97 protein-coding genes, 1 pseudogene and 1 other annotated feature are annotated in these 103,873 nt (G+C 34.9%); of the genes and pseudogenes, 25 read left to right on the top strand and 73 right to left on the bottom strand.

The genetic code is table 11. The features are described from left to right. Positions 1-490: 490 nt before the first annotated feature. From FH144_RS09905 to FH144_RS09885, 5 genes are all read right to left on the bottom strand, one after another. Entirely contained in the window at positions 491-997 is a 507-nt protein-coding gene (locus FH144_RS09905; protein WP_242315545.1) for a DUF805 domain-containing protein, read from the bottom strand. Positions 998-1,073: 76 nt separating this feature from the next. Further along, complete coding sequence (locus FH144_RS09900; protein WP_242315543.1) at positions 1,074-1,838, bottom strand: MerR family transcriptional regulator; 765 nt, start codon at positions 1,836-1,838, stop codon at positions 1,074-1,076. A 100-nt stretch (positions 1,839-1,938) separates the two neighbouring features. Beyond that, a complete protein-coding gene (locus tag FH144_RS09895; RefSeq protein ID WP_242315541.1) occupies positions 1,939-2,586 on the bottom strand; it encodes an endonuclease III domain-containing protein in 648 nt (215 codons plus the stop codon). A 273-nt stretch (positions 2,587-2,859) separates the two neighbouring features. Next, a complete protein-coding gene (argS, locus tag FH144_RS09890) occupies positions 2,860-4,521 on the bottom strand; it encodes an arginine--tRNA ligase (RefSeq protein WP_242315539.1) in 1,662 nt (553 codons plus the stop codon). Further along, positions 4,521-4,934 (bottom strand): YwiB family protein, encoded by a 414-nt coding sequence (locus tag FH144_RS09885; protein WP_107507182.1) that lies wholly within the window; start codon positions 4,932-4,934, stop codon positions 4,521-4,523. The genes argS and FH144_RS09885 overlap by 1 nt, the downstream gene beginning before the upstream one ends. A 490-nt stretch (positions 4,935-5,424) precedes the next feature. Here FH144_RS09885 and larA point away from each other — a divergent pair. The 4 genes and pseudogenes from larA to larC all read left to right on the top strand — a co-directional run bounded on the left by larA (position 5,425) and on the right by larC (position 9,522). Further along, positions 5,425-6,693 (top strand): annotated as a pseudogene (gene larA, locus FH144_RS09880) (nickel-dependent lactate racemase). An 18-nt stretch (positions 6,694-6,711) separates the two neighbouring features. Further along, positions 6,712-7,539: an ATP-dependent sacrificial sulfur transferase LarE gene (gene larE, locus FH144_RS09875; protein ID WP_242315537.1), complete on the top strand. Its 828-nt coding sequence runs from the start codon at positions 6,712-6,714 to the stop codon at positions 7,537-7,539. A gap of 12 nt (positions 7,540-7,551) precedes the next feature. After that, complete coding sequence (larB, locus tag FH144_RS09870) at positions 7,552-8,310, top strand: nickel pincer cofactor biosynthesis protein LarB (RefSeq protein WP_242315535.1); 759 nt, start codon at positions 7,552-7,554, stop codon at positions 8,308-8,310. A 15-nt stretch (positions 8,311-8,325) separates the two neighbouring features. Next, positions 8,326-9,522, top strand: a complete 1,197-nt coding sequence (larC, locus tag FH144_RS09865; protein ID WP_242315533.1) for a nickel pincer cofactor biosynthesis protein LarC — start codon at positions 8,326-8,328, stop codon at positions 9,520-9,522. A gap of 145 nt (positions 9,523-9,667) precedes the next feature. Here larC and FH144_RS09860 read toward each other — a convergent pair whose 3' ends face one another. The 5 genes from FH144_RS09860 to FH144_RS09840 form a co-directional block, all read right to left on the bottom strand. Continuing rightward, positions 9,668-10,174 carry a YwhD family protein gene (locus FH144_RS09860; RefSeq protein WP_242315529.1) on the bottom strand — a complete coding sequence of 169 codons (507 nt, stop codon included), beginning with the start codon at positions 10,172-10,174 and terminating at the stop codon, positions 9,668-9,670. Between the two features lie 74 nt (positions 10,175-10,248). Further along, a complete protein-coding gene (locus FH144_RS09855) occupies positions 10,249-11,565 on the bottom strand; it encodes an HD domain-containing protein (RefSeq protein ID WP_198644968.1) in 1,317 nt (438 codons plus the stop codon). Between the two features lie 17 nt (positions 11,566-11,582). Then, entirely contained in the window at positions 11,583-12,059 is a 477-nt protein-coding gene (locus FH144_RS09850) for a GNAT family N-acetyltransferase (RefSeq protein ID WP_242315527.1), read from the bottom strand. Between the two features lie 104 nt (positions 12,060-12,163). Next, positions 12,164-12,715: a flavodoxin family protein gene (locus tag FH144_RS09845; RefSeq protein WP_242315525.1), complete on the bottom strand. Its 552-nt coding sequence runs from the start codon at positions 12,713-12,715 to the stop codon at positions 12,164-12,166. A 288-nt stretch (positions 12,716-13,003) separates the two neighbouring features. After that, positions 13,004-13,939, bottom strand: coding sequence for an aldo/keto reductase (locus tag FH144_RS09840; RefSeq protein WP_242315523.1), 936 nt, complete (start codon positions 13,937-13,939; stop codon positions 13,004-13,006). Positions 13,940-14,085: 146 nt separating this feature from the next. Between FH144_RS09840 and hypR the strand changes: the two genes are divergently transcribed. From hypR to FH144_RS09820, 4 genes are all read left to right on the top strand, one after another. Next, on the top strand, positions 14,086-14,526 hold the full coding sequence (gene hypR / locus FH144_RS09835; RefSeq protein ID WP_242315521.1) for a redox-sensitive transcriptional regulator HypR: 441 nt from the start codon (positions 14,086-14,088) through the stop codon (positions 14,524-14,526). Next, on the top strand, positions 14,513-15,835 hold the full coding sequence (gene merA, locus FH144_RS09830) for a hypothiocyanous acid reductase MerA (RefSeq protein WP_242315519.1): 1,323 nt from the start codon (positions 14,513-14,515) through the stop codon (positions 15,833-15,835). Before hypR ends, merA begins: the two co-directional genes overlap by 14 nt. Positions 15,836-16,124: 289 nt before the next feature. Continuing rightward, complete coding sequence (locus tag FH144_RS09825; protein WP_103166101.1) at positions 16,125-16,328, top strand: cold-shock protein; 204 nt, start codon at positions 16,125-16,127, stop codon at positions 16,326-16,328. Positions 16,329-16,662: 334 nt separating this feature from the next. After that, positions 16,663-16,866, top strand: coding sequence for a cold-shock protein (locus tag FH144_RS09820; protein WP_103166100.1), 204 nt, complete (start codon positions 16,663-16,665; stop codon positions 16,864-16,866). Between the two features lie 214 nt (positions 16,867-17,080). Here FH144_RS09820 and FH144_RS09815 read toward each other — a convergent pair whose 3' ends face one another. The 6 genes from FH144_RS09815 to pta all read right to left on the bottom strand — a co-directional run bounded on the left by FH144_RS09815 (position 17,081) and on the right by pta (position 23,146). Next, positions 17,081-17,422, bottom strand: a complete 342-nt coding sequence (locus FH144_RS09815; protein WP_198610866.1) for a DUF1450 domain-containing protein — start codon at positions 17,420-17,422, stop codon at positions 17,081-17,083. A gap of 274 nt (positions 17,423-17,696) precedes the next feature. Beyond that, positions 17,697-18,773, bottom strand: coding sequence for a phosphomevalonate kinase (locus tag FH144_RS09810; protein ID WP_242315517.1), 1,077 nt, complete (start codon positions 18,771-18,773; stop codon positions 17,697-17,699). A gap of 12 nt (positions 18,774-18,785) precedes the next feature. Further along, positions 18,786-19,769, bottom strand: a complete 984-nt coding sequence (mvaD, locus tag FH144_RS09805) for a diphosphomevalonate decarboxylase (protein WP_242315515.1) — start codon at positions 19,767-19,769, stop codon at positions 18,786-18,788. 4 nt (positions 19,770-19,773) lie between these two features. After that, positions 19,774-20,697 (bottom strand): mevalonate kinase, encoded by a 924-nt coding sequence (mvk, locus tag FH144_RS09800; protein WP_107507198.1) that lies wholly within the window; start codon positions 20,695-20,697, stop codon positions 19,774-19,776. A gap of 620 nt (positions 20,698-21,317) precedes the next feature. Beyond that, positions 21,318-22,157: a lipoate--protein ligase family protein gene (locus tag FH144_RS09795; protein WP_242315513.1), complete on the bottom strand. Its 840-nt coding sequence runs from the start codon at positions 22,155-22,157 to the stop codon at positions 21,318-21,320. Continuing rightward, positions 22,157-23,146 (bottom strand): phosphate acetyltransferase, encoded by a 990-nt coding sequence (gene pta / locus FH144_RS09790; RefSeq protein WP_242315511.1) that lies wholly within the window; start codon positions 23,144-23,146, stop codon positions 22,157-22,159. The genes FH144_RS09795 and pta overlap by 1 nt, the downstream gene beginning before the upstream one ends. A gap of 173 nt (positions 23,147-23,319) precedes the next feature. Between pta and hemQ the strand changes: the two genes are divergently transcribed. The 3 genes from hemQ to FH144_RS09775 all read left to right on the top strand — a co-directional run bounded on the left by hemQ (position 23,320) and on the right by FH144_RS09775 (position 25,707). Beyond that, a complete protein-coding gene (gene hemQ / locus FH144_RS09785; protein ID WP_242315510.1) occupies positions 23,320-24,069 on the top strand; it encodes a hydrogen peroxide-dependent heme synthase in 750 nt (249 codons plus the stop codon). A gap of 405 nt (positions 24,070-24,474) precedes the next feature. Next, positions 24,475-25,242, top strand: coding sequence for a threonine/serine exporter family protein (locus FH144_RS09780; RefSeq protein WP_107507202.1), 768 nt, complete (start codon positions 24,475-24,477; stop codon positions 25,240-25,242). A gap of 12 nt (positions 25,243-25,254) precedes the next feature. Then, positions 25,255-25,707, top strand: coding sequence for a threonine/serine exporter family protein (locus FH144_RS09775; protein ID WP_107507203.1), 453 nt, complete (start codon positions 25,255-25,257; stop codon positions 25,705-25,707). Between the two features lie 88 nt (positions 25,708-25,795). Here the strand turns inward: FH144_RS09775 and FH144_RS09770 are convergent, their stop codons facing one another. The 4 genes from FH144_RS09770 to FH144_RS09755 form a co-directional block, all read right to left on the bottom strand. After that, the gene (locus tag FH144_RS09770) at positions 25,796-27,274 is read right to left on the bottom strand and encodes an APC family permease (protein WP_242315508.1); all 1,479 of its coding nucleotides are present in this window, start codon (positions 27,272-27,274) and stop codon (positions 25,796-25,798) included. A 91-nt stretch (positions 27,275-27,365) separates the two neighbouring features. Next, on the bottom strand, positions 27,366-27,734 hold the full coding sequence (locus FH144_RS09765; RefSeq protein WP_242315549.1) for a DUF423 domain-containing protein: 369 nt from the start codon (positions 27,732-27,734) through the stop codon (positions 27,366-27,368). A 27-nt stretch (positions 27,735-27,761) separates the two neighbouring features. Continuing rightward, complete coding sequence (locus FH144_RS09760) at positions 27,762-28,157, bottom strand: DUF5327 family protein (protein ID WP_242315506.1); 396 nt, start codon at positions 28,155-28,157, stop codon at positions 27,762-27,764. Further along, entirely contained in the window at positions 28,158-28,817 is a 660-nt protein-coding gene (locus tag FH144_RS09755) for a uracil-DNA glycosylase (RefSeq protein WP_242315504.1), read from the bottom strand. 139 nt (positions 28,818-28,956) lie between these two features. On the opposite strand from FH144_RS09755, the gene thiD reads away from it, so the two are divergent. The 3 genes from thiD to vraX all read left to right on the top strand — a co-directional run bounded on the left by thiD (position 28,957) and on the right by vraX (position 31,459). After that, the gene (thiD, locus tag FH144_RS09750; protein ID WP_242315503.1) at positions 28,957-29,787 is read left to right on the top strand and encodes a bifunctional hydroxymethylpyrimidine kinase/phosphomethylpyrimidine kinase; all 831 of its coding nucleotides are present in this window, start codon (positions 28,957-28,959) and stop codon (positions 29,785-29,787) included. A 217-nt stretch (positions 29,788-30,004) separates the two neighbouring features. Then, on the top strand, positions 30,005-31,156 hold the full coding sequence (locus FH144_RS09745) for an FAD-dependent oxidoreductase (RefSeq protein ID WP_242315501.1): 1,152 nt from the start codon (positions 30,005-30,007) through the stop codon (positions 31,154-31,156). A gap of 132 nt (positions 31,157-31,288) precedes the next feature. Then, positions 31,289-31,459, top strand: a complete 171-nt coding sequence (gene vraX / locus FH144_RS09740; protein WP_242315499.1) for a C1q-binding complement inhibitor VraX — start codon at positions 31,289-31,291, stop codon at positions 31,457-31,459. 433 nt (positions 31,460-31,892) lie between these two features. Here the strand turns inward: vraX and FH144_RS09735 are convergent, their stop codons facing one another. The 7 genes from FH144_RS09735 to hxlA form a co-directional block, all read right to left on the bottom strand. Next, positions 31,893-33,302, bottom strand: coding sequence for an MFS transporter (locus FH144_RS09735; RefSeq protein WP_242315497.1), 1,410 nt, complete (start codon positions 33,300-33,302; stop codon positions 31,893-31,895). Between the two features lie 190 nt (positions 33,303-33,492). Next, positions 33,493-33,756 (bottom strand): hypothetical protein, encoded by a 264-nt coding sequence (locus tag FH144_RS09730; protein WP_242315495.1) that lies wholly within the window; start codon positions 33,754-33,756, stop codon positions 33,493-33,495. Continuing rightward, the gene (locus tag FH144_RS09725; protein ID WP_242315493.1) at positions 33,746-34,126 is read right to left on the bottom strand and encodes a protein VraC; all 381 of its coding nucleotides are present in this window, start codon (positions 34,124-34,126) and stop codon (positions 33,746-33,748) included. Before FH144_RS09725 ends, FH144_RS09730 begins: the two co-directional genes overlap by 11 nt. Beyond that, the gene (locus tag FH144_RS09720) at positions 34,074-35,240 is read right to left on the bottom strand and encodes a thiolase family protein (RefSeq protein ID WP_242315491.1); all 1,167 of its coding nucleotides are present in this window, start codon (positions 35,238-35,240) and stop codon (positions 34,074-34,076) included. Before FH144_RS09720 ends, FH144_RS09725 begins: the two co-directional genes overlap by 53 nt. Further along, the gene (locus tag FH144_RS09715) at positions 35,237-36,622 is read right to left on the bottom strand and encodes an AMP-binding protein (protein WP_242315489.1); all 1,386 of its coding nucleotides are present in this window, start codon (positions 36,620-36,622) and stop codon (positions 35,237-35,239) included. Before FH144_RS09715 ends, FH144_RS09720 begins: the two co-directional genes overlap by 4 nt. A 301-nt stretch (positions 36,623-36,923) precedes the next feature. Next, positions 36,924-37,472, bottom strand: coding sequence for a 6-phospho-3-hexuloisomerase (gene hxlB / locus FH144_RS09710; RefSeq protein ID WP_107507222.1), 549 nt, complete (start codon positions 37,470-37,472; stop codon positions 36,924-36,926). A gap of 2 nt (positions 37,473-37,474) precedes the next feature. Continuing rightward, the gene (gene hxlA / locus FH144_RS09705) at positions 37,475-38,107 is read right to left on the bottom strand and encodes a 3-hexulose-6-phosphate synthase (protein ID WP_107507214.1); all 633 of its coding nucleotides are present in this window, start codon (positions 38,105-38,107) and stop codon (positions 37,475-37,477) included. Positions 38,108-38,424: 317 nt separating this feature from the next. Between hxlA and FH144_RS09700 the strand changes: the two genes are divergently transcribed. From FH144_RS09700 to folE2, 3 genes are read left to right on the top strand one after another with little or no spacing between them, the layout of a single operon-like run. Next, positions 38,425-38,787, top strand: coding sequence for a YojF family protein (locus tag FH144_RS09700; protein WP_242315487.1), 363 nt, complete (start codon positions 38,425-38,427; stop codon positions 38,785-38,787). A 13-nt stretch (positions 38,788-38,800) separates the two neighbouring features. Continuing rightward, positions 38,801-39,466 carry a bacillithiol biosynthesis deacetylase BshB2 gene (bshB2, locus tag FH144_RS09695; protein WP_198610853.1) on the top strand — a complete coding sequence of 222 codons (666 nt, stop codon included), beginning with the start codon at positions 38,801-38,803 and terminating at the stop codon, positions 39,464-39,466. Positions 39,467-39,479: 13 nt separating this feature from the next. Beyond that, complete coding sequence (gene folE2 / locus FH144_RS09690; RefSeq protein ID WP_242315485.1) at positions 39,480-40,358, top strand: GTP cyclohydrolase FolE2; 879 nt, start codon at positions 39,480-39,482, stop codon at positions 40,356-40,358. Positions 40,359-40,499: 141 nt separating this feature from the next. Here folE2 and FH144_RS09685 read toward each other — a convergent pair whose 3' ends face one another. From FH144_RS09685 to tadA, 6 genes are all read right to left on the bottom strand, one after another. Further along, positions 40,500-41,801 carry an MFS transporter gene (locus tag FH144_RS09685; protein ID WP_242315482.1) on the bottom strand — a complete coding sequence of 434 codons (1,302 nt, stop codon included), beginning with the start codon at positions 41,799-41,801 and terminating at the stop codon, positions 40,500-40,502. Between the two features lie 304 nt (positions 41,802-42,105). Next, positions 42,106-43,722: a poly(glycerol-phosphate) alpha-glucosyltransferase gene (locus FH144_RS09680; RefSeq protein WP_242315480.1), complete on the bottom strand. Its 1,617-nt coding sequence runs from the start codon at positions 43,720-43,722 to the stop codon at positions 42,106-42,108. Positions 43,723-43,849: 127 nt separating this feature from the next. Next, positions 43,850-46,801 carry a fibrinogen-binding adhesin SdrG C-terminal domain-containing protein gene (locus FH144_RS09675; protein ID WP_242315471.1) on the bottom strand — a complete coding sequence of 984 codons (2,952 nt, stop codon included), beginning with the start codon at positions 46,799-46,801 and terminating at the stop codon, positions 43,850-43,852. A 368-nt stretch (positions 46,802-47,169) separates the two neighbouring features. Then, positions 47,170-47,736, bottom strand: coding sequence for an NADPH-dependent FMN reductase (locus FH144_RS09670; protein ID WP_107507860.1), 567 nt, complete (start codon positions 47,734-47,736; stop codon positions 47,170-47,172). A 21-nt stretch (positions 47,737-47,757) separates the two neighbouring features. Beyond that, positions 47,758-48,627 carry a Cof-type HAD-IIB family hydrolase gene (locus tag FH144_RS09665; protein ID WP_198610849.1) on the bottom strand — a complete coding sequence of 290 codons (870 nt, stop codon included), beginning with the start codon at positions 48,625-48,627 and terminating at the stop codon, positions 47,758-47,760. 142 nt (positions 48,628-48,769) lie between these two features. Then, positions 48,770-49,243, bottom strand: a complete 474-nt coding sequence (tadA, locus tag FH144_RS09660; RefSeq protein ID WP_107507858.1) for a tRNA adenosine(34) deaminase TadA — start codon at positions 49,241-49,243, stop codon at positions 48,770-48,772. A 63-nt stretch (positions 49,244-49,306) separates the two neighbouring features. Between tadA and FH144_RS09655 the strand changes: the two genes are divergently transcribed. Next, complete coding sequence (locus FH144_RS09655; protein ID WP_242315468.1) at positions 49,307-49,924, top strand: deoxynucleoside kinase; 618 nt, start codon at positions 49,307-49,309, stop codon at positions 49,922-49,924. After that, positions 49,917-50,582, top strand: a complete 666-nt coding sequence (locus FH144_RS09650) for a deoxynucleoside kinase (RefSeq protein ID WP_242315466.1) — start codon at positions 49,917-49,919, stop codon at positions 50,580-50,582. The genes FH144_RS09655 and FH144_RS09650 overlap by 8 nt, the downstream gene beginning before the upstream one ends. Before the next feature lie 196 nt (positions 50,583-50,778). On the opposite strand, the gene FH144_RS09645 is transcribed toward FH144_RS09650, so the two are convergent. Beyond that, on the bottom strand, positions 50,779-51,480 hold the full coding sequence (locus FH144_RS09645) for an HAD family hydrolase (RefSeq protein WP_242315464.1): 702 nt from the start codon (positions 51,478-51,480) through the stop codon (positions 50,779-50,781). 178 nt (positions 51,481-51,658) lie between these two features. On the opposite strand from FH144_RS09645, the gene FH144_RS09640 reads away from it, so the two are divergent. Together FH144_RS09640 and FH144_RS09635 are read left to right on the top strand one after the other, a co-directional pair. Further along, positions 51,659-51,988 (top strand): winged helix-turn-helix transcriptional regulator, encoded by a 330-nt coding sequence (locus tag FH144_RS09640; RefSeq protein ID WP_242315463.1) that lies wholly within the window; start codon positions 51,659-51,661, stop codon positions 51,986-51,988. A gap of 108 nt (positions 51,989-52,096) precedes the next feature. Then, positions 52,097-52,600, top strand: coding sequence for an SRPBCC family protein (locus FH144_RS09635; protein ID WP_242315460.1), 504 nt, complete (start codon positions 52,097-52,099; stop codon positions 52,598-52,600). A 298-nt stretch (positions 52,601-52,898) separates the two neighbouring features. On the opposite strand, the gene FH144_RS09630 is transcribed toward FH144_RS09635, so the two are convergent. From FH144_RS09630 to FH144_RS09615, 4 genes are all read right to left on the bottom strand, one after another. Next, positions 52,899-54,158 carry a Fic family protein gene (locus FH144_RS09630; protein WP_242315452.1) on the bottom strand — a complete coding sequence of 420 codons (1,260 nt, stop codon included), beginning with the start codon at positions 54,156-54,158 and terminating at the stop codon, positions 52,899-52,901. 621 nt (positions 54,159-54,779) lie between these two features. Further along, positions 54,780-55,304, bottom strand: coding sequence for a tubby C-terminal domain-like protein (locus tag FH144_RS09625; RefSeq protein ID WP_198610841.1), 525 nt, complete (start codon positions 55,302-55,304; stop codon positions 54,780-54,782). 626 nt (positions 55,305-55,930) lie between these two features. Then, positions 55,931-57,007 (bottom strand): branched-chain amino acid aminotransferase, encoded by a 1,077-nt coding sequence (locus FH144_RS09620; protein ID WP_242315450.1) that lies wholly within the window; start codon positions 57,005-57,007, stop codon positions 55,931-55,933. Positions 57,008-57,383: 376 nt separating this feature from the next. Further along, positions 57,384-58,340, bottom strand: coding sequence for an NAD-dependent epimerase/dehydratase family protein (locus tag FH144_RS09615; protein ID WP_198610839.1), 957 nt, complete (start codon positions 58,338-58,340; stop codon positions 57,384-57,386). Positions 58,341-58,627: 287 nt separating this feature from the next. Between FH144_RS09615 and FH144_RS09610 the strand changes: the two genes are divergently transcribed. Continuing rightward, positions 58,628-61,354, top strand: coding sequence for a 5'-nucleotidase C-terminal domain-containing protein (locus FH144_RS09610; protein ID WP_242315448.1), 2,727 nt, complete (start codon positions 58,628-58,630; stop codon positions 61,352-61,354). 132 nt (positions 61,355-61,486) lie between these two features. Here the strand turns inward: FH144_RS09610 and FH144_RS09605 are convergent, their stop codons facing one another. From FH144_RS09605 to FH144_RS09590, 4 genes are all read right to left on the bottom strand, one after another. Further along, positions 61,487-62,446 (bottom strand): ornithine cyclodeaminase family protein, encoded by a 960-nt coding sequence (locus tag FH144_RS09605; protein WP_242315445.1) that lies wholly within the window; start codon positions 62,444-62,446, stop codon positions 61,487-61,489. Positions 62,447-62,754: 308 nt separating this feature from the next. Next, entirely contained in the window at positions 62,755-63,174 is a 420-nt protein-coding gene (locus tag FH144_RS09600) for an NUDIX hydrolase (protein ID WP_198610835.1), read from the bottom strand. A gap of 11 nt (positions 63,175-63,185) precedes the next feature. Further along, entirely contained in the window at positions 63,186-63,692 is a 507-nt protein-coding gene (locus FH144_RS09595) for a GNAT family N-acetyltransferase (protein ID WP_242315436.1), read from the bottom strand. Between the two features lie 197 nt (positions 63,693-63,889). After that, positions 63,890-65,080, bottom strand: coding sequence for a glycine C-acetyltransferase (locus FH144_RS09590; protein ID WP_242315434.1), 1,191 nt, complete (start codon positions 65,078-65,080; stop codon positions 63,890-63,892). A gap of 254 nt (positions 65,081-65,334) precedes the next feature. Here FH144_RS09590 and FH144_RS09585 point away from each other — a divergent pair, with 254 nt between their 5' ends. Further along, the gene (locus FH144_RS09585) at positions 65,335-66,501 is read left to right on the top strand and encodes a M20 family metallopeptidase (RefSeq protein WP_242315432.1); all 1,167 of its coding nucleotides are present in this window, start codon (positions 65,335-65,337) and stop codon (positions 66,499-66,501) included. Positions 66,502-66,689: 188 nt separating this feature from the next. On the opposite strand, the gene tuf is transcribed toward FH144_RS09585, so the two are convergent. The 28 genes from tuf to FH144_RS09445 form a co-directional block, all read right to left on the bottom strand. Beyond that, on the bottom strand, positions 66,690-67,874 hold the full coding sequence (gene tuf / locus FH144_RS09580) for an elongation factor Tu (protein WP_242315430.1): 1,185 nt from the start codon (positions 67,872-67,874) through the stop codon (positions 66,690-66,692). Between the two features lie 210 nt (positions 67,875-68,084). Then, a complete protein-coding gene (fusA, locus tag FH144_RS09575) occupies positions 68,085-70,166 on the bottom strand; it encodes an elongation factor G (RefSeq protein ID WP_242315428.1) in 2,082 nt (693 codons plus the stop codon). 121 nt (positions 70,167-70,287) lie between these two features. Beyond that, positions 70,288-70,758, bottom strand: a complete 471-nt coding sequence (gene rpsG / locus FH144_RS09570) for a 30S ribosomal protein S7 (protein ID WP_001137495.1) — start codon at positions 70,756-70,758, stop codon at positions 70,288-70,290. A gap of 70 nt (positions 70,759-70,828) precedes the next feature. Then, complete coding sequence (gene rpsL / locus FH144_RS09565) at positions 70,829-71,242, bottom strand: 30S ribosomal protein S12 (protein WP_107507842.1); 414 nt, start codon at positions 71,240-71,242, stop codon at positions 70,829-70,831. A gap of 90 nt (positions 71,243-71,332) precedes the next feature. Then, positions 71,333-71,593, bottom strand: a complete 261-nt coding sequence (locus FH144_RS09560) for a ribosomal L7Ae/L30e/S12e/Gadd45 family protein (protein ID WP_103166802.1) — start codon at positions 71,591-71,593, stop codon at positions 71,333-71,335. Between the two features lie 331 nt (positions 71,594-71,924). Next, positions 71,925-75,518: a DNA-directed RNA polymerase subunit beta' gene (gene rpoC, locus FH144_RS09555; RefSeq protein ID WP_242315547.1), complete on the bottom strand. Its 3,594-nt coding sequence runs from the start codon at positions 75,516-75,518 to the stop codon at positions 71,925-71,927. A 227-nt stretch (positions 75,519-75,745) separates the two neighbouring features. Next, positions 75,746-79,297, bottom strand: a complete 3,552-nt coding sequence (rpoB, locus tag FH144_RS09550) for a DNA-directed RNA polymerase subunit beta (RefSeq protein ID WP_107507839.1) — start codon at positions 79,295-79,297, stop codon at positions 75,746-75,748. Positions 79,298-79,509: 212 nt separating this feature from the next. Beyond that, positions 79,510-80,118, bottom strand: a complete 609-nt coding sequence (locus tag FH144_RS09545; RefSeq protein ID WP_242315426.1) for a class I SAM-dependent methyltransferase — start codon at positions 80,116-80,118, stop codon at positions 79,510-79,512. Between the two features lie 177 nt (positions 80,119-80,295). Next, a complete protein-coding gene (gene rplL, locus FH144_RS09540; protein WP_103166806.1) occupies positions 80,296-80,664 on the bottom strand; it encodes a 50S ribosomal protein L7/L12 in 369 nt (122 codons plus the stop codon). 39 nt (positions 80,665-80,703) lie between these two features. Then, positions 80,704-81,204 carry a 50S ribosomal protein L10 gene (gene rplJ / locus FH144_RS09535; RefSeq protein ID WP_107507837.1) on the bottom strand — a complete coding sequence of 167 codons (501 nt, stop codon included), beginning with the start codon at positions 81,202-81,204 and terminating at the stop codon, positions 80,704-80,706. 37 nt (positions 81,205-81,241) lie between these two features. After that, positions 81,242-81,394: a sequence feature (ribosomal protein L10 leader region), on the bottom strand. A gap of 150 nt (positions 81,395-81,544) precedes the next feature. Beyond that, the gene (rplA, locus tag FH144_RS09530) at positions 81,545-82,240 is read right to left on the bottom strand and encodes a 50S ribosomal protein L1 (RefSeq protein WP_103166434.1); all 696 of its coding nucleotides are present in this window, start codon (positions 82,238-82,240) and stop codon (positions 81,545-81,547) included. Between the two features lie 221 nt (positions 82,241-82,461). Then, positions 82,462-82,884 carry a 50S ribosomal protein L11 gene (rplK, locus tag FH144_RS09525; protein ID WP_103166435.1) on the bottom strand — a complete coding sequence of 141 codons (423 nt, stop codon included), beginning with the start codon at positions 82,882-82,884 and terminating at the stop codon, positions 82,462-82,464. A gap of 449 nt (positions 82,885-83,333) precedes the next feature. Then, a complete protein-coding gene (gene nusG, locus FH144_RS09520; protein ID WP_103166436.1) occupies positions 83,334-83,882 on the bottom strand; it encodes a transcription termination/antitermination protein NusG in 549 nt (182 codons plus the stop codon). 17 nt (positions 83,883-83,899) lie between these two features. Beyond that, positions 83,900-84,100, bottom strand: coding sequence for a preprotein translocase subunit SecE (gene secE / locus FH144_RS09515; protein ID WP_107507836.1), 201 nt, complete (start codon positions 84,098-84,100; stop codon positions 83,900-83,902). A gap of 59 nt (positions 84,101-84,159) precedes the next feature. Further along, positions 84,160-84,303, bottom strand: coding sequence for a 50S ribosomal protein L33 (gene rpmG / locus FH144_RS09510; protein ID WP_107507835.1), 144 nt, complete (start codon positions 84,301-84,303; stop codon positions 84,160-84,162). A 140-nt stretch (positions 84,304-84,443) separates the two neighbouring features. Continuing rightward, on the bottom strand, positions 84,444-85,040 hold the full coding sequence (locus tag FH144_RS09505; RefSeq protein ID WP_242315424.1) for a sigma-70 family RNA polymerase sigma factor: 597 nt from the start codon (positions 85,038-85,040) through the stop codon (positions 84,444-84,446). Positions 85,041-85,110: 70 nt separating this feature from the next. After that, positions 85,111-85,638 carry an NYN domain-containing protein gene (locus FH144_RS09500; protein ID WP_242315421.1) on the bottom strand — a complete coding sequence of 176 codons (528 nt, stop codon included), beginning with the start codon at positions 85,636-85,638 and terminating at the stop codon, positions 85,111-85,113. After that, positions 85,635-86,384, bottom strand: coding sequence for a 23S rRNA (guanosine(2251)-2'-O)-methyltransferase RlmB (gene rlmB / locus FH144_RS09495; protein WP_107507832.1), 750 nt, complete (start codon positions 86,382-86,384; stop codon positions 85,635-85,637). Before rlmB ends, FH144_RS09500 begins: the two co-directional genes overlap by 4 nt. An 8-nt stretch (positions 86,385-86,392) precedes the next feature. Further along, positions 86,393-86,779 (bottom strand): Mini-ribonuclease 3, encoded by a 387-nt coding sequence (locus FH144_RS09490; protein ID WP_242315419.1) that lies wholly within the window; start codon positions 86,777-86,779, stop codon positions 86,393-86,395. A 1-nt stretch (position 86,780) separates the two neighbouring features. Then, positions 86,781-88,181, bottom strand: coding sequence for a cysteine--tRNA ligase (gene cysS / locus FH144_RS09485; protein WP_242315417.1), 1,401 nt, complete (start codon positions 88,179-88,181; stop codon positions 86,781-86,783). Further along, complete coding sequence (gene cysE, locus FH144_RS09480; protein ID WP_107507830.1) at positions 88,165-88,806, bottom strand: serine O-acetyltransferase; 642 nt, start codon at positions 88,804-88,806, stop codon at positions 88,165-88,167. Before cysE ends, cysS begins: the two co-directional genes overlap by 17 nt. A gap of 410 nt (positions 88,807-89,216) precedes the next feature. Next, the gene (gene gltX, locus FH144_RS09475; protein WP_242315408.1) at positions 89,217-90,671 is read right to left on the bottom strand and encodes a glutamate--tRNA ligase; all 1,455 of its coding nucleotides are present in this window, start codon (positions 90,669-90,671) and stop codon (positions 89,217-89,219) included. 370 nt (positions 90,672-91,041) lie between these two features. Then, the gene (locus FH144_RS09470) at positions 91,042-92,109 is read right to left on the bottom strand and encodes a PIN/TRAM domain-containing protein (RefSeq protein WP_242315406.1); all 1,068 of its coding nucleotides are present in this window, start codon (positions 92,107-92,109) and stop codon (positions 91,042-91,044) included. 26 nt (positions 92,110-92,135) lie between these two features. Continuing rightward, positions 92,136-93,500 carry a DNA repair protein RadA gene (gene radA / locus FH144_RS09465; RefSeq protein WP_242315403.1) on the bottom strand — a complete coding sequence of 455 codons (1,365 nt, stop codon included), beginning with the start codon at positions 93,498-93,500 and terminating at the stop codon, positions 92,136-92,138. A 210-nt stretch (positions 93,501-93,710) separates the two neighbouring features. Beyond that, on the bottom strand, positions 93,711-96,185 hold the full coding sequence (locus FH144_RS09460; protein WP_242315402.1) for an ATP-dependent Clp protease ATP-binding subunit: 2,475 nt from the start codon (positions 96,183-96,185) through the stop codon (positions 93,711-93,713). 15 nt (positions 96,186-96,200) lie between these two features. Then, positions 96,201-97,208, bottom strand: coding sequence for a protein arginine kinase (locus FH144_RS09455; RefSeq protein WP_242315400.1), 1,008 nt, complete (start codon positions 97,206-97,208; stop codon positions 96,201-96,203). After that, positions 97,201-97,764, bottom strand: coding sequence for a UvrB/UvrC motif-containing protein (locus FH144_RS09450; protein WP_242315398.1), 564 nt, complete (start codon positions 97,762-97,764; stop codon positions 97,201-97,203). The genes FH144_RS09455 and FH144_RS09450 overlap by 8 nt, the downstream gene beginning before the upstream one ends. 25 nt (positions 97,765-97,789) lie before the next feature. After that, positions 97,790-98,251, bottom strand: a complete 462-nt coding sequence (locus tag FH144_RS09445; protein ID WP_107507823.1) for a CtsR family transcriptional regulator — start codon at positions 98,249-98,251, stop codon at positions 97,790-97,792. A 155-nt stretch (positions 98,252-98,406) separates the two neighbouring features. Between FH144_RS09445 and FH144_RS09440 the strand changes: the two genes are divergently transcribed. Continuing rightward, the gene (locus tag FH144_RS09440; RefSeq protein WP_242315395.1) at positions 98,407-99,621 is read left to right on the top strand and encodes a NupC/NupG family nucleoside CNT transporter; all 1,215 of its coding nucleotides are present in this window, start codon (positions 98,407-98,409) and stop codon (positions 99,619-99,621) included. A 79-nt stretch (positions 99,622-99,700) separates the two neighbouring features. Here the strand turns inward: FH144_RS09440 and pdxT are convergent, their stop codons facing one another. Then, on the bottom strand, positions 99,701-100,255 hold the full coding sequence (gene pdxT / locus FH144_RS09435; protein WP_242315393.1) for a pyridoxal 5'-phosphate synthase glutaminase subunit PdxT: 555 nt from the start codon (positions 100,253-100,255) through the stop codon (positions 99,701-99,703). A gap of 3 nt (positions 100,256-100,258) precedes the next feature. Next, a complete protein-coding gene (gene pdxS / locus FH144_RS09430) occupies positions 100,259-101,146 on the bottom strand; it encodes a pyridoxal 5'-phosphate synthase lyase subunit PdxS (RefSeq protein WP_107507820.1) in 888 nt (295 codons plus the stop codon). A 98-nt stretch (positions 101,147-101,244) separates the two neighbouring features. On the opposite strand from pdxS, the gene pdxR reads away from it, so the two are divergent. After that, positions 101,245-102,609: a MocR-like pyridoxine biosynthesis transcription factor PdxR gene (pdxR, locus tag FH144_RS09425; RefSeq protein WP_242315391.1), complete on the top strand. Its 1,365-nt coding sequence runs from the start codon at positions 101,245-101,247 to the stop codon at positions 102,607-102,609. 342 nt (positions 102,610-102,951) lie between these two features. Here the strand turns inward: pdxR and fosB are convergent, their stop codons facing one another. Further along, a complete protein-coding gene (gene fosB, locus FH144_RS09420; protein WP_198610816.1) occupies positions 102,952-103,371 on the bottom strand; it encodes a FosB/FosD family fosfomycin resistance bacillithiol transferase in 420 nt (139 codons plus the stop codon). Positions 103,372-103,873 lie beyond the last annotated feature (502 nt).

Raw genomic sequence — 103,873 nt, 5'->3', positions numbered from 1 at the left:
GTATTGCTTTTCATACAGCTCTTAACTTTATATAAAAGTAACATTTAAGTTTTATGATTCTTTGAGAATATATCTTTAAATATATAAAATTTAAAAGATTAAAAGAAATCTGTCTCTAAAAATAATTGAATTTATTCACTATTAAAAAGTAAGATGTTTGTCTTATTATATAAATGTTATTTGATAATTGTTATTAGTTCAAATAAAATACGGACAAATTTACATATAGCCTTTTTATTATCTTATTTAGAAATTTAAATACGAGAGGATTTTTAATGTTTAAAAGAAATACAAAATACTTTGATGATACTAAAGAAAGACTCAATGTCATTTTCATGAAAACATTCTTTCAAAAATATTGTTTAATATATGATTTTATAATTAATAAATTTAATATTACATTAAGTTAAAAATAAATAAGACACCTCATGTTATTTAATCCAATTAACGAGGTGCCTTAACTATTGATAGTTATAGGTCATACAATTATTTAATAATGGTCAACTTCTTTAGGATTGGGGCCATAGGCATTAGAACCCTGTTCACTGTCTTTTACGCAATAAACCAAGGCAATTATTGAGATAATAAGCAATGCAAATGAAATAGCACCTACTACAATCGTAACGATTGTCCCAACAAATCCTGTAAAGAAACTTTCTAAAGATACTTGGAAGTATGTATCAATGAGTGTTTCTATTTCACGAAACAACATACAAACAAGCATGATGACAGGAATCGTCATTGTATGGCCAACATCATGAAATCTACGCACTGACATAGTAAATAATCCTATTAAAAGCACTAAATCTATTATTCCATAGATTATACCGAAAAATATTTCGCCGTCTTTAAACAACGAGGTTAAGATTCCGAATATTAGACTTAACAAAATTAGTACAAGGATGTTACATAACGTAGCTAACCAATAATGACGTCGTCTTGTACGCCCTTCGATATTTAGATAATTTTGCCAAAAAAGCTTATATGCTTCAATCATCGTCGTCTCTCCTTAAATATGAGATTAATGGTATGTTAATTTCATCATTACATATTTAAGGAATAATTAAAATAGTTTATTGGTTGTATGCTCGTATAGCTTGAGCGATGTATTGGTTAAGGTGAGCATTGCGCCCCTTATTGATATTTTGCGCAAAACGTTCATCATTCTCATAAGTTAATGCCATATATTCTAAAAATTGTTCGTCGAGATTAGGTACTTGTCGTTGTAGGATTGTCTTTAACTCTGAAATATGGTGATATACTTGTGTTTCATTGGCAATATAACCTTTTTCTAATAATACGTTCATCTTTTCAAAAAATTGAGTCAGTTGCTGATTTACATCATTGTCATGTTGTTGCTTATCTGAACCTCTTAAATTTTCACGTTGTGTTTTAAACGCTTGATAATATTCAGTGTCCCCATATTTTAATTCTGCTTCTCGGTCGTATTGATCTTGTATATTATAATCATTAAATTTCTCCATATTAATCTCCTCTTCTCTATTATGTGTAAGATGATAGTCGAGAAAAGTAATCATTTGATTAAGATGATTACGACGTTGAATAATTTGCATATAATTGTTTTCTAAAAGTTGATTTTTCTCGCTAATACTTTTATTAAAATATTGTTGAATATCATGCAACGATAAATTAAGTTGTCTAAGGAAAATAATGACCTGCAATTTAGCAAGATCTTGAGTAGAATAATAACGATAGCCACTTTCTGCAATATAGCTTGGCACTAATAACTCAATTTCATGATAATAATGAAGCGTCCGTGCACTAACACTTGTAATCTGGTGTACTTCTTTAGGAGTGAAATACTCATTATTTAACATTAAGCGACACTCCTCCTTGTCTTTTTGCAACTTATTTCAACATCACTAACTTTCAACCTATCATCTAATAAGGAGTATGAACTATGACGCAACGTGAAGGTCAATCCTTATCTATAAAATAATTATCTAAAAATGTATAGCGATGTTCTCCTTTGCCATTAAAATAATTTTTTCCAAAATTATCTAGCAATGCATGGAATTCATTAGCGTCTTGATTTGTAAAATATGATGGCAAGATTATATACTTTTTAAATTTATCGTAACTTTCAGTTTGCGTATAACCTAATTTATGATAAAGACGACGTGTATAACTGTCAGGTATAAACTCAATTCCATCAAAAATATAGACAATTAATACATCTGCTGTTTCGCTACCTACACCTCGAATATTTAATAATTCTTTTCTTAAATTTTGTCCGTGTATACGTGCTATTTCTTCATAATTAAATTGATAATTCTCTAACCACTGAAATAATGCGTGAATTGCTTTACCTTTATTTTTATAGAAACCGCTAGAACAAATCACTTCTTGTAATTCTTCTAAAGGCATTTTCAAAATGTGATAAGGATTAAATTGCGTTTCTTCTTTTAATCGTTGCAAAGCCATATCTGCATTTTTCCAATTCGTATTTTGAACTAAAATGGCACCTAACATAATTTCTTCTGGTGTCTTCCCAGGCCACCAACCTTGAGGACCCATATGTTGGTACAATGTCTCGTAAAGTTCTTCTGTTGTTAGCGTTGGCATACTTCCCCTCCATTCATCACATTTTGGTAACTCAACCATGTTTAATTTTCCCTAAATGATCACCTATAATACAAGAGGCTGAGCCATTAATATAAAAAATGGTTCAGCCTTTAGTTATGGCAGTAGTTGTCTGAAATGAAGATACGTTCGAGCCTCACTTTCTTCATTTCTAGTCACCCTTGCCGGGGCGGGACGACGAAATCTTTGAAATTACATTAGATTTCTGTCCCGCTCCCTCTCGTATAAACTATATTTAATTATAAATAATCGAATTTACATTGATTCTGGTGCAGATACACCTACTAATGCTAAAGCATTGTGTAATGTAATTCTAACTGCTTCTACTAATGCTATATGTGCTTTAGTTTTTTCTGCATCGTCTGTTAAAACTTTTTCAGCATTATAGAATTTATGGAATGCTGACGCTAAGTCTTGAATATAGTTAGTTAAACGATGTGGTGCACGACTTGCCGCTACATGTTCAATTGTAGGTTCAAATTCTGCAACTTTTTTCAATAAGTCGATTGCTTTTTCATTAGTAATAGTACTAAAGTCTGCTTCTGTAGTCACTTCAACGCCTTGTTCTTTAGCTTGTTTTAAGATTGAGCAAATACGCGCATGTGCATATTGTGCATAGTAGATAGGGTTATCTTGTGACTTTTCTTTTGCAAGTTCTAAGTCAAAATCAAAGTGTGAGTCAGGGCTACGCATTGTTAAGAAGTAACGTGCTGCATCGATACCCACTTCATCCATAATGTCGCGTAATGAAATTGCATTACCTGTACGTTTACTCATTTTAACTTCTTCACCATCTTGCATTAAACGTACCATTTGCATAATTTGAATTTCAAGGCGATCACTATCTACACCAAACGTTTCTAAACTTGCTTTAAGACGATTAATATAGCCGTGGTGATCAGCGCCCATTAAGTCGATTAAGATGTCATTACCACGATTAATTTTATTGTAGTGGTACGCTGTATCTGGTGTGAAATAAGTATAATTACCATCTTTTTTAATTAATACGCGGTCTTTATCGTCTTTAAAGTCAGACGTACGTAACCATGTTGCACCATCCGCTTCATATGTGTAACCAAGTTCATGCATTTTAGCTAATGTGTTATCAATGGCACCATTTTCATATAATGATGTTTCACTAAACCAGTTATCAAAATGTACATTGAAATCAACTAAGTCTTTCTTCAACTTATCCATTTCATAATCTACACCTAATTGTCTAAACGTTTTAAGACGTTCTTCATCTGAGTAATCTTTCATCTCAGGATGTTTATTGGCTAAGTCTTTACCAATCTCAATGATGTCTTTACCGTTGTAACCATCTGCTGGCATTTCATGGCTTGTATCACCTAATGCTTCAAAGTAACGTGCTTCAATTGAACGTGCCAAATTAGTGATTTGGTTACCAGCATCATTAATATAATACTCACGAGTAACCTCATAGCCTGCTGCTGTTAAGACATTCGCTAAAGAATCTCCTACTGCTGCATTTCTGGCGTGACCAATATGTAAATCACCTGTTGGATTGGCTGAAACATATTCTAATAGAATTTTAGTGTTTTTTGATTCTTCAGCATAACCAAATTTGTCACCTTTATTAATAGCTTCTGGGATGACTTGAGTTAAATAGTGATTATCTAAATAGAAGTTAATAAAACCTGGTCCAGCAATGTCTACTTGCTTAACATTAGCTTTACTAGTATCCAAATTATCTACAATCGCTTGAGCAATTTCACGTGGATTACGTTTCGCAATTTTAGTTAATACCATAGCGATATTTGTAGAGTAGTCTCCGTTTTTAGTATCTTTTGGAATTTCAATTTTAATTTCTGGTACATCTTCTGCAAGGCCAGCCTTTTTTATGCTAGCTTCAATTTCTTCTACTAACGTGGCTTTCACTTGTTCAATAATATTCATTAGCTTATCTCCTTATATTTAATTTCATATTGATATGAGCCCATTTTTTCATCATTTTGATGTAACTCGTATTGAATTTTTAATTTCCCACCATTATCGTCCACAAAATGTAATATACTGCGTGTTTTAACCGTTAACGGAATACGACCAGCTGGAATATCATAGAGTGTTACCGTATCTTGACCTTCAACAAAATGAAGATTCATATTAATATCGCCTTTGCGTATTAATTTTACACCTTGTTCTTCAATCTTTATTGTTACATTAACAACCGCTTCTTCAATCTGTTCTTGATAGCGTATAAAGTCTGCGCTCTTTTTTTGCCATGAGCCTTGAGTAGCAAACTCGAATTTTTGCTTTTCATCATTTTGTTTTAAGACTTGCTTCGTTTGAATGTCTATGTTCTTATCCAACGTTCAACTCACCCTAATTCCTAATTAATACACCACATTATAGCACAAATCCCATAGTGCTTGTAGTCGTCAACTACCCATACATTTAGTCAATTTGGTCCTGTGAAAAATTAGGTAATTGTAACTCTGAATGACTAACTTTAATTACTTAAAATCCTAACTATATACTCACGATTTTTCATATTTTTCATTCTCTTCAAAAGTTTTATAACAAGAGACTGAGATATGCTTAGCTTTAAATTTTAACAGTAATTGACCGAGAGAAAGATAAGTCCAAGCCTCACTTTATTCATCTCTAGCTAACCTTTACTGGAGTGGAATAACAAAATCTTATAACCTTAATTAGTTAGTGTTTGCCTGTTCCACTCCCCTTCGTCTCTATTCTTTACCATTAAAATAAGATATAAATTATGCTATAATTTAACATGTAAGAAACAATTAATTTTATAATTATTACAGTTTGACATCAAGACTTATGGAGGGATAGACAGTGAAAACACATGTCCTATATGGCAAGTCTGAAGTAGAAGTCAACGTGCCTGATGATAGTACAGTAATTGAACCACAAACTATCGACGCGTTAGACGACTATACTTCAAAAATTCAAAATGTTCTGAGAAATCCAACAGGCTCTAAGCCTTTAAAAGAGCTTGTAAAAAGCGATGATACAGTATCAATCGTTATTAGTGATATTACGCGTCCAACGCCTAATCATATATTAGTACCTTTATTAATTGAAGAATTAAACCATGTACCACGTGAGAATTTTGTAATTATTAACGGTACAGGCACACACCGTGACCAAACACGTGATGAACTTATTCAAATGTTAGGTGAAGATATTGTTGATAGCGTGAAAATCGTGCATAACCACTGTAATGAAAAAGAGAGTCTCGTTAAAGTTGGTCACAGTAAATATGGTTGTGACGCTTATTTAAATAAAGAGTATGTGGAGTCTGACTTCAAAATTGTTACAGGCTTTATTGAACCCCACTTCTTCGCTGGCTTTTCAGGTGGACCAAAAGGTATTATGCCTGGTATTGCCGGTATTGAAACAATCCAAACGTTCCATAATGCGAAGATGATTGGTGACCCACGTTCAACTTGGGGAAATTTAGAAGACAACCCAGTGCAAGATATGGCACGTGAAGTTAACACAATGTGTAAACCAGATTTCATGTTAAATGTTGCTTTAAATAAAGATAAAAAAATCACTGCTGCATTCGGCGGCGACGTGTTCGAAGCTCATAAAGAAGGTTGCGCATATGTTAAAGAACATGCAATGTTTAAATGTGATGACCGTTTCGACGTCGTGATTGCCTCTAACTCAGGTTAACCGCTCGATCAAAACTTATATCAAACGGTAAAAGGTATGAGTGCGGCAAGCAAAGTTGTAAAAGAAAACGGAAATATTATTATGGTATCTGAATGTGCTGATGGATTCCCAGATCACGGAAAATTCGCTGAAATATTTAAAATGGCTGATACTCCACGAGGCATTTTAGATTTAATTCATGATCCGAACTTTTCCGAAGTCGATCAATGGCAAGTCCAAAAACAAGCAAGTATTCAAACATTTGCCAATGTATATGTTTATTCAGAATTAACTGACCAACAATTAAAAGATTCAATGTTGAATCCAACGTCAAATATTGAACAAACGATTGCAGAATTAGAAAAACAATATGGTCGTAAATTAAGTATTGGGGTTATGCCACAAGGGCCACTAACTATCCCATATGTAGAAGACGAAGAATAATCGGAAGGAATGATATACATGTCTGAATTACAAAATAAAGAATTAAAATTAGATTCACAACTTCAAGAAATGAAAAGCGTAGTTATTGCTTTTTCTGGTGGTGTAGATAGTAGTTTTGTATTAAAAAAAGCGATTGATGTTTTAGGTGTGAACAACGTAAAACCAGTCGTTGTGAAATCTGAACTTTTCAGAAATGAAGAATTTAATCAAGCGATTGAATTAGGTAGAGAATTAGGCATCGAAGTAATGGAAACTGAAATGTCTGAATTAAACGATGCTAATATTGTTAAGAATACGCCTGAAAGTTGGTATTATAGTAAACGTTTAATGTATAGCAATTTATCTCAAATCAAAGAAGATTTAGGCTTCAATTATGTATTAGACGGTATGATTATGGACGATTTAGAAGACTTCCGTCCTGGTTTAAAAGCGAGAGAAGAATTCGGCGTACGTAGTGTCTTACAAGAGGCTAAACTATACAAATCAGAAATTAGAGAACTAAGTAAACAATATGACTTACCAGTATGGAATAAACCTGCATTATGTAGTCTAACATCTCGTATTCCTTACGGTGAAGAGCTAAGCTTTACTAAAGTAAATAAAGTGAATGAAGCTGAAAAACACATTTTAAATTTAGGTGTTAATAATGTACGTGTACGTTATCATCACAATATCGCTCGTATTGAAGTAGCACAAGATGACTTAGCAACTGTTATTACAAATAAAGATAACATCACATTACGCTTAAAAGAACTTGGTTTTGACTATGTTACTGTAGATTTAGAAGGTTACAGAACTGGTAGTATGAATGAAGTTATCGATACAACTTCAACTAAATTAGTATAAGGAAGTATACACATGAGTAAAGATCCTAGCTCTATCGAAGACTTGCTCGAACGTGTAAAATCAAATCAAATATCAATTGATGAAGCTAAAGCCCAACTCAGTCACTATGACGAATTGGGCTTTGCTAAAATTGATTTACATAGAGCACAACGTCAAGGTTTTCCTGAAGTCATATTTGGCCAAGGAAAGACGAAAGAACAAATAGTTCAAATTATAACTAGTTTACTTCATCATAATAACGTTATTTTAGTAACTCGAATTGATCAATATAAAGCGGCGTACGTTTTAGAACACCACCCAAATTTAGCACATTACGCAGAGGCTAATATTGTATGTACTCCGTTAGATGAAATTGAGAAGTCAAAACATTATATTTCTGTATTATGTGCTGGCACATCAGATTTACCAGTTGCTGAAGAAGCAGCTATCACTGCCGAAGTAATGGGTATCCAAGTGAAGCGGTTTTATGATGTAGGTGTCTCTGGAATTCATCGTTTATTCGCTCACATCCAAGATATTCGTCACGGAAAAGTTTCTATTGTTATTGCTGGAATGGAGGGCGCACTTGCCAGTGTCGTAGGTGGTCTAGTAGATCATCCAGTTTACGCAGTACCAACTAGTGTTGGCTATGGGGCTAACTTAGATGGAATAACTACCCTGCTGTCGATGATTAATTCATGCGCTCCAGGAACAAGCGTGCTCAATATTGACAATGGTTTCGGAGCCGGCTATAACGCTGCTATGATTATTAACATGCTAGAAAACACATAGAATGGAGCTAAAACTATGAGTAAAGCCTTATATTTAGATTGCCATGCTGGTATAGCAGGTGACATGCTACTTTCAGCTTTAGTTGACTTAGGTGCTAATCCTAAAGATATTGAAAATGAACTAAAGCAGTTACCTATCGATGATTTTGCATTACATTTTCAAAAGAAAGTTAAACAAGGCATCAACGCTATGACCTTAAAAATCGACTTTCACGAACATCACCACCATCGCAAAGCTTCAGACATTTTTAAAATGATTGATGAAAGTCACTTAGCAGACCGGGTTAAAGCACGTAGTAAAAAAATCTTTGAAACTATTGGTTATGCTGAGGCAAAAATACATGGTATGACTATCGAAGATGTGCATTTTCACGAAGTCGGCGCCATGGATTCAATAATCGATATTATCGGGGGTTGTATTGCACTTGAACAACTCGGCATTGAAACATTATATTGTTCAGCCATTCCTACAGGCAACGGCAAAATCAATATCGCTCACGGTATTTACCCTATTCCAGCTCCTGCTACAGCTGAAATTTTAAAAGGTGTACCTTTAGCGAATTTCGATGTTCAAAGTGAATTGACTACTCCAACTGGTGCTGCCTTTGCTAAAAGTTTAGTGACTAACTTTGGACCATTCCCCGCCGCTACGATGATCGAAATTGGATATGGCGCAGGAAACAAAGATTTTGAATTCCCAAACATTTTACGTGTTATTCAATTTCAAGATGACCAAGAAAATACAAATGATCAAGTCCAAGTGATAGAATGCCAAATTGATGATATGACACCTGAAATGCTAGGACATTTTATGGATGTAGCACTACAAGATGGGGCATTAGACGTGTACTATACACCTATCACAATGAAAAAGAATCGACCTGCCATTCAATTAACTATTATTTGTAAAGTCAATGATAAGCACCATATTGAAAATGTAGTACTAAATCATACCTCATCATTAGGCGTAAGAAGCTATACAGTAAATCGACGCATTTTAAGTCGTGCTTTTCGTAAAATTAATACTCAATATGGCGATATTACAATTAAATTCTCTTTAAAAAATGGTAAAATTTTAAAAATGAAACCTGAGTATGAAGAGATGAAAAAAGTAAGTGTGGAAGAAACGATTCCCTTGCAAAACGTTTATAACGAGGTTATGAAAGCTTTATACAATAATTATAAAGTAGGCGATGAATTAACCGAGGAATAGACACTACTTTAGAATGAAAATAAAATGTTATATTTTTATAAAACGAGGCATGAAGAAGAAGTTTAATTAGAACTCTCTCTTCATGCCTCTTTATCTCAGTCAATTACTAGCTAAACTAAAAACTAAGATATATTAAATTTCAAATTTATTTTAATGCTTCGAATAATTCTTCACTAGAATTATTCCACATTTCTTCATTATGTGATTTCAAGAAGTCTTTTAAAACTTTTTTATTATCATCACCAATATGATCAACGATAATTTTATGTTTCATAGATTTATCCATCATATTAACATGTTCGGGCATACTTTTATATCCACGACGAATGCTTTTATTAACCAATAGATAGCAAGCTGTAACACCTGCATAGTAAGGGCCATTTTCACCACGTTCAGTAGTCACCCAACATAGCCAGTATTCTTTAGCTTCTTCGCCTTCTACTGTTTCTTTATCAGTGATCCATTTTACGCCCTTTTCAACTTGAGCACGCGCATGCATGCCTCCGATATCAATAAACGCTTCTTTCTCCGCAACATCTATAAAGACAGGTGCGATATTATCTAAACTGATTGATCCAATATTTGTACCCTTATGGCCATCTAAAGGATCATTCCTAATAATATTAAATTTAAAACCTTTGTTCTCAGACACTGTTACACCTCCAAAAACTTAACTTTTATATTTATTATATTATGAGTTATTAATGAAACTTTCAACGAATCAATTTAATTCATTTCATTTAGTAAATTAATGATAGAACCTTTAATTTGTGGATTTTCAATGTTGAGTATCATTTCTTTTGGATAATATAATTTATAATCTTCCCGATTAATACCTGTAATACTTGAAATTACAAGGGACTGGCTACTTATTTCTCTAATACTACCGTTTCTTCTTAATAAATGAATCGGCTGTCGATTTGAACCTGGACGGTCATAATCATATGGTAAATCCGAGAAAGCTTCGCTAACGAAGTAATAATCAGCGTCTATACCACCTTCAATAAATAGTTCCTGTAATTCAGTAATCGTAATAATCGAACCATCAAATGGTATGTATTTAAATAAATCACGATTAATAAATCTTCGCGCTAAATCACTAAGTATCGCATCGTTTTCATTAACCCACTTTTTCAAATAATACAGTACTACCACTTCATCTAACTCAACATACTGTTCTATAGTAATAGTCTCTTCAAAAAACGGTACAAAATCTTCCGGATACATTTTAAAATGATAGCCTTCTTTATACAATTGCTTTACTCGTTTCAAACAATTGTTCAATAAGACTTCTCCGCCTCTACTAACTGGATGGAAGTAGATTTGCCAATACATTTGATATCGACTCATAATAAAGTTCTCAACAGCGTGCATACCACTTTCTTTAATCAGTACTTCATCTTTAGATGGTCTCATTAAACGTAGTATTCTCTCCATATCGAACGTTCCATAAGATACACCTGTAAAATAAGCATCACGTTGTAAATAATCCATGCGATCGGCATCAATTTGCGACGAAATCATGGAAATTACCAATTTATTTTTATGAGTCTTATTAATAACATCAGCTACATCTTGTGGAAATGTCTCAGAAACACGACTTAATACTTCATTTACTTCAGTGGGACCAGTAATAATTGCCTGTGTAAAGGCCTCATGGTCAGTATTAAATATCTTTTCAAAGCTATGGGAAAACGGTCCATGTCCTAAATCATGTAAAAGGGCAGCACATAATGCTAGGGGTCTGTCCTCGTTATTCCACGCCTCACGCCCCACAAAAGTTTCATCAATCATACGGCGCACGATTTCATAAACACCTAGAGAATGCCCAAAGCGACTATGTTCTGCAGTATGAAAGGAAAGATACAGTGTACCTAGTTGTTTAATACGACGTAAACGTTGAAATTCTTTAGTTTTAATCAAATCCCAAATAAGCTGATCTTTAACATGAATGTATTTATGAATTGGATCTTTAAATACTTTCTCTTCAGCTAATTTCTGGTCAACATAAGATGTTTGCGTCAAACTTATCCTTCCTTTCATATTATTATATTAATAAATTATAAGTGTTTCTTCATTAATGCTAAATCGAGTTGTTCTCCATACATTTCTGGTTGGTAAGAACGAAGGATTTCAAATCCTTGATTTTGATAATATTTGATAGCACCTTTATTCTTATTGTCTACTTCTAAATAAACTGCATCATATTTACCTTTGAAATGGGCTAATCCATTTTCAAGTAAATCTGTGCCATAGCCTTTATGCTGATATTCTGGATGAACATAGTGTGCTGATAGATATAAGTCTGTACCATAAATAAAGTTTGCAAATCCTACAATTTCATCTTCGTCTTTAGCTACTAAAAATAATTGTTCTTCTAAACGTTTTTTTAAATGTTGTTCATTATATGAAGCAGCAAGTAACTCATTAATCGTTGATGCGGCATAAATATTTAAATATGTGTTATACCATGCCTTAGTAGCAATATCTCTAATAGCTACTACGTCATTTGCTGTCGCTTCTCTGACTTTATACATACTTGATTCTCCTGACTCTACAATGGAATTAATAATGAAATTATATCACAGACCGCAGACAAGCGCTCAATATAGAAGTTGCGCTATAAATAATTGGAATTTTATTATATTTCAGTCGCGTTGCCTAAATTTTCTTTCCATTCTTTAGCTCTTTCTAAAGCAAATGCATCTTTAGAGATATCACCTGGTCTTTCAGCCGTGCCAATAATATATCCATTTAATTCTGCACCTATAAAATCTAATGTGTATTTCATTTGAGTAATACAAGGTTTCGCTTTTACTTTAGGGCAATCTCCCCCTACTAAGATTAAACGGAAATCTATTTTTGCCATTTTCTCTTTAAAATCACTATAATTAGGATCTATAAGTGTTTCGGACCAGTTATCAATAAATGCTTTTAATGAGGCTGACACACTATACCAATAAACTGGAGAAGCAAAAATAACTACGTCACTTTCTAACACTTTATCTATAACGCCTTTATAGTCATCTTGATATGTAGTAATATCTTCATTCTCATGACGTAAATCTCTTACTGGACTGAATTGATATTCCGTTAAATCTATCCAGTCATATTCTAACCCCTCTAATGCTAACTTTGTTAACTGTGCAGTATTACCTTCTGGACGGCTACCACCAAATAAAACTGTAATCATTTATATTCCTCGCTTTCTATTAATTTCACTCATTCATTTATGTATAAGATATCGTTTATATTTTATTATTATGTTATGACTTTGTGCCTGACGTATACGTCTTACTTACTACTTACACAATGTGTTAGTACCCTATTCAATACATATTTATGTAAGATTGCTAAATTTCATTCTAGAAAGAATAACGCTCGTACATGATTTAAGAACTCAAAAATAGTCTCGCATTTTAAAAAAGCTCCTACACATATATAAACGGTGTAGGAGTCTTAGTTACTTTATTTTTTTACATTATTTGATTGGAAATAGGTCATCGATTTTTTTAATCTCATCGTCACTTAACGTTACATTAGCCGCTTCAATATTTTCTACAACTTGTTCAGCACGTTTTGCGCCTGGAATCACTACATCAAGTGCTGGACGTGTAAGATAGAAAGCTAATACGATGTTCGCTATAGAAGTATTGTGCGCTTCCGCAATTGTTCCTAATTCTTTCACACGGCGTACATTATCTTTAAACACTTCTGGTTGGAAGTCACGACGTGTTGCACGATGATCATCGAATGTTTGGTCTTCATCATATTTACCTGCCAATATTCCAGAGGCTAATGGGAAATAAGGGACGAAAGTAATATTATTGTCAGCTGCATACTTCATTATTTCTTCATTTTCACGGTGTAATAAATTGTATTCTAATTGAACTACGTCTACATAACCCTCTTTATTGGCTTCTTTAAGTTGTTCTAATGAGAAGTTAGAAACACCAATTGCTTTAATTTTACCTTCTTGTTTAAGTTCCTGTAATGCTGCAACGGCTTTATCTTTTGGCGTATTTTCATCAGGAAAATGAATATAGTATAAATCAATATAATCTACTTGAAGACGTTTTAAGCTATTTTCAACTTGTTGTTTTAAATACTCTGGGTCATTATTTTGAACCACTTCATCATTATCTTTAATAACATGTGAACCTTTAGTAGCGATTTGAACTTTCTCACGAGGATATTCTTGAACAACTTGGCCAACTAATTCTTCAGAACGTTCTGGTCCATAAATATATGCAGTATCTAATAATGTAATACCATTGTCGATGGCTTTTCTTACTACCTCTTTACCTTGTTCTTCGTCTAAATTTGGGTATAAGTTATGTCCACCTACTGCGTTTGTACCTAGTGCGATTGGGAATACACGTACATCTGATTTACCTAATTGTACTAATTCTGCCATTGAAGACATCTCCTTTATAATCACTTTAAATTTGATTTATCTCATTTTACAGTTTACCCACTTCTTTTTACAGTCATTCATATTGACTTTTCTTATACTATATATTTTAATGTAACTAATAAAGTTACATTAAAGGTGGTGACATCATGAATTTAGAATTTAATATTTCTGTTCATGTGCTTAGTTTTCTAACGAAGCATCGTGATGAACATTTCAGTAGTCAGGAATTAGCACAACTCACCTGTCTTAATCCGGTGCAATTACGTCGGGTAACTACCGTTCTAAATAATCATGGATTTATAGACGCCCTACGTGGACAAGGCGGTGGATACCGTGCCAATAACACGACACCTACTATAAAATTATCTACGTTGTATCAACTATTCGTCGTAGATAAAACCAGTTCACAACGCATTTTCACTGGTAATGAACAAAGCCATTGTGCTATCTCCAGAAATATTGCACACACGATGGCAAATTATAAAGAACAAGAAATAGCTTTAATGCTTGATTTTTACAATAAATTAACGGTTAGTGACGTTATTAAAGAGATTATTAAGGAGGAGACAACACATGTCACATTATAATTTGTTAATTATCGGTTTCGGTAAAGCAGGTAAGACGCTTGCTAAATATGCAGCATCACAAGGCCAACATGTTGCCTTAGTAGAACAATCGTCAGAGAGCTACGGCGGCACATGTATAAATCACGGCTGTATTCCTTCTAAGGTACTCGTTCATGATGGGATTGAACGTGTAGATTTTGGTTCTGCCTTTTCAAGAAAAAAAGAAGTCGTCAATGCATTAAATAAAAAGAATTATGGCAATTTAGCCAATGATGACAAGATTGAAGTTCTAGATTATAAAGCGCAATTTAAATCAAATACTGAAGTGAATTTAGTAGACGAGAATGGCGAAGTTGCTCATACCGTGACTGCAGATAAAATTGTTATTAATACAGGTGCGAAGTCTAATATTCCAGATATTAAAGGTATTGATACAGCACAGAATCTTTATGATTCACGTGGTTTATTAAATATTGAGTTTCAACCTAAAGATTTAGTTATTATTGGCGGGGGCTATATTGCGCTAGAATTTGCTTCCATGTTTGCAAACTTCGGGTCAACAGTTACTGTAATTGAACACGGGTCTCAAATTATGCCGAGAGAAGACAAAGAAGTCGTAGAACATGCTGTAGCGGATTTAGAGGCTAAAGGCATTACGTTTGTAACAGACGCAGACATACATGAATTTAAAAATGATGATTCGCGCACAATTGTAGAAACGTCTAAAGGCGCTTTTACTGCTGATGCTGTGTTATTAGCTACTGGACGTGTGCCAAATACTGACTTAGCCTTGGAAAATACTGATATTACTCTAGGCGAACGTGGAGAAATTAAAGTGAATAATCATTTACAAACTTCAGTAGAACATATCTATGCAGCTGGAGATGTCAAAGGTGGACTACAATTCACTTACATTTCATTAGATGACTTTAGAATTTTAAAATCTAAACTATTTGGTGATGGTTCACGTACGACAGATAATCGTGGCGCTATTCCTTACACAGTGTTTATCGATCCGCCATTATCTCGTGTTGGCTTAACTGCTAAAGAAGCCCAAGCTCAAAATTATAATTATGCGGAAAATAAAATTTTAGTTAACACTATTCCTCGTCACAAAATTAATAACGATGGACGTGGCATATTTAAAGTTGTTATTAATAAAGACACTAATGAAATTTTAGGCGCTACTTTATACGGTAAAGAATCTGAAGAAATTATTAATATAATTAAATTAGCGATAGATCAACATATTCCTTATCACGTGTTACGCGATAACATCTACACTCACCCTACTATGGTTGAATCATTCAATGATTTATTCAATCTATAAGAATAATAGTGGATAAAACTATTAAAAGTTTTAAATTTTAATTTTTAAACGTGAAGCATGCTCAACCTCGTCACATCAGTATTTTAAACACACCTGATATGTATAAAATATTTTTATCATAATTTTTTATATTGAAAAGCTTTACTTATTAATAAATATCCGTTATAGTTGGACTTACGTAATAAAAGCTCGTGTATTTAATTGTAGTGTGTTTATCTAGAAATGCTCTCCTTTTTATAAATGAATTTGTTACAAATATTAAGTGCAAAAGCACGTGGAGGTATTCTATATGAATAACGGTACAGTAAAATGGTTTAATGCAGACAAAGGTTTTGGCTTCATCGAAAGAGAAGACGGTGACGATGTATTCGTACATTTCAGTGGTATCGCTGGTGAAGGTTTCAAAACATTAGAAGAAGGTCAAAAAGTTGACTTTGACATTACTGAAGGCCAACGTGGCGAACAAGCAACTAACGTTGTTGTAATGTCATAGGATTAAACCTATGCTTAACACTAAGAAGAATTCATTTTCTTCTTAGTGTTTTTTTATGTGATCGTTTAATTAGTTTTCAATACATTTCAAACTATAATTTTAGGACTCAATTTCTTGTATTACAAGGGTTCAAGCCTCTTTATTAATATATAAATTAAACTTATCACTATTTTTATTAATAAAAAGCTTTACTTATTAATAAATATGAGTTATAGTTAATCTAACGTAATAAAAGCTCGTGTATTTAATTGTAGTGTGTTTATCTAGAATGCTCTCTTTTTAATAAATGAATTTGTTACAAATATTCGTGCAAAAGCACATGGAGGTATTCTATATGAATAACGGTACAGTAAAATGGTTTAACGCAGAAAAAGGTTTTGGTTTCATCGAAAGAGAAGACGGTAACGATGTATTCGTACATTTCAGCGGTATTGCTGGCGAAGGTTACAAATCTTTAGAAGAAGGCCAAAAAGTTGAATTCGAAATAACTGAAGGTCAACGTGGCGAACAAGCAACTAACGTTGTTGTAATGTCATAGGATTAAACCTTACTTGAGAACTAAGAAGAATTTATTCTTCTTAGTTCTTTTTTTATGAACAAAACTCAAAATTAATACAATCTAACAGATGACATCATCCCGTTTCCCAAACAATACGTCAAAAAGGAGGCTCTTCAAATTTTAGCTTTAACCTAAAATTTCGAAGAGCCCTTCTTTTCCAACGATATATATTTATTATTTCCAGTGTAACATCTTATTTCACAGCTTTACGTTTAGCCAATTTTTCTTTTAATTTTCTATCTTGTTCTTCTTTACGACGTTTACGTTCTTCATTACGCTTTCTTAACCGTTCCTCTTCTTCAGGATCACGTGGTTTTTTAAGTTGCGTTGTTACTTTCTCCATTAGTTCATCTTCAGTTAGTGCAGCAAGTGGACGGTTATTAACAAACGCAAATGTTTTACGGCGTCCTGGTCCACAATACGATTGACACCCTATTTCAATTTCCGCCTCTGGATCTAATTTTTCAAGTTTGCGCTTTAATGATTTAAGATTAACCGCCTGACATTCATCACATATTAAGAATTTATTCTTCACCTTGCTACCCACCTTTCTCTCTATACTCATAGCCATGGACTAACATTAGGACATTTCTCACTTTCATTGAGGAAAAGCTCCCATAAAAACATTTAAAGTTAACTCAATAAATTATTAATCTGTCCTAATCATTATCGTCTAATTTAACTCTAATAATTTTACTCTTTTTACTGGAAAATTCAAGCACTGTTTCAAAGAATACATATTTCAATAAAAAAAGAGCAAGCTCACAATTCTTGTATCGAATTCTGACTCACTCGTTCCTCTTAACGCATTACTGTCCGTGATAAATTCTAAATTTTAATGGTTTAATACCATGGGCTTCCCATTCGCTATAAATGCGTTGCTTATCAATTTTATTATCAATAATAGTAATACCACAGTCGCCTCCACCGGCGCCCGACGTTTTCGCAGCGCCACCGAAACGTTCACCAATATCACATAGCAGTTTTAAATTTTCCGTTTCAATATCCACCGTTGCTTCATTATCCATTTGTTGGATAATGCCACGATTTTGGCGAATCATTTTTTGTACGCCTTTAATGTTATTCGTTTTAAACGCATAAATTAAATTCTCTACACAAGAATGTGATTGGTCTAAGAATTTTCCATAAAAAGTAGGATCTGATTTAAGGCGTTTCACTTCACTTACTAAATGAGGTGACGATGCAGGAGAACCCGTCCATCCTATTAACACTTCCATGTTCTCTGGAGCTTGTAGAGGCTCTATATGAAGTCCTGGCCAGTTCTTCTCTAAGACGTCATTGACAGACGTTTCTTCCATCTGTTGTTTAACCCAATCATGGTCAAATGTACTATAAGCGAGCCAACCACTATATACACTTACTGCGATATCACCGCAAGAACTCAAACTTTGCAATCTCATGTTTGCAATAACCGCTAGTTTATAAATGTATAAGTTAGATAATTGCATCTCATAAAATTCATTTAAGACTTTCACAACTGATACTAATACGGCAGCACTTGAACCTAAGCCATATTTTTGACCTGAAGCATCATCTAAATTACTATCGATTGTTAAATGAAAATGTTTTAACTTAACATTACAACTTCTAGCGTATTGTTCGAAGACTTCAATAGCTGTTACAACATACTTTAATCGATTAGCTGCATGAGGATCTGAAATTTCAATCTTATCTTCATTGCGATAGAATGTGATTGGTTCATAATGTAATGTTTTAGAATGAATTGTACCCATTACTTCGTTTGAAGCTTCAATGACAGCTGTAACAAAACGGTCTACCGCGATTAAGACCGATTTATAGCCTGGCTCGGTCACTGCATATTCACCTGCTACATAAAGCTTTCCTGGCGCTTTCACCTGAATCATTGTATCTCTTCCTTACTTAATTATTTCGATTCCTGATTTCGTGATATCACTTGTAATAATTTGTTCTTGATCAAATGTTTGTAGGAATTTATCTACAATTGCTTGTTGGTTTTTCTTTTCAATAAGAACTTTAACATTAGGGCCTGCATCCATTGTAAAGTAACAAGGAAGTCCTGCTTCTCTACATTCATGGACGATGCGCATTGCCTCATAGCTTTCTGGAACTAAATATGTAAATGGTGGTTGCGCACCTAAATTAGTTGCGTGCATACGTAACCCATTCGCTTCAATCACTTCACCCATACTTTTGAAATCTTTATTAGCTATTGCTTCTTTTGTTTCTTTTAAATCTGCGTCTACATGATCTAGCCAATATTGATAGAAACGTGAAGTTTCACGTGTTAAGGACATACCTGAACGGCTTGAAACCTTTTTCGATTTATTATTAATTACAACGAAGATCATGGCCAAGTCGTCTTCCCAACCATGTGCATCAATGCTATGCGCAAATGAAGTCGCATCGTCATGACCCTTTTCCCATTCGGCAAAGCCACCGTAGACACTACGTGAGGCTGAACCAGAACCACGGCGCGCTAAGCGAGATAAGTCTTTATCAGATAAACCTAATTGGAGAGCTTCATTACATGCACCAGCTAATGCTGCATATGCGCTAGCGGAAGAAGCTAAACCTGCCGCTGTAGGGACAAAATTCTCACTTTCAATCAGTGCATGTTCAGTAATGCCCGCTTCCTTACGAATCATTTCCATGTAACGTTTAATCTTGGCACTTTCTTTAGCATTCACTTGTTCGCCATTAAGAACTAACTGGTCTTCAGTTAATGCCTCATCAAATGTTACACGCGTTTCAGTATAGAAACGTTCTAATGTAACTGATAAACTATTATTCATCGGAATAATCAGCGCCTCGTCTGCTTTACCCCAATATTTAATCAGTGCAATATTCGTATGTGCACGTGCTTTACCGCTCTTTTTCAATGGTTTATCCTCCTAACTTCTCAATCCATGTGTGTTGTGCTCCAGCTTTTTCTGCAGCTGCTACGATATTTTTAGCAGTCTTTAATTCTTTCGCTAGAATCAACATACTGCCACCACGACCGCCACCAGTTAATTTACCAGCGACTGAGCCATGTTGTTCGCCTAATTTAAGCAACATCTCAATTTTCTCATGACTTACAGTTAACGTTCTTAAATCATCTTGGCATTGATTGAAAACATCTGCCAATTGATCAAAGCTATGATGTTCGATGGCATCACTTGCTGAATATACTAAAGAACCAATATGTTTAATAATATCCATATATTTTTCATCGTTATCACATAATTGATGAACGTCTTCAACCGCTTGTTTTGTCGAGCCTTTGACGCCTGTATCAATAACGACCATATAGCCATCTAAATCTAATGTTTTGAGGATTTCTACTTCCCCTTTTTGATACCATACAGGTTGGTTTGTGACGATTGTTTTAGTATCGATTCCACTTGGTTTACCGTGCGCGATACGTTCAGCCCAGTCCGCATTTTCTAATAATTCTTTGTCAGTTAATGGTAAACCTAAATAATCATAACTCGCTCTAATAAATGCGACAGCTACTGCCGCACTTGAACCTAATCCTCTTGAAGGAGGTAAGTTGGCTTGAATTCGAACTAATAAAGGCTCTTCTACTTCTTTAATCTCAACGAAATGACCAACCAATGATTTCAAATGTTCTGGTGCATCATACAAAGGTCCGTCATAGACATCACTTTGAATCGCAGAATAACTGCCTTTTTCCAAACTTTCAATCAACACTTTAACTTTTCCTGAAGTAAACGGAATCGCAATTGCCGGTTGTCCAAATGTTACCGCATGCTCACCGATTAATATTATTTTACCGTTAGACTCCCCATAGCCACGTTGTACCATGATATCTCACCTTTAATATTCTTTCTGAAAATTATTTCGAGGCTCGCATACACATCCATTGTGCTATACACCCTCAATTGTTATCCCGCATTGTCTTATAATTATGTAGGTCACTAGGACACTATAAGTGATTACTCTATACACCCGATTCATCAACTTTAAAAAGTACGGGCATATCCTAGTTTCCATATATCTTCTGTTTATCATTAATTGTTTAATTATCTATTTGTCTATAACAATATGTTTATCTACATCTATCAAATTTAAATTTAATAAAAAATTATGTTATAAAACTCATACCAATAAATAGTATAAAACTTTGTTAAAATTAGTTCAAAACTTAAAAATATTAATACCCTAAATTTCGAATTTAATAACATAATCTACTGCCTTATGACAGTTTTTTAAATTAGTCCACCTAAACTATATTACTATAAAAATTATTAGGAATATAGCAATTTGCGATGATTTTCATAGATTATTCGGTCTTAAATCACTTTTTTTGTGCGACAATGAAGGCAATAAAATCTTTAAAATTGCATTAAAATTTTATCGCCTTTCAAAAAAAGAGACTTTTCACTACTAATAAAAAGTAATAAAAAGTCTCTAACGTTTATTCACTATTCGGCCATGGAACGATTCATCTTCTCGTTACGCTCGATCATCTTATTAAAATAACCATCGTAACGTTGCCATTCATCGTCTGTAATTGACTCCATGTTTAACTTGCCACCTAAATCTTTAATTGCATGTAGTAATTGGAACATTACATCTTGCACTTTAATTTCACGTTTGAACAACGTTTCTAATGACGCCATACACTCTGGTTGAATATCTGGATAACTAAATTTAGTTATCTCGCCTTTAAGTGCACGTTCATAAAAGACACGCATCATTTCTGCACGTTCGGCACCAGAGCCTTCTACGCACAAATAAATTTGTACGGCAATGCCACCACGTACACGTCTTTGTGAAATACCTGCAAACTTTTTGCCATCAATACTTAAATCAAATTTCCCAGGACAATAAGAATGCTCAATTTCTCGAGTATCTATATCTACATCTTCATCTTCAAACATTTTACAAATTAGTAAATACATAACTGTAAATGCTTCATCGATAGTTGTTTCAGTTTGTCCTTTGAAAATAAGCGAGATATTTAAAATGCCTTGATCAAGTACCACACCGAGTCCACCTGAATTTCTCACAATCGCATTATAACCAATCTCATCGGTTAAATATTGGATGCCGTCTTTAAGATACGGCAAACGAGAATCATGAATACCAAGTATCACGGTATGTTGATGAATCCAAGTTCTTACTACATTGCATGATAAATCTTTTCCTACACTTTCTGAAAACGTGTCATCAAACGCAAATGACTGCATTGGCGCTAAGCCAGAAGAATGGTCTATATAGCGCCAGTCAATGTCATTAAAATATTTGCTTGCTAAATCCATTATTGTAATGTTTGAGCAGCAGTGATGATTGATAATTTATAAACGTCTTCAGTTGAGCAACCACGTGATAAGTCATTTACAGGTGAATTTAAGCCTTGTAATACTGGGCCAACTGCGTCGAATCCACCTAAACGTTGTGCAATTTTATATCCGATGTTACCAGCTTCTAAGCTTGGGAATACGAATACATTTGCATCACCTTGAAGTTTTGCACTTGGTGCTTTTTTCTCAGCAACAGAAGGTACGATAGCAGCGTCGAATTGGAATTCACCATCGATAACTACATCATCTAAGCCTTCAGATTTAATTTTTTCTTGTGCTAATTGAACAGCATTTGCAACTTTATCAACATCGTCAGATTTAGCTGAACCTTTAGTTGAGAAACTTAACATTGCTACGCGTGGATCCATGCCAAAGCTTTTAGCTGATTTCGCACTTTCAACAGCGATTTCTGCTAAGTCAGATGATTCTAATGTTGGGTTAATAGCGCAATCGCCAAATACATATTGTTGGTCATCTTTAATCATAAAGAAGATACCAGAAGTTTTAGATACACCTGGTTTAGTTTTAATGATTTGTAATGCAGGACGTACAGTGTCGCCAGTAGAATGCGCAGCACCACTTACTAATCCGTCAGCGTGACCTGCATAAACTAACATTGTACCGAAATAGTTCACATTGTTTAATAATTCGTCCGCTTGTTCTTCAGTTGCTTTACCTTTACGGCGTTCAACGAAAGATTTAACTAATTCTGGTTTTAATTCACTTGTAGATGGATTGATTACTTCGATATTTGAAACATCTAATCCTTTATCTTGAGCTAATAAATTAATTTTGTCATAGTCACCTAATACAACAGGTGTTACATAATCAGTTGCTTGTAATTGTGTAGCAGCTGTTAATACACGTTCGTCTTCACCTTCAGGTAATACGATTCTCACATTTTTTCCTGAAAGTTTTTCTTGTAATACATCTAATAAACTAGACATAAGGCCCTCCTAAATAATTTCATAATTATGTTTGCACCTTAATTATACTTTATTTTATACGAGATTTCCATTTCACTAATTTGTAATCATTTAGGTATGTCTCCCTATATGCTTTATGATAAAATTTAACCTGTATTAAGTGATAAATATCTTAGTTTAAAGGAGCGATACACATGAGCGAAGCAGCTGAAACTTTAGATGGTTGGTATAGCCTTCATTTATTTTACGCTGTAGATTGGGCGACATTTAGATTAGTGCCCGAAGATGAACGTGAAGCGATGATTATTGAGTTTAAAGCATTTATTAATGATAAAGCTAGCGCTAGAGATAACCAAGCAGGTGATTATGCGCTCTATAATATTACTGGTCAAAAAGCCGATATCTTATTATGGTATTTACGTCCAGAAATGAAAGAATTAAATGAAATTGAAAATGAGTTAAATAAATTACGCATTGCCGATTTCTTTATTCAAACATACTCTTATGTATCAGTAATTGAATTAGGAAATTACTTAGCAGGTAAATCAGATGAAGATCCTTACCAAAATCCACATGTAAGAGCACGCTTGTATCCTGAACTACCAAGATCAGAATATATTTGTTTCTATCCAATGGATAAACGCCGTAATGAAACATATAACTGGTATATGTTACCAATGGAAGATCGTAAAAAATTAATGTATAACCACGGCATGATTGGTCGTAAATATGCAGGTAAAATTAAACAGTTTATTACCGGTTCAGTAGGTTTCGACGATTATGAATGGGGCGTAACATTATTCGCAGACGACGTCTTACAATTCAAGAAAATCGTCTACGAAATGCGTTTTGATGAAACAACTGCTCGCTACGGCGATTTCGGTGGTTTCTATATAGGCCATATCTTAAATACTGAAGATTTCGAAACATTCTTTGCAATTTAATTACAAATGAAATATTGATATATATATAAAATGAGGGTTCAAGTTGGAACCTTACGTTGCCAATTTGAACCCTCTATCTCTAGGGCCTAACCCCTAGCTTCTTCGTGTAGTATGTGTTGGGAGAACTTAATTACTACTCTGAATCATTAACATTCGTAAAAATATTGTCGCTACCCAATATTATTCACAAATTGTTAACTAATTATTATTTAACCAAATTGTAATATTTTGAAACATTATGTGGAAAATTTGTTTATACTTTTTAATTTAAATATATTGCAACATTATACTATTCCGTTTTTATGAAAATTTTTTATCAAATTGCGAACATTTTATTAATAACAAGTAGTATTTTCAATATGCATACACTATAATAATGAGTACATCTTAACAAATGGTGATGAAATGGATAATATAAAAACAAATGAAAATGCAGATGAAAAATTAATCAAAGACGTGGTTATGATGGCCGGTCGTATCTTATTAGAGTCAGGGGCGGAAGGCACCCGAGTTGAAGATACGATGACACGAATTGCTCGCAAATTAGGCTATTCCGAAAGTAATAGTTTTGTTACAAATACAGTCATTCAATTTACATTACACAATGAATCGTATCCACGAATTTTTAGAATTAACTCGCGTGATACCAATCTCATTAAAATCTCTCAAGCAAATGAAATTTCTCGCCTTATCACTAAAGGTGCAATTTCACTCGAAGATGCAAAGAAAGAATTGGAACATATTTACGTGGCTAAGCGAGATAGTAGCTTACTTTTCAAAGGAATTGCTGCAGCTATTATTGCTATTAGCTTCCTCTATCTACAAGGTGGCCTACTTATCGATGTCTTCACTGCCTTATTAGCTGGCGGTTTAGGTTATTTAGTGGTTGAAATATTAGATCGTCGTTTACATGCACAATTTATACCGGAGTTTATAGGTTCCTTAGTCATCGGAGTCATCTCCGTTCTTGGACATTCACTTGCTCCTAGCGGTGATTTAGCCACTATTATCATCGCCTCTGTAATGCCAATTGTACCCGGGGTACTCATTACCAATGCCATTCAAGATTTATTCGGTGGTCATATGTTGATGTTTACAACGAAATCGCTAGAAGCCCTCGTAACTGCTTTTGGTATCGGTGCTGGCGTGGGTTCAGTATTAATTTTAGTTTAGGAGTGCACACACATGTTTTGGATATTAAATTTATTATTTAGTTATATGTCTTCATTCTTTTTCTGTGTAATATTCGACGCTCCTAGAAGATTATACTTATCTTGCGGTTTTGTAGGGGCATTTGGTTGGATGGTTTATATTCTGTTTTACCATGGCTTCAGTATTCATACGATTTATTCAAGCTTTCTTGGTAGTCTAGCGTTAGGTCTGATTAGTCATTACATGGCTCGCAGAAAGAAAGAACCCGCGATTATATTTATGGTACCAGGCATTATCCCTCTCGTACCAGGAGGCCTAGCTTTCGATGCGACAAAGAACCTTGTCTTACTAGAATTTGGACAAGCAATTAACACAATGCTTGAAGTAACACTTATTGCCGGAGGAATTGCTCTAGGATTACTATTCGCAGACCAAATCTCTAAAATTATCATCTCTGGCTTCGATATAAGAAGAAAACGTATTTAACTTCATATTAAATATAAAAGCTTCGAATGGAATTTAAACAATCCATTCGAAGCTTTAACTATATCTACATGTTCATATTATTTTTCATCTATTTATTCGTATCTTCTATCATTTCTTCAACTTCATGTTCAGAACGATTTAATATCAAACGACTTAATTCATCACTGTCAATTTTCTTCAATTTAGGATAACGAATCGCAAAGAAAATCAATCCGATAATAAGCCAACCACCTAACGCTATATAAGATGGCGTTGAAAGTGCTGCTGGCGAACCAGGCACTAATAATAATAGAAGGAAAATGAATGACACGATTGAGCCTAAAATTGCGAATGTTTTATAAATTGGCCCATACGTATTACTTTGTTTATTATAACTAAATAATTTAGCTGCTGATAAACATGTTACAAAGTAGGCAATAGATACACCTGTTGATGACATATCTACAATCCAAGTTAAGGCAGTACGGCCTAACCAAGGCGCAATTAATGTTACTGCTACTAGGAAGATGATTGCCACATAAGGCGTTTTATATTTACTGTGTAATGTGCTAAAAGCTTTTGGCATAATGCCAGAACGTCCCATTGAGAATAGTAGACGACTCGCACTCATTAGGAAACCGTTTAAACCTGTAAATATTCCCATAATAATCGCAATAGCTAATACACCTAAACCTACATAGCCAAATGCAATTTGTGTCTCAGCGCCAGTCACCCATAAATTACCATTTAAACTAGCATTGCTTGTGCTTAACCAGCCAGTATATAGAAGCATAACAACATAAGTTAATGAAGCTGCTAATAAACTATACACAATTAATTTAAATGTTTTATCTGGTGAAAAGTTAAATTCTTCAGCAGTTTGTGGAATATTGTCGAAACCAACATAAGCCCACGGTGCCACGGCTACAATCATAATAATTGAAGTAAACCATCCACTCTTAGGATTTGCTAATGGTTGTAAGTTACCAAAATCAAAATTATTACCAAAGAATGAACCGACGAACATTAAAATAACTACAATGACCATCGCCACACAGAAATAATACTGTAATGAACCAGAAACGCTTGCGCCACGAATCGCAACGAACATGAATACAAGTAATAAGATTGTCGCTATAATAATCTCAGTTATGTACACGTCCCAGCCTGCGACGGTGTAAAGTCGCCCATTATTTAATATATTTGGTAATAAGAATTTAACTAACAAACTAAATGCGGTGGCGTTCAATGCTACTACACAGACGTAACCAAACGTTAAAAACCAAGATGAGAAGAAACTAACGTATCTCCCGAAACTTAAATAACTAAATGCAAATGCCCCACCTGAAACAGGGAACTTTTCAACTAGTGCGCCATAACTTACCGCGATTAGAATCATTAGTAATGCACCTATAACAATACCAATCGATGCAGCAATCGGACCCGATTGTTTAATCCAATCGCCAGGTAAGATGAACGCGCCCCAACCTATACATGAGCCATAAGCAATTGCCCATACAAATTTTTCGGAAAGGTTTTTCTTCAAATCCCCTCTATCTATATTCGGATTCTCTTTTTCTTTACCCATAAAATAAACTCACCTCAAGTATATTACATACCCTGAAGGTGAGCTATTTAATCTCAAATCAGTATTCATTATTCAAATAGAATATGATTAATTATCCAACAAATTTAAATGTAGAAATGATAAGCATTAACCAACCTGCAATAAAGAGTACGCCACCAATTGGAGTCACTGCTCCTAATATACGGATTTGCGTTAACGCTAAGATATATAATGAACCACTAAAGAACACGACACCTAAGAAAATAAGCCATCCTGCCCAATTCACATTGATTGATGTTGTACCACCAATTACTCCAATGATAAGCAATCCAAGACCATGATACATTTGATAATTTACCGCTTTTTCCCATACAGACATGTATTTGTCTGAGAGTTTATTTTCAAGAGCATGCGCACCAAATGCACCTGTACCTACTGACATCATCGTACATAATGCCCCTAGAATGATAAATACTTTCATCATCGTTGCTCAACCTCCCTTTTCAATTTAAAAATCAAATATTGAATCTCCGTTACCAATTTCATCATCTGTCACCATAGTATTCGATGGCAAGCTCTCATTAGTTGATGATTTCATAGAATGAGGTACTTTACCACCCATCGCTTCAATCTCTTGCGCCGTCACTGTAGGTTTATCTTGAGGAGTATTAGTCGTTTGATGCGCTACGTAATCAGTCGTTTTACGTTTATTTTTTGAAAATGAGTTCGCCGTCACCGTATCTGTAAAATCATGACTTGGCGCATTGCTAGATGACCCTTTAGCGTAAAGTGACGTTAACGTATGAATCGTATACATATGTTTTTCAAATTGGTATTCATTCACCGCTTCATCTGCTTGTACTAATTCCTGTTCAATTAATCGAATAATATCGTCTCTATTCATCTAGCTTTCCCCGCTTTCACACCATTGTATAGGCGTTTTACCTTTAGATTCTAAAAACGCATTAGCACGTGAATACGGTTTTGAGCCGAAGAACCCACGATACGCAGACAATGGGCTTGGATGTGGAGATTTAATAATATGATGTTTAGAAGTATCGATTAATTTAATCTTCTGTTGTGCAGGTTTACCCCACAATATAAACACCACATCTTCACGATGCTCTGAGACCGCTTTAATGACTTCATCCGTGAATGTCTCCCAACCAATATCTTTATGAGAATGTGCTTCACCTTGACGTACAGTCAAGACAGTATTCAATAATAATACACCTTCACGCGCCCAATCTTGTAAATGTGGCGACGTTCTATGACAACCAATATCATCTTCTAATTCTTGATACATGTTTCTTAATGATGGTGGAAACTTCGCATTCGGTTGTACCGAGAACGCTAAACCATGGGCTTGATTTGGACCATGATAAGGATCTTGCCCTAGTATAACTACTTTAATATTTTCAAACGGCGTTAAATCAAATGCTTGATAGATATTCTCTTTATCTGGATAGACCACTTGAGTAATATATTCTTTTTCTAGAAAATCATGCATTGCTTTAAAGTCGTGTCGTTCTGTAATGTCATGAAATATTTCTGACCATTCCATCGCATTCACCTCTTGCCATATTTTAACATAATCGCCCCCTTTTCAGTTACCGATTTCTCCCATAACTTGTAGCTAGCAAGAGTGAAGAAAAACGTGATATGATAGGACGTAGATTAGAAACTATCGGGAGTGAATAGATATGGCTTTAAAAAAAGTATTAACAATTGCAGGATCAGATACTAGCGCGGGAGCTGGAATGCAAGCAGACCTTAAAACATTCCAAGAATTAGACACATATGGCATGGTCGCTTTAACTGCTGTCGTAACAATGGATAAAGAAACATGGTCTCACGATGTAACACCTCTTCCAATGGACTTATTTGAGAAACAACTCGAAACAGCAATTTCTATTGGACCAGATGCTGTAAAAACAGGTATGCTAGGCACTCAAGAGATTATTAAACGTGCTGGCGAAGCATTTGAGCAATCAGGTGCGCAATACTTCGTAGTTGACCCAGTTATGGTATGTAAAGGTGAAGACGAAGTACTTAACCCAGGAAATACTGACGCAATGATTGAATATTTATTACCTAAAGCAACAGTTGTGACGCCTAATTTATTCGAAGCCGGCCAACTTTCTGGCTTAGGAAAATTAACTTCAATCGACGACATGAAAAAAGCAGCTGAGATTATCTACAATCAAGGCGCTCAACACGTTATCATTAAAGGCGGCAAAGCCTTAGATCAAGATAAATCATACGACTTATACTATGATGGTAATCAACACTATCAATTAACTACAGACATGTTCCAACAAAGTTATAACCACGGTGCAGGATGTACATTTGCAGCTGCTACAACAGCTTATCTAGCAAACGGTAAATCTCCTAAAGATGCTGTAGTTAGTGCTAAAGCCTTTGTAGCTTCAGCAATTAAAAATGGATGGAAAATGAACGACTTCGTAGGCCCAGTAGATCATGGTGCCTTTAACCGTGTCGAACATATCGATGTTGAAGTTACAGAAGTATAAACAACAAAATAACAACAACTTACTCGTATAAATTTTAACTATTAGCTTTTAATTCTCTTAGCACTTGTATACAAAGTGTTAAGTAAGAATTAAAAGCTTTTTATTTTAGTCAATTTTTTAAATTTAACTTTATATAAAGCAAAATATGTTTAAATTAATGCTTTATGACGTAAACTGTGAGTGCACTAATACTTTTCAAATTAAAGGAGTTAATATTATGGCTGAATTAAATAAAGACATAGATGTAAAAGAACCTATCACTATTATTGGTGGCGGTATTGGAGGCTTAACGTTAGCTCGTGTATTATATGTCAATGGTATCCCTGCAAAAGTTTACGAAGCTGATCCTTCCCCTGAGGCCCGTACACAAGGTGGTCAATTAGATATTCACGAATACAATGGACAAGTAGCGTTAGAAAAAGCAAACCTAATGGATGAATTTCATGCAATTATTCATGAAGGTGCGGATGCAGCACGTATTCTAGATTCACAAGGTGAATTACTACTTGATGTGCCAGCTGATGATAGCAACGGCCGTCCAGAAGTTCTACGTGGTGACTTACGCCAAATTTTATTAGATTCATTACCAGAAGAGACAATTGAATGGAATAAAAAAGTAGACCATATTGAAGAAATTGAAAAAGGACAATATAAAGTAGTATTTAGAGATGATAGTTCTGTTACTACAAGTAAACTTATCGGGGCAGACGGCGCATGGTCTAAAGTTCGTAAGTTGTCAACAGATGTAACACCTGATTATGTAGGTACTACGTTTATTGAAACTTACTTATATGATGTTGATAAACAACACCCTAAAACAGCTGAAGCAGTTGGTAAAGGCGCAATGTATGCTCTTGCACCTAATAAAGGCTTTGTAGCACACCGTGAAGCGAACGATATTATTCATACTTATATTGAAATGAATTGCGATTTAGAGTGGATTAATAGCATGGATTTTTCAAATAAACAAGAAGTTATCAATACAGTTTTACCTGAATTTGAAGGTTGGGCGCCTGAAATCACAGCCTTATTAACTGATTCAGATTCAGATATTGTAGCACGAAAAATCAACGCTTTACCTGACAAACACCGTTGGGAAGATAAATCAGGCGTTACCTTAATTGGAGATGCAGCACATTTAATGGCGCCATCAGGTGAAGGTGCTAACTTAGCGATGTTAGACGCTGCCGAATTAGCTGAAGGCATTGCTAACAACTATGATAATTTTGATGAAGTTATTAAAGAATATGAAAGTCGTATGTTCCCTAGAAGTGAAGAAGAACAACAAGAATCTCATGAAATATTAGATATCTGCTTAGGTCAAGACACCCCAGATCGCTTTGTGAAATTATTCAAAGGTGAACTGTAATCTCTAGGTATTTAGTCGTAGTTATTTATCAGTTGTTCGTCGTATTTAAAGTTGGTACTTGGGGCTCATGTTTTTATTAGGAAAATGCCTTACTATATTAAGTGTAGAGAGGCAAAGGAGGAATCACACATCATGATTATCTACAAACAAAATATAGAAAATGGTACCCCAATGTATGAAATCATCACTAAAACTTTCAAGACGATTACGGTAAAATTCGATGAAACGTTTAATAAAAATCAGATTTATAAATTGCTCTCTCTACTTGAAAGTGACCTTGATAATATGAAAATGTATTATTAAGTCAAGTTAACACCAAGAAGTACAAAAAGTGTTTTCCAGATTGAGAATTCAAACAGATGAATTATTCCTAAAAATTGATTTTTAAGTGCTTATGCCCCTAACACTAAGTAGCTTGAAAACTCATTAATCATTCCTAACTCACCTTATAAAAATAGCGTCAATGTTAGCCAAGGATTGTCCCCCTTTGGAAGCTTAGAGAGTAACTTTAAGCCGAACTAACATTGACGCTATACTTTTATGTATTAAGGATTGCTTATTTAACCATCTACCTTGCATTATTGAAACATAACACCCTTTTTATAATGTCCCACTCTTATATAGATTATAAAATCCCACATATAGTCAAAATACAAAAAATACTTGAAGATGAGTGATCTCTATCCGAAATCTCATCTTCAAGTATTTAGTATTACCAAGAATTTGTTACTAAAGCTTATGCTTTTTTATTCTTCTTGTTTCTAATCCACCATAATGCTTTTTTAGGATGCGTTTCATAGTATTGAAGATCTTGTTTATTATCGACACTAGGGTATGAACCTTTGAGTGATTTTCCAGCAGTACTTACGTGAAGTAATGCGATCACAATAAAGCCAATAATACTAATGGCAGTTAAATAATATGCTGGCGCATAAATATTACCAGTTTCATGTACTAACCAAGAGTTCACTAATGGTGTCGTACCACCAAATAATGATACAGAGACATTAAACGTAACCGCTAATGTACGATATCTAATATGTGTAAAGAACATCGTTGGTAATGAACCAGGCATAGTCGCTTCATATGTTGATAAGAAGAAACCTAGAATAAATACACCTAAAATAATAAATGGTAGTGAATGTGTATTTAATAAACTAAATGCTATAATGCTGAATAATGTTAAACCAGCTGTACCGATTAAGAAGACTTTCTTCTCACCGATTTTATCTGCAAGTTTACCAAAGAATAACGCTAACGGAATCATGACTGCCATAACACATGTAATTAATAAACTTGTTGTTGTTTCATCTACTTTAACTACTTGGCCTAAATAAGTTGGTAAATAAGCAGTTACTGTATAGTTCGTTACGTTAAAGAAGACTACTGCTACGAAACAAACAAGAATGTCTTTGAAATAGTAACGAATAATCGTAAAGAAACCAATATTATCACGTGCTGGTGATTCTACTACATCTTGTTCATAAATTGGAGACTCTTCAAGTTTACGACGTAAATAAAGGCCAAATAATCCAAGGAATAAACCTAAGATAAATGGAATTCTCCAACCCCAAGCTTCCATTTGTGCATCATTTAAGAAGAAACTTAGTAACGCAATCATAATTGAAGCTGCGATGTAACCTGATAATGTACCTATTTCAAGACCACTACCTAGGCTGTTACGTTTTTTATCTGGTGATATTTCTGCAATATATGTCATTGCACCTGCATATTCCCCACCAGTTGAGAAACCTTGTAGGACCCTAGCAAGCAACAAGAGCGCCGGCGCCCATAAACCTATCATGTCATAGTTCGGTAAAACACCGATAGTCAATGTAGATAAGGCCATTAAAATAATTGTGGTTGTTAATACAACTTTACGTCCAAATTTATCGCCAATAATACCAAATACTATGCCCCCTATTGGTCGTAATAGGAAAGCAATCGCTAATGCTGCGAAAGTAAATATTTGTTGGATTTGAGGATTCTGAACTGGTGAAAAGAAATTCGCGCCAATGTAGGCTGTTGTATAAGCGTACACACCAAAGTCGAACCACTCCATGGCATTACCAATACCCGTGGCAAAGACCGTTTTCTTTGCTGTCTGAGCATCCACCATGTTAATTCTATCTTTTTCAAAGTCCATGATCTGTAACACTCTTTCTATTTATGTTACATAATTATACAGACCTAATGTATCTTGTCAAATTTATTAAATTTAATTTAAATTCAAAAATACAATAATATTCATTTTACAGAATTTAAAGATAATTAGTGAATTCGCTTACATTTCAAGTCTTTTCATTCCAAAATTCACTACTATAATAAAAAATGATTTAGCCTTTTTTTACAATAGTAATTTTTATTTCATTTCTCTCATTTTTCACTATAATTTTACTTTCCGAAACCATCAAAAATCCCACAAACTCATCAACAATAGTGGTTTGAAGATATTTAATGCTGTATTTTTCCCAATTCACTTTACATATTAAAAAGGCTTTTTCAACGATAAGCTGACCAGGAACAATGTGAGTATGTATTGGATTATGATCTTTTAATAACTTTAAATATTGTGTCACTAACTCATTATTAAAAGTCATACGACGATACCTCTTTTATAAAAGTTTGTTCGATAATCATACATGTTTTATCATTATTATTTATTTTTAATTCAAAGATAAATTGGTCAAATTGCTTTACCTCAGTAGAGCGTTTATGCGTTAAATATGCACAATATTGTATGTTACTTTCTAAATTTTCATACTTTTCAACTTTAGTGCGAACTAACATAATTTCTTCACCTAAAAATGATTGAAACATCTCAAATTTTGGCCAAAGTTGTGCACACATTAAAGTTGGAACCACGCCATCGTAGTCATACCCTATTATTTCACAATAGTTACGCACGTCTTGTTCCCTAAATCTCACATGTTGTGCTTCCGTGTCCCCACTTTTCAAAGAGAACCGCATTACCCATTCCTCCTCCGATACCCATAGTAGCAATACCTAATTTCCAATCATGCATATTAAACAGACGCGTGACTAAAGCTGCACCACTTGCACTATACGGATGTCCAGACGCAATTGCGCCACCCCAGCGATTCACTCGATTCATGCATAGATGCAACTCATTTATAGAAGCTAATACTTGTGAACTAAACGCTTCATTTAACTCTACGGCATCGATATCTTCTATCGCTAACCCTTGTTTATGTAATAATTTAGAAACAGCCGGCACCGGTCCAATGCCTAACACTGTAGGATTAACCCCTGTTGTAACTGCATCCTTAAAGACGAGACCCTCGGAAATCCCTAGCGCTTCAGCCATCTCTTTATCCATGACTAAAGCTAGCGCCGCTCCATCATTCTTCATACAACAATTACCAGCCGTCACCGTGCCTTCAGGTAATAAAGGACGCAAACGATTTAAACGTCTCTCATTTAACGTTGGTTTAATACTTTCATCCCTATTAAACCATTCCCCCTTCACTTTCAATGGCTCAATTTCACGACTAATATCTCCGTTGTCAAAATGTTGAGACGTCAGTTGATGACTCCGTAACGCAAACGCATCTTGGTCTTCACGCGATACATTATAATACTGCGCTACATGTTCCGCCGCTTCAACCATACTCGGATCCTGACCTTCAGGCGCAAATGACGCACGCTCATAAAACTGTGGTAACTGTGTCTCATACACCGATTGTGGACGCTTCATCTTCCACGGTGCACGACTCGTACTCTCCACGCCACCCGCAATATAGATACGCCCAGCCCCACACTGCACCATCCGACACGCATAAATAATACTCTCTAAACCCGAACCACATTGACGATCCACCGTTACACCAGGGATTGCATCACTCAAACCCGCTTCCAACAACGCCTTACGCGCAATATTCCCACCATTACCGACAATATTACCTAACACCACATCATCAATTTGATCCATTATCGTAGGATATTCTTTTTTTATTTTTTGAAAAAGTGGTAAAACTAACGCCTCAGGTTCTAAGTGTTTTAACGTCCCGCCATACTTACCAAACGGTGTCCGCTTAGCCCATACTATGACTGCTTCTCTCACGATTTAAACGCCCCCTTTAAATAAAGTGATCGAACGCTACCACGCGCAACCTTACCACTATTGGTATAAGGCAACGTCTTTACCTTCACAAGCTTAGAAGGCACCTCATACCGTGATAAAGTTTGTTGTAAATAACGTCGCAAAGTTACATAATCAAGTTCGCGATTCCCTATATAGATAAGCACCGCAATCTCACCAAAACGACGATGCGGCTCCCCAATCACTACCGCTTCCTCTATGCCATCTAACTGTTTAACGCGGTATTCAATTGCATTAGGGTAAACATTCTTGCCCCCTATAATTAGTCGCTCACTTTTCCGACCGACTAAATAAAGATGATGATCTTTGATGTAAGCGAAATCGCCCGTCTCAATCCAACTATTCGGTAACACAACTTTACGGTTAACATAGCCTGAATAAATCATATTACTTTGTACTTTAAGTAACCCAATATTGTTATCATCTTGCTCTTCCAATCGTAATTTAACATTGTTAAAAATATAACCGACTGATTGTGTAGGCGCAGTTTGATTAAAATTGTAGCTAATAAAACTTGCTTCTGACGTGCCAAAGAATTCAATTATATTGGCTTTTGAAAATTGATGCGTCACTTGTTGAAATAATTGCGGCGATAGCTTAGCGCCACTGCTAAATATCGAGGTAAGACAAGCACATTGCATATCTAAATTAATAATTTGATACAACATCGTAGGTACAAGGAAGAGTGCGCAATGTTGAGTTTGTTGTTGTAATTGAAGCATCAGCTTTCGTGCGTTAAAACTACGCTGTCCGACAAATGTTCTTCCCGAATACAATGCGAAGATGCAAGTATATAATGATAACGAATGTGCCAGTGGTCCTGGCGCGATTAGTAGACGTTCATTATGGTGTAAGAGTTTTTCATTTTCAGCGTAAGAGGCAAGCCATGAGGGTTCATTACGATAATATGCCTTTGGTAACCCAGTGGTGCCAGAAGTAAATCCAATATGTAATAGTTGTGTGATTTGAGACTGTTCCTCTTCGATGTGGGGGCCGACTTCATGAGAAGATGTAGGCAATAATCTTTTATCTGAAGACATAACGTACTCAATATGGTATGTATCAATTAATTCATCAATTGTTATTTGCGACCATTGTGCATCTAGAAAACAAGGTACACCACGACTCATTAATATAGCAAAGTAATGAATCATATTACTCATAGGTGCATCACTTAATAAACCTACACGTGTGCCTTCTTGTAGATTAGGAAACTGAGGTTTAGTATGTATCACTGTTTGATATAACTCTTTATATGTTAACGTTTCACCATCAAATTGAAGTGCAATACAATCAGGTTGGGATATCGCATAATCTTGAAGTTTACGTAAAATTTCTAACATAGTTTAACCCTCTTAATGTCAACTTTATTTTATAATATGTTAACATTATATAAAATTTTGCGCACATAAAAAAATAGGGAGCGAGGCAGAAATCTAATGTAATTTCAAAGATTTCGTCGTCCCGCCCCGGCAAGGTTGACTAGGAATGAAGAAAGTGAGGCTCGAACGTATCTTCATTTCAGACAACTACTGCCAAATTTCAAAAGTATCATAGACTTAATCCAAGAAGACCAACTAGTAATAAAGAAAGTATAAAAAAACAGTCCAAAACATTACTGTCCTGGACTGCTTACTATATATTTTACTCTAAATTCGCATGATTACTTTGCATAGTTTCTTCATCAACATTGAATGTTTCCATTAATCCAAGTACGACACTATCTAAAAATAGAAGTGACGCTTGTTCGAATAAACTGCCTAAGGGTTGTTCTGACCCTTCTGCATCATGTTTTGTTCCAGCCGGAAGCTCAATGATAGTTTCTGCTAATTCGCCAATTGGAGAATCAGATTTTGTCGTTAATAGTACCACTTTTGCTCCAACAGATTGCGCTTTATCTGCTAACAAACGCAAGTGTTCTGTTGAACCGGAACCAGATAAAATAATGAACAAATCATGTTCTTTAATAGAAGGTGTAGTAGATTCACCTACTACAAACGCTTCTTTACCTAATTGATTAAGACGCATAGCGAAACTGTTCGCTATAAACCCTGAACGGCCTTTACCAGCCGTAAATATTCTTTGTGCGCCATTAATATCATTGGCAAAACGATCATATTGTTCGTCTTGAACATGAGATAATGTACGATCTAATTCATCAAGAATCAGACGATAATTTGTAAATTGAGACATCATTATTTACCTTCAATCGCTTCACGACATTGTTTAGCTGCTTCTACAGGGTCATCAGCATTGGCAATACCGCCACCGACAATAACTAAGTCTGGGCCTTCTGCCACAATGTCTTTAATAGTGTCTGGTTTAATACCACCAGCTACAGCTACTTTAGAATTTTTAATTACAGATTTTACAGTACGTAAACTATCTAATGGTGATTGACCTTCTGCTTGTAAGTCATAACCAGTATGCACTGCAATATAGTCAGCGCCCATTTCATCTAATTCTTTCGCACGTTGTTCTAAATCTTGAACTGCGATCATATCTACTAATAATTGTTTATCATGTTTATGTGCTTCTTCAACTGCTGCTTTAATTGAAGCATCTTCTGCTACACCTAAAATAGTAACGACATCTGCGCCAAATTTAATTGCTTGGCTAACTTCATAGTCTGCTGCGTCCATAATTTTAAGGTCTGCTAATACTTTTGCATTATTAATATTTTCATTTAAGTGTTGTACTGATGGTAAACCTTCATTAATAACGATAGGTGTACCGATTTCTACGATATCTACATATTCCTCAACTTTTTTAGCTAATTCTGCTGCTTCTTCTTTATTTAATAAATCGATTGCTAATTGTAATTCCAATGCAAACATCCTTTCGATGAGTTGAAAGATTGGCTATTAATTATTTATTCTCTAGAAAAAATAATTATCGCTACTCAACCTCAACACTCTAGTTTTTTCTTTCACATTTCATAGTGTACCCATTTAGGCACATTTTAAACGATATCGTTTTTTTAAGTTCATATCGTTTCGTTTTTCTTCATATTATTAAAGCAAATCATCTTATTTTGACTAAAAATACAATTTTTTATAAATAAATTGAGCAGAGATATACAATTCATCCATTCTTTTTAGTAAAATAAATAGATAAACACATTGAATGGTTGCAAGGAGTGAAAGTGTTGGAACTCATTAACGCTGAAGAAGTACAACGATTATTAACATCATTCGAAAATAAACCTGTATTCTTACACGTTGAAACGACTAATGGTGCATATGCTAACCATTTCGATCAACGTGTCTTTAATGCGGGAACATTTTTAAGAAATATACAAGCAACATATGAACATGCGCAACTTAAAGGCGGAGACAAAGATCCCTATCGAGTTGGTCTAAAACTTCGCGATGGCGGTTGGGTCTATGTTCAAGGACTAACTCATTATGAAATAAATGATGATAATGAATTCTTAATTGCAGGATTTAACTACGAAGGACAATTGGCTGCTACACTCGAAATTAGTGAAAAGCCATTTACAGTATAGAGGAGGCTTATTCATGAAAGATGAAAGACACGTGTTAATGATATTCCCACACCCTGATGATGAGACCTTCTCATCAGCTGGCACGATTGCAAGCTATATCGATAATGGCGTCCCAGTCACTTACGCCTGCTTAACATTAGGTCAAATGGGACGTAATTTGGGAAATCCCCCTTTTGCGACAAGAGAATCGTTACCTGATATTCGCGAACGTGAACTTGAAGAAGCGATGAAGGTAATTGGTATTACTGATTTACGCAAAATGGGATTACGAGATAAAACGGTAGAGTTTGAGCCCCATGATCAAATGGACGCTATGGTGAAGAATTTAATTGAAGAAACAAATCCTTCAGTGATTATTTCTTTCTATCCAAAATTTGCAGTCCATCCAGATCATGAAGCTACAGCCGAAGCAGTAGTTAGAACTGTTGAACGCATGCCAAAAGAACAACGTCCAAGATTACAACTTGTGGCATTTAGTAATGATGCACCTGAAGTATTAGGTGAACCAGATATTTTAAATGATATTAGCCAATATAAAGAACTGAAAATGAAAGCGTTTGAGGCCCATGCATCTCAAACTGGTCCTTTCTTACAACAACTTGCTAGTCCTGAAGTTGGCGGAGAAACACAAAGTTTCTTAGATGTTGAACCTTATTGGACATATCATTTTGAATCTTAAGGGGAGGTAAATGATGACTGAATTTGATTTATCCACACGCGAGGGTCGTTGGAAACATTTTGGCTCAGTTGACCCAGTTAAAGGTACAAAACCTACAACTAAAAGTGAAATGACAGACTTGCAAAGTACTCATAAGAATTTTTTGTTTGAAATAGAAGAAGTTGGTATTAAAAATTTAATTTATCCGGTTAATATTGATCGTTTCCAAACTACCGGTCGTTTTAGCTTTTCAACAAGTTTAAATAAAGATGAAAAAGGCATTAACATGAGCCGTATCTTAGAAAGTGTTGAAAAGCACTACAACAACGGTTTAGAACTCAATTTCAACACACTTTATCAAGTATTACGTACGCTTCAAACGAATATGAACCAAAATTCTGCCGGCGTTGATGTTTCTGGAAAATGGTTCTTCGACCGTTTTAGCCCTGTGACTAATATTAAAGCTGTGGGCAATGCTGATGTAACGTACGGTTTAGCGATTGAACAAGATAAAATAACACGTAAAGAAATTACAATTGAAGCAAGTGTGACAACATTATGCCCTTGTTCTAAAGAAATCAGTGAATATTCTGCGCATAACCAACGCGGCATCGTGACTGTAAAAGTCTATTTAGACAAAGATAATGATGTAGTTGATGACTATAAAGATAAAATTCTAGACGCCATGGAAGCTAATGCAAGTTCAATCTTGTATCCAATTTTAAAACGTCCAGATGAAAAACGTGTAACTGAACGTGCATATGAAAATCCTCGTTTCGTTGAAGATTTAATTCGTTTAGTTGCTGCTGATCTAGTTGAATTTGATTGGATTGACGGCTTCGACATTGAATGTCGTAACGAAGAATCTATCCACCAACATGACGCATTTGCGAAATTAAAATATAGAAAATAGAGTTTTTTAGGACAATTATTTATTAAGTTTCGTTAGTCATTTTCTACATGCGCAACTTATAAATATCCTTATCTACTCTAAATTAAAAAGCAGTCGTCTCGGAGAATACGAGACAACTGCTTTTTATAATGTATAAAATTATTAATGCTTTGCCATTCTTTTCTGTCCAGGTTTAACAAAACTCATCGCTACAATACTGATGATTGAAGCAATCACTGCAGAAATAAACATTGATGAATAACCGAAACTTGCCACTAAATAACCTGTTAATGTAGGTGCAATTACGGTTGCAGAATTAACGAAGAAGTGAGTAATCCCGCCATATGTACCTGTTTTATTCGGTGCCGTATCAATGATAACAGACCAATAAACACCATTAGGTAAAAAGATAAAGGCATTACCTATCATCATCAATATCATGATAGCAACAATACTATGTGTAAATGGAATAATTAAAAAACAAATCGCTGCACAAATCATGCCACCCATCGCAAAATAGGATCTTGCTATACGCAGGCTGCCTGTTTTTTCACGAAGCCAGTCAGAGATATGACCACCGAAATAAATCGTAAAACATGCACCGATCCATGGGACCATTCCTAAATACCATAACGAATGAATTTCAAAATGATACTCATCTTGTAAATATTTAGGCGTCCACGTTAAGATTAAAAAGTTAACGTATTGAAAGCCAAAATAACCAAACATATTTCCAACCAATGTCGGGCTTTTAAAGAAGTGATACCATTTTTCGTTCTTTACCGTTTCAGTTTCGATTGTCTTTTCATCATTTAAGCTATTAGTAGTCGAACGAATTTCATTTAATTCTTCTTTTGAGACACGCTTATTATCTTCTGGGTAGTCAGTGAATACAAAGGCCCATATCACAACCCATACTAATCCTAACGCCCCTAAAATAATAAATAATAATTTCCAACTCGCTATTGTTAAAAATCCAGAAACGATAGGTGCCGTAATTAAAGCACCGAGTGGCACGCCAATTAAACCTAGCGCAGATAATAAACCACGATCTTTTGGTGCCGCCCAGTTTGCGTTTGTTTTACTAATAATTGAAAATACTGGCCCTTCAGCTACACCAAACAGAACTCTGAGAATACCGAATCCTAAGATGGCTGAACCACCGAATAATGCCATACCTAGCTCCCCAGCAAATGCCATCGCTATTTCAGTAATAGACCATGCTGTCCCTGCTATAATCCAAACGAATTTAGGGCCCCTTTTATCAGCCGTTAATCCGCCTACAAGAGAACCAAACATATATCCATATCCGAAATAGCCAAGAATCTTGCCCCAAGCTATAGTGTCAAAACCATATTCGCTTATAATATCCTTTTGTGCATATGAAATTGCGCCTCTGTCTATGTAATTAATCATAGTCATAATAATAATCATGACAATAATAAAGTAACGATACTTTTTCATTTTTATTCCCCCGCCCTTTGTTGAAAAGTTACTTTACCTCATCATTTTACCATATTTTTTGAAAGCGCTACCAAAAGTGTAGATAGTTTTTGAAAGAAGTTAAAATACACTTTATGTTAATGCGCTCAATAGACCTAGAAGGAAATTTAATTAAAAAATATTTACATATTAAAATAGAAGAAATTAGTACATTAAAGTGGAAGAAATCAGCATCTTATTATAGAAAAACTAGAGCACCTATTAAGTGCCCTAGTTCATAAAAATATTTGATTAAGTATTAAAGTTATAAACCCAATATTAATTTTTACTTTTTAAAAGCTTTTTGGTATTGAACGTAACCTGAAAGATAGTGTTCAATATCATCAATTCGAACGCGGTAACCATGATGTTTAATAAAGAAACTTCCTAAAATTTGGGCTGGATTTTTAAAATACATCGCAATTTCAGGATAGAAGAATCCTGTTCGTTGATGTTTCGCTCTAGAATGAATTACGTCAATAAAATATTGTTCATCAATTAACTGTTCGACCAATGCTTCGTGGCCTGTAGCTTTCGCTTTTTGAATTAAGTTATACGTTGCCATTAACATTTCTAAAAACGTCGGGAACGTTGTATCACGTTGTTCTATATATTCTAAGTGACTATTTACGTTTTTAATACCGAACTCGAAATACTTGTCTTGAGGGTTAATTTGGACTAATTCATTTGTACAATATCCAAGCCAGTGATCATGATATTGCCAATAGTCTTGATCAATAAATCGGTCCATTAAATGCTCGACGGTCGTTAACCAAGTGCCATTTTGATCTTGTTGATACAAACGTAAAAGCGCTAAAGCTGCCTCTCCATCATAATAGATAATTCTAAATTGTTCTTTTACTGATAAATCTGGGTAGTTTAATATATGTGTCGTTTCAAATGTAGCTTTATCAATCATCGATAAAATGCCATGTGCGACTTTTTGTGCATACTCTAAATATCGTGGGTTCGTATGGTGGTTTAAATATTCACATACTGCGAAAATAAATGACGCATTTTGACCTAATTTAATTTCATTGATATCTTCTGTATCGTCAAAAACGTAGGCTTTGCCATCTTGTTCAAAGATATAGTGGTCGATAATATAATCAATCGCTTTTTCAACTGGCTGTATATCTTGACCTAAATAGGTTAAACCTTCAATTAATGCATACGTCGATGAAGAATGTCTTAAAATATTATAGAAATTAATTTCATTATCAAAATGTGGGAAATAGCCATATATATATCGACCATTATCTTGAATCATATTTTGGAGGAAATGACTGCTCTGCTCAATTAAATGATCGATTTCGGTATGTAAATCATTAACCATTCTTAAGCCTTTATCGTAACCTCTACCATGTAATTCAAATACTTCCCCATCATCTAACATGAAGCCTTTCGTATAAAACTTGATGACTTCTTTTTCATTATAAAAATCGATCGTAAACCCTTTATTGTGTGTCGTGTATTTTCTAAGATAATTATTGATATTTTGTTCAGATATATATAATTGTTTCCCATTCTTCTCCGGACGAACAAAGGCATTCGCATTAATCTCTTCAGATAACACGGCAAAGTTCCATTGATTATCAAACGCAATCCCGTAATCGATATAATTGCGTCGCGTATGAATTAATTCGTCTTTTAAATCTTTAAATCGTACGTTTTCAGTTGATTGAACAAGATCCAACTTAATCCATGTAGGATAAGCCCCCGTTTTCTTTTTAAATTTCAATCCTAATTTAGCGATGTCTTGTTCAATATAGGTTGTTTTTTTTAATAATTTTACCTGAGCTTTGGCATGAGGTCGGCCAATACTAACAAAAATATAATTATTAATTGAAGTTTTCTCTTTTACCTCAGATAAAAATTTTTTAATTTTATTTTCAAAATCCATAAATTCCTCCGTAATATTTATTACTTTAACTTAATAAGTTATACATATATATCATATTACTTAAAATAAAACCAGGCCTAGTAAGAGGCCTGGTTTTTCACTTTCACATTTATGAAAGTTTAAAAGATTATTTTTCTTCATTATCTTTCTTACGACGTCCACCTGTTAAGAATAACGCACCTACTGCCGCAAATAATGAAGCGAATAATGTACCGTTAGTTTGGTCATTATTACCAGTGTCTGGTAATGATTTATCGTGATTATTATTTACTTTTTCATGACTTCCATTATGACTATGGTGATTGTAATGATCTTTTTCCATATCTGAGTCTGCATCGGCATCGGCGTCGGCATCTGCGTCAGCGTCTGCATCTGAGTCGGCATCTGCATCTGCATCGGCATCTGAGTCTGCATCAGCATCAGCATCAGCGTCGGCATCCGCATCTGCATCAGTATCAGCGTCAGCATCGGCGTCTGCATCAGCATCAGCGTCAGCATCGGCGTCGGCATCTGCGTCGGCATCTGCATCAGCGTCAGCATCAGCATCAGCGTCAGCGTCAGCATCCGCGTCGGCATCTGCGTCAGCGTCGGCATCTGCGTCAGCATCGGCATCTGCGTCGGCATCCGCATCAGCATCGCCGTCTGAATCATCTTTATAGAATCCACTATCCAATGTCATATCATCTTCGCCATTAATAGTTACTGTCACAGAACTTCCATTTGAATCTAATGATTCATCCCCAACATTTACTTTTGTAGGTGTGTAACCAGCTGGAGTTTCAAAAGTAACTGTATATGTTTCTCCATCGTATAAATTATCAAATTCATAGTATCCATTTGAATCTGTTCTTACTGATTTAGTTGTACCATCTGGATAATTTAAAGTTACTTTTACACCGCTAATTGGTTTTTCATTATTATCTGTACCTTGGATGCCATCTTTATCTACATCTTCCCATACATAATTACCAATTTTATAAAGTTTTTCTGGTGTTTCAGTACCACTACCACCACCACTATCATATGTTGATAAAATAGTGTTTGTGTATCCTGCCCATGATGCGTTTCCATAAGAATTTAATGTAGTCATCCTTACACCTTGTTGGATAGATAAATCATCTTCAGCACCAGGAGTAAAACCACTGACAACTTTAACTACATATGCAGAATCGATATCTCCAAAATCTATATTTGCCATATTTCTAGCATAATTTTTATCTATATTGAATGAATCAGTCACATCTTCATATTGACTGTAATCAAAGATTTTATTACTTTGTGGTAAATCTTGGTCATTTCTAACTTTATAAATTTTAATTTCAGTATTATCATCTATGATTGTACTGCCCTCACCAGTGTAAAAGCCTCCATCATCATATACACCACCACTTTTAATTAATAAAGAAGTGCCATTTGCATTTAATTTAAGTGGGTTAACATAAACTGTCTGTTCAATCTTATTATTATCTAAATCTAGATTACTAAAAATTGATTCAACATTAGAAGCATCTTGAACAATTGGATCTTGATAATCAACATCTATTTCTTTATTAACCGTTTTTACAGCTGTTCCATAGGATAAGTTAATTGTTTTTTCATTTGGTACATCTTTTTTATCGATATATGAATTAGTTTCAAGTCTCGCAGTTACATTTTCATATTTATCTACATAATCTGTAAATGTATAAGTTGATGTTTTATTAGCTTCATCAAATGTACCTGTCGCAATTATTTCGCCTGATGGATCAACAATATCTACTGGGTTATAATCTTTAGTTAAATCTGAAGGAATAGTATTTGGATCATAATGAACCGTCATTGTATCTCCAGATTTTACAGCGTCATCGACTTTAAATGTTGACGTGTAAACAATACTTTCTCCATCGTGAGCTTGAATTGTGTCATCATTACGTTGACCTTCAGTTATTGTTTGACTAGTTACCGTAATTAAGTTGTCTACGTTAGTACCTGCTTGTTCAGCAGCTAATTTGTTAACTGCTAAACGGTTAACAACTCTTGGTGTGGAGGCCATCGAACGTGGCGTTGCATAATTTGTTTCTGCATCTTTTCTATTTGAATCAGTTTGCACTAAAGCTCCTAATAATTCATTTTCATTTAAATTATTATAATCTAAATTTAATTTATCTACGTTAGCTTTAGCTTCATCTGATGAAACGTCATATGTACTCGCTACATAATTAGTTAATGCGGCTTTTTTATCTTTTTCAGTAGTTGCATTTTCTACATTGCTAACTACTTCATTAATATTTTCAGTAGATACACTTTGTGGCACTTCTACGTTATTTCTTCTTTCTGTTGAAGGTTGTTCTGTTGTTGCTTCAGTTGTTTTCTCTTCTGTTGAAGGTTGTTCTACTGTTGCTTCAGTTGCTTTTTCTTCTGTTGAAGGTTGTTCTACTGTTGCTTCAGTTGCTTTTTCTTCTGTTGAAGACTGTTCTGTTGTTTTCTCAGTTGCTTTCTCTTCTGTTGAAGGTTGCTCTGTTGCTTCAGTGGCTTTTTCTTCTGTTGAAGGTTGTTCTGTTGTTTCCTCAGTGGCTTTTTCTTCTGTTGAAGGTTGCTCTGTTGTCTCCTCAGTTGCTTTTTCTTCTGTTGAAGGTTGTTCTACTGTTGCTTCAGTGGCTTTTTCTTCTGTTGAAGGCTGCTCTGTTGTTTCTTTAGTAGCTTTTTCTTCTGTTGAAGGTTGCTCTGTTGTTTCCTCAGTAGCTTTTTCTTCTGTTGAAGGTTGTTCTGTTGTTTCTTTAGTAGCTTTTTCTTCTGTTGAAGGTTGTTCTGTTGTCTCCTCAGTTGCTTTCTCTGATGTTGAAACTTGTTCTGAATTTGTGTTAGTTTCTTGTGAAGCTATATTTTGTGATGCACTCTCTTTTGAAACATCTGTATTGTTTTGATTACTTTCGCTCTCTGTTTGGTTAGTTTCAGCGGCTTTTGCTTCATCATGTCCTGCACCAAAAATTAAAGTTGCACCGACTAAAATTGAGGCTGTTCCAACTGTGAATTTTCTTATCGAATATTTATTTTGTTTATTCGGTAGAAAATCCAATCTTTTCTGTTTTCTTTTTTTCAAATCTAACCATTCCTAATTAATAATTAAAATAACTCCACCCTGAAGAAATTACATAAAATATTTAAATAGTTTATGTATTATTTATGTTTTATAAATTCAAACATGAATAAATTAAATGCTATTTAAATAAAAATATAATATACCATATATGTAGATTAAAAAAATAAGAAACAATAAAAAATAATGTAAATTATGCTAAATTTATTGAGATATCAACTAAAAATATTCAAAAAATAATTATATAACCAAATTTTAAATTTAGTATACTAAAACATATTATTTATAAAAAACAAAAAAAGAGCGGTATTAACCGCTCTTCAGATTAGTTTCTTCTATTATAATTGTGTTTTTTAATATAATTAATTTTTTTATTTTAAATGTTCATATGGGCTATTGTTAACAAATGATACGATTTGATCAACAAATAATTTTGCACGTAATTGGAACTGTTCATCATCTAAATAAAGCGTTCCATCGTCTAATTTATTGTAATCCGAATCATGCGTGGCGATTTGAGTAGGTACAGCGATACCTAACAAGCTTCTAACAATAACACGTAAATGAGATAATGGTTCTGAACTTACAATGCCACCACTATTACCAATAAGTCCGATTGGTTTCATTTTAAAATAATCCATGTTGACGTGGTCCAAAGCATTTTTCAAAATTCCGGAGTAAGACCCATGATAATTTGGCGTACCAAGTACTAAGAAATCCGCTTCCATTACTTTATCTTGAAAATCTTTTGTATTGGCTTTTACTGTATCAGTAGAATGAGTCGTACCTGAAAAATCTAATTGATTTAATGGTCTTTCTGCTAAATCATAAATATCTACATCTATATCATGGTTATCGAATTGTCCTACTAAGTATTTCGCTAATGCGTTAGTATGTGAACCTACTTTAGCACTACCTACAATAATAAGTCCTTTCATTTTTCTATAACACCTCTTAAATTATTTATTTTCTTCATTTAATAATTTCATAATTGCTTTGCCAACACCGCTATTTTCATTAGTATCTGTAACCAATTTAGCATTGGCCTTCACTTCTGGCATGGCATTTTCCATAGCGACCGGGTAACCAACGCGTTCTAACATTGAAACGTCATTTAGATTATCACCCAATGCCATTACATCTTTAAGATCTATATTCAACTTATCCGCAATGGTTTCAAGGGCTGTCCCTTTTTGTGCATCAAAATGTGTAATCTCTAGGTTTCCTCGTGATGATGAAGAAATTGCTAAACTCGGAATAGTAGAAAGTTCATTTCCAATAGCATTAATCTTGTCGACATCTGGATTAAAGGCCAGCACTTTCATAATTAATTCGCCCGGAATATCTTCAATATCTTCATAACTGTCTACTACTTTTAAAGTGCCATTCTCAATACGTTTTTGAATTCCTGCTTTTATCTTTTCAACATCCGCTTCTTGACCAGCTTGTTTAGCTATATCTAAGTAGATATCTAAATCACGTGTCGGATCTTCTGTATAAATTCCTCTATTTGTATAAATTTGATAGTAAACATCTTCTCTATTTAAAATTCCTTTAATACGTTGTACTAATTCATGATTTAAATTAGACGTACTCATAATATTAAATGACTCATCACGCACTTCTGCACCATTCAAGCATATGTATGGCACACTCAAGTCCGTCTCTGCTACCGGCGTATTAGCTTCATAGAACGCACGCCCCGTAGCAATCACGACAGTAATTCCTTGTGACTGCGCATATTTAATCGCCTCGATATTTTCTTGAGATATCTCATGCGCTGCATTTAATAATGTACCATCCATATCCGTTGCTATTAATTTAATCATCCAGTTACCTCGTTTCATTAACTTTATCTATCACAGTTTTTAATTTTTATTTTTTGAAAATGGGCATTCAAACAGCCAACATATGTAGAATTCAAACTTATTTACCGTGTTTATTTTAACAAATTTATATCACTTTGTACGATTAAGTGTTTGATTTAGACTTTCTCGCTCGAAGTTCACGGAAGAATTGACGTAATAAGTCTCCACAATCCTTTTCAAGAATACCAGAAACCACCGTGGCTCTGTGATTAAAGCGAGGTTCTTCTACTAAATTCATTAAACTTCCGCTACAACCACCTTTAGGATCCATCGCGCCAAACACTACACGAGGAATGCGACTCATTACAATAGCTCCAGCACACATAACACATGGCTCAAGCGTTACGTATAACGTGCACTCTTCTAAACGCCAACTTCCAACTTCTTTAGCTGCGCGCTCTATGGCAATATGTTCTGCGTGTGCAGTTGGTTGTTGGGCAGTTTCTCTTAAATTGTGTGCACGCGCAATCACTTCATCATTTTTTACAATAATCGCCCCTATGGGAACTTCTCCTAGTCGCTGTGCTTTCTTTGCTTCTGCTATAGCTAATTTCATATAATATTCATCATTTGCCATGTGTGTCCTACCTCACTTGTGATACAATACTCATTGTCTATTTTAACATTTGGAGATGTGATTATGAATAAACCATTTATCGCGATCGAAGGTCCTATCGGTGTAGGAAAGTCTTCTTTAGCTCACAAACTAAGCCAAACATTAAACTATTATGAAGAACGAGAAATTATTGATGAAAATCCATTTTTATCAGACTTTTACGATGATATTTCTAAATGGAGTTTTCAAACGGAAATGTTCTTTTTATGCAATCGCTACAAACAAGCCAAAGATATCGCCAAAATGACTCAAGGTGTGGTAAGCGATTACCATATATATAAAAATAAAATTTTTGCGCGAAATACGTTAGATGATACAGAATTTGATAAATTTGATCGCATTTTTAATATTTTAACCGAAGATATCCAAATGCCAAATATGATTATTTTCTTAGATGCTCATCTAGATGTTTTAAAACAACGCATCGCCAAACGAAATCGTAGCTTTGAGCATCAAATTGAAGATGACTATTTATTAACACTAAAACAAGATTACCTAGCTTTTTACAACTCATTAAAACAAAATGGCGAAAATGTGATTTTAATCAATACAAGCGAGATTGATTTTGTAAATAATGAGGCAGATTACGATTACATCTTAGAACAAATTAAACCTATGATAGGAGATATTGGAAATGAATAACTATGGACTACCTCAAAATGCGATTATCACCATTGCAGGTACTGTTGGTGTAGGTAAATCAACGTTAACACAAGCATTAGCTGATAAATTAGATTTTAAGACTTCTTTTGAAAATGTAGATCATAATCCTTATTTAGATAAATTTTATGATGATTTTGAACGTTGGAGTTTTCACTTACAAATTTATTTTTTAGCAGAGCGTTTTAAAGAACAAAAACGCATGTTTGAGTATGGTGGAGGATTTATTCAAGATCGTTCCATTTATGAAGATGTTGATATTTTTGCGAAGATGCATGAGGAGCAAGGAACGATGAGTGAAGATGACTTCAAGACTTATTCCGAACTCTTCAATGCGATGGTTATGACACCCTACTTCCCAAAACCAGATGCTTTAATTTATTTGGAATGTGATTATGACGAGGTTATTGAGCGTATTAAAGCCCGTGGTCGCGATATGGAAATTAATACTGATCCTGAATATTGGAAAAAACTATTTAAACGTTATGACGATTGGATTAATAACTTCAACGCTTGTCCTGTCGTACGCGTAAACATTAATGAATATGACATTCATCAAAATCCAGATTCACTTGACCCTATTATTGATAAGATTGCCCATGTAATTAATACCTATCGCAATGTTGATAATAGAAACTAAAACTATATGAAACCATTATTTTATTCGAAAGCTGAGATATTTATACAAAAATGTCTCAGCTTTTATTTTTGGCAATAGTTGATTGAGATGATAAGACGTTAAAACCTTACTTTTATCATCTCTATTCAACTTGATGAGGATAGGGACACGAACTCTTTAAAATAACATTAGATTTATGTCGCTGACCCTTGTTATATTATTTATTTTCAAAATGTGTTTTTAAGACTTCCGGTACACTGACGGCAGTTTCAACAATGACATCAGCATCTACAAGTTCTTCTTTTTTCGCAATACCACTTAATACCCCAATGGCTAAACCTAACTTCGCATTGACCTTCGTCTTCATATCATTATTAGTATCACCTACGATGACCACGTCTTCAGCTTTCACATCATAACTATCAAATAGTGGCTTGAGTACAGCCGGATTGGGTTTTTCAGCAGCATGTGCTTCCGTAGAAATAACGAGATCGAAAGCATCTTTTGAATTTGTAGCCTCTAGAAATTGTAGTGCCCCTTTTTTAGAGTCACTAGTCACGATACCAATGTTGTAGCCTTCATTTTTCAAAGATTTAATCATATCGTAAACGCCATCAATCCAATTATTCTCTGGCACACGCGTATCGACTAAGTGCTGACTCGTGTTACGCGTCCAAGTTGAGACATCTTCGTCAGCAATGTTGTTAAATGCATCGACTATTTGATCCAGAGAGCCAGACCCCATTACTGATTCAGGTAAGATTGCATTATCCACGACACCTAATTGACGATGCGCTTCTTCTTTATTCTCTACAGGAAATTCATCTAAAAAGCTATCTACAAGGCGAAGACCAATCTTCTCCCAACTTTTATCGAATTCAATTAACGTTCCATCTTTATCAAATAATATCCATTTCATTACACATAGCACCCCTGAAATTCATGATTTGTAACTATTCTATTGTAATATACTCTTCTAAATATTTATAGATATTCATATTTATGACAAGCTTTTCCATTTTCAAAAATTATAAAATTATAAGATAATGTCCTTAATATAAAATGATGACTTCATCTACTTAAGTGAGGTATAAATGATGAAACATAAAGAATTTAATTGTCCTGTTGAAGCAATTATTAGTTTAATTGGCGGAAAGCATAAACCTATTATTTTATGGTATTTACTTGAAGAAAAAACGTTACGCTACAATGAGCTACAAAAACGTCTTCCCCAAGCAACACCTAAAATGTTGAGTCAACAATTAAAAGAACTTAAAGAAGATGGTTTAATCGAAAAAGTGATTTATCCTGAGGTGCCACCAAAAACTGAATATTTCTTAACAGACTATGGTTATACTTTAAAAAATATTTTAACTGAAATGTGTCAATGGGGAGAAGATTATATGGGTGATTATATAAAAAAATAAAGATGTGTAGTTACCAAAAAGAAAGTATCTTACTTTAAAGTGCCTTCTTCTCAATCTCAAGTCACGATGATAGGATAAATTCATCAATAAAAAAGGACTGTGATATAAATGATGAATGCAATCCAATGGCCTAAAAAATGGTTACCTGGTTTAACTGATAATTTCGCATCAAACGAATTAATTATAAAAGAGTTAGAGTTTGATACCGTTGTGAAGAATTTAATTGATACTGCTCAATGGGAAAAATATTATGAAAATAGTAGTAACATCAATATTGAAAACACTGAATCTACCGAGTTATTCGATAATGCTAATTTCAAATTTGAAACATTCGGTTTTGGTATTAATGCGAAAGTCGAAGAATTTAATGTTGATTATACAAATCAAATAGCACGAATCGCTTGGCGAGGATGGAATGATGCGACAGGCGATGATTATTTAGAAGTTTATCATGCATGGTTAATAGAAACACTAGATCATAATCGTTTACGTATACTTACTCAAGAATCTCAATTAGGACATCCAGCAGTAGACTTAGCAAACGACCCAACCCATCCAATGATTAATGGCCACCAAGACTGGCTAAAAGGGTTATATCAATTTTCAAAATAAATCATAAAAATTGCCCGTTGACGAAATTTATATATTCATCGACGGGCAGTTGCTTTTTCTATTATCGTTAAGTTAATTATTTAGGTTCGCCATGTACTAAGATAGAACTTAAGAAATCGACTACTTTTTTAATGAAACCGAATACGTCTGTCACTTGATTTCACCCCTTTATCTATTAAACTTACAATTTTATTTTAATAGGTAAGAAGGGAAATAGCGCCTTTTTGCTTAGTTGATTATTGATCATGCATACATGTAATTTTTTGTGACTCACTTCTTGCTTCATTGCCTAATTGTGTTAAGTGTACTGCTCGGGATTAAGTGAAAGCAATTCTTCTATATAACTTTCTTTAATTTCATATACCACAGGATTGCTTTTTAATTTAATCAATTTATCTTCAAACTTCACAATCACTTCATTTACTTTGTTTCTTGAACACTCGATAAGTTCTGTAACCTCTTTAATACTTATTCTCGAATATTCACTACCAAACACTTTATCTTGCAAGAGTATAAATAGAACGTTAAATTCATATTTATTTGTCGCAATATACTCTAATGATTGAGCCAATCTTGTAATTATTTCTATATTATTTTTAAAGCTTTCAATGATATTATGTTGCCCTTCAATTAATAATTGCAACATGTCATTAATGAATTGGGTTAGCTCCCCTTTATTGAAATAATCAGATGTTTCTTCAAATGATTTATAATATTTATTTTTATTATTATTTACTACATATGAAAACGTAAGTGCTGTAAAGGGATCCAAATTATCATTTAATAATTTAGCCAAGATATAACGTCCGACTCTCCCATTCCCATCATAAAATGGATGAATGTATTCAAACATATAATGGCTAGCCATTATTTTATAAATAGCCGGTGCATCGTAATGCTTAATAAAACTCAACAATTTCGTTAAATATTCGTAAATTTCTGGTTCTGTAAACTCGTTTCGATGAACCCATTTGCTTTTTGAATTATCATATACGCCTATGGATTGTTTTCTAAACATTTCTCCGTCAGGTAAGTCTTTTTCTTTAATTTCACTCGAAACAATAGAATCGAAAATTTTACGAATATCACCCACAGAATTTAACTCCACGTTACGACTTTCAATCATAATATACTGGTTAACAAGACCATCGAAACGTTTATTTTCTCCTTTTACTTTATTAAGCGACGCTGCTATTTCTTGCTTAGAGCTTTTAATACTCTCTATTTCATTTGTACTTTGTAATTCATTTATCAATAAACATCTGAGATAAAATTTTCTGGCTAATGGAGTTATAATCAAAGAAAAATGTTTTATTCTAGCAGTATTATTAAGGATACTTTCTAAATTTAATATTAATTCTTTATTGAGAGTAAAAAATAATGGATAATTAATATGCCTCATTGGGTTTTCATCTTGTATTGGATGAATAATAAATTCAGTTACAAACGATGAAAAATCTTTTACCCTTCTACTATACTCAACCTCAAATTTTTCCCAGCCACACATATAAAAGAGTTTCTTGAGTGTTTTATATTCCAAAGATGTTAGTCCTTTCATACGTTTTTTACTATTTAAGATATACTTTCCCTAAATTTTCTTTTCGACACTAATGACTACGTTTTCTTTTAAAACCATCTTTAATATCTTTGAATAACTGATTACTTCCCGACCAATTTGAAAATGTCGACATAGTGAAAGTAATAATTTTGCTTATTAACTCCATACCACTCGCCTCCAAATACTTTTACTTATATTTACCACACCTAGCAAATTATTAACAAGCTAGCTTAGTTGAACAATACATCCTAATTCACTTTATAAGTTTTCGCTCAAAATCATTTAAAATAAGATAAATATATAGCCACCCCTACTAAAAATATAGCAATGATGCCATGACCTACTAAATTTATAGTAATCTGTTTTCTATTCATATTTTCTTTATTATTCATTCTTCTATAATTCAAGTTATAAAATAATGTACAAACAATTGCATACAGTATTACGAAGATTAAGCCCAGTAACAACGCTACATAAACATTCAAGTTAACCATCCTTTATGTAATCTTATTTGCCACAAATATAACATAGTATAGAGAACTCAATTATATAAGTGTAAGAGCGACAAATTTAAACACATGATTTCTTAGTAGATTAAAACACTTTTAATAATTATTAGCTTTAGCCACTAAATAAATAACTGTGAAATATTCCTATAAATAACAACTCATATTCTTTCATTTCCTCATCTAGTAATTCAAAATAAACAGTAACAGGAATAGCAATATCACTTTTACATTTAGCAATCTTTTGTTGTTCTTCATTAATTATATATGCCCAGTCGTTTGAACTATTATCTAATCTATACTGTTTATTCATTAGATAAAAATTAGCTTCTTTGAACGAATTTAGTTTATTTTCATTTGTTAATTTAAAAGTGAATTTCTTGGTTTTATGTGTGATAAATTCTATATTAAAGTGTTTATATTTAAATGGACTTATTTGATTAGACTTAAATACTAAATTGTTGTTCTTAGTATATACTTTAAAATTATTGAAAAATTTCCCTTCACCTACAAAATCAATAATTCGTGTGAAAATATTAGAATAATCTTTTTGCACATACCCGACTACCTTCTCACTATCTTCATCTATTATTTTTAACGGCCTAGTTGAGAAATTATTATAAATTTTATATTTATACATTTTAAAAAATCCTTTTTATATAATTAGCGTATGAATATTTTTGTACAAATCCACCCTATTAACATAACTATAACAAAAGCCAATAACGGCAAAAACACAAAAAATAATCCCATTATGCTAACTCCTTTTTAACTTTATACTTTTACAATAGCATAATAAATAAACTATTTGGAGATTCTAATTAAGCCACTTTAGTAATCTATTTCTAAATAGTTCTTTTAGATTAAAGGTGATTAAATTTTGATAATTTATATTTAACTATATTATTATAAAATTAAATCTAACTGCGAGGTGTCTATAATGAAATATAGAATAAGTGCTGGCGTTATATTCTTAATTATAATTATTATATTTACCTTTTTTATTCATCCTATGATTGACTTAAATAATCAATTACTAGATCTGGTATATGTAATAACGTTATTTACAATTGGCTCAATATTAGGTTATATTGGCCGTCGTTTAGATAATAAATAGTTCACATAAGCACTTTAATTTTATAGGCATCAAATTTAATTTTGTTGTTAGCCTTTACGTATTCAAAAACGTATTCATTTACAAAAACTATCACAACTAAAAAACTAGAATCCTCACCATTTCAAGGATTCTAGCTTAATAAGTGTTTATTATTTATATTCTGGAACGACTACGCGCCAACCGTGTTTATCTTCTAATTTACCGCTTTGGATGCCTGTATACGTATCGTATAATTTTTTAGTGATTTCGCCTGGTTGGTCGTTATTAATTACGATTTCTCTATCTTCATATTTTAAAGTACCTACTGGTGAGATAACTGCTGCTGTACCTGAACCAAATACTTCAGTTAATTCACCTTTGTCGTATGCTTCGAATAATTCATTGATTGAGACTTTACGTTCTTCCACTTCGTAGCCAAGTTCTTTAGCTAATTCGATGATTGATTTACGAGTGATACCTGGTAAGATACTACCATTTAAAGCAGGTGTTACAAGTTTGCCATTTTCAACGAAGAAAATATTCATGCTTCCCACTTCTTCAACGTACTTACGTTCTACACCATCTAACCATAATACTTGGTCATAGCCTAATTTATTCGCATTTGTTTGGGCTAATAAACTTGCCGCATAGTTACCTGCTACTTTAGCGAAACCTACACCACCACGTACAGCACGTACATATTCATCTTCTACATAAATTTTAGTTGTTTTTAATGTGTCTCCGCCGTAGTAAGCACCTGATGGAGATAAGATAATTAATAATTTATATTGATGAGATGCACGTACACCTAAAATACCTTCAGTCGCAAAAACGAATGGACGGATGTATAATGATTGACCTTCGCCTTCTGGCACCCAATCACGTTCAACATCTACTAACTGTTTTAATCCTTCTAATAATAGCTCTTCATCGATTTCAGGCATTTCCAGACGATCTAAAGAATTATTAATACGCTTGAAGTTTTGATCTGGACGGAATAACACTACTTCGCCCTCATGTTTATAAGCTTTTAGACCTTCAAATACGGCTTGACCATAATGAAGACCTTGCGCTGCTGGCGACACTTCAAATGGCGCATAAGGAACGATTTTTAAATCATGCCAACCTTTTTCGATATCATAGTCGAAACTTAACATATAATCTGTAAAATACTGTCCAAATCCTAAATTTCCTTCTGGTTTATCTTTAAGTGTTTCGCGTTTTTCAAATTTAACTTTTTCTGTCATGATGAAAGCCTCCTAAATATTTCCTAGATAATAGTTAACTTAAATTATAGCAACCTCATATTTTCTATTCAATAAGTTTTCTAAAAATTCAAACTAAATCCTCATTATGTACCTCTTCTTACTAAAATAACATACTTTATAAGCGATTAAAGGGTTTTCACATCTCGAATTCTTATTTATAATTTTGAAAATGGGCATCCGGCCAGTAAGCAACCATATCTTTATTACAAAGATACCATATATTTTCGAAAAGCTTAGCACTATTCGATAGTCATCATTACAACCATTCGTTACTATTACTTCATTTTGTACCAATAAAATCAAAAATACCAACAAAGTCATTTACTTTGTTGGCATATACTATATCGTCACGTATTTATTTATTACGTTCTTTTTCTTCAATTGCGTGTAACATTAACTCAGTCATTTTAGCTAAATCGTATTTAGGATCAAAGCCCCACTCTTTACGAGAATAACTAGTATCAATATTGTCTGGCCAGCTATCAGCAATCGCTTGACGTGCAGGATCTACTTCATAATCTAACGCGAAATCAGGATAATGTTTTTGAATTTCCGCTTTAATCATTTCCGGTTCAAAACTCATTGCACTTAAATTATAACCATTACGTGTAACAAGTTGATCACTATCCGCTTCCATCAATTTAATAATCGCATCAATCGCATCATCCATATACATCATATCCATATACGTATCTTTCGCGATATAGCTTGTATAACGACCCTGTCTTACCGCTTCAAAGTAAATTTCAACCGCATAATCCGTCGTACCGCCACCTGGTTCTTTAACATGTGAAATCAATCCAGGGAATCTCACACTACGCGTATCCACGCCAAATTTCTTGAAGTAATATTGGCATAATAACTCACCAGCAACTTTATTCACACCATACATTGTAGTTGGCTGTTGAATAGTATTTTGTGGCGTATCTTTCTTCGGCGTTGAATCCCCAAATGCACCGATAGAACTTGGCGTAAAGAAATGTAACTCATACGTTCTCGCAGTTTCCAACGCATTCATTAAACCACCCATATTTAAATCCCACGCTAATAAAGGATTCTTCTCAGCCGTCGCAGATAATAACGCCGCCATATGCATCAACGTATCCGCTTTGAAATTCTCAACAATCGCCATCATAGCTTCACGATTCGTTACGTCCAACACTTTAAACGGACCATTATTCACCGGTGACCCCTCTTCCGGTTCTCTAATATCCGTCGCTAACACATTATCATTCCCATAAATCTCTCTACATTTTAGAACCAACTCAGTCCCAATTTGACCAAGCGCTCCAGTAATTACGATTCTCTCCATCATTAAAATCTCCCTTTGTGTGTGTATAATATATCATTGTCCTTCTGAGGTATACATACCCCTTCTTTACACGCTCATTATAATATAAAAGCGCTTTCTTGTATACATACAAAATACATACATTTTACTTTTCTTTATTTTTGAAAAGTCAGAGATACTTACCCTACAAAACGTTTTATTTATTAAAAATTTTTAAATTTCTCGTAAATAATCCATCGAGCAAGCTTTATATGGAAAGAGTTATGCTAAGATAAAATTGTAAATTTTCATAAATAAAGGAGGCCAATATGAAGCAATATTGTATTTCATTTCTATTTATCATTCTAATCACGTTGGGTATCGCATCCGGCACAACGTATGCGGCTGAGTCAAACTCAAACGAGACACATGATACTGCCACATTAGCGACGAGCCCGACGACTTCATCTACATCTAAAGCAATGCCAACATCAGAAAGTGTATCAGATGAACCCTCTACACAGGCAACTTCTGAAACACCATCTCAATCCAATGATGCAGATAAGTCATCAGAGACAGTACGCCAAGAGGCCAAACCTACACATGCAACTCCAACATCAACAGAAAAAGCAACAAATCATGCTACATCAACTCAAAATAATGTAGCTATTCAAGAAGCACCGACGCATGAAAAAACCACTTCCAATTCTACAGAACCTAATAAGCAACTCGATACGGAAGATACGACAAGTGCCACATCTACAGATAATGCACAAGTAGCACATCATACAACGAAGGCCGATGTTACTTCTCAAACTAAAGATACGGTACAAACATCACAAGCATCAATGCAACAACCAAAAGAACATGATTCTACTCAATCAACACATCCAACACTTTCTACAACACAAGAAAGTAACAATACTACTCACACAACTCAAGGCATCGCATCATCTAAGAAATCAGAAATGACTTCATCAAATACAACAACGACACATACAATTTTACATACAAATGATATTCATGGCCGTTTTGTAGAAGACGAAGGCAGAGTAATCGGTATGGCTAAACTTAAAGGTCTGAAAGATAAATATCACCCAGAATTAATGGTCGATTCTGGCGATGCCTTCCAAGGTTTACCGGTATCTAATAATTCAAAAGGCGAAGAAATGGCAAAAGCGATGAATAGTGTCGGTTATGATGCAATGACTATCGGTAATCATGAATTCGACTTTGGTTATGATCAATTACTTAAATTACAGAAACAACTTAATTTCCCTATGATATCATCTAATATTTATAAAAATGGGAAACGTGTTTTTGACCCTTCAACGATTATTACTAAGAATAACGTGCGCTACGGTATCGTTGGCGTGACTACGCCCGAAACAAAAACCAAGACATCTCCTACTTCAGTAGAAGGCGTAGAATTTAAAGACCCATTGCCTAGCGTGTCACAAGCAATGAACGCGATTAAAGATAATGTCGATGTATTCGTTATCTTATCGCACTTAGGTATTGATAAATCTACAAAAGAACAGTGGCGTGGAGATTATTTAATCGATCAATTAACAAAGAATGGCTCATTCAAACAACCTATCTTTGTTTTAGACGGTCACTCACATACTGTTATCGAACATGGTAAACATTATGGTGCCAACAATATACTTGCCCAAACTGGAACTGCACTTGAAAATGTAGGCCGTGTTGATTTTAATTTTCAAGATAAACCAACAGCATCACTTATCAATGTAGCTGATACTAAAGATGTAGTAGCCGATTCACATATCGCAGCTCAAACTAAGAAAGCAAATGACGCATTCCTTAAAGAAACATCTACTGTCGTTATTCCTAATAATACAGTGACATTAAATGGAGAGCGTGAAGTAGCACGTACCCAAGAAACAAATCTAGGAAATTTAATTACTGACGCTATGGAAGCCTATGCAACTAAGAATTTCTCACATGCCCCCGACTTCGCAATTACGAATGGTGGTGGAATTAGAGCTTCTATCAACAAAGGGAAAGTTACAGAAAATGACATTATTACCGTATTACCGTTCGGCAACTTAATTTCTCAAATTAAAGTGAAAGGTTCAGATGTTGAAAAAGCTTTTGAACTCAGTTTAGGGTCACGCACTGACACACAAGACGGTAAAACAGTATTAGCTGCGAATGGGGGCTTCTTACAAGTATCTGACTCAATTCGCGTTTACTTTGATATTAATAAAGAAGCTGGCCATCGCGTGAATGCCATTAAAGTTTTAAACAAAGATACAGGTGCTTATGAAGATTTAGACCCTAATCGCACATACTACGTCACTACCAATGACTTTACGGCTAATCAAGGGGATGGCTACGAAATGTTTGTTGGCGAACGTGAAGAAGGCATTTCATTAGATGCGGTTGTCGTTCAGTACATGAATGATGCAGATCTAAGCAAGTATGACACTACTGAACCTGTACGTATCATTAATGGCGAACCTGAAGCAAATACTCAACCTAGCACACACGCCGAAGATACTAACCATCAACCAACTACTGATAATGGAGATGATAAAGTCGTTGAATTCCCTACTCCACATAAGGAACAAGATCATCCAGCAGTAGAAGTCATTGCGCATACTTCCGCTTCTTCTGAAAATGGAACATCTAAAGGGTATGATTCTCATAAAACTAATGTCTCTAACAAGGGCACAAATGTTATCCAGTTTCCAAGTCAACGTAAAGATGGTGCTATCTCAAGTTATCCTCAATGTGCTTTAGCAAACCATACTACGATGCCTAAAATGCCAAATAAACAAGTTACTGAAGTTATGGATGATTGCGCAACTATAAACACAGATTCAAATCTATTAGTATCACAAGCGTCTTATTCTAATATCGCTAAAAATACTACAAATATGCTAAATAAGGATTATTATGGCTCTAAGCATCACAATATATCACAATTACCTAACACTGGTAAAAATAATATGGAACGTAACATTGCGATATTACTCGTAGTTATAGGAGCCGGCTTAGTCTATTCTCGTACACGTAAAAAGTCCGCATAAGTCATAAAGTCTAAGAAATTAATATCTCATACTAAAAAAAGAACCAACGCACTAAAAATCTTTGAATAAATATAAAAGCCCATAAACGAACGTTAGGATGTTCATTTATGGGCCTTACTTTATTATTTACATTTATTGGTTATTCTTTTCTAATGCTTTTTTATAGGAATAGTTAGCCACTACAATATCTACAATTGCTAGTCCTACTGATTTAAATAACGTTACTTCTTTGTCGTCTTCACGTCCTGAGATTTTACCTGCTACGATATTACCTAATTCGCCGTGTAATGAGTTTTCAGTAAGTATGCCCTCTTCTTGTGGTACTTTTAAATCTCCCGTTTCTTCCATCGCGGCTTCAGTAGATTCAACGACAATTTTATTTGCAACTAACATAGATTCGGATGGGAGTTCCTGCATTTCAGGTTTGAAAGAACCTACTGCATTGAGATGAACGCCTGGTTGTAGTGAACGAGAATACACAGGTTTTGAAGAATTTGTAGCTGTTACAACAACATCCGCATCTTCCATAGCATCGTCCGCTTCATCAAATACTTTCGTTTGCACGTTATATTCTTCAGCTACGTCACTAGCTAACTTCTCAGCGTTCTCTTTAGTTCTGCTTGAGAAATGTACAGTATCAATATTTCTTACTGCCATAACGGCTGCAATAAGTCCTTCAGCTTGATCGCCAGCACCAATGACACATAATGTTTTAGCATCTTCACGCGCTAAATACTTAGTAGCTACACCAGAGATGGCACCAGTACGTATTTTAGTTAGGTAACTACCGTCTAACACTGCTAATGTTTCTCCCGTTTCATAATCACTTAATAATACAGAACCTGTAATAGTTTTCTTACCTTTTTTTGGATTATCTGGCGCAAAAGTGACCGTTTTAATTCCTACAATTTTGAGTTCATCTGAGAGTGCTGGCATTACTAAATATCGATTCTCTTCGTTAAATGGTAAGACGTAACGAAGTGGTGTTTCTGTTTTACCTTCTGAATATGCTTTTAATGATTGTGCTACTTCATCTATCACTTCTTCCATATTCAATAACTGTTGTTGATCTTGTTCATTTAACACTAGCATGTATGTTCCTCCATTTATATATTTAGGTTTATTACTTATTTACCCTAGACTATTCTTAATAAATTAGAATTTAAATATAACATTTTAAACGTGAAAATATTAAGTTAATGTATTTAATATGTTAATTCAGTATTGTACTAAAGTGAAAATGATGCTATCTTTATTTTATAAATAAAAAGCTTTCAATTATTGAAAAGCCTTGCGATTTCATAACCTTATGAAACTATTTATAAACTTTTGACGCTATGAGGTTAGGATAGAAATCTGAGATATTATCGAAAATTTCGTAGTCCTAATCTCATTTTTTGTTAATCTACATACCCTTCATCATAGTAAGTCGCTTTATTTTCCAAGAAAGTATTTAAACTATGATGATAATAGATTAATTTCTCATCTGCTTCTTCTACGGTTACCCAACGTAGCTCTGAAACTTCATCTTTCATCTGTATCTCTGTTATATAATCTTCCACTGTAGCCTTAAACATAATAAAAAGTGTGTGGACGCCCATTTGATGTGACTTACCTTCATTAATACTGATGATATCTCCAATAGTTGCCGTTAAGCCAGTTTCTTCCATAATTTCACGTTTAATCGCTTCGATTAATGTTTCACCTTGTTCAACCTTGCCTCCCGGTAAAGACCATCCGCCGCCATCGGTATTATGAACAAGTAGCACTTTACCTTCGTTATTTTGAATTAACGCATATACAACTTTCAATTCTTTCATTATCTTACCCTTCATTCATTTGGAATTACAAAACGCGATACTAGATGACCATTCTTCTTTGTATAAGATTCAATCGGATAGCCTCCACAACTTGTAATCACTGCTTTAGAAGCTTCATTTTTAGGGTTACATGTCATTAGAATCTTATCCACTTTCAACTCTTTTAGGATATGCATCGCCTCTTTTAACATAAACGTCGCAATCCCTTGTCCTCTATATGACTTAACTACCCCATAACCGACATGACCGCCTATATTAGTTAAACGTTGATTTAATTTATGACGTATATTAACTGCACCAACAATTTGTTTATCTTTGAAATAGAACAATGTCGTGCTAAGCACCCATCCTTCCTCTACTTCTGTCTTATTTAATTCATCTACCATATTTTCAAAAGACGCGTATTGAGCTAAATCCGTATTCGAAGGTACTACTGTTTCTTGATGGTCATACCATTCTTGGATATATCGCCTAAAAGTCGATTGATCACTATACTTCAATTGTCTTAATTCCGTCATAAGCATCGTCTCTTTCGCTTAAAATTAGTACACTCTTTTTCTCAGTTTAGCATTTAAGGGGTTAAATTTAAAAAGTTGAAATAGATATCACCTAAAATTTATAACTATTTAAATCAACAACACACATCGCATCATTAACTCAAAAAAGCCAGTCTGAAACATAGTCTATGTTTCAAACTGGCTAACTTCTTATATTATTATTTGATTGTTCCTAGTTCTTTACCTACTTTTTCATAAGCAGCGATAGCTTTATCTAACATTTCTTTCGTATGTGCTGCAGTAGGCATATTTCTTACACGACCAGTACCACGTGGAACTGTTGGGAAGACGATAGATTTAACATAGATACCTTCATCTTTAAGACGTTTACTAAACGCTTGAGTTTCTTTTTCATCGCCAATAATGACTGGTGTAATTGGTGTTTCTGAATGACCAGTGTCGAAACCAAGTTTTTCTAAACCATCTTTTAAGTATTGTGCATTATCCCATAATTTATCATGTAATTCAGTAGAAGCCATAAGCATTTTCACAGCTTCAGTAATAGCTCTTGTATCGCCAGGCGCAAGTGATGTAGAGAATAAGAATGGTCTAGATTGTGCTTTCAACCAATCAATTAATTCTTTCGTCCCCGCTACATAACCGCCTACAACACCAATTGCTTTTGATAACGTACCAATTTGGAAGTCAATTTTATCTTGTAAACCAAAGTGTTTTACTGTACCTGCACCTTTACCCATTACGCCAGAACCGTGGGCATCATCCACGTAAGTGATTAAACCAAATTCTTCAGCAATCTCAACAATTTCAGGTAATTTAGCAACGTCACCATCCATACTGAATACACCGTCAGTAATGTACATAACTTTATTGTATTGACCTGATTCAACTGCTTCTTTAGCTTTAGCTCTTAAGTCTTCCATGTCAGAGTGATTGACGCGAATAATTTTAGCTTTAGATAAACGACAACCATCGATAATAGACGCATGGTTTAATTCATCTGAAAGAATTGCATCGTTTTTATTCATTACTGCTGAAATTGCAGCCATATTACAGTTAAAGCCAGATTGATAGGCGATAGCTGCTTCCGTACCTTTAAATTTCGCTAATGTTTCTTCAAGCTCATCATGTAAGTCTAATGTTCCGTTGATTGAACGTACGGCTCCTGCTCCCACACCATGCGAATCAATTGCTGATTTAGCAACTTTTTTTAATTCTTCGTTTGTAGCTAATCCTAGATAGTTATTAGATGATAAGTTGATGTATTGTTTCCCATTAATTTTAATTTCTGGGCCATTACCACCTTGGATTGAATCGATTTCGTTATATAACCCATTATCTTTTAAATATTGAATATTTTCTTCTAAAAAATTGTGTAGTGATTGAACCATAATCATATCCCCTTTGTATTTTTATATCACCATAATAATAACCGATTTTTATCTAACATGAAAGCCTTATCATTATTGTAATATCAATATATTTAATATTCTTTATGTAATGTACATGTGTATTTCCAATGTGTATTTTTAGTCTATTTGCAAAGTTTTTAAGACTTCATTTTCAAAAATAAAAAAAGACGCTATTGAGTTAATTAAGAATTTGTTATACTAAACATCATAATAAACAGGAAGAAGTGGTTGAGGTGTTGGATTGGTTTCAATTAGCCAGTAAAAAAGAAAATAGAATGATTCAGATGCGTCGGGATATGCATCAATATCCTGAGCCGTCCTTTGAAGAATCGTGGACGCACAACTATATTCTTAACCAACTACGCCAACTGGATTGTGAGATTGAAGCGCCTGTGGGTCGTAATGGGATTAAAGCTACGTTTAAGGGAGCAGAACAAGACCCAGTCATTGCATTTCGAGCTGATTTTGATGCGTTGCCAGTGCAAGAATTGAACGATGTTCCTTATAAATCTAAAAATGAAGGCTTTATGCATGCATGTGGCCATGACGGTCATACGGCGATTCTATTAGGTGTGGCAGAAATTATTCATGAACATCGCCATTTATTAAAAGGCAATGTTGTTTTGATTTTTCAATATGGCGAAGAAATTATGCCTGGTGGTTCACAAGAGATGATTGACGATGGTTGCTTAAGAGACGTAGATAAGATTTATGGGACACATTTATGGAGCGGCTATCCTACAGGTACCATTTACTCAAGACCAGGAGCAATCATGGCTTCCCCTGACGAATTTTCAGTTACTATTTATGGAAAAGGTGGTCATGGCGCGAAGCCACATGAAACAATTGATCCTATCGTGATTATGGCTGAATTTATACTTAGCGCTCAAAAGATTATTTCTAGAACAATCGACCCTGTTAAAGAGGCCGTCCTTACGTTTGGAATGATTCAAGCTGGTTCTTCAGATAGTGTCATTCCAGACTCAGTCTTTTGTAAGGGAACTGTGCGCACATTCGATACTGAATTACAGACGCATATTCAAACTAAAATGGATAAGTTATTACAAGGTCTAGCATTAGCGAATGATATTACTTATGACATGAATTATATACGTGGCTACTTACCTGTGCATAATCACACAGATGCATATAAAGTGGTAAAACAAGCAGCAAATGAGATGCACTTACGCTTTAATGAATCAGAATTGATGATGATTGGAGAAGATTTCTCTCATTATTTAAAAGTTCGACCAGGTGCATTCTTCTTAACAGGTTGTGGAAACAAAGATAAAGGTATTACTGCGCCCCATCATAACCCACACTTCGATATTGATGAGCGTGCTTTCAAATATGCAGCGAGTGAATTCCTAAAAATTTTAGAAATTGAACAAGTGTTATAAAAATAGAATTGAGATACTTGAGTAGGCAATGATAATAGCTTAGTTTTCTTTTTAGATAACAATAAACCCCTTAAATGAACTTTTGATAAAAGCGCATTTAAGGGGTTTTTATGGGTTCTATAGGATTGCCGAATAACAAAAAAAAAGACTCCCCAAAGGGAGTCTTTTGAAATAATGAATAATAAATATTATTCGAAGATTTCAGTTACAACGCCTGATCCTACAGTACGTCCACCTTCACGGATTGAGAAACGAGTACCGTCTTCAATCGCGATAGGAGCGATTAATTCTACTGTCATTTCAACGTTGTCGCCAGGCATAACCATTTCAGTACCTTCTGGTAAGTTAACAACACCAGTTACGTCAGTAGTACGGAAATAGAATTGTGGACGATAGTTTGAGAAGAATGGAGTGTGACGTCCACCTTCGTCTTTAGATAAAACGTATACGTCAGCTTTGAATTTTGTGTGAGGAGTGATTGAACCTGGAGCAGCTAATACTTGTCCACGTTGTACGTCTTCACGAGCAACACCACGTAATAATGCACCGATGTTGTCACCAGCTTCAGCATAGTCTAATAATTTACGGAACATTTCTACACCAGTAACAGTTGTTTTAGAAGTGTCGTGTAAACCGATGATTTCAACTTCTTCACCAACTTTGATTTGACCACGTTCAACACGGCCTGTAGCAACAGTACCACGACCAGTGATTGAGAATACGTCCTCAACTGGCATCATGAATGGTTTGTCAGAATCACGTTCTGGAGTTGGAATGTAATCATCAACTGCTTGCATTAATTCTAAGATTTTTTCTTCGTATTGAGCATCGCCTTCTAAAGCTTTTAATGCTGAACCAGCGATTACAGGTACATCGTCACCTGGGAAGTCGTATTCAGATAATAAGTCACGTACTTCCATTTCAACTAATTCTAATAATTCTTCGTCGTCAACCATGTCAACTTTGTTTAAGAATACTACTAATGCTGGTACACCAACGTTACGTGATAATAAGATGTGTTCACGAGTTTGTGGCATTGGGCCGTCAGCAGCAGATACTACTAAGATACCGCCGTCCATTTGAGCAGCACCAGTGATCATGTTTTTAACATAGTCAGCGTGTCCTGGGCAGTCAACGTGAGCATAGTGACGTTTATCAGTTTGGTATTCGATGTGTGCAGTATTGATTGTAATACCACGTTCTTTTTCTTCTGGAGCGTTGTCAATCATGTCATATGATTGTGCTAAAGTGTCACCATTTTTAGCTAATACAGTTGCGATAGCAGCTGTTAAAGTTGTTTTACCATGGTCAACGTGACCGATAGTACCAATATTGGCATGTTCTTTTGAGCGATCAAATTTTTCTTTTGCCATTATTAAATCTCTCCTATTCAAGTAAAAGTTATTTCAATATTATCTCTCATGATAGTTTCTCACCATCATGAGACATAATTATTGTTATTGAAAGAATTCATAATTCCTTTATAATGCATTTTTCCTAAAAAATCAATTCATAAACGTGATTGCTTAAATAATAAGCTCAAGCTGTATTTTACCTAGAATTACTAGTTAAAACAAGTTTAATTATTCACCTTTATTTTTTTTGATAATCTCTTCAGAGATTGATTTTGGAACTTCTGCATAGTGGTCAAAGTACATAGTGTAAGTACCGCGACCTTGAGTGTTAGAACGTAATGAAGTTGCATAACCGAACATTTCTGAAAGTGGTACATAAGCGTTAACAACTTGTGCATTACCACGAGGTTCCATACCATCAACACGTCCACGACGAGCTGTTACGTCACCCATGATATCGCCCATGTATTCTTCAGGCATTTCGATTGTAACTTTCATCATTGGTTCTAAGATAACTGGATCACATTTTTTAGCAGCTTCTTTAAGTGCTAATGATGCAGCAATTTTGAAGGCCATTTCTGATGAATCGACATCATGGTATGAACCATCATATAATTTAGCTTTAACATCAATTAAAGGATATCCAGCTAAGACACCATTTTCCATAGCATCTTTAAGACCAGCTTCTACTGATGGAATGTATTCACGAGGAACTACACCACCAACGATAGCGTTTTCGAATTCGAAACCTGCGCCAGTTTCGTTTGGTGTGAATTCAATGTGAACATCACCGTATTGACCACGACCACCAGATTGACGAGAGAATTTACCTTGAACTTGTGCAGATTGCTTGAATGTTTCACGATATGAAACCATTGGCGCACCTACATTACATTCAACGTTGAATTCTTTCTTCATACGGTCTACTAAGATGTCTAAATGTAACTCACCCATACCGCCGATGATAACTTGTCCAGTTTCTTCATCAGTGTGAGCATGGAAAGTAGGGTCTTCTTCTTGTAATTTAACTAAAGCGTTAGTCATTTTATCTTGGTCAGCTTTAGATTTAGGTTCTACTGATAAGTGGATAACTGGTTCTGGGAATTCCATTGATTCTAAAAGAATGTCATTCTTTTCACCACATAATGTGTCACCAGTTCCTGTATCTTTAAGACCAACTGCAGCAGCGATATCGCCTGAGTAAACAGTGTCGATTTCTTGACGTGAGTTAGCGTGCATTTGTAATAAACGACCTACACGTTCACGTTTGTCTTTAGTTGAGTTCTTAATGTAAGAACCTGAAGTTAACGTACCTGAATATACACGGAAGAAAGTTAATTTACCAACATAAGGATCAGTCATAACTTTGAATGCTAATGCAGCGAATTCAGCTGAATCGTCTGGTTTAGCGATTACTTCTTCGTCAGGATTTTCAGTACGGTGTCCTACGATTGGTCTAACATCTAAAGGAGATGGTAGGTAGTCAATTACTGCGTTAAGCATTAATTGTACACCTTTGTTTTTGAATGCTGTACCGCAAAGTACTGGGTAGAATTCTACGTCAGTAGTAGCTTGACGGATAGCATCTTTTAATTCAGCAACTGAAATTTCTTCGTCACCAAGATATTTTTCCATTAATTCGTCGCTAGTTTCAGCAACTGCTTCGATTAATGTAGCACGAGCTTCTTCAGCTCTTTCTTTGTGATCTTCAGGAATTTCAATTTCATCGATTTCTGTACCTAAGTCGTTTGTATATTTGAAACATTTCATTTCAACTAAGTCGATGATAGCTTCAAATTCGTCTTCGGCACCAATTGGTAATTGGATAGGTGCAGCATTAGCTTGTAAGCGGTCATGAATTGTGCTTACAGAGTATTCAAAGTTAGCACCTAATTTGTCCATTTTGTTTACGAATACGATACGAGGTACACCATAAGTTGTAGCTTGACGCCAAACTGTTTCAGTTTGAGGTTCTACACCTGATTGAGCATCAAGTACAGTAACCGCTCCATCAAGTACACGTAATGAACGTTCAACTTCTACTGTGAAGTCTACGTGTCCTGGTGTATCGATAATGTTTACACGGTGACCTTCCCATTGAGCTGTTGTAGCAGCTGATGTGATTGTGATACCGCGGTCTTGTTCTTGTGCCATCCAGTCCATTTGTGAAGCACCTTCATGTGTTTCACCAATTTTATGGATACGACCTGTATAATAAAGAATACGTTCAGTCGTAGTTGTTTTACCAGCATCAATGTGAGCCATGATACCGATATTACGAGTGTTTTTCAAAGAAAAGTCTCTAGCCATTGTTTTTCTCCTTCCAGTTATTACTGAATAACTACTATAGAATATGGCGATGCCCTAAGCATGAACCAGCATTCTTGGTAAACCAATTTGTTGGAACACACTCAGGGTTAAAGCTTTTATCTTACCAACGATAGTGAGCAAATGCTTTGTTTGCTTCAGCCATTTTGTGAGTGTCCTCACGTTTCTTAACGGCACCACCTGTATTATTAGCTGCATCTAAGATTTCGTTAGCTAAACGATCTTCCATAGTTTTTTCACCACGAAGACGTGCATAGTTAACTAACCAACGTAATCCTAGAGTAGTACGACGTTCTGGGCGTACCTCAACTGGTACTTGATAGTTTGAACCACCCACACGACGAGCTTTTACTTCTAATACTGGCATAATATTGTTAATTGCTTCTTCGAATACTTCTAAAGCATCGCGACCACTGCGTTGTTCTACAAGGTCAAATGCTGAATAAAGAATTCTTTGTGCTGTTCCGCGTTTACCGTCTAACATAATTTTGTTAATTAATTTAGTAACTAACTTAGAGTTATGAATTGGATCTGGTAATACGTCTCTTTTAGGTACTGATCCTTTACGAGGCATAATGAAAATCCTCCCTTCCTATTATAGTATATTCTTAAAAATTGAAATTAAAATTTACACAATCTTAAACTTAATTTTTAGGTTTTTTAGTTCCGTATAATGAACGGCCTTGTCTACGTCCGTCAACACCTGAAGTATCAAGTGCACCACGTACAATGTGATAACGCACACCAGGTAAGTCTTTTACACGTCCACCACGTACAAGTACAACACTGTGTTCTTGTAAGTTATGGCCGATACCAGGAATGTATGCGTTGATTTCAATATTGTTTGATAAACGCACACGTGCATATTTACGTAACGCTGAGTTAGGTTTTTTAGGTGTCATAGTACCTACACGAGTACAAACACCACGTTTTTGAGGTGAATTTAAGTCAGTAAATTGTTTCTTTTTACTATTGAAACCTCTGTTTAAAGCTGGTGAATCTGATTTCTTAGATTTGCTTTGTCTTGGTTTACGTACTAATTGGTTAATAGTTGGCATTGAAATGTCCTCCTCTCTTCAATTCTTAATTCCACACATCCAGGTGGTTCATTTTTAGATTAAATAAAATTTAGTAAGCAATATTACTTACTAATTCTCATTCAATAACGCAACAATTGTCGCATTAACATTGATACCTACATATTTGCCTAAAGCTTGTTTGCTTTGAAAATATGAAACCGGTATGTTTTTATGATTGATTTGGCTAAATACGCGAGCCATTAAGTAGACTTCAACGTCTTGAGCAATAATCAATGATGCAACTTGATCTTTTTTTAACGCTTTGAGCGTTTGTTTAAGACCAACTACAAAGTGTTGTTTGTTAAAGCGTGCAACTTTTTCATTAGACATTAAAATATCCTCCAAAGTTCTGCTTGCATCAACCTTTACAATAATAACACTTAAAGTAGTAATAAGTCAACAAAATTTGAAGACTTTTCACTCTTTTAAATAAGAAAAATGAAGAGACCAGATTAAATACGTTTAAGAGTTAAGCAAGGCTAAGTGTTTCATCGTTTCTACTTTAAAAATCGATGAATAGCCTATCAAGCTTACTCGAAAAATATAATCTTTTCCGGTCTCTAAAATTTTGAAGGGTAGAAAGCTAGAATTAAAGTTGTACTAACTAGTAGTCATCTTTAATTCTAGTTATTTTATTGAACTATGATAGCTTTCGCTTATCTTATTCAGTAATTTCTACTTCTTCATTTTCAACTACTGGCGTTTCAGCTTTGTCATACTTAACATCGCTATAACGTCTCATACCAGTACCGGCTGGAATTAGCTTACCGATAATAACGTTCTCTTTAAGTCCAAGTAAGTCATCACGTTTACCTTTGATGGCAGCATCTGTAAGTACACGTGTTGTTTCTTGGAATGAAGCTGCAGATAAGAAGCTTTCAGTTTCAAGAGAAGCTTTAGTAATACCAAGTAATACTGGTTTAGCAGTAGCTGGGCGTTTACGTTCTTTGAATGCATCTCTGTTAGCATCAGTAAAGCTATGAATATCTACTAATGAGCCTGGTAATAGTTTAGTGTCACCAGCTTCGATAATTCTAACTTTACGTAACATTTGTCTAACCATTACTTCTACGTGTTTATCGTCGATTTCTACACCTTGCATACGATAAACTTTTTGAACTTCTTTAAGTAAGTAGCTTTCAGTCGCATTTAAACCAGCAACAGCTAAGAAGTTTTTAGGCTCGATTGAACCTTCTGTTAATACTTCACCGCGTTCTACTGATTGACCTACTTCTACTTTCAATCTTGAAGTACCAGAAGCTAGGTAAGATCTTGTTTCATTAGCGCCTTTAATAACAATTTCTTGTTGGCGATCTTTTGCTAATTTAATATCTTCTACGACACCTTCGATTTCAGTAATCACGGCTTGACCTTTTGGATTACGTGCTTCGAAGATTTCTTGGATACGTGGAAGACCTTGCGTGATATCGCTTCCGGCTACTCCACCTGTATGGAATGTACGCATTGTAAGTTGGGTACCTGGTTCACCGATTGATTGAGCGGCAATTGTACCAACTGCTTCACCCACTTCAACTTTTTCACCTGTTGCAAGGTTTTTACCGTAACATTTTTCACAAACACCGTGACGAGTGTTACAAGTAAATGCTGAGCGGATGTACATTTGTTCAATACCAGCATCAGTGATTTGTTTAGCGATTTCAGCTGTGATTAATTCGTCAGGACGGATGATAATTTCATCAGTTTCAGGGTGACGAATTGTTTCTTTAGAATAACGACCTTCGATACGTTCAATGAATGGTTCAATCATTTCTGTACCTTCTCTAATGTCAGAAACTAATAAACCACGGTCTGTACCACAGTCTTCTTCACGTACGATAACGTCTTGTGCAACGTCAACAAGACGACGAGTAAGGTAACCTGAGTCAGCTGTTTTAAGGGCTGTATCGGCAAGACCTTTACGCGCACCGTGTGTAGAGATGAAGTATTCTAATACTGTTAAACCTTCACGGAATGATGAAGTGATTGGTAACTCAATAATTTTACCAGATGGAGCGGCCATTAAACCACGCATACCAGCTAATTGAGTAAAGTTAGATGCGTTACCACGGGCACCAGAGTCACTCATCATGAAGATTGGGTTTGTTTTCTCAAGAGATTGCATTAATTCGCCTTGAATTTGGTCTTTAGCGTCAGTCCAAATTTCAACAACAGCGTTATAACGTTCATCTTCAGTGATTAAACCACGATTGAATTGTTTAGAAACACGTTCAACTAATTTTTCATGTTCATCTAAAATATCTTGTTTATCTGGAAGTACCACGATGTCAGAGACACCTACAGTAATACCAGCTTTAGATGAGAACTTAAATCCTAAGTCTTTCATACGGTCAAGCATCATAGAAGTATCTGTAATGCTAAATCTATTGAAGACTTCAGCGATAATGTTTCCTAAGAATTTTTTATTGAATGGTTCAATAAGTTCTTTATCTTCAAAGTACTCTTTAAGTCCACCTTCACCTAATTGAGTTGGATCAATAAAGTATTTGTCTGGTGTTTTACCTTCAAGGTTATCTTGAGTTGGTTCGTTGATATATGCAAATGAATCAGGGATGATTTCATTGAATATAACTTTACCTACTGAAGTAGCTAAAATTTTATTATTTTGAGCTTCTGTAAATGTAGGGTTGTTAAATGATTGTGCATGTACACCGATACGAGTATGTAAGTGTACATAGCCATTTGCATAAGCTTTAAGTACTTCGTTAGTATCATTAAAGATTGTTCCAGTATTCACTGCATCTTTACGTTCTAAAGTAAGGTAATAGTTACCTAATACCATATCTTGTGATGGTGTAACAACTGGTTTACCATCTTTAGGGTTCAAGATGTTTTGAGCAGCTAGCATTAACATACGCGCTTCCGCTTGTGCTTCTTTAGATAAAGGTACGTGAACAGCCATTTGGTCACCGTCAAAGTCCGCATTGTAAGCTGTTGTTACAAGTGGGTGAAGACGGATTGCACGACCTTCTACTAATGTAGGTTCAAAGGCTTGGATACCTAATCTGTGAAGTGTAGGGGCACGGTTAAGTAATACTGGATGTTCTCTAATAACATCTTCTAATACGTCCCATACTTCATCGTCCATGCGTTCAATTTTACTTTTAGCATTTTTGATGTTTGTAGCAATTTCACGTTGAACTAATTCTTTCATTACGAAAGGTTTAAATAATTCAAGTGCCATTTCTTTAGGTAGACCACATTGATACATTTTCAAGCTAGGTCCTACAGCGATAACTGAACGGCCTGAGTAGTCAACACGTTTACCAAGTAAGTTTTGACGGAAACGACCTTGTTTACCTTTTAACATATGTGAAAGTGATTTCAACGGTCTGTTACCTGGACCAGTAACTGGACGACCACGACGACCGTTATCGATTAAAGCATCTACTGCTTCTTGTAACATACGTTTTTCGTTTTGAACGATGATGCCAGGAGCACCTAAGTCTAATAAACGTTTTAAACGGTTGTTACGGTTGATAACACGACGGTATAAGTCGTTTAAGTCACTTGTTGCAAAACGTCCACCGTCTAATTGAACCATTGGACGAATTTCTGGTGGGATGATTGGAAGTACATCTAAAATCATCCATGCTGGATTGTTACCAGAATGTCTGAATGATTCAACGACTTCTAAACGTTTAATGGCACGAGTTAATCTTTGACCAGTCGCAGATTCTAACTCGTCACGTAACGTTTTTAATTCTTCATCTAAGTTAATTTCTTCTAATAGATTTTTAATACCTTCAGCACCCATTTTAGCTACAAATTGGCCTGGGTATTTATCATAGTAATCTCTAAATTCTGCTTCAGATAATAGAGATTTTTTCTCTAAGCCAGTTGGACCTGGATCTACAACTACATATGATGCGAAGTAGATAACTTCTTCTAAAGCTCTTGGAGACATGTCTAATAGAAGTCCCATACGACTTGGAATTCCTTTGAAGTACCAGATGTGAGATACAGGTGCTGCTAATTCAATATGCCCCATTCTTTCACGACGCACTTTAGATTTAGTTACTTCTACACCACATCTATCACATACCATGCCTTTGTAGCGTACACGTTTGTACTTACCACAACTACATTCCCAGTCTTTTGTAGGTCCGAATATTCTTTCACAGAAAAGACCATCTTTTTCTGGTTTCAAAGTACGATAGTTAATTGTTTCAGGCTTTTTAACTTCACCGTATGACCAAGAACGGATTTTTTCAGGTGAGGCTAAACCGATTTTCATATAATGGAAATTATTTACATCAATCAAGGAGCCTACCTCCTTCAATTTAGATTAGCTGTGCTATTTGATTGATTTACATTTATTGAAACTAAAATATTAGAAAGAAGTGAAATCAGTGAGGTAAGGGTGAGACACTCATATGAGTGCTCTAGGAAACCGGCAAACGGTCTCCTACCCTCCTCTGCTGAATTTCTACCTTCTTACAGTATTTTTAACTTAATAGCGAATTAGTCAGTAGTTTCTTTTTGTGTTTCTGGAACATCTTTTTGTTGTAAATCTACTTTGCGTTCAGTTGCATCTTCGTCATCAACGTCCGCCATTTCGATTTCATTATCTTGTTCGTCCATCACTTTGACATCTAAACCTAAACTTTGTAATTCTTTCATCAATACGCGGAATGATTCAGGAACACTTGGTCTAGAGATGTTTTCACCTTTAACGATAGATTCGTAAGTTTTAACACGACCTACAGTATCGTCAGATTTATAAGTTAGGATTTCTTGTAATGTGTATGCAGCACCGTATGCTTCAAGTGCCCATACCTCCATTTCACCGAAACGTTGTCCACCGAATTGTGCTTTACCACCAAGTGGTTGTTGTGTAACAAGTGAGTATGGACCAGTTGAACGAGCATGTAATTTGTCATCAACCATGTGGGCAAGTTTAAGCATGTACATTACACCAACAGAAATACGGTTATCAAATGGTTCACCAGTACGTCCGTCGTATAAGACAGTTTTACCGTCACGTGCCATGCCTGCTTCTTCGATTGTTGACCATACATCTTCGTCGCTCGCACCATCGAATACTGGAGATGCAACGTGGATGCCTAAGTTCTTAGCAGCCATACCTAAGTGTAATTCTAATACTTGTCCGATGTTCATACGAGATGGTACACCAAGTGGGTTTAACATGATATCAATTGGACGTCCATCTGGTAAGTAAGGCATATCTTCTTCAGGAACAATCTTAGAGATAACCCCTTTATTACCGTGACGACCACACATTTTATCCCCAACGTGGATTTTACGTTTTTGAACGATGTAAACACGTACAAGTTGGTTTACACCTGGAGATAACGTATCATCGCCTTCTTCACGATTGAAGACTTTTACGTCTAGAACGATACCGCCTGCACCGTGTGGTACACGTAATGAAGTATCGCGCACTTCACGTGCTTTTTCACCGAAGATTGCGTGTAATAATCTTTCTTCAGCTGTTAATTCAGTTACACCTTTAGGCGTTACTTTACCTACTAAGATGTCACCGTCTTTAACTTCAGCACCAACGTATACAATACCGCGTTCGTCTAAGTTTTTCAGTGCATTTTCAGAAACGTTAGGAATATCACGTGTGATTTCTTCAGGTCCTAGTTTAGTATCACGAGCTTCTGATTCATATTCTTCGATATGAATTGAAGTATAAACGTCATCTTTAACTAAACGTTCACTCATGATTACAGCATCCTCATAGTTGTAACCGTCCCAAGTCATGAAACCAACAACTACGTTACGACCTAAGGCCATTTCACCTAATTCCATTGAAGGACCGTCAGCTAAAATTTCATTATATTCAACTACATCGCCAATTGAAACAATTGGACGTTGGTTATAACAAGTACCTGTATTTGAACGTTTAAATTTAGCTAATGGATAACGATCTAATTCACCTTCGTGTTCAGTACCATTTTCTTCTACTAAACGACGAACTAAAATTTCTTTAGATTCAACGTGTTCTACGCGTCCTCTGTGTTTTGCTGTGATTGCAGCCCCAGAGTCACGAGCAGCTACGTGTTCCATACCTGTACCAACAAATGGTGCTTCAGTATTCATCAATGGTACCGCTTGACGTTGCATGTTGGCACCCATTAATGCACGGTTAGAGTCATCGTTTTCTAAGAATGGGATACATGCTGTCGCAGCTGAAACAACTTGTTTAGGAGATACGTCCATGTAGTCCATTTTCTCTTTAGCCATAACTGTGTTATTACCACGGAAACGACAAACAACTTCGTCATCTAAGAAACGACCATTTTCATCTAGACGAGAGTTCGCTTGGGCAACAACATAGCTATCTTCTTCATCTGCAGTTAAGTAGTCAATTTGTTCTGTAATTGAGTTAGTGTCTAAATCTACTTTACGATATGGTGTTTCGATAAAGCCAAACTCGTTTACACGTGCATAACTAGATAATGAGTTGATTAATCCGATGTTTGGTCCCTCTGGAGTCTCGATTGGACACATACGGCCATAGTGAGAATAATGAACGTCACGTACTTCCATTTGAGCACGTTCACGTGTTAAACCACCAGGTCCTAATGCAGAAAGACGACGTTTATGTGTCAACTCAGCTAATGGGTTAGCTTGGTCCATGAATTGTGATAATTGAGAGCTACCAAAGAACTCTTTAATTGATGCAATTACAGGACGAATATTAATTAATTGTTGTGGAGTGATTGAGTCAGTGTCTTGAATAGACATTCTTTCACGTACAACACGTTCCATTCTAGATAAACCAATACGGAATTGGTTTTGTAAAAGTTCGCCAACTGAACGTAAACGACGATTACCTAAATGGTCAATATCATCTGTATAGCCAATACCATTTAATAAGTTAAAGAAATAACTCATTGATGCAATGATGTCAGCAGGTGTAATACATTTAACTTCTGAATCTGGTAACGCGTTACCGATTACAGTAGTTGTACGTGCTTCTTCATCATTAGGCACATAGACTTTGATTGATTGAATTTCTACAGGTTCGTCAATTACGCTACCTTCTAATTCAAACACTTCACTATTCGCATTCGTTTCTAAAACTTCCATAATTTCGTCTAATTTACGACGGTCTAAAACTGTGCCTTCTTCAGCAACAATTTCGCCAGTTTCGCTATTAACGATTGGTTCAGCTAATTTTTGATTAAATAAACGATGTTTTAAGTGTAATTTTTTATTGGCTTTGTAACGACCAACACTAGCTAAATCATAACGTTTTGGGTCGAAAAAGCGTGAGTATAATAAACTTTTAGCGTTTTCCACTGTTGGTGGTTCACCAGGACGTAAACGTTCATAAATTTCTAGTAGTGCTTGTTCTGTATTTTCAGTGCTATCTTTTTCAAGCGTATTACGTAAGTATTCACTATCACCAAGTAAATCAATAATTTCTTGATCATTAGAGAAACCTAAAGCACGTAATAATACTGTTAATGGTAATTTACGTGTTCTATCAATACGTACGTAGACTACATCTTTAGCATCTGTTTCATATTCTAACCACGCACCACGGTTAGGAATAATTGTTGCATCGTAGTTTTCACGACCGTTTTTATCTATTTTTTCATTGAAGTATACTGATGGTGAACGAACTAATTGTGAGACGATAACACGTTCCGCACCATTAATTACGAACGTACCTGTATCAGTCATTAATGGGAAATCACCCATAAATACTTCTTGTTCTTTAACTTCGCCAGTTTCTTTGATAATTAGACGCACTTTAACACGAAGAGGTGCAGCATAAGTAGCGTCACGGTTTTTCGATTCTTCTAAATCGTATTTTGGTTCACCTAATCGATAATCTACAAATTCTAAAGAAAGGTTGCCAGTGAAATCTTCAATTGGAGAAATATCACGGAACATTTCTAATAAACCTTCTTTTAGGAACCAGTCGTAAGATTTAGTTTGAATTTCTATTAAGTTCGGTAATTCTAACACTTCTGAAATTCTCGCATAGTTTCTACGTTTACGATGTCTTCCATATTGGACAACTTGACCTGCCAAACAGATTCACCCCTCAAAAATTGTGTGATTCACCTAAACACGAAAGAAAATTCGTATAACAAGACAAAAAGAAAACGGCAACACAATTATTGATGACACCATTTTCGATTCTTTAATTATTCTTGTTTTACGTACTCATTTCGCGTAAAAGTACACACTTATTGAACATAAATTTTTACATTTTATAACTATATCAGAATACTAATTTGAAATCAACCTTTTAGGCTTTTCAGAATATAGTATCCCTTATTTTTATTTACAACTTCGACATGATTAAATATTTCTTCCATTTTCTTTTTAGCAGAACGCATACCTTGTTTCTTTTGAATTACAACGTATAATTCACCATTTAACTTAAGCTTTTGGTAAGCTTCTTCGAAAATGCGATGAACAACATCTTTACCAGCTCTAATAGGCGGATTCGTTAGTACAAAATCATAATAATTATCTTCTAGTTGAGATAATCCATCGCTTTCTCTAATAGATACATTCTCAATTCGATTCGCCTTTTTATTCTTTTCAGCCAAAGATAAGGCGCGTTGATTAACATCGACCATAGTAATTTGATGATGCGGTGAAACTTTGGCAATCATCAAACCGATTGGGCCATAGCCACAACCAACATCGACAATATTTTTACTAGGACCTGGCGGATGTTCATTTAAAAAGGTTTGAACGAGTGTATCAGAGCCAAAATCGACTTTACCTTTAGAAAACACACCAGCATCAGTCGTCAATTTTAATTCATTTTGATGATAGCGATACTGTATGATTTTTTCATCACTTTGCACTTCAGGGTTTTCATCATAATAATGCCCCATATTTCCACCTCTTCGTCATTGTTCATCATTCATTTCTTCTAGAAAATGAAGTAAAAACCCCGTTATCGTGATAACGGGGTTTTAATTTCTCAAAGAATGTAGGTTACATTCACATGAAATTCTATGACTAGTAATTCATGCAATGTATAACCTATATATTAAGTTAAGATACGAGAATTATTTTAATTCTACTGTAGCTCCAACTTCTTCTAATTGTTCTTTAAGTTTTTCAGCTTCGTCTTTAGCAAGCGCTTCTTTGATTACTTTAGGAGCGTTGTCTACTAAGTCTTTAGCGTCTTTTAATCCTAAGCCAGTTGCTTCTTTAACAGCTTTAACAACTTTGATTTTTGAAGATCCAGCTGAAGTTAATTCAACGTCAAATTCAGTTTTTTCAGCTGCTGCGTCTCCGCCACCAGCTGCACCAGCTGCTGCTACAGGAGCTGCTGCTGTTACACCAAATTCTTCTTCAATTGCTTTTACTAAGTCGTTTAATTCTAATACTGACATTTCTTTAATTGCTTCAATGATTTGTTCTTGATTAGCCATTTTATATTTCCTCCATTTATTTTAAAATTTTATGCGCGATTACTCAGCGCTTTCTTCTTTTTGTTCTCCAACAGCTTTAACCGCATAAGCGAAGTTGCGTACTGGAGCTTGTAATACTGATAAAAGCATAGATACAAGACCATCGTGTGAAGGTAATGAACCAACAGTTTTAACTTCTTCTGCTGAGATTACGCTACCTTCCATAACGCCTGTTTTGATTTCTAAAGCTTCGTGTTCTTTAGCAAATCCTGCGATAACTTTCGCTGGCGCTACTACATCTTCAGTTGAAGTTGCAACAGCTGTAGGACCTGTTAAGAATTCATCTAAGCCTTCGATACCTGCTTGTTCAGCTGCACGACGAACCATTGTGTTTTTGTATACTTTATACTCAACACCAGCTTCACGTAATTGTGAACGAAGTTCAGTTACTTCAGAAACAGTTAAGCCACGGTAGTCAACGATAACAGTTGAAACTGAATTTTTAAGTTGTTCAGCAATAACGTCAACTTGTTGTTTTTTAGCTTCAATAATAGCAGACATTCAGACACCTCCATTTTTATTTTTGGTGCTTTTTTTAATATTAATAAAAAAAGCACTTTCTACCCACGGCAAAAAGTGCTTGAAAGATCATTTGAATGATCATCACGTTCAAGTCAATTTTAGCCTCGGTAGGATAAATTTTAAGTTATCAAATAACTCCTACTGTCTTAGGTAAAATAATCACAATAAATAATATAACCTTATTACTACTACATGTCAAACCTTTTTTTCAAAAATATTTTTATCTTGAAAGTTAGTTAGTTTGTTTGATAGTAGTTAATTTTCAAAAAAACTGGCGGTGCATGCACACTACCAGTTTTATCTATATCATTAATTTAAATTATAATTTGAATGATGAAGTATCAATTTTAACTCCAGGACCCATTGTTGTAGTTACAGCAACAGATTTGAAGTAAGTACCTTTAGCTGAAGATGGTTTAGCTTTTGCTAAAACGTCTTGTAAAGCTTTGAAGTTTTCAACTAATTTTTCATCGCTAAATGAAACTTTACCGATTGAAGCATGTACGATACCAGCTTTTTCAGCACGGTATTCAACTTTACCAGCTTTGATTTCTTCTACAGCTTTTTTAACATCCATAGTTACTGTACCAGTTTTAGGGTTAGGCATTAATCCTTTAGGTCCTAATACACGACCTAATTTACCAACTTCGCCCATCATATCTGGAGTAGCTACTACTACGTCAAAGTCGAACCAACCTTGTTGGATTTTTTGTACATAGTCAGATTCACCTACGTAATCTGCTCCTGCTTCTTCTGCTTCAGTGATTTTGTCACCTTTAGCAAATACTAATACACGTTGTGATTTACCAGTACCGTTTGGTAGCACTACTGCACCACGGATTTGTTGGTCATTTTTACGTGTATCAATTCCTAAACGGAAAGCTACTTCAACTGATGCATCAAAGTTAGCAATGCTTGTTTCTTTAGCTAAGCTAATTGCTTCTTCAACACTATAGTGTTGAGTACGATCAACTTTATTAGCTGCTTCTTGATACTTTTTACCTTTTTTAGCCATTTATTGTTCCTCCTTTAGTGGTTTTAGCGGAATTTCCTCCCACGCTTACTTGTGTGTCACACAAGTTAAGAGCAGATAACAGATGAATGCCTTAACTTTTTGTAAACTAATAAAAGTTTACTCATTTCTCAGACTAATCATAGACAATATGATTCGTTGTCATTTCTGTTACCTGCTATCGTCTATCAGTTATTTCAAAGTTAAACTTTTGTATTCGATAATTATTGTACAGTGATACCCATACTACGAGCAGTACCTTCGATAATACGCATAGCTGCTTCTTCGTCTGCAGCGTTTAAGTCTTGCATTTTGCTTTGAGCAATTTCACGTACTTGATCTTTAGTTACTGTAGCAACTTTAGTTTTGTTAGGTTCACCAGAACCTTTTTCAATACCAGCTGCTTTTTTAAGTAGTACTGGAGCCGGTGGAGTTTTAGTAATGAATGTAAATGAACGGTCTTCATATACACTGATTTCTACCGGAATGATTAAACCTGCTTGTTCTTGCGTACGTGCATTGAATTCTTTACAGAATCCCATAATATTCACACCTGCTTGACCTAATGCTGGACCAACTGGTGGTGCTGGGTTTGCTTTACCTGCAGGAATTTGTAATTTAACTACTTTTTCTACTTTTTTAGCCACGATGTGCACCTCCTTGATATCGTGATGTGGTCACAGGGCTCAGTTTTGCCCTCCCACTCATAAACATTTCGTGACGAAATGAGCGTTATAAAAACGCGACCACATTATTTTAACACTGAATATACGTAAAAAGCAATAGTAAAATTTCATCTTTATTTGTATTTCAGTGAGAGCGTTGACATAAATATAGGGAGTGGGATAGAAATCTAATGTAATTTCAAAGATTTCGTCGTCCCACCCCGGCAAGGTTGACTAGGAATGAAGAAAGTGAGGCTCGAGCGCCTCTTCATTTCAGACAACTACTGCCAAATTCCAAAGACTTCGTCGTCTCGCCATGGCAAAGTTGACTAGAGATGAAGAAAGTACGGTTTCAACGTACCTTCTTCACAGTCAACTAATACCAAAACTAAAGCTGAGCCATTTTTATATTAATGCCTCAACTCTATCTTTTATAGCTTTTCGATTTGATCAAATTCAACTTCTACTGGTGTTTCTCTACCAAACATATCTACCAGTACAGTTAATTTGAATTTATCTGGTTCGATTTCTTGAACTTCACCGACTTGGTTAGCAAATGGACCTGATTTAATTCGAACTTGTTCACCCACGTCTAATTCAACGTCGATTGTTTTTTCTTTAAGTCCCATTTGTTTTAAAATGAATCTCATTTCTTCAGGTAGTAATGGGTTTGGTTTAGATCCAGCTCCAGCTGAACCTACGAAACCTGTAACACCTGGTGTATTACGTACTACGTACCATGACTCATCTGTCATTACTAATTCTACTAATACGTAACCAGGAAATGTTTTTTTAACTTGTTTCTTAGCTTTACCATCTTTAACTTGGGTTTCTTCTTCTTCTGGTATGACAACTCTAAAAATCTGTTCTGTCATATTCATTGATTCTACTCTTTTTTCTAAATTCTTTTTAACCTTGTTCTCATATCCAGAATATGTATGCACAGCATACCAACGCTTTGCGCCAACCTCTTCAGACATGTTGTCACTCCTTACTCTTATCTAAATAATTCTATTAAATTACCAATACCTAAGTCTAATACCCAGAAAAAGATCATGAAGAAAATTACTGTAGATACTACAATTACAGTATATTTAAAAAGTTCTTCTTTTGTAGGCCAACTTGTTTTTTCCATTTCACTTTTTACGCCTTGGAAGAAACTTTCTTTTTCTTTACCTGTGCCTTTATCTTTAGCCATCAAAATTACCTCCACACTCACGCTTAATTAGCCATTCGCTATAATAACATTGTTCGCTATTACTTTGACTCTTTATGAATCGTATGTGCATTACATCTTGAACAATACTTTTTTAACTCTAATCTTATTGCAGATTTTTCGTTTTTCGGAACGGTATAATTTCTATTACCGCAAACCTCACAAATTAAAGGTACTTTTTTCACTACTATTCACCTTTGCTCATTTTAACACCAGTATACTATACATAAATCTAACATTAAATGTCAAACGGCTATAGTTTGAAAGCCCGATACATTCTACTTAAAATAAGAGCTTTTCACTCAATCTTCAACCATCAGCAAGACTACTGCATTGAATCATAATATTTTGTTAAATAATCTTTCATTTTCATTTTACAACGTTGAATAGTATTGTAAACTACTTTATCTTTCACACCTAATGCCTTGGCTATTTCTATTGGCGAATAATCCAATAACATTAGCTTAGCCACACGGCTTTCCAACTTGCTCAAACGACCCAAACTACGTTCTAATTGTTCTCTTTGTTCTTGTCTTAGATATGCTTCTTCCGTTTTCTTTGCAAAATGATTCGATTGATAAGTCACGATGTATTCATTAATAAATGTATCTTGCTTATGAAGTTCAGTATATTTTTTTCTCCAAAAATCTTTCTTCATCGAATAAACTATACAATTCAAATAATGTTCAAACGGTATCCCCATATTAAAATCAAATGTTGGTAAAGCCAAATAAATTCTAATCATTATTTCTTGCATCAAATCTTTAAGATCTTCTTCAACAGTACCTAAACTTTTAAATTTTATAAAAAGAATAGGTTGTAAGTGACAAACGATTTGAGTGAATACTCGTTCTCGCTCACAAGCATTATGACTACATTGAAATTGTTTAAATAGCTCTTCTAGTTGTAATTGTTGCACCATAAACTATACCTTTCGCGTTAAATTAGCCATAGTTTATATGAAACAATCTTTAACTTGCAAGAGCGCTATTTTAGTCCTTTTTATGGTTGCCACGTCTAATTTTCTCAAATTCTGCAAGTACATCATTAGATAACGAAATTCGAGTTCTTGGTTTACTTTCAATTATGTTGTCTAACGATTTACTTACCGTAATTTCGTTTTCTTTTAAATCACGCCACATTTCTCTAGAAGATACTCTGTATGCACCAGCTCCGAAAATAGCATGTTGCTCACTCATATCACTCGTTACCACTGTAATATGCGTTGTATGTTTATTATATAGGTTATAAACATAGCATTCTATATAGCTATCTGCTGTTTCCTTTTCCTTAGTGAAGACCGTCTTAACACCATGATAAATGTATTCTCTTTCGATACCAGATTGTTCATATGCATCGAACACACATACAATTTCATCTGCTACTACGGCGTTATAATTGGCGATAGCGTCTAAGAGTTGTTCTCGTGCCTCTTGCAAATTGTCTCGAGCAATCCTACTAAGCTCAGGTGATTGGCCTATCATGTTATAGCCATCAATGATTAAGTATCTATCCTTCATGCTTGTTCTCCGACTTGATGTCTTTTACGATATACTTCATACATCATTAAACTTGCTGCTACAGAGGCATTCAGACTATTTACATGACCTACCATTGGAATCTTGATATAGAAGTCACATTTATCCTTAACGAGTCTACTCATACCTTGGCCTTCACTGCCAATAACAATTGCTAATGGCATATCAGCTGCCATGTCTCTATAATCAGTTGCGTTATCCGCTTCGGCTCCGGCTACCCAATAACCATTGTCTTTTAACTCATCAATCGTTTTCGATAAGTTAGTGACACGCATAACGGGAACATGTTGAATCGCTCCAGTTGAAGCTTTAGCCACTGTTTGTGTTAGTGCTACTGAGCGTCTTTTAGGAATGATAACACCGTCAACGCCACTTGCATCCGCTGTTCTTAAAATTGAACCTAAATTATGAGGATCTTCTAAACCGTCTAAAATGACAACAGTTGATAGACCTTCTTTTTCTTTTTGAGTTTTAATAAACTGATCAAAATCTGCATATTCGTATGGAGCAATTAATGCTGCTACCCCTTGATGAGGTGCATCTGCTAAATTATCTATTTTAGATTTTGGTACTGTTTGAACAATCAATTTTTGCTCTTTTGCATTTTGTAAAATGTCATTGATTTGTTGCTTTCTAATACCTTCTTGAATCCAAATCTTATTTATTGTATGGCCAGAAACAATTGCTTCTTTTACAGCATGTCTACCGACAATTACGATATCTTCCATTGTTCTCACTACCTTTCATTCACTGTTTGAACAATCGTATCAAGTAAATTCTTCAATCTATCTTCTTGATGTTCTAAATATAAAAAGCCTATCACTGCTTCTAAGCCTGAACTTTTACGATATGTTTGTATATCTGTATTTTTAGCTTTCGTATGACTTTTAGCATTGCGTCCTCGTTTCACAATGTCTAATTCTTCATCTGTAAACCAACCTGTTTCAATAAGCGTTTCAAGCGTTTGTGCCTGACTCTTAGCAGACACATAGCTTTTTGAAACGTGATGTAAACGATTGGGCTTACTTTGTAACTTAAGCACAATATATTCTCTTACATGTTGATCTAACACGGCGTCGCCCATATAAGCCAAAGTTAAAGGATTTAATAATCTAATATTCATCTTAACCACGTTTGAAACGCACACCTTGTGGCGTATCTTCTAAAATAATATTTTGTTCTTTTAACATATCTCTAATTTCATCTGCACGCGCAAAATCTTTGTTCTTACGTGCTTCATTACGTTCTTCGATTAATTTTTCGATATCTTCATCAAGTAACATGTCAGATTCTTTCCCTTTAAGTGGAACGCCAAGCACATCACTAAAGATTTGATAAACGTCTTTAAATCGTTGAATCACTTTAGTAGACGTTGTGTTTTCTAACACATATTTATTTGCTAATTTAGTTAAGTCGTACCAAGCTGTAACTGCATTGGCAGTGTTAAAGTCATCATCCATAACCGTTTCGAATTGTTCCAAAATATGATCTACTTGTTCAACGTAATTAGATTGGTCTGCAATATCTGTAGCTATTGCTTCTCGTTCCTCGATCAATTTATAGCTATTACGAATACGTTCTAAACCACTCTTAGCCGCATTAACAAGTTCTAAATTATAGTTAATAGGACTTCTATAATGGACACTAATCATAAAGAAACGTAAGACGTCTGGGTCAACTTCTTTGATTATGTCGTGTACTAAAATAAAGTTGCCTAGTGATTTACTCATTTTTTCATTATCAATATTAATGAATCCATTGTGCATCCAATAGTTCGCAAATGGCGCATGGTTATGCGCTTCTGATTGAGCGATTTCATTTTCATGGTGTGGGAATTGTAAATCTGATCCCCCAGCATGGATATCAATCGTCTTGCCTAATTCGTGATACGCCATAACTGAACATTCAATATGCCAGCCTGGACGACCTTCGCCAAATGGACTTTCCCAGCTTATTTCACCTGGTTTCGCTTTTTTCCATAGTGTGAAGTCTAGGGCGTCTTCTTTTTGTTCACCCGCTTCAATACGTGCGCCTACTTTTAAATCGTCGATAGATTGATGACTTAATTTACCATAGCCCTCAAACTCACGAGTTCTAAAGTAAACGTCACCGTCACTTTCATAGGCATAGCCTTCATCAACTAATTTTTTAATAAATGCAATAATTTCATCCATATGATTCATTACACGTGGATTAGAAGACGCTTTTTTTACATTTAAAGCACCTACATCTTCATAAAACGCTTTAATATATTTATCAGCAATTTCAGGTACGCTTTCGTTCAATTCTTTAGAACGTTTAATCAATTTATCGTCAACGTCTGTGAAGTTTGAAACATAAGTTACTTCATAGCCTTTGTACTCGAAATAACGACGTACGACGTCATAGTTAATTGCTGGTCGCGCGTTACCAATGTGGATATAGTTATATACTGTTGGACCACATACATACATTTTTACCTTACCTGGTTCGATAGGTTTAAACGTCTCTTTCTGACGAGTTAATGTATTATATAATGTAATCATCTTTAATCTCTCCGTTCTTAGCTTTTTCAAGTTGTTTCTCTAGTTGCTTAATTTGTTCATATAATGGGTCAGGTAAATTACGGTGATCGAATGTTTTACCAATGCGTTTACCTTGTTGCTTAACAATATGACCTGGAATACCGACAACAGTTGTATAGCTTGGAACTGATTGTAAAACAACTGAATTTGCGCCGATATTAACATTTGAATCGATTTGAATATTGCCTAAAATTTTTGATCCTGCTGCTATTAATACATTGTCGCCAATATCTGGGTGTCGTTTACCTTTTTCTTTACCCGTACCACCTAATGTTACGCCTTGATAAATCGTCACATTATCTCCAATAGTACATGTTTCTCCAATAACTACCCCCATGCCGTGGTCAATGAATAAACGTTTGCCAATTCTAGCACCTGGATGAATTTCAATCCCTGTGAAAAATCGTGAAATTTGAGATATGATTCTAGCTAATACATACCGTTTTTTATTATACAATTTATGCGCAATTAAGTGACTCCACACCGCATGTAAACCCGCATATGTTGTAATCACTTCAAACGTTGTACGTGCTGCTGGATCTTGTTCAAATACCATTTTCACATCGTCTCTAATTCTTTTTATCAAGACTGTCGCCCCCTCAGTTTTTTAAAAAGTAATAAATCCAACTCTTTCAACTACTAAAACTTCAAATAGATTAGTAAAATAGCGCCCCTAACACTGTAATAGATGCTAGAGGCGCTATCGCACGGTTCCACTCTGTATTTTAGACAAGACATACTCAACAATAATCAACTTTCAAGTCGATTACCTAGCAAGTCTTTATCATACTCATTTCTTTATTAACTTAAATTATACAAAGGTGCATTCAATATCGACTATGATGTGCTCACAGCAACCGCACACTCTCTGAATTCATGGTCATATATTTACTAATCCTTTGAAACACTTTCAACCTAATCATATGAGCTTTAGGATAATTTTTCAAGTCTAATTATATTTAATTTTCACCTTTAAAAAATTACATCTGCTCATTTTTAAACGTATTGTTTTAAACGTGATAAAACTTTATCTCTACCTAATACTTCAATCGTATTTGGTAATTCAGGTCCATGCATTTGGCCAGTTACCGCTACACGGATAGGCATAAATAATTGTTTACCTTTGATGCCTGTTTCTTTTTGAACTTCTTTTATTGTTTTCTTAATTTCAGCAGCTTCGAAAGGTTCTAAAGCTTCTAATTTGCCATATAAATGACTCATTAATTCTGGAACTTGTTCTCCATTAATCACTTCTTGTTCTTCTTCGCCTAATTCAGGCATTTCTTTAAAGAACATTTCAGATAATGGCACAATTTCTCCAGCATAACTCATTTCTTTTTGATAAAGTGCTACAAGTTTGCGACCCCAATCTTGATCCTCTTCGCTAGGATCTTCAGGAATTAAGTTTGCTTTAATTAAATGAGGTAATGCAAGTTGGAATACTGTTTCAGTATCTTTAGTCTTCATATATTGGTTGTTAACCCAAGCAAGTTTTTGTCTATCAAACATTGCTGGTGATTTAGAAAGACGTTTTTCATCAAAGATTTTAATAAATTCTTCTTTAGAATAAATTTCATCTTCGCCTTCAGGTGACCAACCTAATAACGTAATAAAGTTAAATAATGCTTCTGGTAAGTATCCTAAATCACGGTATTGCTCGATGAATTGTAAGATTTGACCATCACGTTTACTTAATTTTTTACGTTCTTCATTAACAATTAATGACATATGGCCGAAACGAGGTGGTTCCCAACCAAATGCTTCATAAATCATTAATTGTTTAGGTGTATTAGACACGTGGTCATCTCCACGGATAACATCTGTAATTTCCATATAATGATCGTCGATTGCTACTGCAAAGTTATAAGTTGGAATACCATCTTTCTTCACAATAACCCAGTCGCCCATATTGTTAGAGTCAAATGAGATTTCACCCTTAACCATGTCATTGAACGTATACGTTTGATCTTGAGGTACACGGAATCTAATTGCCGGTTTACGACCTTCCGCTTCAAATTGTTGGCGTTCTTCTTCAGTTAAATGAGCGTGTTTACCACCATAACGAGGCATTTCACCACGTGCTAATTGTTCTTCACGTTCTTTTTCTAACTCATCTTCAGTCATATAACATTTATAAGCTTTGTCTTCATCTAATAATTGTTGAATTAATGGATTGTAAATATCTCCACGTTCAGACTGACGATAAGGACCATAACCTTTATCTTTGTCGATAGATTCGTCCCAGTCTAGTCCTAACCATCTTAAATTATCAAATTGTGAAGATTCACCATCTTCAAGGTTACGTTTACTATCTGTATCTTCTATACGTACGACGAAATCACCATCGTAGTGTTTAGCAAATAAATAGTTAAATAATGCTGTTCTCGCATTACCAATGTGTAAGTATCCAGTTGGACTTGGCGCATATCTCACTCTTACGCGTTCACTCATTATATTCACTCCTATAATATTGATTTATTCTTAAATAACGAATTCGTTCATTTTATCTAATATTGACGGATATTAAACGTCTTACCTTCGTATTTATAACTCGTTAAGAAACATCTTCTTTCCATTAGAAAAAAGCTATCCCAAACCATCATTAATGACTCGTTTTCGAATAACTTTCCTCTCCATTCTCATCTTAGATAAAACTTCGCATTTCTACATTATTGTAGCACTAAATATGTACTTTGATAAGTCACATGTTCTTGCTCAACTTCCGTTCATCACTACTTCTTTAAGCCGACATAATCCCGGACTTTATTTTTGAAAAGTGTCGCACTAAAGCCAACGTTTCACATGAAACGCTATGCCATGCCTACACTATATCGTCTATCTTTTTAGCAAATATAATACGTCCTGAAGAAGTTTGTAATAAACTAATCACTTCTAAATCGACATGTTTACCTACAAGTTGCTTAGCATTATCGACAACAACCATTGTGCCGTCATCAAGATAACCTACGCCTTGACCAGGCTCTTTGCCCATTTTCGTAAGTAGAATATTAATGTGGTCGCCTTGGTGTAAATTCGGTTTAATCGCCTCAGATAAATCATTAACATTCAACGCTTTAATCCCTTGTACATGACATACTTTATTCAAGTTAAAATCAGTTGTAATAACATGGGCATGATATGTCTGAGCTAACTTAATTAATAATTCGTCTATGTCACTATGCGATGTTTGTGGATGAATCACATGTGTCGGATAATCTAAGTCATGTAATTGATTTAAGATATCTAAACCACGTTGTCCTTTTTCACGTTTAACACTATCATTGGCATCAGCCACTACCTGTAATTCATTAATCACGCCTTGTGGAATGAGAATTTCACCGTCAATAAACCCACATCGTATAATATCTAAAATACGACCATCAATAATTGCACTTGTGTCTAATAATTTAGGCACTGCGCTGACATTGCTTTTAGACATAGAGCGCGCCATATTCTCAGGCAAAAACGACAACATCTCGTCGCGCTTTTTCAAACCAAATTGGAATCCCAAATAACACAATAAGAGTGTGATAATGAGCGGTATCAGATGGTTTAAGATAGAGTTGCCAATAATTTCTAAAATAAAGGACGCCATTACTGAAATAAATAGTCCGATGATTAGACCTAGTGTCGCAAATAAAATTTCTACTGCACTACGTCGCATAATCCAATGTTCCACCGTTTTAAGCGTACGTGTAACTTTATTAATAAATAATCCAAATATTAGGAAGAAAAGAAGTATACCAATTAAACCATCAACGTAATAATTGGTTAAAATAGGATAGTTATTAATATTTAAGTCACGCACTATTTCTGGTATTAACAAAATACCAAGAGCAGCTCCAAGAATAATGTAGATAATGACTACTATTCCTTTTAAAACTTTCATAAATTTCACCTCTTTTGCTATCCTATTTAAGATTTAAACGCATATTTAAGCGCTTCATGAACGGTAGACACACCTACTACGCGAATACCTTCAGGAAACGTCCATCCTCCGATATTAGTTTGTGGAATAACCACTCTTTCAAATCCTAACTTAGCTGCCTCTTGCACACGTTGTTCGATACGAGATACACGTCTCACTTCTCCCGTTAAGCCGACTTCACCAATATAACAATCTAAGCCATCTACTGCTTTGTCTTTAAAGCTAGAAGCTGTTGCTACGATGATACTTAAATCTACTGCCGGTTCAGTTAAACGTACGCCACCAGCTACTTTGATATAGGCATCTTGTTGTTGAAGTAAATAATTCTCCTTCTTCTCTAGAACTGCCATTAATAAACTCAATCGATTATGGTCAACACCTGTAGCCATACGTCGTGGATTGTTAAAGGTAGTTGGTGTTACTAAAGACTGTACTTCAATAAGTAACGGTCGTGTGCCTTCCATAGTTGCTACAATTGTCGAACCAGGTACATTGGTCGAACGTTCTTCTAAAAACATTTCAGATGGGTTTTGAACACCTTTTAAACCACTTTGTTTCATTTCGAAAATGCCCATTTCATTAGTTGAACCAAAGCGGTTTTTAACTGCTCTCAAAATTCGGTAAGCATGGTGTTCATCACCTTCAAAATACAATACCGTATCTACCATATGTTCTAATAAACGTGGTCCAGCAATTTGACCTTCTTTCGTTACATGTCCGACAATAAAAGTCGCAATATTCATTTGTTTAGCAATATTCATCAAGCTCTGTGTACTTTCTCGAACTTGTGATACTGAACCAGGTGCCGAACTAATCTCAGGGTGATAAATAGTTTGAATCGAATCCACGACTAATATGTCGGGTTGTTCTTGTTGAACGGTCTGGTGAATAACTTCTAAGTCTGTTTCAGCTAAAACATTTAAATTACTCGAATCTTCTTCTAAACGCTCAGCACGTAATTTAGTTTGATTGAGTGATTCTTCACCTGTTATGTATAAAACATTCAACTTTTGTGATAATGATGCGCAAATTTGTAGTAATAACGTGGACTTCCCAATACCTGGGTCCCCGCCGATTAATACTAAAGATCCACTAACAATTCCTCCGCCTAATACGCGGTTAAATTCTGTCGATGCTGTTTGTACTCTTGGAGTTGCTTCATGCTTAATACTGTTTAATTTTTGTACTTTTGCGCTCGACTCTTTCGCCTTCACGCCATGTTTAGGATTTGAAGCTTTCTCTACAATTTCCTCCATTTGGTTCCATGCGCCACAATTCGGACATTTACCCATCCATTTTGGAGATTGATAGCCACAAGCCATACATTCGAAAATTACTTTCTTTTTGGCCAAAATTGCACCTCCGATTTTTCTTTGAACAAATCTATTTTATATGTATAGGATAATAATGACAAATGTAAAGACAGATAAGAGGCTAAAGACCTTTATGTAATGCTTTCACTTTTTAATTGAGCTTTTATTTTCAATATTAAAATAAAAAAAGCGAGAACAGAAATCTTAATTATAAAGATTTCTGTCTCACTCTTCTACTACGGCATTGTTCTATGCTTCAGTTTCAGATGTTTCTTTTTCATCTTTTGAAGATGCAGTGTCTCTATCATGGATGTCATATTTAAATTCTTTATCATCATGATCGATGATAACTTCTTTACCTTCAATTTTATTGCCATCTAAAATCAATTCACTAAGGTTATCTTCTACTGTTTTTTGGATAGCTCTGATTAATGGACGTGCACCATATTCAGGGTCATAACCTTCTTCGGCGATTTTTTCTTTCGCTTTATCAGTAACTTTGATATTAATGTCTTGTTCTGAAAGACGTTTAGTTAATTTATTAACCATCATCGTTACAATTTCTTTTAATTCATCTTTAGACAATTTGTGGAAGACGATAATATCATCTACACGGTTTAAGAATTCTGGACGGAATGCATTTTTAAGTTCTTTCATCATTGTTTTACGAATTGTTTCGTAGTCATGACCTTCTGAACCGCCACCGAATCCTGCAAAACGTTGGTCTTGTAATTCTTGTGCTCCAACGTTTGATGTCATAATAATCACAGTGTTACGGAAGTCTACTTGACGACCTTTTGTATCTGTTAAATGACCATCATCTAATACTTGTAAAAGAATGTTGAATACATCTGGATGTGCTTTTTCAATTTCATCGAATAGAATAACTGAATAAGGTTTGCGTCTTACTTTTTCAGTTAATTGGCCACCATCATCATGACCTACATAGCCTGGAGGCGCTCCGACTAAACGGCTCACTGCATGTTTCTCCATAAACTCACTCATGTCGACACGAATCATTGCATCTTCTTCACCGAACATTGATTCAGCTAGAGCGCGTGCTAATTCAGTTTTACCTACGCCTGTTGGTCCTAAGAAGATAAAGCTACCAATTGGACGTTTAGGGTCTTTTAAGCCTGCACGTGCACGACGTACCGCTTTACTGATAGATGTTACAGCATCGTTTTGACCGATAACACGACTATGCAGTGTATCTTCTAGGTTTAATAAGCGATCTGATTCAGTTTCATTAATTTTAGTTAATGGGATACCAGTCCATCCTGCAATAACCTCTGCAATATCTTCTTGAGATAGTGATGTAGACTGACCACCTTGTGAAGTTTGCCATTCGTTTTTAGCATCTTCATATTGTTTTTCTAATTTAGTTTGTTTATCTCTTAAATTAGCTGCATTTTCAAATTCTTGTGCATGTACAGCTGCATCTTTTTCATTTTTAACTTTTTCGATTTCTTGTTCAATTTCTTTTAAGTTATTAGGTGTTGTATGACTTTTTAGTCGTACTTTTGAACTAGCTTCATCTATTAAGTCAATCGCTTTGTCTGGTAAGAAGCGATCTGAAATGTAACGGTTACTTAATTTTGCAGCCGCTTCAACTGCTTCATCAGAAATATTGATGCGGTGATGGGCTTCGTAACGGTCACGTAAGCCTTTTAAGATAGCAATAGTATCTTCTACAGTAGGCTCACCTACTTGAATAGGTTGGAAACGACGTTCTAACGCAGCATCTTTTTCGATGTTTTTACGATATTCATCTAAAGTCGTTGCACCGATACATTGTAATTCACCACGTGCTAACGCTGGTTTTAAAATATTTGAAGCGTCGATAGCACCTTCAGCACCACCGGCACCTACTAACGTATGCAATTCATCAATGAATAAAATAACATTACCTGCTTGATGAATTTCTTCCATTACTTTTTTCAAACGTTCTTCAAATTCACCACGATATTTAGTACCAGCTACAACCGTACCCATATCTAATGACATTACACGTTTACTTTTAAGTGACTCTGGTACTTCACTATTCACAATTGCTTGTGCTAAACCTTCTGCAATCGCTGTTTTACCTACACCAGGTTCACCAATGAGTACAGGGTTGTTTTTAGTACGACGGCTTAACACTTCAATGACACGTGTAATTTCTTTATCTCTGCCGACTACTGGATCTAACGTACCGTCTTTAGCTATTACTGTTAAATCACGTGCTAAGCTATCTAAAGTTGGCGTATTGTTTGATTTGTTAGCTGTTGCATTTTTATTAGTCATTTCTGGGCTACCTAAAGCTTTAACAACTTGAGCACGTGCTTTAGTAATGTTTAAATCTAGATTAGCGAATACGCGAGCTGCTACGCCTTCATTTTCACGGATTAAACCTAATAAAATATGCTCAGTACCTACAAAATTATGGTGTAACTTTCTCGCTTCATCCATTGAAAGTTCAATTACTTTCTTCGCTCTTGGTGTATAGTGCAATTTACCTGTTTGTTCTTGGCCGTGACCAATTAGTTTCTCTACTTCTTCGATGACTTTATCTTCAGTGATATTGAAACTTTCTAATACTTTAGCTGCAATACCTTCTGGTTCTTTCATCAATCCAAGTAATAAGTGTTCTGTACCGATATTAGAATGGTTCAAGCGAATTGCTTCTTCTTGTGCATGTGCTAAAACACGTTGCGCACGTTCAGTTAATCTACCAAATAGCATATATCTTTGTACCTCCTATTTTATATGTTCCCTTAATATATCCGCTCTTTTTTCATTTACTGATATAGTTTCATCTTCATCGTTATATAGGAATGCCGATTGAATACTTACCATTAATTTATTAAACTTAAAATCTTCTAAAGTAAGGTATCCTAAATCAATTCCTAATTTCACTTCACTTAATCGATAAGATGCTTCTTCCATTGAAATCATTCGACAATTTTGCAAAATACCGAGTGAGCGGTAGATGCGGTCTAATGTTTCAAGTTCATTATATTGAGTTAAACGTTCACGAATTTGTATTTCTTCATTAATTATCTGTTGAACAACTTCAGTTAAATTTTCAATAATCTCTTCTTCTGTTTTACCAAGTGTGAGTTGATTTGAAACTTGGTAAATATGGCCATAAACTTGTGAGCCTTCTCCATATATACCTCGAATCGTAAAACCGAAACGATTTATCGTTTGGGCGATACGGTTCATACGCTTCATTATAGACAAGCCAGGTAAGTGGAGCATTACACTTGCTCGCATACCCGTACCGATATTTGTTGAACATGTGGTTAAATATCCTAACTGCTCGTCATAGCTAATCTCTAAAGATTCATCGAGTGTATTATCAATCTCAGAAGCTTTGTCATATAGCTCATGAAGCGTTAAGTCATTACCCATTGCTTGAACACGAATATGGTCTTCTTCATTAATCATAATACTTATCGACTCATCTTCGTTTAACAATACTGCTGAAGCTGGCTGTTTAATTAACTCTGGGCTAATTAGGTGTTTAGCTACCAACTTCATTTTATTCTGTTGATCCATCATATCGAGACGCATAAGCGATAAATCTGGTAATGCATCTTGAACTTCGTTGATGACCCTAAAGCCGGCTTGCTCAGATGGAAACATTAACGGGTGAACATGATTCTCTAAGTTTCTGGCTAATCGAATACGCGATGACATTACAATCGGTGACTCGGCAGTTTCTTTCATCCATTCACTTATAGGCGTATTAATATCACTCATTAGGTTCCACCCCACTCTCCTCTTTCAAAGCCTTAATTTCATCTCGAATTACCGCTGCCTCTTCAAAGTTTTGTTCTTCAATTAAGGTATTTAAATACTTCGTTTTTTCTTCAATTTGTTTCTTGATTGCAAGTTTCTTATGCGAAGAACGAGGTGTTTTACCTACGTGTTCAATTTGTCCTCCTTGCACACGTCTCACAATGTTTACAATGTCATCTTTAAACGTCGCATAACAATTGGCACATCCAAATTTCCCTACATGCGCAATATCTTTTAACGTCATGTTACATGTAGGACATCGTTTTTCTTCTTGAAAAGCTACTTCATGAAAATTAATTCCATGTTTAGCCGCCAAATGTTGCAATATTTGTTTTACGACAAATGCTTCTTCAATGTCATCCTGGAACTGTGAATATGAGGAAGTAGAGTCATTCTGTTGCCAAGGGTTATCACCCTCTGCACATATTGAACATACCCATTTTTCAGAAGTTCCTTCTTTACTTTTAACTGTGAGTTTAACCTCTGCTTCATTTAAATGACAATTTTCGCAAAGCACACATAGACACCTCGCTTTTTCTCTATTAATAGTAATTAATAATTGGTAATAATCGTTTCAAGATGTTAGCTCTAATGATATCTCGTGCCACCACATCCATTTTTAATGTTTCGCGATCGACAATGACGTGAATCATTCGAGCTTCTCTTTCACTAATTAAGCCTTTATCCAATAGACCATCTATAATGTAATATGCCTGTTGTTGTGAGATTGATGGGCCTATTAAACGCATTAAATGATTAATATATCCTGTTGCATCTTTATTTTCAATTTTAGTGATTCGGATGTAACCTCCGCCACCACGTTTACTTTCTATTTCATAGCCATGTTCATTTGTAAATCTTGTTTTAATAACATAATTTAATTGAGAAGGTACACAGTCGAAACGTTGAGCAATATTTGCCCGTTGAATTTCTACCACGTCTTCATTAGTTTCTTCAAATAATTTTTTAATGTACTGTTCTATGATGTCAGACATGTTGTGCATGATTTACCACCTCTTTTGACCTTCTTTGACTATATTATAGGAGCATCTTTGACCTTTTTCAACCAATTTGTTTTTTAATTATTAAAAAATTAGGATGTTACATTTACTAATTTAATGTATTATATTAGGTAAATAAAAGATAAAGGAGTAGAGTTATGCATATTCTCATTGGGATTATTGGGATTATTTTCTTTTTAGCGCTTGCATTCTTATTTAGCTCTGACAGAAAAAATATTCGTTGGCAATATGTGGGTATATTGCTTGTTATCCAACTTGTTTTTGCGTTCATTTTATTAAAAACAACAGCAGGTATTACAGTTATCGGTGGCATTTCAGAGGGATTTAACTACTTATTACAGAAAGCAGCAGAAGGGGTTAACTTTGTATTTGGCGGATTTAAATATGTCGATCCAAAAAATCCACCATTCTTCTTTAACGTGCTGTTACCAATCGTCTTTATTTCAGCATTGATCGGTATTTTACAATATACTCGAATTTTGCCATGGATTATTAATGTTTTAGGATTCTTAATCTCTAAAATCAACGGTATGGGACGTTTAGAATCATACAATGCAGTTGCAGCAGCAATCTTAGGACAATCAGAAGTTTTCATTTCTTTAAAAAAACAATTACCTTACATACCTAAACACCGTTTATATACTTTAACGGCTTCGGCAATGTCTACTGTTTCAGCGTCAATCATTGGTGCTTACTTCAGTCTAATTGAACCTAAATATGTCGTTACTGCCGTAGTATTAAACTTATTCGGTGGTTTCATCATCGCATCTATCATTAACCCTTATAAAGTTAATGAAGAAGAAGATAAACTATTAGTTGATGAAAGCGAAACTAGAAATCAATCGTTCTTCGAAATGTTAGGGGAATACATTTTAGACGGTTTCAAAGTTGCCGTTATCGTAGGCGCAATGTTAATCGGTTATATCGCTATTATTGCATTATTAAATGGTATTGTAGGCGGTATATTCAGCCTAATCTCTGGCGGTACTATTAATTGGGACTTCCAAACATTAATTGGTTTCGTCTTTGCTCCATTAGCCTTCTTAGCTGGTGTACCTTGGCAAGATGCAGTACAGTCTGGCTCAGTTATGGCGACTAAATTATTATCTAACGAATTCGTTGCGATGCAATCACTAGGTGACCTTAAAGGCATCTCTGAGCATGCGAAAGGTGTTACATCAGTATTCTTAGTATCATTCGCTAACTTTAGCTCAATTGGTATTATTTCAGGTGCCATTAAATCACTTAACTCTGAAAAAGGTGACGTCGTAGCTCGCTTTGGTCTTAAGTTATTATTTGGTGCGACATTAGTATCATTTATTTCAGCAACAATCGCAGGTTTCTTTATTTAATAAGATACATTATCACAAAAGCTTTATTCTTAAAAAGGAGGCTACTCGAAATTGAGTAGCCTCCTTTTGTCATACTATTTTACTTTACCATATGGTCTATAAAATATTGTGTCACTCTATAATCATCCGTTAGTTCAGGATGGAAAGAAACACCTAAATATTTATCTTGTTTAACGGCAACAATCTTATCTCCAACAGAACTCAATATTTCTACCCCATTTTCCACACTAGAAATATGAGGGGCTCTAATAAATACGCCGTCAATATCTTCAGCAATACCTTTAATATCGAGCTCAGCTTCAAAACTATCAACTTGTCTACCGAATGAGTTACGCTCTACTGTAATATCTAATTTCTTTAAATAACCCGTTTCGCCTTCCACGTCTTTAGCAAGCACGATGAGACCTGCGCAAGTACCAAACATTGGTAAGTCAGATTGTTGTAACTTTTCTTTAAAACCATATAAATCCATTAATCGTCTTAAAGTGGTAGATTCTCCACCAGGAATAATTAATCCATCGATGTCGTCTAACTGTTCAACTCTTTTTACAGCAATGCCTTCGTGACCACTAAGTTCAATGTGACGAATGTGTTCACGTACCGCACCTTGTAACGCTAATACACCTATTTTCATATATTACCAACCACGCTCTTGCATACGTTCTTCTAATGAAATTTGGTTAATATCTAAACCTTTCATTGCAGTACCTAGCTCAGCAGCTAATTTTCCAATAAGTTCGTAATCTTGATAGTGTGTAGTGGCTTGTACGATTGCTTTAGCAAATTTTTCAGGATCATCTGATTTGAAAATTCCTGAACCTACAAACACACCGTCAGCGCCTAATTCCATCATTAACGCTGCATCTTGAGGTGTCGCCACGCCACCTGCTGCAAAGTTAACGACTGGTAAACGACCGTTATCTTTAATTTGTTTTAATACTTCGTAAGGCGCACCTAAGTCTTTCGCATATGTCATGATTTCATCATCATTCATTACTACTAAGCGACTCACTTCAGAGTTAACCTTTCTCATGTGTCTAACAGCTTCTACAATATTACCAGTACCTGGTTCCCCTTTAGTACGTAACATTGCTGCACCTTCGCCAATACGACGAGCAGCTTCACCTAAATTACGGCAACCACAAACAAATGGAACTGTAAATTGGTCTTTTCTTAAATGATATTCTTCGTCAGCAGGTGTTAAAACTTCAGACTCATCAATATAGTCTACTCCCATAGCTTCTAATACACGTGCTTCAGTAATATGACCAATACGTGCTTTAGCCATAACAGGGATAGACACTGCATTCATTACTTCTTCTACAATTTTAGGATTAGCGCTACGTGCTACTCCACCAGCTGCTCTAATATCAGATGGTACACGTTCTAAAGCCATTACTGCTACAGCGCCTGCTTCTTCAGCAATTTTAGCTTGTTCTGCATTAACAACGTCCATAATAACGCCGCCTTTTTGCATTTCAGCCATTCCTCGTTTAACTCGTTCAGATCCTACAATTTTAGACATACAATAAACCCCTTTTCCAATTGATTAAACCCATTTTATGATATAAACTGATATTTAAAAAGGTGCAATTTATTTATAAATATAGGGGCCAGTTTTATATGTCTAAAAAACAAAAGTTATATTTATCATTGTATAAAAAATTGAAAAATCAAATTATAGAAGGACAATATCAGTCAGATGATAAGTTTCCTTCTAAACGCCAACTTAGTGAACATTTGTCATTAAGTCACACCACTATTGAACATGCTTACCAATTATTACTAGATGAAGGCTTTATTTATTCAAAACCACGTTCAGGTTATTATGTTTCAGATATTCAATCTCTACCTATTATTAATGTACGTGATACTCATACGATTGAAGATACTCCTAATACCGCTGATACCGACTATCAATATTATTTTAATTTAGCAGAAATTGACGCAGAGTATTTTCCACTTCATTTATTTAGAAAATATGCGAAAGAAGTCTTCGAGGACGATCAATTAGAACTTTTAGAAAAAGGAGATTTACAGGGGGAGATTGCGTTACGTCAACAAATAGCACATTACTTGTTTAACAGTAGAGGTGTGTCATGTCATCCTAATCAAATCATTATTGGTTCTTCTACCGAACAGTTATTAAATATGGTAATAGAACTTCTTAATGATTCATCATTTATTATAGAAAAACCAAGTTATCCACCAATTAAGCATGTATTAGATAAGCAACAACGCCCTTATATACAAGCTACTGTCGAAGAAGATGGAATTAACACTAGTGAAGTACTTAATTCAAATAATGATATTTTATATATAACACCTTCACATCAATTTCCTACCGGATATGTAATGAATTTAAAAAAGCGCACTCAGCTCATAAAATGGTCACACCAAAAAGTCAGTCGCTATATTATTGAAGATGACTACGATTCAGAATTCAGATATTACGGCAAACCTATTCCAGCACTACAAAATTTAGATAAAAAAGACAAAGTAATTTATATAAGTACATTTTCTAAATCACTGTATCCTAGTTGTCGTATTGCTTACATAGTCTTACCTAATACATTGTTAAGTGAATATCATGCTATGGGCCATAAAGAAAGTAATACTGTACCTGTTCATATTCAACAAATCATTGCTAATTTTATGTCTTCAGGAAGCTTCGAAAGACATTTAAATAAAATGCGTAAAATTTATAGAGAGAAACTAAGCTATATTTTAGATAAACTCACACCTTATCATCATCAACTTCAAATCGAAGGCGCTTTTACAGGCATGCACTTTACTCTTACGGTTAAAAATGGATTGACGTTAGAAGAATGTCTAGAACGAGCACAACAGCTAAAATTAAAATTGAATGTTTATAACTATGACAATCAACCCCAATATGAACCGAAATTTATACTAAGTTTTGGTGGTATTCCTAACGATCAACTTGAATCCCATACCGATACTTTAATTAAAGCATTAACGATATGAGAGAAGTAAAGTAATTGATTGGAACAGAAGTGATAAGAGACATTTCCTTTCAACAAAAAAGAGATTGAGCAACATGTATTGCTTAATCTGGTTCTATACTAAATCGAACTGATGAAAAAATCAGTTCGATTTTTTATGTCTTTAAGAATATAAAAATGGCGCAAATATCTCTATAATTGTAAGTGCCTTAAACCAACAATAAGGAGAGAAATTGCGCCTATATCTGATTGTATATCAAAAATACTTGGAATTAAAGATAAAAATAATCAATTAAAAGAATACATCAGAAGTTAAGTAATTAATTTATGGTAGAAATTTATTTAAACAATTAAACTTTTTGCCTTATTCATAAAATTTCATATGTCTTTTTTCTTCTTTATAATATTCTAACCTATCTTGCAATGTGCCAGTGTGTAGTTCTAATTTATGACCATCTGGATCAGTAAAATAAATTGATTTTTTATCTCTTTTATTTCTCTCACGACCTTCCAATATATAGACCCCATTTGCTTTTAACCATTTGTACCAATCCTCAAATTCAATTTCTTCGATAGTAAAAGCTATATGTGTATACGAACTGTGTATTTCATTTCTAGGTATATTAGTTTCTTCATTCAAAGCAATCCATATACCACCGATTGTAAAATATGCAGTATGATCACCTTCTACTAAAATTTTACCTTTTAAAATATCTCTATAAAATTTTATAGATGCTTTGATATCTGATACTGAAAAAGTAATGTGATTTATAGATTGAATCATAATATCCCCCCGCGTGTATTTAATTCAATCATATTATAAAAATAGGCATAAAAAAAGAAACCTTTAGGCCTCAATATCGGCTCATCCTCTAGCGGAATGTAATCTGCTACCATCGGCGCTATGGAGCTTCCTTTGCTTTGAGGCAAGCGTTCGCATCTTTCTTCATTTTCGTTTCTCGTTGGCTCATTTAGCCCAACTAAACTCGCTGCTCTCTTTCCTCAATTCATCAGCTTCAATCGCTTTCTCTTCGCAAAGCTAAATAGACGCTAACGTGTTCTCTCCGAAGTTTGTGCCGTTTTTTCTTTTAGTTTACTTTCTTTTTGCCTTCGGCTTGAGTTTTATTCATTTTCTTTTACTTAGAAATAGACAAAAAAAAGAGACCTTTCGGTCTCAATATCGGCTCATCGCATCCATACGATTTAATTGCCTGGCAACGTCCTACTCTAGCGGAACGTAAATCCAACTACCATCGGCGCTAAGGAGCTTAACTTCTGTGTTCGGC

This window comes from Staphylococcus sp. acrmy (assembly GCF_022690565.1).
Taxonomy (GTDB): domain Bacteria; phylum Bacillota; class Bacilli; order Staphylococcales; family Staphylococcaceae; genus Staphylococcus; species Staphylococcus caledonicus.
Note: the sequence above shows the minus strand (reverse complement) of the source record. Positions and strands in the feature narration are given on the sequence as shown.

Excerpts from the sequence above, each read along its gene's own strand:
- FH144_RS09905 (WP_242315545.1), bottom strand. The coding sequence starts at position 997 with ATGATTGAAGCATATAAGCTTTTTTGGCAAAATTATCTAAATATCGAA.
- FH144_RS09900 (WP_242315543.1), bottom strand. The coding sequence starts at position 1,838 with ATGTTAAATAATGAGTATTTCACTCCTAAAGAAGTACACCAGATTACA.
- FH144_RS09895 (WP_242315541.1), bottom strand. The coding sequence starts at position 2,586 with ATGCCAACGCTAACAACAGAAGAACTTTACGAGACATTGTACCAACAT.
- argS (WP_242315539.1), bottom strand. The coding sequence starts at position 4,521 with ATGAATATTATTGAACAAGTGAAAGCCACGTTAGTAGAAGAAATTGAA.
- larE (WP_242315537.1), top strand. The coding sequence starts at position 6,712 with ATGTCTGAATTACAAAATAAAGAATTAAAATTAGATTCACAACTTCAA.
- larB (WP_242315535.1), top strand. The coding sequence starts at position 7,552 with ATGAGTAAAGATCCTAGCTCTATCGAAGACTTGCTCGAACGTGTAAAA.
- larC (WP_242315533.1), top strand. The coding sequence starts at position 8,326 with ATGAGTAAAGCCTTATATTTAGATTGCCATGCTGGTATAGCAGGTGAC.
- FH144_RS09855 (WP_198644968.1), bottom strand. The coding sequence starts at position 11,565 with ATGAAAGGAAGGATAAGTTTGACGCAAACATCTTATGTTGACCAGAAA.
- FH144_RS09850 (WP_242315527.1), bottom strand. The coding sequence starts at position 12,059 with ATGTATAAAGTCAGAGAAGCGACAGCAAATGACGTAGTAGCTATTAGA.
- FH144_RS09845 (WP_242315525.1), bottom strand. The coding sequence starts at position 12,715 with ATGATTACAGTTTTATTTGGTGGTAGCCGTCCAGAAGGTAATACTGCA.
- FH144_RS09840 (WP_242315523.1), bottom strand. The coding sequence starts at position 13,939 with ATGGCAGAATTAGTACAATTAGGTAAATCAGATGTACGTGTATTCCCA.
- hypR (WP_242315521.1), top strand. The coding sequence starts at position 14,086 with ATGAATTTAGAATTTAATATTTCTGTTCATGTGCTTAGTTTTCTAACG.
- merA (WP_242315519.1), top strand. The coding sequence starts at position 14,513 with ATGTCACATTATAATTTGTTAATTATCGGTTTCGGTAAAGCAGGTAAG.
- FH144_RS09825 (WP_103166101.1), top strand. The coding sequence starts at position 16,125 with ATGAATAACGGTACAGTAAAATGGTTTAATGCAGACAAAGGTTTTGGC.
- FH144_RS09820 (WP_103166100.1), top strand. The coding sequence starts at position 16,663 with ATGAATAACGGTACAGTAAAATGGTTTAACGCAGAAAAAGGTTTTGGT.
- FH144_RS09810 (WP_242315517.1), bottom strand. The coding sequence starts at position 18,773 with ATGATTCAGGTGAAAGCGCCAGGAAAGCTTTATGTAGCAGGTGAATAT.
- mvk (WP_107507198.1), bottom strand. The coding sequence starts at position 20,697 with ATGGTACAACGTGGCTATGGGGAGTCTAACGGTAAAATAATATTAATC.
- FH144_RS09795 (WP_242315513.1), bottom strand. The coding sequence starts at position 22,157 with ATGGATTTAGCAAGCAAATATTTTAATGACATTGACTGGCGCTATATA.
- pta (WP_242315511.1), bottom strand. The coding sequence starts at position 23,146 with ATGTCTAGTTTATTAGATGTATTACAAGAAAAACTTTCAGGAAAAAAT.
- hemQ (WP_242315510.1), top strand. The coding sequence starts at position 23,320 with ATGAGCGAAGCAGCTGAAACTTTAGATGGTTGGTATAGCCTTCATTTA.
- FH144_RS09780 (WP_107507202.1), top strand. The coding sequence starts at position 24,475 with ATGGATAATATAAAAACAAATGAAAATGCAGATGAAAAATTAATCAAA.
- FH144_RS09775 (WP_107507203.1), top strand. The coding sequence starts at position 25,255 with ATGTTTTGGATATTAAATTTATTATTTAGTTATATGTCTTCATTCTTT.
- FH144_RS09770 (WP_242315508.1), bottom strand. The coding sequence starts at position 27,274 with ATGGGTAAAGAAAAAGAGAATCCGAATATAGATAGAGGGGATTTGAAG.
- FH144_RS09765 (WP_242315549.1), bottom strand. The coding sequence starts at position 27,734 with ATGAAAGTATTTATCATTCTAGGGGCATTATGTACGATGATGTCAGTA.
- FH144_RS09760 (WP_242315506.1), bottom strand. The coding sequence starts at position 28,157 with ATGAATAGAGACGATATTATTCGATTAATTGAACAGGAATTAGTACAA.
- FH144_RS09755 (WP_242315504.1), bottom strand. The coding sequence starts at position 28,817 with ATGGAATGGTCAGAAATATTTCATGACATTACAGAACGACACGACTTT.
- thiD (WP_242315503.1), top strand. The coding sequence starts at position 28,957 with ATGGCTTTAAAAAAAGTATTAACAATTGCAGGATCAGATACTAGCGCG.
- FH144_RS09745 (WP_242315501.1), top strand. The coding sequence starts at position 30,005 with ATGGCTGAATTAAATAAAGACATAGATGTAAAAGAACCTATCACTATT.
- vraX (WP_242315499.1), top strand. The coding sequence starts at position 31,289 with ATGATTATCTACAAACAAAATATAGAAAATGGTACCCCAATGTATGAA.
- FH144_RS09735 (WP_242315497.1), bottom strand. The coding sequence starts at position 33,302 with ATGGACTTTGAAAAAGATAGAATTAACATGGTGGATGCTCAGACAGCA.
- FH144_RS09730 (WP_242315495.1), bottom strand. The coding sequence starts at position 33,756 with ATGACTTTTAATAATGAGTTAGTGACACAATATTTAAAGTTATTAAAA.
- FH144_RS09725 (WP_242315493.1), bottom strand. The coding sequence starts at position 34,126 with ATGCGGTTCTCTTTGAAAAGTGGGGACACGGAAGCACAACATGTGAGA.
- FH144_RS09715 (WP_242315489.1), bottom strand. The coding sequence starts at position 36,622 with ATGTTAGAAATTTTACGTAAACTTCAAGATTATGCGATATCCCAACCT.
- hxlB (WP_107507222.1), bottom strand. The coding sequence starts at position 37,472 with ATGTCTCAATTTACAAATTATCGTCTGATTCTTGATGAATTAGATCGT.
- bshB2 (WP_198610853.1), top strand. The coding sequence starts at position 38,801 with ATGAAAGATGAAAGACACGTGTTAATGATATTCCCACACCCTGATGAT.
- folE2 (WP_242315485.1), top strand. The coding sequence starts at position 39,480 with ATGACTGAATTTGATTTATCCACACGCGAGGGTCGTTGGAAACATTTT.
- FH144_RS09685 (WP_242315482.1), bottom strand. The coding sequence starts at position 41,801 with ATGAAAAAGTATCGTTACTTTATTATTGTCATGATTATTATTATGACT.
- FH144_RS09680 (WP_242315480.1), bottom strand. The coding sequence starts at position 43,722 with ATGGATTTTGAAAATAAAATTAAAAAATTTTTATCTGAGGTAAAAGAG.
- FH144_RS09670 (WP_107507860.1), bottom strand. The coding sequence starts at position 47,736 with ATGAAAGGACTTATTATTGTAGGTAGTGCTAAAGTAGGTTCACATACT.
- FH144_RS09665 (WP_198610849.1), bottom strand. The coding sequence starts at position 48,627 with ATGATTAAATTAATAGCAACGGATATGGATGGTACATTATTAAATGCA.
- tadA (WP_107507858.1), bottom strand. The coding sequence starts at position 49,243 with ATGGCAAATGATGAATATTATATGAAATTAGCTATAGCAGAAGCAAAG.
- FH144_RS09655 (WP_242315468.1), top strand. The coding sequence starts at position 49,307 with ATGAATAAACCATTTATCGCGATCGAAGGTCCTATCGGTGTAGGAAAG.
- FH144_RS09650 (WP_242315466.1), top strand. The coding sequence starts at position 49,917 with ATGAATAACTATGGACTACCTCAAAATGCGATTATCACCATTGCAGGT.
- FH144_RS09645 (WP_242315464.1), bottom strand. The coding sequence starts at position 51,480 with ATGAAATGGATATTATTTGATAAAGATGGAACGTTAATTGAATTCGAT.
- FH144_RS09640 (WP_242315463.1), top strand. The coding sequence starts at position 51,659 with ATGAAACATAAAGAATTTAATTGTCCTGTTGAAGCAATTATTAGTTTA.
- FH144_RS09635 (WP_242315460.1), top strand. The coding sequence starts at position 52,097 with ATGATGAATGCAATCCAATGGCCTAAAAAATGGTTACCTGGTTTAACT.
- FH144_RS09630 (WP_242315452.1), bottom strand. The coding sequence starts at position 54,158 with ATGAAAGGACTAACATCTTTGGAATATAAAACACTCAAGAAACTCTTT.
- FH144_RS09625 (WP_198610841.1), bottom strand. The coding sequence starts at position 55,304 with ATGTATAAATATAAAATTTATAATAATTTCTCAACTAGGCCGTTAAAA.
- FH144_RS09620 (WP_242315450.1), bottom strand. The coding sequence starts at position 57,007 with ATGACAGAAAAAGTTAAATTTGAAAAACGCGAAACACTTAAAGATAAA.
- FH144_RS09615 (WP_198610839.1), bottom strand. The coding sequence starts at position 58,340 with ATGGAGAGAATCGTAATTACTGGAGCGCTTGGTCAAATTGGGACTGAG.
- FH144_RS09610 (WP_242315448.1), top strand. The coding sequence starts at position 58,628 with ATGAAGCAATATTGTATTTCATTTCTATTTATCATTCTAATCACGTTG.
- FH144_RS09605 (WP_242315445.1), bottom strand. The coding sequence starts at position 62,446 with ATGCTAGTGTTAAATGAACAAGATCAACAACAGTTATTGAATATGGAA.
- FH144_RS09600 (WP_198610835.1), bottom strand. The coding sequence starts at position 63,174 with ATGAAAGAATTGAAAGTTGTATATGCGTTAATTCAAAATAACGAAGGT.
- FH144_RS09595 (WP_242315436.1), bottom strand. The coding sequence starts at position 63,692 with ATGACGGAATTAAGACAATTGAAGTATAGTGATCAATCGACTTTTAGG.
- FH144_RS09590 (WP_242315434.1), bottom strand. The coding sequence starts at position 65,080 with ATGGTTCAATCACTACACAATTTTTTAGAAGAAAATATTCAATATTTA.
- tuf (WP_242315430.1), bottom strand. The coding sequence starts at position 67,874 with ATGGCAAAAGAAAAATTTGATCGCTCAAAAGAACATGCCAATATTGGT.
- fusA (WP_242315428.1), bottom strand. The coding sequence starts at position 70,166 with ATGGCTAGAGACTTTTCTTTGAAAAACACTCGTAATATCGGTATCATG.
- rpsG (WP_001137495.1), bottom strand. The coding sequence starts at position 70,758 with ATGCCTCGTAAAGGATCAGTACCTAAAAGAGACGTATTACCAGATCCA.
- rpsL (WP_107507842.1), bottom strand. The coding sequence starts at position 71,242 with ATGCCAACTATTAACCAATTAGTACGTAAACCAAGACAAAGCAAATCT.
- FH144_RS09560 (WP_103166802.1), bottom strand. The coding sequence starts at position 71,593 with ATGTCTAATGAAAAAGTTGCACGCTTTAACAAACAACACTTTGTAGTT.
- rpoC (WP_242315547.1), bottom strand. The coding sequence starts at position 75,518 with ATGAAAATCGGTTTAGCCTCACCTGAAAAAATCCGTTCTTGGTCATAC.
- FH144_RS09545 (WP_242315426.1), bottom strand. The coding sequence starts at position 80,118 with ATGGGGCATTATTATGATGAAAACCCTGAAGTGCAAAGTGATGAAAAA.
- rplL (WP_103166806.1), bottom strand. The coding sequence starts at position 80,664 with ATGGCTAATCAAGAACAAATCATTGAAGCAATTAAAGAAATGTCAGTA.
- rplJ (WP_107507837.1), bottom strand. The coding sequence starts at position 81,204 with ATGTCTGCTATTATTGAAGCTAAAAAACAACAAGTTGACGTTATTGCT.
- rplA (WP_103166434.1), bottom strand. The coding sequence starts at position 82,240 with ATGGCTAAAAAAGGTAAAAAGTATCAAGAAGCAGCTAATAAAGTTGAT.
- nusG (WP_103166436.1), bottom strand. The coding sequence starts at position 83,882 with ATGTCTGAAGAGGTTGGCGCAAAGCGTTGGTATGCTGTGCATACATAT.
- secE (WP_107507836.1), bottom strand. The coding sequence starts at position 84,100 with ATGGCTAAAGATAAAGGCACAGGTAAAGAAAAAGAAAGTTTCTTCCAA.
- FH144_RS09505 (WP_242315424.1), bottom strand. The coding sequence starts at position 85,040 with ATGGTGCAACAATTACAACTAGAAGAGCTATTTAAACAATTTCAATGT.
- FH144_RS09500 (WP_242315421.1), bottom strand. The coding sequence starts at position 85,638 with ATGAAGGATAGATACTTAATCATTGATGGCTATAACATGATAGGCCAA.
- rlmB (WP_107507832.1), bottom strand. The coding sequence starts at position 86,384 with ATGGAAGATATCGTAATTGTCGGTAGACATGCTGTAAAAGAAGCAATT.
- FH144_RS09490 (WP_242315419.1), bottom strand. The coding sequence starts at position 86,779 with ATGAATATTAGATTATTAAATCCTTTAACTTTGGCTTATATGGGCGAC.
- cysS (WP_242315417.1), bottom strand. The coding sequence starts at position 88,181 with ATGATTACATTATATAATACATTAACTCGTCAGAAAGAGACGTTTAAA.
- gltX (WP_242315408.1), bottom strand. The coding sequence starts at position 90,671 with ATGAGTGAACGCGTAAGAGTGAGATATGCGCCAAGTCCAACTGGATAC.
- FH144_RS09470 (WP_242315406.1), bottom strand. The coding sequence starts at position 92,109 with ATGAAAGTTTTAAAAGGAATAGTAGTCATTATCTACATTATTCTTGGA.
- FH144_RS09460 (WP_242315402.1), bottom strand. The coding sequence starts at position 96,185 with ATGCTATTTGGTAGATTAACTGAACGTGCGCAACGTGTTTTAGCACAT.
- FH144_RS09455 (WP_242315400.1), bottom strand. The coding sequence starts at position 97,208 with ATGAGTGATATTAATACGCCTATAAGTGAATGGATGAAAGAAACTGCC.
- FH144_RS09445 (WP_107507823.1), bottom strand. The coding sequence starts at position 98,251 with ATGCACAACATGTCTGACATCATAGAACAGTACATTAAAAAATTATTT.
- FH144_RS09440 (WP_242315395.1), top strand. The coding sequence starts at position 98,407 with ATGCATATTCTCATTGGGATTATTGGGATTATTTTCTTTTTAGCGCTT.
- pdxT (WP_242315393.1), bottom strand. The coding sequence starts at position 100,255 with ATGAAAATAGGTGTATTAGCGTTACAAGGTGCGGTACGTGAACACATT.
- pdxS (WP_107507820.1), bottom strand. The coding sequence starts at position 101,146 with ATGTCTAAAATTGTAGGATCTGAACGAGTTAAACGAGGAATGGCTGAA.
- pdxR (WP_242315391.1), top strand. The coding sequence starts at position 101,245 with ATGTCTAAAAAACAAAAGTTATATTTATCATTGTATAAAAAATTGAAA.
- fosB (WP_198610816.1), bottom strand. The coding sequence starts at position 103,371 with ATGATTCAATCTATAAATCACATTACTTTTTCAGTATCAGATATCAAA.